This is a genomic window from Methylomagnum ishizawai, assembly GCF_019670005.1.
In the GTDB taxonomy this organism is placed as follows: Bacteria; Pseudomonadota; Gammaproteobacteria; order Methylococcales; family Methylococcaceae; genus Methylomagnum; species Methylomagnum ishizawai.
The window spans coordinates 1936202-2051544 of record NZ_AP019783.1 but is presented as its reverse complement, the minus strand read 5'-3'; the positions used below and the strand labels follow the sequence as shown (position 1 = coordinate 2051544).

90 protein-coding genes (2 of these 90 running past the window's edge) are annotated in these 115343 nt (G+C 63.9%); 35 read left to right on the top strand and 55 right to left on the bottom strand.

From position 1 onward, the window contains the following. A protein-coding gene (locus K5658_RS09345) for a porin (RefSeq protein WP_246628604.1) crosses the window boundary here: on the bottom strand, nucleotides 1-767 show its 5' portion. 586 nt of this gene lie to the left of the window's left edge; the window shows 767 of its 1353 coding nt (coding positions 1-767); its start codon is at nucleotides 765-767; the stop codon falls past the left edge of the window. Nucleotides 768-1044: 277 nt separating this feature from the next. Next, nucleotides 1045-1743, bottom strand: a complete 699-nt coding sequence (locus K5658_RS09340) for a DUF2959 domain-containing protein (RefSeq protein WP_221066666.1) — start codon at nucleotides 1741-1743, stop codon at nucleotides 1045-1047. Between the two features lie 270 nt (nucleotides 1744-2013). Here K5658_RS09340 and K5658_RS09335 point away from each other — a divergent pair, with 270 nt between their 5' ends. Continuing rightward, nucleotides 2014-2157, top strand: a complete 144-nt coding sequence (locus K5658_RS09335; RefSeq protein WP_221066665.1) for a hypothetical protein — start codon at nucleotides 2014-2016, stop codon at nucleotides 2155-2157. 49 nt (nucleotides 2158-2206) lie between these two features. On the opposite strand, the gene uvrA is transcribed toward K5658_RS09335, so the two are convergent. The 4 genes from uvrA to groES (K5658_RS09315) all read right to left on the bottom strand — a co-directional run bounded on the left by uvrA (nucleotide 2207) and on the right by groES (K5658_RS09315) (nucleotide 8388). Then, nucleotides 2207-5029: an excinuclease ABC subunit UvrA gene (uvrA, locus tag K5658_RS09330; RefSeq protein WP_221066664.1), complete on the bottom strand. Its 2823-nt coding sequence runs from the start codon at nucleotides 5027-5029 to the stop codon at nucleotides 2207-2209. A gap of 93 nt (nucleotides 5030-5122) precedes the next feature. Continuing rightward, nucleotides 5123-6202 (bottom strand): WD40/YVTN/BNR-like repeat-containing protein, encoded by a 1080-nt coding sequence (locus K5658_RS09325; RefSeq protein WP_221066663.1) that lies wholly within the window; start codon nucleotides 6200-6202, stop codon nucleotides 5123-5125. Nucleotides 6203-6399: 197 nt separating this feature from the next. After that, nucleotides 6400-8040: a chaperonin GroEL gene (groL, locus tag K5658_RS09320; protein WP_221066662.1), complete on the bottom strand. Its 1641-nt coding sequence runs from the start codon at nucleotides 8038-8040 to the stop codon at nucleotides 6400-6402. A gap of 57 nt (nucleotides 8041-8097) precedes the next feature. Continuing rightward, nucleotides 8098-8388 carry a co-chaperone GroES gene (gene groES, locus K5658_RS09315; RefSeq protein WP_221066661.1) on the bottom strand — a complete coding sequence of 97 codons (291 nt, stop codon included), beginning with the start codon at nucleotides 8386-8388 and terminating at the stop codon, nucleotides 8098-8100. A 503-nt stretch (nucleotides 8389-8891) separates the two neighbouring features. On the opposite strand from groES (K5658_RS09315), the gene K5658_RS09310 reads away from it, so the two are divergent. After that, nucleotides 8892-9689, top strand: coding sequence for a hypothetical protein (locus K5658_RS09310; RefSeq protein ID WP_221066660.1), 798 nt, complete (start codon nucleotides 8892-8894; stop codon nucleotides 9687-9689). A 36-nt stretch (nucleotides 9690-9725) separates the two neighbouring features. After that, nucleotides 9726-10793, top strand: a complete 1068-nt coding sequence (locus tag K5658_RS09305) for a starch-binding protein (protein WP_221066659.1) — start codon at nucleotides 9726-9728, stop codon at nucleotides 10791-10793. 12 nt (nucleotides 10794-10805) lie between these two features. On the opposite strand, the gene K5658_RS09300 is transcribed toward K5658_RS09305, so the two are convergent. After that, the gene (locus K5658_RS09300; protein ID WP_221066658.1) at nucleotides 10806-11660 is read right to left on the bottom strand and encodes an alpha/beta hydrolase; all 855 of its coding nucleotides are present in this window, start codon (nucleotides 11658-11660) and stop codon (nucleotides 10806-10808) included. 158 nt (nucleotides 11661-11818) lie between these two features. Between K5658_RS09300 and K5658_RS09295 the strand changes: the two genes are divergently transcribed. From K5658_RS09295 to groL (K5658_RS09235), 13 genes are all read left to right on the top strand, one after another. After that, nucleotides 11819-13969, top strand: a complete 2151-nt coding sequence (locus tag K5658_RS09295) for a multicopper oxidase domain-containing protein (protein WP_221066657.1) — start codon at nucleotides 11819-11821, stop codon at nucleotides 13967-13969. A gap of 225 nt (nucleotides 13970-14194) precedes the next feature. Beyond that, nucleotides 14195-15694 (top strand): leucyl aminopeptidase, encoded by a 1500-nt coding sequence (locus K5658_RS09290; protein ID WP_221066656.1) that lies wholly within the window; start codon nucleotides 14195-14197, stop codon nucleotides 15692-15694. Between the two features lie 10 nt (nucleotides 15695-15704). Next, nucleotides 15705-16151, top strand: a complete 447-nt coding sequence (locus K5658_RS09285; protein ID WP_221066655.1) for a DNA polymerase III subunit chi — start codon at nucleotides 15705-15707, stop codon at nucleotides 16149-16151. 62 nt (nucleotides 16152-16213) lie between these two features. Beyond that, nucleotides 16214-16495, top strand: a complete 282-nt coding sequence (locus K5658_RS09280) for an antibiotic biosynthesis monooxygenase (RefSeq protein ID WP_221066654.1) — start codon at nucleotides 16214-16216, stop codon at nucleotides 16493-16495. Between the two features lie 51 nt (nucleotides 16496-16546). Then, nucleotides 16547-19411, top strand: coding sequence for a valine--tRNA ligase (locus K5658_RS09275; protein WP_221066653.1), 2865 nt, complete (start codon nucleotides 16547-16549; stop codon nucleotides 19409-19411). 135 nt (nucleotides 19412-19546) lie between these two features. Continuing rightward, nucleotides 19547-21262, top strand: coding sequence for a type IV-A pilus assembly ATPase PilB (pilB, locus tag K5658_RS09270; RefSeq protein WP_221066652.1), 1716 nt, complete (start codon nucleotides 19547-19549; stop codon nucleotides 21260-21262). 3 nt (nucleotides 21263-21265) lie between these two features. Next, entirely contained in the window at nucleotides 21266-22483 is a 1218-nt protein-coding gene (locus K5658_RS09265; RefSeq protein WP_221066651.1) for a type II secretion system F family protein, read from the top strand. 4 nt (nucleotides 22484-22487) lie between these two features. Then, nucleotides 22488-23357, top strand: coding sequence for a prepilin peptidase (locus tag K5658_RS09260; RefSeq protein ID WP_221066650.1), 870 nt, complete (start codon nucleotides 22488-22490; stop codon nucleotides 23355-23357). Nucleotides 23358-23361: 4 nt separating this feature from the next. Continuing rightward, entirely contained in the window at nucleotides 23362-23985 is a 624-nt protein-coding gene (coaE, locus tag K5658_RS09255) for a dephospho-CoA kinase (protein ID WP_221066649.1), read from the top strand. A gap of 114 nt (nucleotides 23986-24099) precedes the next feature. Beyond that, entirely contained in the window at nucleotides 24100-24870 is a 771-nt protein-coding gene (zapD, locus tag K5658_RS09250; protein ID WP_221066648.1) for a cell division protein ZapD, read from the top strand. 7 nt (nucleotides 24871-24877) lie between these two features. Next, a complete protein-coding gene (gene yacG / locus K5658_RS09245) occupies nucleotides 24878-25063 on the top strand; it encodes a DNA gyrase inhibitor YacG (RefSeq protein ID WP_221066647.1) in 186 nt (61 codons plus the stop codon). A 190-nt stretch (nucleotides 25064-25253) separates the two neighbouring features. Next, nucleotides 25254-25544 carry a co-chaperone GroES gene (groES, locus tag K5658_RS09240; RefSeq protein WP_221066646.1) on the top strand — a complete coding sequence of 97 codons (291 nt, stop codon included), beginning with the start codon at nucleotides 25254-25256 and terminating at the stop codon, nucleotides 25542-25544. A gap of 41 nt (nucleotides 25545-25585) precedes the next feature. Next, nucleotides 25586-27211, top strand: coding sequence for a chaperonin GroEL (gene groL / locus K5658_RS09235; RefSeq protein WP_221066645.1), 1626 nt, complete (start codon nucleotides 25586-25588; stop codon nucleotides 27209-27211). A 91-nt stretch (nucleotides 27212-27302) separates the two neighbouring features. Here the strand turns inward: groL (K5658_RS09235) and K5658_RS09230 are convergent, their stop codons facing one another. From K5658_RS09230 to apaG, 19 genes are all read right to left on the bottom strand, one after another. Next, complete coding sequence (locus tag K5658_RS09230) at nucleotides 27303-28067, bottom strand: hypothetical protein (protein WP_221066644.1); 765 nt, start codon at nucleotides 28065-28067, stop codon at nucleotides 27303-27305. A 224-nt stretch (nucleotides 28068-28291) separates the two neighbouring features. Further along, entirely contained in the window at nucleotides 28292-28927 is a 636-nt protein-coding gene (locus K5658_RS09225; RefSeq protein ID WP_221066643.1) for an HpnM family protein, read from the bottom strand. 77 nt (nucleotides 28928-29004) lie between these two features. Then, nucleotides 29005-29391 (bottom strand): DUF2802 domain-containing protein, encoded by a 387-nt coding sequence (locus K5658_RS09220; RefSeq protein WP_221066642.1) that lies wholly within the window; start codon nucleotides 29389-29391, stop codon nucleotides 29005-29007. Between the two features lie 126 nt (nucleotides 29392-29517). Further along, the gene (locus K5658_RS09215; RefSeq protein WP_246628603.1) at nucleotides 29518-29982 is read right to left on the bottom strand and encodes a chemotaxis protein CheW; all 465 of its coding nucleotides are present in this window, start codon (nucleotides 29980-29982) and stop codon (nucleotides 29518-29520) included. A 144-nt stretch (nucleotides 29983-30126) separates the two neighbouring features. Continuing rightward, nucleotides 30127-30930 (bottom strand): ParA family protein, encoded by an 804-nt coding sequence (locus K5658_RS09210; RefSeq protein ID WP_221066641.1) that lies wholly within the window; start codon nucleotides 30928-30930, stop codon nucleotides 30127-30129. Further along, nucleotides 30927-31775, bottom strand: coding sequence for a flagellar motor protein MotD (gene motD / locus K5658_RS09205; protein WP_221066640.1), 849 nt, complete (start codon nucleotides 31773-31775; stop codon nucleotides 30927-30929). Before motD ends, K5658_RS09210 begins: the two co-directional genes overlap by 4 nt. A gap of 3 nt (nucleotides 31776-31778) precedes the next feature. Then, a complete protein-coding gene (locus tag K5658_RS09200; protein ID WP_221066639.1) occupies nucleotides 31779-32522 on the bottom strand; it encodes a flagellar motor protein in 744 nt (247 codons plus the stop codon). Beyond that, complete coding sequence (locus K5658_RS09195; RefSeq protein ID WP_221066638.1) at nucleotides 32510-33580, bottom strand: protein-glutamate methylesterase/protein-glutamine glutaminase; 1071 nt, start codon at nucleotides 33578-33580, stop codon at nucleotides 32510-32512. The genes K5658_RS09200 and K5658_RS09195 overlap by 13 nt, the downstream gene beginning before the upstream one ends. A 9-nt stretch (nucleotides 33581-33589) precedes the next feature. After that, a complete protein-coding gene (locus K5658_RS09190; RefSeq protein ID WP_221066637.1) occupies nucleotides 33590-35791 on the bottom strand; it encodes a chemotaxis protein CheA in 2202 nt (733 codons plus the stop codon). A gap of 12 nt (nucleotides 35792-35803) precedes the next feature. Further along, nucleotides 35804-36556: a protein phosphatase CheZ gene (locus tag K5658_RS09185; RefSeq protein WP_221066636.1), complete on the bottom strand. Its 753-nt coding sequence runs from the start codon at nucleotides 36554-36556 to the stop codon at nucleotides 35804-35806. A gap of 14 nt (nucleotides 36557-36570) precedes the next feature. Beyond that, a complete protein-coding gene (locus K5658_RS09180; protein ID WP_246628602.1) occupies nucleotides 36571-36945 on the bottom strand; it encodes a chemotaxis response regulator CheY in 375 nt (124 codons plus the stop codon). A gap of 209 nt (nucleotides 36946-37154) precedes the next feature. Continuing rightward, nucleotides 37155-37934 (bottom strand): RNA polymerase sigma factor FliA, encoded by a 780-nt coding sequence (locus K5658_RS09175; protein ID WP_221066635.1) that lies wholly within the window; start codon nucleotides 37932-37934, stop codon nucleotides 37155-37157. Then, nucleotides 37931-38761: a MinD/ParA family protein gene (locus K5658_RS09170; RefSeq protein ID WP_221066634.1), complete on the bottom strand. Its 831-nt coding sequence runs from the start codon at nucleotides 38759-38761 to the stop codon at nucleotides 37931-37933. Before K5658_RS09170 ends, K5658_RS09175 begins: the two co-directional genes overlap by 4 nt. Nucleotides 38762-38789: 28 nt before the next feature. Further along, complete coding sequence (flhF, locus tag K5658_RS09165) at nucleotides 38790-40391, bottom strand: flagellar biosynthesis GTPase FlhF (protein ID WP_221066633.1); 1602 nt, start codon at nucleotides 40389-40391, stop codon at nucleotides 38790-38792. A gap of 44 nt (nucleotides 40392-40435) precedes the next feature. After that, on the bottom strand, nucleotides 40436-42526 hold the full coding sequence (flhA, locus tag K5658_RS09160) for a flagellar biosynthesis protein FlhA (protein WP_221066632.1): 2091 nt from the start codon (nucleotides 42524-42526) through the stop codon (nucleotides 40436-40438). A 140-nt stretch (nucleotides 42527-42666) separates the two neighbouring features. Then, on the bottom strand, nucleotides 42667-43074 hold the full coding sequence (locus tag K5658_RS09155) for a hypothetical protein (protein WP_221066631.1): 408 nt from the start codon (nucleotides 43072-43074) through the stop codon (nucleotides 42667-42669). 1 nt (nucleotide 43075) lies between these two features. Next, a complete protein-coding gene (gene parA / locus K5658_RS09150; protein WP_221066630.1) occupies nucleotides 43076-43699 on the bottom strand; it encodes a ParA family partition ATPase in 624 nt (207 codons plus the stop codon). 121 nt (nucleotides 43700-43820) lie between these two features. After that, nucleotides 43821-44657 carry a symmetrical bis(5'-nucleosyl)-tetraphosphatase gene (locus K5658_RS09145; RefSeq protein ID WP_221066629.1) on the bottom strand — a complete coding sequence of 279 codons (837 nt, stop codon included), beginning with the start codon at nucleotides 44655-44657 and terminating at the stop codon, nucleotides 43821-43823. A 3-nt stretch (nucleotides 44658-44660) separates the two neighbouring features. Then, nucleotides 44661-45038, bottom strand: coding sequence for a Co2+/Mg2+ efflux protein ApaG (apaG, locus tag K5658_RS09140; RefSeq protein ID WP_221066628.1), 378 nt, complete (start codon nucleotides 45036-45038; stop codon nucleotides 44661-44663). A 105-nt stretch (nucleotides 45039-45143) separates the two neighbouring features. Here apaG and mpl point away from each other — a divergent pair, with 105 nt between their 5' ends. Both mpl and K5658_RS09130 read left to right on the top strand, forming a co-directional pair. Further along, complete coding sequence (gene mpl / locus K5658_RS09135) at nucleotides 45144-46514, top strand: UDP-N-acetylmuramate:L-alanyl-gamma-D-glutamyl-meso-diaminopimelate ligase (protein ID WP_221066627.1); 1371 nt, start codon at nucleotides 45144-45146, stop codon at nucleotides 46512-46514. A 205-nt stretch (nucleotides 46515-46719) separates the two neighbouring features. Next, nucleotides 46720-48558, top strand: a complete 1839-nt coding sequence (locus K5658_RS09130; RefSeq protein ID WP_221066626.1) for a glycosyltransferase — start codon at nucleotides 46720-46722, stop codon at nucleotides 48556-48558. Nucleotides 48559-48562: 4 nt separating this feature from the next. Here K5658_RS09130 and K5658_RS09125 read toward each other — a convergent pair whose 3' ends face one another. From K5658_RS09125 to K5658_RS09110, 4 genes are read right to left on the bottom strand one after another with little or no spacing between them, the layout of a single operon-like run. Next, complete coding sequence (locus K5658_RS09125) at nucleotides 48563-49459, bottom strand: glycosyltransferase (RefSeq protein WP_221066625.1); 897 nt, start codon at nucleotides 49457-49459, stop codon at nucleotides 48563-48565. After that, on the bottom strand, nucleotides 49459-50610 hold the full coding sequence (locus tag K5658_RS09120; protein WP_221066624.1) for a UDP-galactopyranose/dTDP-fucopyranose mutase family protein: 1152 nt from the start codon (nucleotides 50608-50610) through the stop codon (nucleotides 49459-49461). Before K5658_RS09120 ends, K5658_RS09125 begins: the two co-directional genes overlap by 1 nt. A 27-nt stretch (nucleotides 50611-50637) precedes the next feature. Beyond that, nucleotides 50638-52443, bottom strand: a complete 1806-nt coding sequence (locus K5658_RS09115) for a glycosyltransferase family protein (RefSeq protein WP_221066623.1) — start codon at nucleotides 52441-52443, stop codon at nucleotides 50638-50640. Then, nucleotides 52440-53780, bottom strand: a complete 1341-nt coding sequence (locus tag K5658_RS09110) for a glycosyltransferase (protein ID WP_221066622.1) — start codon at nucleotides 53778-53780, stop codon at nucleotides 52440-52442. Before K5658_RS09110 ends, K5658_RS09115 begins: the two co-directional genes overlap by 4 nt. A gap of 437 nt (nucleotides 53781-54217) precedes the next feature. On the opposite strand from K5658_RS09110, the gene K5658_RS09105 reads away from it, so the two are divergent. From K5658_RS09105 to K5658_RS09090, 4 genes are read left to right on the top strand one after another with little or no spacing between them, the layout of a single operon-like run. Then, nucleotides 54218-55012 (top strand): ABC transporter permease, encoded by a 795-nt coding sequence (locus K5658_RS09105; RefSeq protein WP_221066621.1) that lies wholly within the window; start codon nucleotides 54218-54220, stop codon nucleotides 55010-55012. Then, complete coding sequence (locus K5658_RS09100) at nucleotides 55009-56235, top strand: ABC transporter ATP-binding protein (protein ID WP_221066620.1); 1227 nt, start codon at nucleotides 55009-55011, stop codon at nucleotides 56233-56235. Before K5658_RS09105 ends, K5658_RS09100 begins: the two co-directional genes overlap by 4 nt. After that, nucleotides 56225-57730 (top strand): class I SAM-dependent methyltransferase, encoded by a 1506-nt coding sequence (locus K5658_RS09095; protein ID WP_221066619.1) that lies wholly within the window; start codon nucleotides 56225-56227, stop codon nucleotides 57728-57730. Before K5658_RS09100 ends, K5658_RS09095 begins: the two co-directional genes overlap by 11 nt. Before the next feature lie 22 nt (nucleotides 57731-57752). Then, nucleotides 57753-61508, top strand: a complete 3756-nt coding sequence (locus K5658_RS09090) for a glycosyltransferase (protein WP_221066618.1) — start codon at nucleotides 57753-57755, stop codon at nucleotides 61506-61508. A 14-nt stretch (nucleotides 61509-61522) separates the two neighbouring features. Here the strand turns inward: K5658_RS09090 and K5658_RS09085 are convergent, their stop codons facing one another. From K5658_RS09085 to aceE, 7 genes are all read right to left on the bottom strand, one after another. After that, nucleotides 61523-64099, bottom strand: coding sequence for a DUF6311 domain-containing protein (locus tag K5658_RS09085; protein WP_221066617.1), 2577 nt, complete (start codon nucleotides 64097-64099; stop codon nucleotides 61523-61525). Nucleotides 64100-64287: 188 nt separating this feature from the next. Continuing rightward, nucleotides 64288-65004, bottom strand: coding sequence for a methyltransferase domain-containing protein (locus K5658_RS09080; protein WP_221066616.1), 717 nt, complete (start codon nucleotides 65002-65004; stop codon nucleotides 64288-64290). Between the two features lie 3 nt (nucleotides 65005-65007). Next, nucleotides 65008-65988 (bottom strand): glycosyltransferase family 2 protein, encoded by a 981-nt coding sequence (locus tag K5658_RS09075; RefSeq protein WP_246628601.1) that lies wholly within the window; start codon nucleotides 65986-65988, stop codon nucleotides 65008-65010. 41 nt (nucleotides 65989-66029) lie between these two features. Further along, a complete protein-coding gene (gene lpdA / locus K5658_RS09070) occupies nucleotides 66030-67448 on the bottom strand; it encodes a dihydrolipoyl dehydrogenase (protein WP_221066615.1) in 1419 nt (472 codons plus the stop codon). A 49-nt stretch (nucleotides 67449-67497) separates the two neighbouring features. Then, a complete protein-coding gene (locus tag K5658_RS09065) occupies nucleotides 67498-68067 on the bottom strand; it encodes a Uma2 family endonuclease (RefSeq protein ID WP_221066614.1) in 570 nt (189 codons plus the stop codon). 48 nt (nucleotides 68068-68115) lie between these two features. Then, a complete protein-coding gene (gene aceF, locus K5658_RS09060) occupies nucleotides 68116-69795 on the bottom strand; it encodes a dihydrolipoyllysine-residue acetyltransferase (protein ID WP_343223309.1) in 1680 nt (559 codons plus the stop codon). A 12-nt stretch (nucleotides 69796-69807) separates the two neighbouring features. Beyond that, the gene (gene aceE / locus K5658_RS09055; protein ID WP_221066613.1) at nucleotides 69808-72498 is read right to left on the bottom strand and encodes a pyruvate dehydrogenase (acetyl-transferring), homodimeric type; all 2691 of its coding nucleotides are present in this window, start codon (nucleotides 72496-72498) and stop codon (nucleotides 69808-69810) included. 400 nt (nucleotides 72499-72898) lie between these two features. On the opposite strand from aceE, the gene K5658_RS09050 reads away from it, so the two are divergent. After that, nucleotides 72899-73216, top strand: coding sequence for a PilZ domain-containing protein (locus K5658_RS09050; RefSeq protein ID WP_221066612.1), 318 nt, complete (start codon nucleotides 72899-72901; stop codon nucleotides 73214-73216). Nucleotides 73217-73313: 97 nt separating this feature from the next. On the opposite strand, the gene K5658_RS09045 is transcribed toward K5658_RS09050, so the two are convergent. Further along, entirely contained in the window at nucleotides 73314-75323 is a 2010-nt protein-coding gene (locus tag K5658_RS09045) for an iron-containing redox enzyme family protein (protein WP_221066611.1), read from the bottom strand. Continuing rightward, entirely contained in the window at nucleotides 75320-77086 is a 1767-nt protein-coding gene (locus K5658_RS09040) for a carbamoyltransferase family protein (RefSeq protein WP_221066610.1), read from the bottom strand. The genes K5658_RS09045 and K5658_RS09040 overlap by 4 nt, the downstream gene beginning before the upstream one ends. Before the next feature lie 20 nt (nucleotides 77087-77106). Here K5658_RS09040 and K5658_RS09035 point away from each other — a divergent pair, with 20 nt between their 5' ends. From K5658_RS09035 to K5658_RS09025, 3 genes are read left to right on the top strand one after another with little or no spacing between them, the layout of a single operon-like run. Further along, nucleotides 77107-78186, top strand: a complete 1080-nt coding sequence (locus K5658_RS09035; protein ID WP_221066609.1) for a fatty acid desaturase — start codon at nucleotides 77107-77109, stop codon at nucleotides 78184-78186. 17 nt (nucleotides 78187-78203) lie between these two features. Continuing rightward, on the top strand, nucleotides 78204-79808 hold the full coding sequence (locus K5658_RS09030) for an NAD(P)-binding protein (RefSeq protein ID WP_221066608.1): 1605 nt from the start codon (nucleotides 78204-78206) through the stop codon (nucleotides 79806-79808). 58 nt (nucleotides 79809-79866) lie between these two features. Then, nucleotides 79867-81069: a cytochrome P450 gene (locus K5658_RS09025; protein ID WP_221066607.1), complete on the top strand. Its 1203-nt coding sequence runs from the start codon at nucleotides 79867-79869 to the stop codon at nucleotides 81067-81069. A 47-nt stretch (nucleotides 81070-81116) separates the two neighbouring features. On the opposite strand, the gene K5658_RS09020 is transcribed toward K5658_RS09025, so the two are convergent. The 4 genes from K5658_RS09020 to K5658_RS09005 all read right to left on the bottom strand — a co-directional run bounded on the left by K5658_RS09020 (nucleotide 81117) and on the right by K5658_RS09005 (nucleotide 87577). After that, nucleotides 81117-82127: a glycoside hydrolase family 18 protein gene (locus K5658_RS09020; RefSeq protein ID WP_221066606.1), complete on the bottom strand. Its 1011-nt coding sequence runs from the start codon at nucleotides 82125-82127 to the stop codon at nucleotides 81117-81119. Between the two features lie 130 nt (nucleotides 82128-82257). Continuing rightward, a complete protein-coding gene (locus tag K5658_RS09015; RefSeq protein ID WP_221066605.1) occupies nucleotides 82258-83799 on the bottom strand; it encodes a fused MFS/spermidine synthase in 1542 nt (513 codons plus the stop codon). Between the two features lie 141 nt (nucleotides 83800-83940). Further along, nucleotides 83941-86328: an Ig-like domain-containing protein gene (locus tag K5658_RS09010; RefSeq protein WP_221066604.1), complete on the bottom strand. Its 2388-nt coding sequence runs from the start codon at nucleotides 86326-86328 to the stop codon at nucleotides 83941-83943. 103 nt (nucleotides 86329-86431) lie between these two features. After that, on the bottom strand, nucleotides 86432-87577 hold the full coding sequence (locus K5658_RS09005; protein ID WP_221066603.1) for a hypothetical protein: 1146 nt from the start codon (nucleotides 87575-87577) through the stop codon (nucleotides 86432-86434). 513 nt (nucleotides 87578-88090) lie between these two features. On the opposite strand from K5658_RS09005, the gene K5658_RS09000 reads away from it, so the two are divergent. From K5658_RS09000 to mtaB, 4 genes are all read left to right on the top strand, one after another. Then, nucleotides 88091-89230, top strand: coding sequence for a hypothetical protein (locus K5658_RS09000; RefSeq protein WP_221066602.1), 1140 nt, complete (start codon nucleotides 88091-88093; stop codon nucleotides 89228-89230). A gap of 16 nt (nucleotides 89231-89246) precedes the next feature. Beyond that, nucleotides 89247-91142 (top strand): Ig-like domain-containing protein, encoded by a 1896-nt coding sequence (locus tag K5658_RS23935; RefSeq protein WP_221066601.1) that lies wholly within the window; start codon nucleotides 89247-89249, stop codon nucleotides 91140-91142. 32 nt (nucleotides 91143-91174) lie between these two features. Further along, nucleotides 91175-93862 carry a PKD domain-containing protein gene (locus tag K5658_RS08990; protein WP_221066600.1) on the top strand — a complete coding sequence of 896 codons (2688 nt, stop codon included), beginning with the start codon at nucleotides 91175-91177 and terminating at the stop codon, nucleotides 93860-93862. Between the two features lie 124 nt (nucleotides 93863-93986). Next, nucleotides 93987-95264, top strand: coding sequence for a tRNA (N(6)-L-threonylcarbamoyladenosine(37)-C(2))-methylthiotransferase MtaB (mtaB, locus tag K5658_RS08985; protein ID WP_221066599.1), 1278 nt, complete (start codon nucleotides 93987-93989; stop codon nucleotides 95262-95264). Nucleotides 95265-95392: 128 nt separating this feature from the next. Here mtaB and K5658_RS08980 read toward each other — a convergent pair whose 3' ends face one another. Next, nucleotides 95393-96781, bottom strand: a complete 1389-nt coding sequence (locus K5658_RS08980; RefSeq protein WP_221066598.1) for a sigma 54-interacting transcriptional regulator — start codon at nucleotides 96779-96781, stop codon at nucleotides 95393-95395. Nucleotides 96782-97140: 359 nt separating this feature from the next. Here K5658_RS08980 and K5658_RS08975 point away from each other — a divergent pair, with 359 nt between their 5' ends. After that, complete coding sequence (locus K5658_RS08975; protein WP_221066597.1) at nucleotides 97141-97884, top strand: ABC transporter permease; 744 nt, start codon at nucleotides 97141-97143, stop codon at nucleotides 97882-97884. Continuing rightward, nucleotides 97881-98609, top strand: coding sequence for an ABC transporter ATP-binding protein (locus tag K5658_RS08970; protein ID WP_221066596.1), 729 nt, complete (start codon nucleotides 97881-97883; stop codon nucleotides 98607-98609). The genes K5658_RS08975 and K5658_RS08970 overlap by 4 nt, the downstream gene beginning before the upstream one ends. A gap of 138 nt (nucleotides 98610-98747) precedes the next feature. On the opposite strand, the gene K5658_RS24175 is transcribed toward K5658_RS08970, so the two are convergent. The 10 genes from K5658_RS24175 to K5658_RS08925 all read right to left on the bottom strand — a co-directional run bounded on the left by K5658_RS24175 (nucleotide 98748) and on the right by K5658_RS08925 (nucleotide 107967). Next, entirely contained in the window at nucleotides 98748-99173 is a 426-nt protein-coding gene (locus K5658_RS24175; protein ID WP_425515922.1) for a sigma factor-like helix-turn-helix DNA-binding protein, read from the bottom strand. Further along, nucleotides 99127-99744, bottom strand: coding sequence for a sigma-70 family RNA polymerase sigma factor (locus K5658_RS24170; RefSeq protein WP_425515921.1), 618 nt, complete (start codon nucleotides 99742-99744; stop codon nucleotides 99127-99129). The genes K5658_RS24175 and K5658_RS24170 overlap by 47 nt, the downstream gene beginning before the upstream one ends. A 776-nt stretch (nucleotides 99745-100520) precedes the next feature. Further along, nucleotides 100521-101513, bottom strand: coding sequence for a dihydroorotate dehydrogenase-like protein (locus tag K5658_RS08960; protein ID WP_221066595.1), 993 nt, complete (start codon nucleotides 101511-101513; stop codon nucleotides 100521-100523). 88 nt (nucleotides 101514-101601) lie between these two features. Continuing rightward, a complete protein-coding gene (nifJ, locus tag K5658_RS08955; RefSeq protein ID WP_221066594.1) occupies nucleotides 101602-105189 on the bottom strand; it encodes a pyruvate:ferredoxin (flavodoxin) oxidoreductase in 3588 nt (1195 codons plus the stop codon). Between the two features lie 62 nt (nucleotides 105190-105251). Further along, complete coding sequence (locus K5658_RS08950; protein ID WP_221066593.1) at nucleotides 105252-105488, bottom strand: hypothetical protein; 237 nt, start codon at nucleotides 105486-105488, stop codon at nucleotides 105252-105254. Nucleotides 105489-105598: 110 nt separating this feature from the next. Next, nucleotides 105599-105850, bottom strand: a complete 252-nt coding sequence (locus K5658_RS08945; protein ID WP_221066592.1) for a hypothetical protein — start codon at nucleotides 105848-105850, stop codon at nucleotides 105599-105601. A gap of 14 nt (nucleotides 105851-105864) precedes the next feature. Then, entirely contained in the window at nucleotides 105865-106239 is a 375-nt protein-coding gene (locus tag K5658_RS08940; protein ID WP_221066591.1) for a helix-turn-helix domain-containing protein, read from the bottom strand. Between the two features lie 79 nt (nucleotides 106240-106318). Continuing rightward, the gene (locus tag K5658_RS08935; protein ID WP_221066590.1) at nucleotides 106319-106744 is read right to left on the bottom strand and encodes a hypothetical protein; all 426 of its coding nucleotides are present in this window, start codon (nucleotides 106742-106744) and stop codon (nucleotides 106319-106321) included. After that, nucleotides 106723-107139: a HEPN domain-containing protein gene (locus tag K5658_RS08930; RefSeq protein ID WP_221066589.1), complete on the bottom strand. Its 417-nt coding sequence runs from the start codon at nucleotides 107137-107139 to the stop codon at nucleotides 106723-106725. Before K5658_RS08930 ends, K5658_RS08935 begins: the two co-directional genes overlap by 22 nt. A gap of 9 nt (nucleotides 107140-107148) precedes the next feature. Further along, nucleotides 107149-107967 (bottom strand): RpnC/YadD family protein, encoded by an 819-nt coding sequence (locus tag K5658_RS08925; protein WP_221066588.1) that lies wholly within the window; start codon nucleotides 107965-107967, stop codon nucleotides 107149-107151. Between the two features lie 199 nt (nucleotides 107968-108166). On the opposite strand from K5658_RS08925, the gene K5658_RS08920 reads away from it, so the two are divergent. Continuing rightward, entirely contained in the window at nucleotides 108167-109363 is a 1197-nt protein-coding gene (locus tag K5658_RS08920) for a transposase (protein WP_221066587.1), read from the top strand. Nucleotides 109364-109402: 39 nt separating this feature from the next. Here the strand turns inward: K5658_RS08920 and gpmI are convergent, their stop codons facing one another. Then, complete coding sequence (gene gpmI / locus K5658_RS08915; protein WP_221066586.1) at nucleotides 109403-111049, bottom strand: 2,3-bisphosphoglycerate-independent phosphoglycerate mutase; 1647 nt, start codon at nucleotides 111047-111049, stop codon at nucleotides 109403-109405. A 717-nt stretch (nucleotides 111050-111766) separates the two neighbouring features. Here gpmI and K5658_RS08910 point away from each other — a divergent pair. Together K5658_RS08910 and K5658_RS08905 are read left to right on the top strand one after the other, a co-directional pair. Further along, on the top strand, nucleotides 111767-112912 hold the full coding sequence (locus tag K5658_RS08910; protein ID WP_246628600.1) for an efflux RND transporter periplasmic adaptor subunit: 1146 nt from the start codon (nucleotides 111767-111769) through the stop codon (nucleotides 112910-112912). A 10-nt stretch (nucleotides 112913-112922) separates the two neighbouring features. After that, on the top strand, nucleotides 112923-115343 hold the 5' portion of the coding sequence (locus K5658_RS08905; RefSeq protein WP_221066585.1) for an efflux RND transporter permease subunit. The gene runs 684 nt beyond the window's last position; the window shows 2421 of its 3105 coding nt (coding positions 1-2421); the start codon lies at nucleotides 112923-112925; the stop codon falls past the right edge of the window.

Here is a 115343-nt window from a genome sequence, read left to right as displayed (position 1 = left end):
CAGTTGCCGATATTGCGGTCGAAACCACCATCCCAGCCGCCGGTGGAACTGCCGGTCACGGCACCGGCCATCACAGCCCAGTTGTCGTCGACGGTGTAGTTGCCCAGGACGCCGGTGTGGGTGAAGGGCTCGCCGTATTGGAAGGTGTAGGGCTTGCTGAAGAAGAAGTTGTCGGGCGCGGTCACGACCTCGTAGCCGATGGGCGTGTAGAAGTGGCCGACCTTCACGTTCAGCCCATTGCCGACGGGGATGTTCAATTCGCCATAGGCCTGCGGCAGGGCCAGGGCGTAGAAGCGCTGGTCGAAGCTGGTCAGGTGCAAGTCCCAATGGCCGCGGTTGGTGTTGACCGCGCCGGTGCGGGGATCGAAGGCCGGGTTGCCGTAGGCCTGGGTGAAGATCGAGTCGGTGCCGTACATGATGTCGAAGCGTCCGCCCCAACCCCAATTATCGCCGCTGGCCTCCACCGCCTTCTGTATCCACAGGTAGGCCTGGTTGACCTGCAATTCGCTGGTACGGTCGCCGAAAGTCACCGGGCCGTTGAACTTGTCCGGGGAACTGTTATCGTTGATCGATATGCTGGTATTAAGCCATCCGCCCCATTTGATGCCGTAATCCTTCAAAGGCTGGGCATCGCCCTTGCCGGCCATGTAATCCGCCAACCCGGAGGCTTCCTCTATTTCACTCGCGGCGGCCGAACCCGCCGCCAAAACCGAAAGGACACCCAAGGCCGCCATGCTCAGACGGATGCTGAAAGCGCTATTTTTCATTCTAAGTCACTCCGAAAATTCGCAAATCATGAAGCCAAATTGCACAAACCGCGCCAAGCCCGTGAACAAAGGAATCCAGCTTATTCATCAAGGGGCAGACGCCAATTTTACGCACAAAAACGGTGCATTTTGACCGGCTTTTGCACTATAACAACACGGAGTTGCAAAGATAGCACGAAAGGGACTTTTTGTGGTTGATTCGCCTCAGCCGGAACCGTAGGCTGTAGGCGCGGGCTTATTAACCATAATGAATCCGCCCCCCATCTCCAAGGCAAAACTAATCCTCGCTGGAAGGCGGCAAGGCCTTGCGCCCGTTCAACGAACGCACGAAATCATTGGCCCGGCCTATGGATTTCTCCATCGCGCCGATCAGGCCGTTGACGCCCACGGCCATGGCCGTCAGCTCGTGTTCCAGCGAAGCGATGGCCTTGGCGTTCAGGTTGTGTTTCAAAAACAACACCTGGTCCTGGAATACCCGCAACACCGGCTCGATCTTGCTCTCGGCCCGCCGCATCGCCGAAATCAACTGCCCATAATGCTGCTGGGTCAGCTTGAGTTTCTGGCGGCTGGCGCTGCGCAGGCTACGGTTGGAATATTGCTCCAGTTCCCCCTCCCATTCGGCGAACAAGGCTTCCGCCACATCCTGCACGGCGTCGATGCGGTCCTTCACCGCCAGCGCCTTGGCCGTGCTGTAATCGAATTCGAGCTTGAGCTGCCGGTATAAATCCTCCAGGTCGCCGCCGTCGAACTGGGTCAGGGCGCTGAATTTGTCGAGGGCGCTCTGGAATTGGTCCTTGGCCTCCTCAAGGCTATCGCGGGCGCTCTCCACCCGCCGCACCAGGATGTCGCGCTTATGCTGGCCGGTCGACTCCACCACCCGGAAATACAGCTTCTGGCACTGGGCGACGAGATATTTGGCCAGCGGGTTGAGGATATCGGCGAGGGTGGCGGGGGTCGGGACGGGCTGCTTGCTCATAGGGATTCAAGAACGGGGTGGCATAACGATGAACGAACGCCCCGGAACGGGGCACGGCACAAACCAACAAGGCCGGAGCCCGAATGTCAAGGGTAAAAATTCACCACATGAAGGGTAAAAACCCCGGAGTCAAGGATTTTTCGTCGGACAAACCATGACAAATTTCACAAAATTGCGTAATCTTCGCCTTACAAACCTAGTGTTTGTACCGGCAGAACGTCCGGGCATCCCGAAGCCTAACAAGACCTAATTCTCACTGGGGAGTTTAACGTGAGCGCATTGACCGAAAAATCCTTGCTGTTATTCATGGCCCTGACCCTGGGCTTAATCATCACTTGGCTGATCGCCAGCGATCCTGTCAACTCCTCGCAGGAGGTCTACGGCACCCACTCCATCGACCGCCAGTCCACCTGACGCCGCCGCTCCAACCCGCCGCGCCCTTCCCCCAGTGCCGCGGCGGGAGTCACCGCCCCAACACCTTCCGCAAGAACCGCCCGGTATGGGACGCCGCATCGTCGGCGATTTGCTCCGGCGTCCCTACCGCGAGAATCCGCCCGCCCCCTTCCCCGCCTTCCGGTCCCAGATCGACCAGCCAATCGGCGGTCTTGATGACATCCAGGTTATGCTCGATCACGATCACCGTATTGCCGTGCTCGCGGAGCCGGTGCAACACCCCCAGCAATTGGCGGATATCATGGAAATGCAGCCCCGTGGTCGGTTCGTCCAGGATATATAAGGTCTTGCCGGTATCGCGCTTCGACAGTTCCCGCGCCAATTTCACCCGCTGGGCCTCGCCGCCCGAGAGGGTCACGGCGTTCTGGCCCAGGGTGAGATAGCCCAGGCCCACTTCCACCAAGGTATCCAACTTGCGGGCCACGGTGGGGATGGCCGCGAAAAAGGCTTGGGCCTCCTCCACCGTCATGTCCAGCACCTCGTGGATGGTCTTGCCCTTGTAGCGGATGTCCAGGGTTTCGCGGTTGTAGCGCTTGCCCTTGCAAAGGTCGCAATGGACGAAGATATCCGGCAGGAAATGCATCTCCACCTTGATGACGCCATCGCCCGCGCAGGCTTCGCAGCGCCCGCCCTTGACGTTGAAGCTGAACCTTCCGGGCGCGTAGCCACGGGAACGGGCTTCCGGCGTGGCGGCGAACAGTTCGCGGATCGGGGTGAACACGCCGGTATAGGTGGCGGGATTGGAACGCGGCGTGCGGCCTATCGGGCTTTGATCGATATCGACCACCTTGTCGAAATATTCCAAGCCCTCGATGGCCGCGCAGGGCGCGGGCGCTTCCGAAGCGCCGTTGAGGATGCGGGCGACGTGGCGGAACAGGGTGTCGTTGACCAGGGTGGATTTGCCCGAACCGGACACGCCGGTGACGCAGGTGAACAAGCCCACCGGGAATTCCGCGTCCACGCCCTTGAGATTGTTGCCGCTGGCGTTTTTCAAGCGCAGCATCCGCCCGGGGTCGGGTTCGTAGCGGGCTTCGGGCACTTCGATGGACAAACGGCCCGCGAGATAAGCCCCGGTCAGCGATCCAGCGTCGGCCATCACCTGCTCCGGCGTGCCCTGGGCGACGATGCGCCCGCCATGCACGCCCGCGCCGGGGCCAATATCGACCACATGATCGGCGGTGCGGATGGCGTCCTCGTCGTGTTCGACCACGATCACGGTATTGCCCAGGTCGCGCAGCCGCCGCAGGGTCTCCAACAAACGCTCGTTGTCGCGCTGGTGCAGGCCGATGGAAGGCTCGTCCAGCACGTACATCACGCCCACCAAACCCGCCCCGACCTGGCTCGCCAAACGGATGCGCTGGGCTTCGCCACCCGACAGCGTGTCGGCGCTGCGGTCCAGGGTCAGGTAATCCAAGCCCACATTGACCAGGAAACGCAGGCGCTCCGAGATTTCCTTGACGATCTTGGCCGCGACCGCGCCGCGCCGTCCGGCCAGGTTCAGCGCGTCGAAGAAGTCCACCGCCCGGCGGATCGGCAGCCCGGTCAACACGGGCAAGGCGGTATCGGCGACATAGACATGCCGGGCCGCACGGTTCAGCCGCGCCCCGCCGCACTCGGGACAGGGTTTGGCCGAGAGGTATTTCGCCAATTCCTCCCGCACCATCTGCGAATCGGTTTCCTTGTAGCGCCGCTCCATATTGGGAATGACACCCTCGAAGCTATGGCGATGGACCAGGGTTTTGCCTTGGGCGCTCTGGACCTTGAAGGCGATGGCCTCGCCGCCGCTACCATATAGCACGGTCTGGCGGACGCTGTCCGGCAACTCGGCGAACGGGGTTTCCGGGTCGAAACCGTAATGCTCGGCCAGCGACGCGATCATCTGCCAGTAATAAGCATTGCGCCGGTCCCAGCCGCGCACCGCGCCTTCGGCCAGGCTGGCCTTGGGCTGGGTGACGACCAAGGCCGGATCGAAATATTGCTTCACCCCCAGGCCATCGCAGGCGGGACACGCGCCCTTGGGATTGTTGAAGGAAAAGATACGCGGTTCCAGTTCGCTCAAGGAGTAGCCGCACAGGGTGCAGGCGTATTTGTCCGAATAAATCAGCTCTTGCTTGGCTTCGTCCATCGACACCACCAAGGCCATGCCGTCGGCCAGCTTCAGCGCGGTCTCGAACGATTCCGCCAGCCGCAGCCCCAAATCGGGCCGCACCTTGAAACGGTCCACCACCACTTCGATGGTGTGCTTCTTCCGCAGGTCGAGCTTGGGCGGCTCGTCCAGTTCGTAGACTTCGCCGTCGATGCGGGCGCGGATATAGCCCTGGTTGCGGAGGTCGTCCAACACCTGGGCGTGTTCGCCCTTGCGGGCGTTGACCACCGGGGCCAACAGCATCCAGCGCGAATCCTCCGGCTGGCCCAGCACATGGTCCACCATCTGGCTGATGGTCTGGGCTTCCAGCGAGACGCCGTGTTCCGGGCAGCGCGGCGTACCGGCGCGGGCATAGAGCAGGCGCAGGTAGTCGTAGATTTCGGTGATGGTGCCGACGGTGGAACGCGGGTTGTGCGAGGTGGATTTCTGCTCGATGGAAATGGCCGGGGACAAGCCTTCGATATGGTCCACGTCGGGCTTTTCCATCACCGAGAGGAATTGGCGGGCATAGGCCGACAGCGATTCCACATAGCGCCGTTGGCCCTCGGCGTAGAGGGTGTCGAAGGCCAGCGAGGATTTCCCCGAACCCGACAGCCCGGTGATGACGATCAGCCGGTCGCGGGGCAGGTCGAGGTCGATGTCCTGGAGGTTGTGGGTGCGGGCACCGCGGATTCGGATGATGTCCATGGAGGGGGAGCGTGGAGCGAAGGGGCGTCGATTATAGCGGTTCGGACGGGGTTGGAACCCCTACCCGGACCGCGCCGCCCCATTGGCATGGTTTCAGGGCGAGCGCCGGTCCATGTAAAGCACCCGCCGGGTCGTGCCCCAGAGGCTGCGACCCCGCCAAGCCTTGCCCAGGGTAAAAAACGCGCTTTGCGGATCGACGACCAAGGGCTGGAAACTGGCGCAGTGGTCGTCGGAATAAAAATTCCGCACGGAATCGAGCGGCATCGAAAACCAGCATTCCTTGCCATCCAGCGCCAAGGTGCCGACGGCACCGTTAGGCACGCCGGTATCGAGATGCCGCCAAGCGCCTGGGTCCGGGCGCTTCAGCGATAGGTCGAGCAGGTTGCCGCTGCTGGCGATGCCATAGTCGCGGTTCGCCATGCGCAACCGACCGAACCCATTGTCCTCGACGGCTTCGGCGGGAATCGGCTCGGCGCTCCAATGGACACCGAGATCGGCGGAATAATAGAGCTGGCCATCGCCCTGCAACCAAGCCTGCCGCCCCTTGACGAACAGTGCCCCGACCGAGCCTTGCCGGACCGGATCGGCGATCCCGGCCTGGGTCCAGGTCAGGCCGCCATCATGGGTGGCGTAAAGACGCTGTCCGGCGGGATGCTTGGCGTCGGTGCCGCCGAAATTGAAGGCCATCAGCCCGCGCCTTCCATCGGCCATGCCGATCTGGAAACGGCAGACACCGCAAGGATGGGCGAAGACCTCGCGCCAAGTGCGGCCGGCATCGCCGGTGCGATAGACATGGGCCACACCGGCTCCCACGCCGTCCACCACGGTCCCCGACAGGAGCGCGGTGGCGCCGTCCAAGGCGACGAAAGCGTCGATTCTATCGTCGTAAGCCATGAAGTCCGGAGGCAGGCCCCGCACTTGGCGGCGGGTCCAGGTCGAGCCCGCATCCAGGCTGACATGGACCCGATAGCTTGGAGAAATGCCGCCCCCTTGCCAAGTCAAGGCCCAGACGGTTTGATCGCTGACCGGGAAAAGCTGCAGGAATTGCTCTTTGCCCGCCAATGTCCGCCGGGGCGTCCATTCGGCCAGGGCGTCCGGCCCGCACAGCCCCGAGGCGATCAGCGCGGCCATCAGGACGCGGACCGGCTTTTTCTTGATAGCGGCAACCACCATAAAAGACATGGGACACCTCGCGTCGGGAAACGGCTGGGAAATCGACAGTCCGGCGATAGTACCATCGCCGCCCGGCATCCCGCTAAACGCCGCGCCACGTACCGCCGCGTTGAGAGGAGGCGCGGTCTTCGGGCCATAAAAAAGCCCCGGTCTCGCGACCGGGGCTTTCTTGTCGGGGACTGGCTACGGGGCCGGGCTTACATCATGCCGCCCATGCCACCCATGCCACCCATGTCCGGGCCATGGCCCGCCGCTTCTTCCTTCGGCTCCTCGGCCACCATGGCTTCGGTGGTGATCATGAGGCCCGAGACGGAAGCCGCGTTCTGCAACGCGGTGCGGGTCACTTTGGCCGGATCGAGGATGCCCATTTCCACCATGTCGCCATAGCTGCCGGTGGCGGCGTTGTAGCCGAAGTTGCCGGTGCCTTCCGCGACCTTGTTCAACACCACGGAAGCCTCGTCGCCGGCGTTGGTGACGATCTGGCGCAACGGCTCTTCCATGGCGCGGCGCAGGATGGCGATGCCGACATCCTGGTCGTGGTTCGCGCCCTTGAGGTCCTTCAGGCTTTGCAGGGCGCGGACCAGGGCGACGCCGCCGCCCGGCACGATGCCTTCTTCCACGGCGGCGCGGGTCGCGTGCAGCGCGTCTTCCACGCGGGCCTTCTTTTCCTTCATCTCGACTTCGGTGGCCGCGCCGACCTTGATCACGGCCACGCCGCCCGCCAGTTTGGCGAGGCGTTCTTGCAACTTCTCGCGGTCGTAGTCGGAGGAGGTGTCGTCCACCTGCTTGCGGATCTGGGCGATACGGCCCTGGATCTTATCGGCGGCACCGGCACCGTCGATGATAGTGGTTTCGTCCTTGCTGATCTGGACGCGCTTGGCGGTGCCAAGGTCGCCCAGGCCAGCCTTTTCCAGCGACAGGCCGACATCCTCGGAAATCACGGTGCCGCCGGTCAGGATGGCGATGTCTTCCAACATGGCCTTGCGGCGGTCGCCGAAGCCCGGCGCCTTGACGGCGGCGACCTTCAGGATGCCACGCATGTTGTTGACCACCAGGGTGGCCAGCGCTTCGCCTTCCACGTCCTCGGCGATGATGAGCAGGGGACGGCCCGATTTCGCCACGCCTTCCAGCACCGGCAGCATGTCGCGGATGTTGGAGATCTTCTTCTCGGAAATCAGGATCAACGGATTTTCCAGCTCGACATTCATGCTCTGCTGGTTGTTGATGAAGTAGGGCGACAGATAGCCGCGGTCGAACTGCATGCCCTCGACCACGTCCAGGGTGTTTTCGAGGCCGGAGCCGTCTTCCACGGTGATGACGCCTTCCTTGCCGACCTTGTCCATGGCTTCGGCGATGATCTGGCCGATGCTGTCGTCGGAGTTGGCGGAGATGGTGCCGACCTGGGCGATGGCGTTGTTATCGGCGCAGGGCACGGCCATGGCGTGGATGGCTTCGACGGCGGCGGCGGTGGCCTTGTCGATGCCGCGCTTGAGGTCCATCGGGTTCATGCCGGCGGCGACGGCCTTCAAGCCCTCGACCAGGATGGACTGGGCCAGCACGGTGGCGGTGGTGGTGCCGTCGCCGGCCACGTCGGAAGTCTGGGAGGCGACTTCCTTCACCATCTGGGCGCCCATGTTCTCGAACTTGTCGGACAGCTCGATCTCCTTGGCGACGGACACGCCGTCCTTGGTGACGGTCGGTGCGCCGAAGCTCTTTTCCAAGACCACGTTGCGGCCTTTGGGGCCGAGGGTCACTTTCACGGCCTGGGCCAGGATGTTCACACCGCGGACCATGCGGACACGGGCGTCGTCGCCGAATCTTACGTCTTTCGCTGCCATAGCTTTATAAACCTATTGTCGATTGTTGCTGAATACGTCGCAAAGCGGGCCGGGGGCTTAGTCTTCCAACACCGCGATGATGTCTTCCTCGCGCATCACCAGGATTTCCTGGCCGTCGATCTTGACTTCGGTGCCGGCGTATTTGCCGAACAGCACCTTGTCGCCCGCCTTGACCGCCAGGGCGCGGACCTGGCCGTTGTCCAGGGTCTTGCCGGGGCCGATGGCGAGGATTTCGCCGCGGGAGGGTTTTTCGGTGGCGCTATCGGGGATCACGATGCCGCCCGGCGAGGTGCGTTCTTCTTCCAAGCGCTTCACGATCACGCGGTCGTTCAAGGGACGAATGTTCATCGGGATTCTCCTTTGGTTAGGTGGGTTGGGTCGCTATCCGGGCCGGCTGCCGCCGCCGCTGTTAGCACTCGCTCAATGTGAGTGCCAATCATAGCGGGGCGGGAATCTGTGTCAAGGTTGGGATTCAGCGGGGATGCCGCCATCGGCACGCTTCCCCGGAAAATCCCGCGGTCCTGGCGCTTCGAAACGCCCGCCCGCCGCGCTGGCCTCTAAATGGCGGCGCGTTCCCTCGACTTCAAGGCAAACCCCCGGCATCGGCCCGGCCCACCCATCCTTTCCAATCCCATCGGAGACGGTGCCATCCCCTTCGCCTCCGCGATGGCATGTATGGCTTATCCCATAGTTGTGCAAAAAAGCTCCACCCTGCCCCAGCATTGCCCGCACTTCCCTTTAACTCTGTATTTTCTTGACACCAACAACAAACATGGGCACCACACCGAACCGTTTATGTGATAATTATCAACGCCTTATTTCTTTCCCATCACCCAACGAGCGCAAGCGCCATGCACCATGCCATTCCAGACCCCGATTCCGCACGGCAAACCCTCAAGCCGTTCTTCCCCGCGCAACATTTCCCAAGGCTCGGTGCCCATATCAAGCAGCGCCTGGCCCCCCAATTCCACAATTGGAACCAGGGCCAGCCCGAAATCATGGCGGTCCGGCGCGATTCGGCGCACCTGCGGCCTTGTTTGAACCATGCGGGGCGGCACCTCCCCTTGGCGGTGGTCGGCCAGATCGCCTACGGACCCGGCGCGGGCCATTCCTATTTCGGCATCCACCGCCATGGCAAATTCCCCGGCGAGGAATCCCATACCTACCTCTACCACGCCACGCCGGGGCGGGTATTGAAAAACGGCCAGGCCGCCGATTATTTCCGCCTCGACCATGTGCGCGGCAAACCCAGCCTGTACGCCTTCTGGCTGTTGAGCTGGCCCATCAGCCACCAAGCCGCCGACGAAATCCATAGGCGCTGGCAGGAACAGCGCTACCGGGTGCGCAACGAATACGACTTCGATTGCGCCAGCTTCGTCACCGATATCGCCAAGCATGTGGCGAGCCTGGGGCCCGATCCCAATATGCCGTTCACGCTCGGCACGCCTTCCAACACCATCAAGCGCGGCCACCCCGAAGACCGGGGGATGCGGGCGATCCTGCATCACGCCCACCGTCCGCCCGCCGCCCTGCTGTTCATCCTCGACCCCGGCACCTACGAAAGCGTTGCCTGGAACGGCCATATCGGCGACGATGGCGGCTGGGTGATCGACGCCGACAGCCCGGTGTTCAATGTCACCTCGCAGTGAATCCCGTCCCCCATCCCCATCCGCGAACCTCCCGGCATGATTATCCATTTCAAAAAACCCCGGCATTGGCCCGACGCCTACCTGTACCACTGGAACACGATGCCCTGGGCCGAGTCCCCGGCCTGGCCGGGCGCGAAGATGGACCCGGAACACGGCGATTGGTACCGCCTCGAACTCCCGGGCCAGGAAACCGCCGATCTTGTGTTCAACGACGGCGCGGGCTCCCAGACCGTGGACCTGCGGTGGCGGCTGGCGGAAGGCTGGTGCGTGGCGGGGGAACTGTGGGAGACCGACCCCGACCGCCTGCGGCATTTCGCCTTCCCCGGCGGCAAGCTGAAAGCCCTGGTCCTGAGCTTCGACGACGGCAGCGAGCAGGACCGCCGCTTGATCGAACGTCTCGACGCCCATGGCCTCAAGGGCACCTTCCATATCAATTCCGGCTTGACCGAAGGTCCGGGCAAGGTCCATGCGGCGGATATCGCCACCGTCTATGCGGGCCACGAGGTCTCGGGCCATTCCACCACCCATCCCTTCCTGGATTCGCTGGCGGAGGAACGGCTGGAAAGCGAAATCCTCGGCGATATCCGGGCGTTGGAACGATTGGTCGGCTATCCGGTGCGCGGCCTGGCCTATCCGTTCGGGGTTTCCCATCCCGCCCTGGAACGGCTGTTGCCGGAATGGGGCTTGATCTATGGCCGTTTGGTCGGCGACACCCACGATTTCCGGCTGCCCGGCAATCCCTTGTTGTGGCGGCCCAGCGGCCACCAAACCCAGGCGCTGGAATTGTCCCGGCGCTTCCTGGCCCTCGCCCCGGAGGAACCGAGCCTACTCTGCGTCTGGGGCCATAGCTGGGAAATCAACGACCACCAGCCGGGCAACAACTGGGGCTATATCGAGGAATTCTGCGCCGTGATGGGCCACCGCACCGATATTTGGTACGCGGGGGCGGGGGAAATGGCGGAATATCTGGGGGCGATGCGGGCGGTGCGGTTTTCCGCCGACGGCCACCGCGTCTACAACCCGTCCGCGTTGCCGGTATTCCTGCGCCAGGGCGGCGGCATCGTCGAACTGGCACCCGGAAAAACCTTCGATCTCGCGCCCTGACCCTGCCGCCAGCTAGCCCGCGCCCAACAGGAAGCGGAACACGGCGGCGAGCCGCGCCGCCCAATCGCCTTCCCCGTGCCCCCCTCCCGCGATTTCCAGGTATTTGAAATCGCGGCCCTCCGCATAGCCCTTGGCGAGCAGCGCGTCCCGGAGCCTTCGGGTATCGGCGACCAGCCGCTCCGGCGCGAGCGCCAGCCCGGTGAGCGATGCGTCCACGCATTCCCGGTCGCCGATATCGAGATAGAGCCTGCCCGGCGCATATTCCGAACCCGCGACGAACCCACAGACTTGTCCAGGATCGATCCGGCCCGCGATCCACATCCAATGGCTCAGCGCCCCGGCCCGCCCGAACACCAGGGGACGGCTGAAAAAGGCATGGAGCGCGATCAAACCGCCCATCGAGGACCCCAGTATCCCGGTGGCCCCGCGTTCCGGGCGGGTGCGGAAACTTTGGTCGATCAAAGGCTTGACCGTATCCACCAGGAAATCCAGATACGCCCCGCCCTGCCCGGCATAGGCGTTGTATTCCTCCAAGCGCCGCGCCCCGCCGTTGGCGACCCCCACCACGATGGCTTCCACGCCCTCGGCGGCCAGGCTTTCCAAGGTCTCGTCCACCCGCCATTCCCCGGCGTAGGCGATGGCCTGGTCGAATAGGTTCTGCCCATCCTGCATGTAGATCACCGGATAGGGTCCGCCACCGCCCGCATAGCCAGGCGGCAGGTAGACGAAAATATCCCGGCAATCGCCGAGTTGCGGGCTGTACAACCCATAGCAAGCCCGCACATCGCCTATGATCGTATGGCCCGGCCCGCCTTTGCCGTGCATTTCCCGCCAAACACCGCCGCCGTTCGCATCCCGCCCGTTCATCGCCACCTCCACAGTAAAATCGACTTACGCCGCATAATTGCGTGGTTTCGCGTATTTATTCGTATAGACCCCCTTCCTAGGATGGGCCCGGTCGGCGACCCTAGCCTTGGGTCTTTTCCCACCCCACGGCCATCATATCTATAACCCAGGATACCGCTATGCCAAACACGATAGACCGCCCCTCGCAACCCCGCCCACGCCGAATCCCGCACAAGGTCGGCTTATTGCTGCTCCTGGCCCAGGGAATCGCGGCCCCCGCCCAGGCCAGCGTCTTGGTCCCGCAAACCCCGCTGGACGGCGCTTGCATCCCCAAATACGCCACGGCCTTGCCGGTGTTCGGGCCGGCCGGCTCCATCCCGCGGGTGGACGCCGTCCAGCATCCGGCGCTGATGGTGACCATGAAGGAAATCGACCAGCAAGTCCTGCCCAAGGACAAGGGCGACACCTGCGGCAAGGGTGTCAAATTCGGCACCACCCGCGTCTGGGCCTATGAAACCACCGACGCCCAAACCCGCAAGGTGCTAGGCCCGGCCAATTGGCCCGCCGTGACCCTGGACGCCCAGGCCCGGCTCGCCACCCGGATCAAATACGTCAACGCCCTGCCCAGTTTCAACCCCGCCAAACCCCGCGGGGCCGGGTTGGTGCAAGGGCTGTTCCTGGTGGACCAGACCTTGCACTGGGCCGACCCCTTGCAGCAGATGTGCGGCATGGAAACCCGCGATTGCTCGACCCCGGCCAACGCCGCCAGCCCCTGCTGCCAGCCCTATACCGGGCCGGTGCCCGCCACCGTGCATCTACACGGCGGCGTCCTCCCGGCGCGGTTCGACGGCGGTCCGGATTCCTGGTTCACGCCCGATGGCCGGACCGGGTCGGGCTATGTCACCCTGGGCAATCCCGGCGCGGGCAAGGCCATCTATGAATATCCCAACACCCAGGAACCCGGCACCCTCTGGTTCCACGACCACACCCTGGGCACCACCCGCTTGAACGTGGCGGCGGGACTGGCCGGGTTTTATTTCATCCGCGACCCCGAGCGGGAACCCAAACAATTGCCGCAAGGGGCCTATGAAGTCGAATTGGCGATCCAGGACCGCCAGTTCGATACCCAGAGCCAATTGTATTTCCCGGTGGACACCCCGGTGAAAGCGCATCCGTTCTGGTCGGTGATGTACGAAGGCGATGTGGCGACGGTGAACGGTGCGCCCTGGCCTTATTTCGAGGTGGAACCGCGCCGCTACCGTTTGCGGGTGCTGAACGGCTCCAACCACCGCGGCTACGACTTGAGCTTCGGCAAGGCCATCGTCTACCAGATCGGCTCGGACGAAGGCTATCTGGGGAGGCCCGCCAGGGTGCGGAAAGTCCATCTGACGCCGGGCGAACGGGCCGACCTGATCGTCGACTTCTCCAAGCTGGCGGGCGGCAACGTGGTCCTCGGCAACGACGAATCGGGCGAGATGTTCCAACTGCCCGAGATCATGCGCTTCCAGGTCAAGAAGACCCCGCAAGGCGGCGATACCAGTTGCGATCCCGGCCTCTCCGCCGCCGAGGGCGGCTGCGTCTGGCCGGCCCTGGCGGCGCGGCTGACCGATGGCAAGGGCCACATCCTGGCCAACGTGAAGATCGACAAGGTCCGGCAAATGGTCCTCAACGAGAACTTCGACTTCCCCCAAACCCTGGACGAACTGGTCAACAACACCAAATGGGACGGGCGGCGCTCGCCCAGCATCGCGGCGGAATTCCCCCAGGATGGCATCAGCGAAACACCCAGGGTCGGCTCGGTCGAATTATGGGAAATCATCAACGCCTATTCGCCGGGCACCGACACGCAGTACCACCCGGTCCATACCCATCTGGCGCAATTCCAAGTCCTCAACCGCCAGGAATTCGACGTCAAGGGCTATCTCGCGGCCTGGGAAAGCGCGTTCGGCAAGGGACCGGCCCCCTTGCCCACCACCTGCACGCCGGGCAAAGCCTGTCCGGGCTACGGCCCCCCGCTGTCCTACAACACCCCCAACGCCGACGGGGCGGTGGGTGGCAATCCGGCGGTCGGGCCGTTCCTGCTGGGCACGCCGACCGCGCCCACCGCCGGGGAAACCGGCTGGAAGGACACGGCGACCGCCTACGGCCACCAAGTGCTGCGGGTCTTGGTGCGCTGGACCCCGACCGACACCCCGGTCGTCAAGCGCCAATCCTACGCCGGGCGCAACCTGTACCCGTTCGATCCCAGCGACGGGGAATATGTCTGGCATTGCCACATCATCAACCACGAGGACAACGAGATGATGCGGCCTTATAAAGTGGCGAAATAAGCGGAACGCGGGTTTCCAAGCCCCGGCCTGGAAACCCGCCCCGACCCATCCTGCCCGCCCGATCCCTCCGCCAATCCCGGCCCGCGTCCCCGCCGCCCCCTTGGACGCCCGGCCCCCTCGCTTGTTATCCTTGGTGACAATCCCTTTCCCAAACCGGGAAAGCGCCCTCCCACCGGACCCCGCCGCCCGACCGGCGGCGCTCCCGAACGTAAGCGAACCGCAACCATGGACTACCACGCCAAATCCGAATCCCTGGACTCCCTTTCCACGCCCTGCGCCGTATTGGGCTTCTACCAAAAACGCAAGCTCACCCCGTCCGCCCTGGCCCTGGACGAGCAGTTGGACGGCCTCCTGCAAAAACTGCTGAAACGCGACGATATCGAAGGCAAGCCCGGCGATATCCTGGCCCTGCCCCATCTGCCCGAAGGCGGGATCGAACGGGTGATCCTGGTCGGACTCGGCAAGAAGGAAGAACTCAAACCCGGCACCTACCGCAAAGCCCTCGCCGCCGCCGCCAAGGCGCTCAAGGACGCCAATGTCAAACAAGCGGCCAGCTTCCTGCACGAGGCCGAGGTCGAAGGCCGCGATGCCGGTTGGCAAATCCGCCAGTTCGTGGAAATCCTCGAAGCTTCGCTCTACCGCTTCACCCAGATGAAGAGCGAAGCCGAGAACCATAAAGCCCGCCTCGCCAAGCTGGTGTTCCAAACCGCGGACGACACCGTCAAAGCCGCCATCGCCCAAGGCCAGGCCATCGCCAACGGCATGAACCTCGCCAAGGAACTCGCCAACCTCCCCGGCAATGTCTGCACCCCGACCTATCTGGCCGAGCAAGCCGAAAAGGTCGGCAAGAAGCAAAAGAAGCTCAAGGTGAAAATCCTCGACGAATCCGACCTGGAAGAACTGGGCATGGGGGCGTTCCTGTCGGTATCGAAAGGCAGCCACGAACCGGCCAAGCTGATCGTCATGGAATACCACGGCGCCCCGGACAAGGCGGCGAAACCCTATGTGCTGGTCGGCAAGGGGCTGACCTTCGACGCGGGCGGCATCTCCATCAAGCCCGCCGCCGCCATGGACGAGATGAAATACGACATGTGCGGCGGCGCGGGCGTGATCGGCACCCTGGCCGCCGTGGTCGAAATGGGCCTGCCGCTGAACGTGGTGGGGCTGGTGCCCGCCTCCGAGAACCTGCCCGACGGCAAGGCCAACAAGCCCGGCGATATCGTCAAGAGCATGGCCGGGCTGACCATCGAAATCCTCAACACCGACGCCGAAGGCCGCCTGCTGCTGTGCGACGTGCTGGCCTATGCCCAGCGCTACGAACCCGCCGCCGTCATCGACGTGGCGACCCTGACCGGGGCCTGCGTGGTGGCTTTGGGCAAGGTGGTGTCCGGGCTGTGGAGCAATCACGAAACTTTGGCCGGGGCGGTGCTGCAAGCCGGGGAAACCAGCTTCGACCGGGTGTGGCGGATGCCGCTGCTGGACGATTACCAAGAGCAGCTCAAGTCCAATTTCGCCGACCTCGCCAATATCGGCGGGCCGGATGGCGGCAGCGTCACCGCCGCCTGTTTCCTGTCGCGCTTCGCCAAGGAATACCCTTGGGCGCATATCGATATCGCCGGCACGGCCTGGAAGAACGGCGCGGACAAAGGCGCGACCGGCCGCCCGGTGCCCTTGCTGACCCAGTATCTCATCGACCGGGCGGCGGAATCCGCCACCACCGAGTAAACCCCGCCCCATGCCCCGCATCGACTTTTATCTACTACCGGGCGCCGATGTTTATCAGCGCCACGTCACCGCCTGCAAGCTGATCGAGAAAGCCTACCGGCAGGGCCATCGCGTCTATCTCCGCACCGCCTCGCCCGAGGAAACCCAGTTGCTCGACAACCTGTTGTGGACCTTCCGGCAAGGCAGTTTCGTCCCGCACGAGGTGGCGGGCCCGCCTGCCGCGCCGGCCGAAGTCCCGGTGCTGCTGGGCCATGGCCCCGCGCCGCTCGCCATGAGCGATGTGCTGGTGAACCTGGGAACCCAGGTGCCGGAGGATTACGCCCGGTTCGGGCGGGTGGCGGAATTCATCGACGAGGACGCGGCGGTGAAACGGGCGGGGCGGGCGCGGTATAAGGCTTATAAGGAAGCGGGGCATGTGCCGGAAACGATTAAATTGGACGGCGGTATGGCGGGCTAACCCCTGGCCCGGCGACATCCGCCGTCAACACCGCCGCTTAAACTCCATCCAAAGGTATCCCGATGCACTATGTATTGATCATCCACGAAGTCGAATCCTATCCCGCATGGAAAACCATTTTCGACCAAGCCGCCGGGATGCGGAAAAACGCCGGTGAAATCGCCTATCAACTGCTCCGCTACGACAGCGAGGCCAATAAGATCGTCCATTTTTCGGAATGGTCCTCGCTGGAGCATGCCCGCCGCTTTTTCGAGTCCCCGGAATTGGTGGAAATCAGGGAACAGGCGGGCGTCAAAGCCCCGGAATTCATTTATCTACAAGAAATCGAGCGCGGCGCGTTATAACCCACCTTCCGCGCCCATCCGCCTTTACGTCGAATCCACACGCCAAACCCCATGGACAAAACCTACGACCCCCAAGCCATAGAACAAAGCTGGTATCAAACCTGGGAAGCGAGCGGCTATTTCCAGCCCTCCGGCACCGGCCCGTCCTACTGTATCGCCATCCCACCACCCAACGTGACCGGGAGCCTCCATATGGGCCATGGCTTCAACAACACCATCATGGACGCCTTGGTGCGCTACCACCGCATGAAGGGCCACAACACCTTGTGGCAAGTCGGCACCGACCACGCCGGCATCGCCACCCAAATGGTGGTCGAACGCCAACTCGCCGCGCAAGGTATCACCCGCCATAACATAGAGGGGGGGCGCGAGAAGTTCCTAGAAAAAGTCTGGGAATGGAAAGCCGAATCCGGCGGCACCATCACCCGGCAATTGCGCCGCCTGGGTTCCTCGGTGGATTGGAGCCGCGAGCGCTTCACCATGGACGAAGGGCTGTCGAAAGCCGTGCAGGAAGCTTTCGTGCGGCTGTACGACGATGGCCTGATCTACCGCGGCAAGCGGCTGGTGAACTGGGACCCGAAGCTCCACACCGCCATTTCCGACCTCGAAGTGCAGAACGAGGAGGAAAAAGGCTTCATGTGGCATTTCCGCTATCCGCTGGCGGATGGTTCGGGGCATCTGGTGGTCGCGACCACCCGCCCGGAAACCATGCTGGGCGACACCGCCGTCGCCGTCCACCCGGAAGACGAACGCTATCAACACCTGATCGGTAAAACCATCCGCCTGCCCATCACGGACCGGGAAATCCCCATCGTCGCCGATGACTATGTCGATCCCGCATTCGGCACTGGCTGCGTGAAGATCACCCCGGCCCATGATTTCAACGACTACGAAGTCGGCAAGCGCCACAACCTGCCGCTCATCAATATCTTCACAAGAGATGCGACGATTGTTAGTGACACAGACTGGCCAATGACCCATGAAGGGCTGAGGCATGCTCGCATTCAATCAAGGGATGTAATTGATTTGGCAACAGATATAGGCATTCCCAAAAAATACTGGGGACTCGACCGCTTCGAGGCCCGCAAGCAAGTCATCGCCGAATTCGAGAACCTGGGGCTCCTCGAAAAGATCGACCCCCACACCCTCAAAGTGCCGCGCGGCGACCGCTCCGGCGTGGTCATCGAACCCTGGCTCACCGACCAGTGGTATGTGGATGCCAAGAGCCTGGCCCAGCCCGCCATCGCGGCGGTGGAAGATGGCCGCATCCGCTTCGTGCCCCAGCAATACGAAAACCTGTATTTCTCCTGGATGCGGGACATCCAGGATTGGTGTATCTCCCGCCAACTGTGGTGGGGCCACCGCATCCCGGCGTGGTACGACAACCAAGGCCGGGTCTACGTGGGCCGCAACGAGGCCGAAGTCCGCGCCAAATACAGCCTCGCCGCCGACCTCGAACTGCGCCAGGACGACGACGTGCTGGATACGTGGTTCTCGTCGGCACTGTGGACCTTCTCGACATTGGGCTGGCCGGACGCAACGCCGGAACTCAAGACCTTCCACCCCACCGACGTGCTGGTGACGGGTTTCGACATTATTTTCTTCTGGGTCGCCCGCATGATCATGATGACCATGCGCTTGATGAAGCACCCGGACGGCTCGCCGCAGGTGCCGTTCAAGACGGTGTATGTGCATGGCCTGGTGCGCGATGCCGAAGGCCAGAAGATGTCGAAATCCAAGGGCAACGTCCTCGACCCCTTGGACATCATCGACGGCATCGCCCTGGAAGATTTGGTCTCCAAGCGCACCAGCGGCCTGATGCAGCCGCAAATGGCGGAGAAGATCGAAAAGCGCACCCGCAAGGAATTCCCCAACGGCATCGCGGCCTATGGTTGCGACGCCCTGCGCTACACCTTCGCCTCGCTGGCCTCGACCGGACGCGACATCAAATTCGACATGGGCCGGGTCGAGGGCTACCGCAACTTCTGCAACAAGCTGTGGAACGCCGCCCGCTACGTGCTGATGAACACCGAAGGCCAGGACACCGGCCTCGCCGGCGAATGCGCCTACAGCCTGCCCGACCGCTGGATCCGTTCCCGTTTGGGCCAGACCATCGCCGCGACCGTCGCCGCCATCGAGGACTACCGCTTCGACCTCGCCGCCCGCGCCCTCTACGAATTCACCTGGAACGAATACTGCGATTGGTATTTGGAACTGGCGAAAGTGGCGCTCCAGACCGGCGACGAAACCCAGCAACGCGGCACCCGCCAAACCCTGGTGCGGGTGCTGGAAACCCTGCTGCGGTTGGCCCATCCCGTCATGCCGTTCATCACCGAGGAAATCTGGCAGCGGGTCGCGCCGCTGGCGGGCCAATCGGGCGACACGATCATGCGCCACGCCTATCCGCAAGCCGAATCCTGGCCACTGGACGGCGAAGCCGAGCAGGAAATGCGCTGGGTGATGGACGTGCTGATGGGCATCCGCCGCATCCGGGGCGAAATGAAAATCGCCGACGGCAAGGCCATCCCGGTGCTGTTGCAGAACGGCTCGGCCCAGGATTGGGCCTATCTCGCCCATAACCGCGATTTCATCGCCCGCTTCGGCCGCCTGGACAGCCTGGGCCAGTTGGCAGCCGACGAGGCCGCGCCGGAATCGGCCATCGCCCTGGTCGGCGAGTTGAAGGTGTTGATCCCCATGCGCGGCCTGATCGACAAGGATGCCGAACTGGCCCGGCTCGACAAGGAAATCCAGCGTCTCGCCAAGGACGCCCCGCGCATCGAGGCCAAGCTCAACGATCCCGCCTTCGTGGAAAAGGCACCGCCGCAGGTGGTCGCCAAGGAACGTACCCGGTTACAGGAGATTCAAGCCAGCTTGACGGAATTACATGCGCAAGTGGAGAAAATCCGGGCGCTATAAGGCATAATCCGAACAGCCGCCCTCGTCGGCGGATTCCCGGCCCGTGGTAAAAACCCGCCACTCAACTAAGCTTTACGGGACCGGGAACCCGCCAACCTGGGCCGGATGGCCGTTCCTTACCACCCAGCAAGCATCATGGCGATATCTGCTTCCAAAATCCCGCTCAGCGGCATGGCGAAATGCCTGGTCAAAGAAGAACTCCTGTCGGATACCGACGCCCATAGCCATTTCGAGGAAGCCCTACGCAAAAGCGTCCCCTTCGTCACCCATCTGGTCGGCAACAAAATCCTCGATAGCCTGACCATCGCCAACGCGGCCTCCAAGGAATTCGGCATCCCGTTGTTCGACCTGAACGCCATGATGCCGGAGATGATGCCGCTGAAATCGGTCAGCGAGAAACTGATCCGCAAGCACCACGCCCTGCCCTTGTTCCTGCGCGGCAACCGCCTGTTCCTGGCGGTGTCCGACCCCACCAACCTGCAAGCCCTGGACGAGATCAAATTCCAGTCCCGGCTCGGCACCGAGAGCGTCCTGGTCGAGGAGGACAAGCTGGTCCGCGCCATCGAAACCGCGCTGGAGGCCCAGGACAACACCTTCAAGGACTTGCTCGACGCCGACCTCGAAAACCTCACCGTCACCGGCGGCGACGACATCGACGGCCCGGCCGAAGGCGAGGGCAGCGACATCGACGATGCCCCCATCGTGCGCTTCGTCAACAAAATCCTGCTGGACGCCATCAAGCGCGGCGTGTCCGATATCCATTTCGAGCCCTACGAAAAGAACTTCCGGGTCAGGTTCCGCCACGACGGCATGCTGCACGAGATCGCCGCGCCCCCGGCGGCCCTCGCCGGGCGCATTTCGGCCCGCCTCAAGGTCATGTCGCGCATGGACATCGCCGAGCGCCGGGTGCCGCAGGATGGCCGTATCAAGATGATCCTCTCGCGCACCCGTTCCATCGACTTCCGCGTCAACTCCTGCCCCACCCTGTTCGGCGAAAAGATCGTACTGCGTATCCTCGACCCCACCGCCGCCCAGATCGGCATCGAGCGGCTGGGGTTCGAGCCGGAACAACAGGAAAACTTCCTCAAGGCGCTCCACAAGCCCTACGGCATGATCCTGGTGACGGGGCCGACCGGCAGCGGCAAAACCGTCTCGCTCTACACCGGTCTCAACATCCTCAACACCCCCGACACCAACATCTCCACCGCCGAAGACCCGGTGGAAATCACGGTGCCGGGCATCAACCAGGTCAACGTCAACGTCAAGACCGGCCTGACCTTCGCCGAGGCCCTCCGCGCCTTCCTGCGCCAAGACCCGGACGTCATCATGGTGGGCGAAATCCGCGACCTGGAAACCGCCGAAATCGCCGTGAAAGCCGCCCAGACCGGCCACTTGGTGCTGTCCACCCTGCACACCAACGACGCCCCGCAAACCCTGAACCGCCTGATGCAAATGGGCATCCCGCCGTTCAACATCGCCTCCGCCATCCTCTTGATCATGGCCCAGCGCCTGACGCGGCGGCTGTGCGAGAACTGCAAGCAAGAAATCCAACTGCCGCCCGAGGTCTTGATCCAGGCCGGTTTCAAGGAAAGCGACCTGGCCGGCATGACCCTCTATGGCCCGGTCGGCTGCGACAAATGCGTGAAAGGCTATAAAGGCCGGGTGGGCATCTACCAAGTCATGCCCATCTCCGAATCCATCAACCGCATCATCCTCGAAGGGGGCAACGTGATGCAGATCGCCCAGCAAGCCAAAGCGGACGGCATCGCCGACCTCCGGGACTCGGGACTCAGAAAAGTCAAGGCGGGGGTCACCAGCCTGGCCGAAATCGACCGCGTCACCCGGGATTAAGCCATGGCCGCCAAAGAAGAAACCGTCCTCTACGTCTGGGAAGGCACCGACCGCAACGGTGCCCGCATGAGGGGCGAACTGACCTCGCGCAGCGAATTGGTGGCCAAGGCCGAACTGCGGCGGCAGGGCATCAAGGTCGTCAAGATCAAGAAAAAGCCCAAGCCGCTGTTCTCCCCTTCCAAGAAAGCCATCACCACCAAGGATATCGCCATCTTCAGCCGCCAGTTGGCGACCATGCTGTCGGCGGGCGTGCCCCTGGTCCAAGCCTTCGAGATCGTGGGCCGCGGCCATGAGAATCCCAGCATGCAGGAGTTGATCCTCGCCATCAAAGCCGATGTCGAGGGCGGCAGCACCCTGGCCGAAGCCTTGGGTAAACACCCTTTATATTTCGACGAATTGTTCTGCAACCTGGTCCATGCCGGCGAACAGGCCGGCGTCTTGGAAACCCTGTTGCACAAGATCGCCGAGTACAAGGAAAAAACCGAATCGATCAAGGCCAAGATCAAGAAGGCGCTGACCTATCCGGCGGCGGTGCTGGTCATCGCCATGATCGTGAGTTCAATCCTCTTGATTTTCGTGGTGCCCCAGTTCGAAGCGCTGTTCAAGGGCTTCGGCGCGGATTTGCCGGCCTTCACCAAGATGGTGGTCTCCATGTCGCAATTCCTCCAGGCCTACTGGTACATCGTCCTCGGGACCATCATGGGCGTGGGCTGGGTTTTCATCAACCTCAAGAAACGCTCCAAGGCCTTCAACCACGGGCTGGACCGGCTGATCCTGCAAATCCCCGCCATCGGCGTGATTATCCACAAGGCCGCCATCGCCCGCTTCGCCCGCACCCTGTCCACCATGTCGGCGGCGGGCGTGCCCTTAGTGGAGGCCTTGCAATCGGTGTCGGGGGCCACCGGCAATATCGTCTACTCCCTGGCGGTCCTCAAGATGCGCGACGACGTATCCACCGGCACCCAGTTGCAAATGTCGATGCGGCAGGCCGATTTGTTCCCCAACATGGTGATCCAGATGGTCGCCATCGGCGAGGAATCCGGTTCCCTCGACAGCATGCTGGGCAAGGTGGCCGATTTCTACGAGGAAGAGGTCGATAACGCCGTGGACTCCCTGAGCAGCCTCCTCGAACCCATGATCATGGCGATCCTGGGCGTGATCGTGGGCGGCTTGGTGATCGCGATGTACCTGCCGATCTTCAAACTGGGTTCCGCCATCTAAGCCTATGAATTCATTCGATATCCTGGCCGAAAACCCCGCCGGGTTCCTGGCCGTCGCCGGTTTGGTCGGCCTGATGGTCGGCAGCTTCCTCAACGTGGTCATCCACCGGCTGCCCATCATGCTGGAACATTCCTGGAAACAGGAATGCCGCAACTACCTGGAACTGGAACCCGAAGCCGCGCCGGAAGCGCCCTACAACCTACTGACGCCCCGCTCCCATTGCCCCCAGTGCGCCAAGCCGGTCGCCATCGGGGAAAACATTCCCATCCTCAGCTACTTGCTGCTGCGCGGGCGTTGTTCCGGCTGCGGGACGCGGATTTCGCCGCGCTACCCGGCGGTGGAATTGCTGACCGCCCTGGTCTCGGTGGCCGTGGCCTACCGCTTCGGCTTCGGGCCACAGACCGCCGCCGCCCTGCCCCTGAGCTGGTGCCTCATCGCCCTGACCTTCATCGATATCGACCGGCAATTGCTGCCCGACAGCCTGACCCTGCCGATGCTGTGGCTGGGCCTGTTCCTCAGCCTATTCGGGATTTTCACCGACAGCGCGGCTAGTATCCTCGGGGCCATCTTCGGCTATCTGAGCCTGTGGACGGTCTATCAATTGTTCAAACTGGCGACCGGCAAGGAAGGCATGGGTTATGGCGATTTCAAGTTGTTGGCCCTGATCGGGGCGTGGCTGGGCTGGGACAAACTGCCGATGGTGATCTTACTGTCCTCGCTGGTGGGCGCGGTGATCGGCATCGCCATGATCCTCTTGTCCCGCCAGGAACGGGGCACGCCGATTCCCTTCGGCCCCTACCTCGCCATCGCCGGCTGGATCGCCCTGGTCTGGGGCGACGCCATCAACGCGGCCTATCTCGGCCAATTCCACTAAGCCCATGTTCAAGGTGGGCTTGACCGGCGGCATCGGCAGCGGCAAAAGCACGGTCGCCGATTTGTTCGCCGCGCAAGGCGTGCCGGTGCTGGATGCCGACCGGGTCGCCCGCGATCTGGTCGAACCCGGCCAACCCGCCATCGCCGCCATCGCCCGGCACTTCGGCCCGGACCTCCTCAAGGCGGGCCGTCTGGACCGGGAGCGGTTGCGGCGGATCGTGTTCGCGGACCCCGCGGAACGCCGCTGGCTCGAAGCCTTGCTCCACCCCAGGGTCTACGCCGAACTGGAACGGCGGATGGCGGCGCTGGCCGCGCCTTATTGCCTGCTGGTCATCCCTTTGCTGCTGGAAACCGGCCAGCGCGGCTTCGTGGACCGGTTGCTGGTGGTGGACTGCCCGGTGGACCTCCAGCGGCAACGGCTACAGATGCGGGACGGCATCGACGCCGCCCAGGCCGATAGAATGTTGTCCGCCCAGATTGGCCGCCCGCAACGCCAAGCCGCCGCCGACGATATCCTCGAGAACACCGGCACCGTGGTCGATCTCGCCGGGCCGGTGGAACGCCTGCACCGGCTTTATCTGACCCTCGCATCGGGTTCCGGGCCCGGAAACGCCGCGCCGGCCCCCTAAAACCGCCGCTATTGACTAATAAAGTCGATCAACGAAAATGTTGCCCGCCTAAGGACGGGCACCCACCCAAGCCAAACTGGATTGGCCCCGACATCCCTGACCGGATTCTTCCCCTTGAACAACTTCACCATCTACGAATTTCCGCTGAACGAACGGATTCGCCTCTTCATGCGCCTCGAACAATTGTTCCAGCAGGTCGATCATTTCGTGGCCGGGGCTTCGGTCTGGGATAGCCGGGCCGTCATCTCGACCCTGTTGGACGTGCTGAGCCTGTTCAGCCGCAACGACCTCAAATCCGAAGCGCTCAAGGAACTGGACCGGCACTCGGCGGCCTTGACCAAGATGACCCGCACCCAACCCGATATCGACCATGGCAAGGTGGAGACCCTCCTGGCCCGGCTCGACGCCCTGAGCAAGGAACTCTACGGCAACCCCGGCAAGATCGGTGTTTCCCTGATGGAGAACGACCTGTTCAAAAGCATCTCGCAACGCAGCGCCATTCCCGGCGGGACGTGCAGCTTCGACCTGCCCGCCTTCCACTATTGGCTGCAACTCGGCGACACCCAGCGCCGGCGCGACCTGGCGGAATGGATCCTCCCATTCCAACCGATCCGCACCGCCATCGACCTTTTGCTCAGCTTCATCCGCGGTTGCGGCACGCCCGGCGAGGAACTGGCCGCGGCGGGCTTCTTCCAGAAAACCCTGGACCACACCCTGCCCTACCAACTGCTGCGGGTGGCGGTCGAGCGCGACCAGCCCTATTTCGCCGAAATCAGCGGCGGCAAACACCGCTTCACCGTGCGCTTCATGCGGCCCGACGCCGCCGGGCGGCCCGTGCAATGCCCGGAAGACGTGCGGTTCCAACTCACCTGCTGCCTGTTGTGAGGCCCCCATGGCCACGACGGTGCGATGTCCCACTTGCGGCCGGCTTGTGGAATGGACCGAAGCCCAGCCGTTCCGGCCTTTTTGCGGCGAGCGCTGCAAGCTGATCGATCTCGGGGCTTGGGCCACCGAGACCTACGCCATCCCGGCCGCAGCCGAACAACCTCCCGCCGATCCCGAAGCCCCCGAAACCTAACATACACGCAAAAATTTTTTGCTCCCCGCCCTTGAAAACAAACAGCCCCGTCTCTACTTCGCTAGCAGCCCTTAGGGGCGAGTGCTAACACCGTTCGGCACTCCAACAAATCGACGGAGGCGGGTCGCCCGACCGGCCCGCCGCAGTTCCAACACAACTCCCGGATGATCGGGAAAAGGATCGTAAGACCATGAAAATCCGCCCTTTACATGACCGTGTCGTCGTCAAGCGCTGGGAAGAAGAACGCACCTCCCCCGGCGGCATCGTGATCCCCGATTCGGCCAAGGAAAAGCCCATCAAGGGCGAAGTGGTGGCCGTCGGCCTGGGCAAACCCCTGGACAACGGCGATGTGCGCGCCCCGAGCGTGAAAGTCGGCGACAAGGTGCTGTTCGGCAAATACGCCGGCAACGAAGTCAAGATCGACGGCACCGAATACCTGATGCTGCGCGAAGACGACATCATGGGCGTATTCGTAGCCTGAACCCACCGACCGCGAACCGACACATTAGGAGATAAGAAACCATGGCAGCCAAAGATGTACGCTTTTCCGACGACGCCCGCCAACGCATGCTGGTCGGCGTGAACGTCCTCGCCGATGCCGTCAAGCAGACCCTCGGCCCCAAAGGCCGCAACGTGGTGCTGGAAAAGAGCTTCGGCGCTCCCACCGTGACCAAGGACGGCGTGTCCGTCGCCAAGGAAATCGAACTCAAGGACAAGTTCGAAAACATGGGAGCCCAGATGGTGAAGGAAGTTGCCTCCCGCACTTCCGACGTGGCCGGCGACGGCACCACCACCGCCACCGTGCTGGCCCAGGCCATCGTGCGCGAAGGTCTGAAATCCGTCACCGCCGGGTCCAACCCGATGGACATCAAACGCGGCATCGACCTCGGCGTCGCGGTCGTGGTCAAGCAACTGCAAGCCCTGTCCAAGCCCTGCACCACCAGCAAGGAAATCGCCCAGGTCGGTTCCATCTCGGCCAACTCCGACGAGAGCATCGGCCAGATCATCGCCGACGCCATGGACAAGGTCGGCAAGGAAGGCGTCATCACCGTGGAGGACGGTTCCGGCCTCGACAACACCCTGGACGTGGTCGAGGGCATGCAGTTCGACCGCGGCTACCTCTCCCCCTATTTCATCAACAGCCAGGAAACCATGAGCGTGGAACTCGACTCCCCGTTCATCCTGCTGCACGACAAGAAAATCTCCAACATCCGCGACCTGCTGCCGGTGCTGGAAAAAGTCGCCAAGTCCGGCAAGTCCCTGCTGATCGTGGCCGAGGACGTGGAAGGCGAAGCGCTGGCCACCCTGGTGGTCAACACCATGCGCGGCATCATCAAGGTCTGCGCGGTCAAGGCTCCGGGCTTCGGCGACCGCCGCAAGGCCATGCTGGAAGACATCGCCATCCTGAGCGGCGGCACCGTGATTTCCGAGGATGTCGGCCTGTCGCTGGAGAAGGTCGAGTTGTCCGACCTGGGCCAGGCCAAGAAGGTGCAGGTCAACAAGGAAAACACCACCATCGTCGATGGGGCCGGTAGCGCCGCCACCATCAAGGCCCGCGTCGAGCAGATCCGCAAGCAGATCGAGGACACCAGTTCCGACTACGACCGCGAGAAGCTGCAAGAGCGCGTCGCCAAGCTGGCCGGCGGCGTGGCGGTCATCAAGGTGGGTGCCGCGACCGAAGTCGAGATGAAGGAAAAGAAGGCCCGCGTGGAAGACGCGCTGCACGCGACCCGCGCCGCGGTCGAAGAAGGCATCGTGCCCGGCGGCGGCGTGGCCTTCGTCCGCGCCCAGGCCGCGCTGAAGGACTTGCAGGGCAAGAACCACGACCAGACCGTGGGCGTCGCCATCCTGCGCCGCGCCATCGAGGAACCGCTGCGCCAGATCGTCACCAACGCCGGCGAAGAGGCTTCCGTGGTGCTGTCCAAGGTGCAGGAAGGCAGCGGCAGCTTCGGCTACAACGCGGGCAACGGCGAATACGGCGACATGATCGAAATGGGCATCCTGGACCCGACCAAGGTGACCCGTTCCGCGCTACAGAACGCCTCCTCCGTGGCCGGCCTGATGCTGACCACCGAGGCCATGGTCGCCGAAATCCCCAAGAAGGAATCGGCCCCGGCGATGCCCGGCGGCATGGACGGCATGATGTGATCGGCTTGGGCTGATCCCGTCCCGAACAAAAGCCCCGCCGGGGAAACCCGGCGGGGCTTTTTTTACGGGGCCAATGACCGGATACCGCAACTCAGCGCTGTATCCACTTATAGTTGCAAACCGAGCAATAGCATTTGCGCTTGCCGCGCCGGAAAACCGATTTGAAGGTGCGGGTGCCCACCCTGAGTTTGGCCCTGTCCCTGGTCTTGCATTTCGGGCAGTAGAACACGTTGAAACGCCTGTAAAGGTGGTACCAGAACATGCCGGCCACGCTCACCACCACCGACCCGACGAAGGTGGGCAGGATATAGGGCAGGACATACTTGCCGGCATAAAACCCGAGCCGCTGCCAATAATAGGATTTGACCAGCCAAGCCGGCAAAGCGGCCTCGATCCAGGCCAGGGCTTTCCCCCTCAGGCCCGCGAGCTTCGGCTGCGCCTGGGCGGCGGGCTTGCCCTTGGCGAATTTGCGCTCGCCCTCGGCCGGGGCGACCCCTTCCTTCGCGTGCCTGGCCCAGAGCTTGAAGCTCGGCATCAAATCCACCGCCCGTTGCAAACGGTCCACCTGTACATGGCGATAGGGGTTCTGGCTGAGGGACAGCACATAGACCGCCCGCCGCAACTCGGCCTCCAATTCGGAGAAGTCGGCGTCCTCCCATTCGGTCACCGCCTTGCCGTAGAGCTTGTTATCGGGCGTGGACCAGAATTGCTCCGTCAGCAGGGCGCCATCCTCGGCGATGAAATTATTGGGATTGAACAAAGAACGCACCTGGCCGCCATAGGCCAGATGGCACAGCAGCAAGGCCAACACCAGCAGCCCGCCCCGCGCCCTTCGACTTCTCGTTATCGGAAACACTCGTCGCCCCCTAGCATTGGTTTCATTTTCCATCCGGCCGGCCCTTTCCCCGCCACATCCGTGGCCCTGCCCGGGCGCAAAGCGGGAAGTGTAGCCAGCTTATTACAAGCAAGGCAAGAACATGGCACCGCGCCCCGGAGCGCTCCGGGAATCGGCCCGCCCCCCTATGGACGCCTAAAAAAAGGGCACCCGAAGGTGCCCCGCCGATACCTTGGCTTCCCGTTTCAACCCGGCTTGCCCGGCTTGGCCGGGGCGGCGTTGTTGTGGGAGTAATCGGTGATTTTCTGGGAAAGCTTATTCAACAGGCTATCGAAACCCTCGCGGTCGATGACGCTGGTATATTGGGCCTTTTTCAGGGCCAAATCGCTGATGCCATCGACGATGATATTGATGATCTGCCACTGCCCATTGAGTTCGCCCACGATATACTCGAACTTGATGGGTTTTTCCTTGGGGGCGGTGAAGTTATAGCGCAGCAACAGTTTGCCGTTCTTCAAATCCTGGCTGCTGTCGAACACGAAGGATTCGCCGCCATAGCCGTTGAACTGGGCGGCATAGGTGGCGACGCTCAGATCGATCAATTTCTCCATGAAGGCGGTTTTCTGGGCCTTTTCCAGCTTTTTCCAGTGGCTCCCCAGGGCGATCTGGGAGACCGCCTCGAACTCGAAGGTATCCCGCACCACCGGCCCGATCAATTTATAGCGTCCCTGATACCCCAATTTGTCCGCGCCCTTCATCGCCTGGATGAGCGTCTCGTTGAGTTTGTCCACGGGTTTCCTGGCTTCGTCCACCGGCTCGGCCCAAGCCGGGAAAGACGCGAGGCATACCAGCCACAAACCCAATATCAGCTTAAAAATCATAATGTTCCCCTTGCTCGACTAGGCGGGCGAATATAGCACAACCGCCGGGTTTTGGGATGGGATGGGCGGGCCGCCGCTCAGCGGCGCGACTGGCCGTAGAGGCTCACCAGCAGGTTGGCCTCGGACAAGGACAGGCCGAATTCCGCGACCAGTTCCTCGGGGCGGGCACCGGCCTTCACCTTGTCGATGGCGGTGTAATAGGGCTGCTGGGTGGTTTCGCGGGTGGCGAGTTCCTCGATGCGGGCGAGGCATTCGCGCAGGCGCTCCTCCTGGCCGAACACCCGCCGGTCCACCTGCACCGCCGCCGCGCACAGGCCCATCAAATCCTGGCTTTGCCGGGCCATGCCCTCGGCCAGGGCGGCGTGGTCGCGGGCCAGCTTGCGGTGGGCGCGGGCCAGCACGAACAAACCCGCCGCCAGGAGGGCCGACAAGGCGAGGAGCGCGAAATAAGGCAACCAGTTCATCGGGCGTATCGTCGATAGGGGAAGTAGGGTTCGCGGGCTTGGCGGGCGGTGGACAGGGGGTTGGCGGGGACCACGGGCCCGGACCCGGCCCATATTATGCGCCAAGACCGCGCGGGAACGGGACCGTCAGAAGAATTCGAGGTCGGCCCGCTCCTCTTCGCTCAGGAAGCGGTTGAGATCGACCAGGATCAGCAACTGGCCATTGCGGCTGGTGACGCCCTGGATATAGCGGGAGCTTTCCTCGTTGCCGACATTGGGCGCAGCCTCGACCTCGGAACCGCGCAACTCCACCACTTCGGCCACGCTGTCCACCAGGATGCCGATGACCTGGTCCACGGCCTCGATGATGACGATGCGCGAGGCGTCGTCGGGGTCTTTCGGATACAGGCCGAAGCGCTTGCGGGTGTCGATCACGGTGACGACATTGCCGCGCAGGTTGATGATGCCGACCACATAGTCGGGCGCGCCCGGCACCGGGGCGATTTCGCTGATGCGCAGGACTTCCTGCACCTGCATCACATTGACCCCGTAGGTCTCGTCGCCCAGGCGGAAAGTTACCCATTGGTTGACCGGCTCGGTACGTTTTTGCATGGCTCCGCTCATGGTGGCCTCGTTGTGATTGGGTTTGGTGGGATTCAGACCAACCCTGGAATCCCAAGTTTGCTTTGGGCGGCCGGACTCCATGCCAAAGCGAGCTTTGGACCCCGGCTTGGCCCGGAACCGGAACTTGGCCGGTTAACCATGGGCCAGCGCCCCGGACCGTTGTTGCGTCAAGCCGCCGCTCAGGGCGTCCTCCAGCAATTCGGCATAGGCGGCGGCGGCCTTGGTGCCGGGCGCGAAGCGGGATACCGGCTGTCCTATCTGGCTGGCCTCGCGGATGCGGGTATCGACCGGGATTTCCGAGCGCCAGGACTGGTCGCCGAAACGCTGGCGGATGACCTCCAGGGTTTGCAGGGCGGCGCGGGTACGGCGGTCGAACATGGTCGGCACGATGGTGAAGCGCAGCGCCACCCGGCGCGATTTGCCGATCATGGCCAGGGTGTGCAGCATCCGCTCCAAGCCCTTGAGCGCCAGGAATTCGCACAGCACCGGCACGAACAAATGCTCGCTGGCGGCCAGGGCGTTGACCATCAGGACGCCGAGCATGGGCGGGCTGTCGATCAGGGCGAAATCGTATCGCCCGCGCACCCCGGCCAGCGCGTTGCCCATCACCAGCCCCAAGCCCCCGGCCCCGTTCTGGCGCTCGATGGTCGAGAGCGCCGAGGACGCGGGCAGGACCGACAAGCCCTCGACGCCGCTGGGCCGCACATAGCGGTCCAGTTCGAGCTTGCGCCGCGCCAGGGCGTCCTGGAACAAATCGTAGACGCTGCCCTGGATATCGTCCGGGTTCATCTTGAAATAGCCGGTCAAGGAACCGTGCGGATCGAGATCGACCAACAGGACGCGATAGCCGCGCTCGGCCAGCAAGCCGCCCAGCGAAACCACGGTGGTGGTCTTGCCCACCCCGCCCTTTTGGTTGGAAACCGCCCAGACCTTCATGGCTTCACCGTTGCCGGCGCGGGCGGGGCGGCGGATCGCGGCGGCGCGTCCAAGGCCGGCGCGCCGTAACGCGCCGCGCCGTTCGACATCACCACCAAGACCACCCGCCGGTTGCGGTAACGGCCTTCCTCGTTGGCGTTCTCCGCCACCGGATGGTATTCGCCATAGCCGATGGCGGCGAGGCGGCGCGGGTCGACGCCATTGCGGGTCAGTTGGTTCACCACGGCGGCGGCGCGGGCCGAGGATAGCACCCAGTTGGAGGGGAATTCGGCGGTGCTGATGGGCATGTTATCGGTGTGGCCCTCGATGTTGATGGGATTGGGGATCTCGCGGAAGATTTCCGACAAGCGATACAGCACCGGCAGGGATTCGGGCGCGAGCGCGGCCTTGCCGCTGGGGAAGAACAACCCGCTCTTCATCTCGACCTCCAGCCAGAACTCGTGGCGCTTGACGACCGCCAGATCGTCCTGGATATAGGGCGACAGCACGGCCTCCAACCGGTCGGCGACCGTTTCCAGCCGGGCCTGTTCCCGTTGGGGATCGCCGTCGGCGGTGGGTTCGGGGGATTCCGCGCCCAGGCCGGTTTCGGGGCTGCCGACCAGATACTCGCCCGGCTCCCCATCGTAGATTTGGACCGGCTCGCCAGCCCTGGAAACCTTGCGGCCATCCTCCATGAACACCTCGGCCAGGGTGCGCGACAGCACCCGGTATTTGCCTTCGTTAATCGAGGAAATCGAATACATCACCACGAAGAACGCGAACAGCAAGGTGATGAAATCGGCATAGGACACCAACCAGCGTTCCAGGTTTTCATGCTCGTCTTCGGAGCGCTTGCGTCTAGCCATGGCTCACCCATCCAGGAAGCCGGTCAGCTTCAATTCGATATTGCGGGGGTTCTCGCCCTCGGCGATGGCGATGACGCCTTCCAGCACCAGTTCCCGCGCCCGGTGCCGCGCCGAGGCCCGCGCCTTGAGCTTGTTGGCGACGGGGATGAACAACAAATTCGCCAGCCCCACGCCGTAGATGGTGGCGACGAAGGCCGTGGCGATGCCGCTGCCCAGCTTGGCCGGCTCGGACAGGTTCTGCATGACATGGATCAAGCCCATCACCGCGCCGATGATGCCGATGGTGGGCGAATAACCGCCCATGGCCTCGAACACCTTGGCGGCGGTCAGGTCGCGCTGTTGCTTGACGCCCAGTTCCAGTTCCAGGGTATCGCGGATGACTTCGGGTTCGTTGCCGTCCACCAGCAATTGCAAGCCCTTGCGGGAGAACAAATCGGCCTCGTTGGGGATGAAATTCTCGAGGCCGAGCAAGCCTTCGCGCCGGGCCAGGGTACTCCAGCCCACCAGCTTCTTGATCTCCTCGCCCGGATCGATGGACGGCATGAACAACACCCAGCGCAACATCTTGAGCGCGTAGACGAACACGGCTGGCGGGGTTTGCAGCATCACCGCGCCCAGGGTGCCGCCGATCACGATGACCAGGGCGGGACCGTTCAGCAGCGAGCCGATATGGCCCCCTTCCAGGAAATTGCCGAAGACGACGGCCCCCACCCCGAGGAAAATGCCGGCGATGGTCAAGCCGTCCATGGTTGCCCCCGCGCCAATTCATCGGCCATGTCGTCGAGGTCGTAGACCGCGTCGGCCAGCCGGCCATCGACGATGGCCTTGGGCATGCCGTAGACCACGCAGCTCCGTTCGTCCTGCGCCCAGACCGCCGCGCCCCGCGCCTTCAACCGCGCCGCGCCCTGCCTGCCGTCCGAACCCATGCCGGTCAGCACGATGACGAGCGCCCGCGGGCTGTGCGCCAGACCGGCCAGGGACGCGAAGGTGACATCGGCGCTGGGCCGGAAATATTCACCCTCGGCGGCCTCGCGGAGGGCGATGGTTCTGCGGCCCGCTTGTTCGCGCAGTTCCATCTGCACGCCGCCCGGTGCCACCAAGGCCAGGCCGGGCCGCAACTCGTCGCCGTGCTTGGCCTCGCGGACCTCGATGGCGCAAACCTGGTTCAAGCGTTCGGCGAAGCTGCCGGTGAAATTGCCCGGCATATGCTGCACCACCAGCACCGGCACCGGCAGTTGCGCGGGCAAGGCGGCCAGGACCTTCTGGACGGCGGTGGGTCCGCCGGTAGAGGCGGCGATGGCGATCAGGCTCACGCCGCGCACATGGCCGGACTGGGATGGCGGATGCCTGGGACGGGGGGCGGGGGGGACGGTCGGGCGGGGCGGGGGCGAGGCGCGGACCTTGGCGCGATGCCGGGCCAGTTCCAATACCCGGCCACACAGCATCCGCTTGGCGGTTTCCTTGTCGGCGCTGATTTCGTGCAATTGCTTGGGGATGAAATCCATGGCCCCGGCATCCAGCGCCTCCAGGGTGGCGCGGGCGCCGGCCTGGGTGGAGACCGAGAACATCAGGATGGGCGTGGGCCGTTCGCGCATGATCCGGCGCACCGCCGTGATGCCGTCCATGACCGGCATTTCCACATCCATGGTGATCACATCGGGCTGGAGTTCTGCGGCCATGCGGATGGCGTCCAGGCCGTTGCCGGCGCTGCCCACCACTTCGAGGTGGTCGTCGCCGTTGAGGATTTCGGTCAGGCGATGGCGCATGAAATTGGAATCATCGACCACCAGCACCCGGTAAACCATCCCATCCCCCTACCGCATCGGCCCGTAGCGCTTCATCAGGCCGGGCACGTCCAGGATCAGGGCGATCTGGCCGTCGCCGGTGATGGTCGCCCCGGCCATGCCCGGTACGCCGCGCAGTTTGGCCCCCAGGGGCTTGATGACCACCTCCTCCTGCCCGATCAAATGATCGACCACGAAGCCGACATGCCGCCCGCCCGCCATCACCACCACCACATGGCCGGCTTTGCCGCGCTCGGGATCGTAGCCCGGAATCAGCCAATCCTTGAGATAGAACAAGGGCAGCACCTTCTGCCGCACCAGGGCCACCAACTGGCCGTCCACGGTGTTGGTCTTGGACAGGTCGAGGTCGAGGATTTCCACCACGCTGGACAGGGGTAGCGCGAACGGCTGCTGGTTGAGCTTGACCATCAGGGTGGGCATGATCGCCAGGGTCAAGGGCAGCTTGATGATGATGCGGGTCCCCCGTCCCAGCACCGAATCCACCGCCACCGTGCCGTTCATCTGGGAGATGCGGGTCTTCACCACGTCCATGCCGACACCCCGGCCCGAGACATCGGAAATCTCGGTCTTGGTCGAAAGCCCCGGCATGAAGATCAATTCATAGCAGCCCCGGTCGTCCAGGCGGGCGGCGGATTCCTGGTCCATCAAGCCTTTTTCCACCACCTTGCGGCGCAGGGTTTCCGGGTCCATGCCCTTGCCATCGTCCTCGATGGCGAGTTCGATATGGTTGCCTTCCTGGGCCGCGATCAGCACCACCCGGCCTTCCCGCGGCTTGCCCGCCGCGACCCGCTCCTCGGGGGTTTCGATGCCGTGGTCCACGGCGTTGCGCACCAGATGCACCAGGGGATCGGCCAGGGCTTCCACCAAGTTCTTGTCGAGGTCGGTTTCCTCGCCGCGCAGTTCCAACTGGACTTCCTTGTTCAAACTGCGGGCCAGGTCGCGCACCACCCTGGGGAAACGCCCGAACACCTTCTTGATCGGCTGCATCCGGGTTTTCATCACCGACAGCTGCAGGTCCGAAGTCACCACGTCCAGGTTGGCGATGGCCTTGGTCATGGCATCGTCGTTGAAGGCGCTGCGCAGGGTCTGGAAACGGTTCCGCACCAGCACCAGCTCGCCCACCATGTTCATGATCTCGTCCAGGCGCTGGGTATCGACCCGCACCGTGGTTTCCACCGCGGTGGTGGTGGGAGAGGCGGTGGACTTGGCCGTCGTCTTGGCGGGATCGAAGTGGGCGGCCTCGTGGAAAGCGGGCGGAGGTTCCAAAGGCTTGGCCGCTTCGGTTTGGGGGGTGCCGAGATGCCGGCCCCTGCCATGCAGGTTGTCGAGCAAAGCCTCGAATTCGTCCTCGCTGATCAGGTCGGCGGCGGGCTGGGCAGGGGGCGGGGACGGCGCGTCCGCGGGAACGCCGACATGCTTGCCCTTGCCGTGCAAATCATCGAGCAAAGCCTCGAACTCGTCCTCGGAAATCGTATCGCCCACGGGCAGCGCGGGTTCGGCGGCGGGAATCGCGGGCGGAGCCGCCGGGCCGGACCGCTTCGCCCCCCCATGCAGCTGATCCAACAACCGCTCGAATTCCTCCTCGGTGATTTCGTCGGGTTCGGCCTGGGTCTGGGCCGGTGCGGGTTCCACCGGTTCGGCGGCGGGAACCTCGCCCACGATGCCGGGTTCCAGCATGGCGAACAAATCGGCTTCCACCACATTGCTGGGCTTGGGCATGGAGGCGACCGGAAGGGCCGCCACGGGTTCGGGTGTTTGTACCCGAGCGGCAACGGCTGGCGCGGGCGGCGATGACGGGGCTGGCGCGGGTTCGGGCGCGGCCTGCGGTTGCAGCAAACGCGACAGCCGGTCCAGCAAATCGGGATCGACCGGCTCCGGGTCCTTGCCGTTGCGGATGTATTTGAAGATGGAATTGACCACGTCGAGGACTTCGAGGATCACATCCATCAAAACCGCATCGACCCGCCGCTCGCCCTGGCGCAAGGCGTTGAACACATCCTCGGCGCGGTGGCACACCCCGACCAGGACGCCCAGGTTCAAGAAACCGGCCCCGCCCTTGATGGTATGGAAACCCCGGAAAATGGCGTTGAGCAAATCGTAGTCGTCGGGCGTGTTTTCCAGCTCGACCAATTGCCCGTTGAGCTTTTCCAATATCTCCCCGGCTTCCACCAGGAAATCCTGGACGATTTCGTCGTCGAGATCGATGGCCATGGCCGCTTTCCCTTAAAACCCCAGGCTGGACAACAAACCGTCCACATCGTCCTGGCTATGCACCGCGTTGGCATCGACCCCCGGCACGCAAGGACCCAAGGCGGGAACGGCGGGTTCCGGTGCGTCGCCTTCCGCGCGATAGCGGCGGCTGGACAAGCGCACCATGTCCACCAAATTGGATTCCAACTCCTGAACCAACTGGATCACCCGACGGATGATCTGCCCGGTGAGGTCTTGGAAACCCTGGGCCATCAAGACTTCGCCCAACAAGGTTTGCATGGCCACCAATTGCTGCCCGGACTGCGCGAGATGCTCGGCCAGGTCCAGGCTGAGCTGCTTGAATTCCTCGAACGGCATTTCCCGCTGGCGGAAGCGCTGCCATTGGCCGCCCAGTTCGCCGGCCTGGCCCGCCAGGGCTTCGGCCATGGGCAGCAGGGTTTCCACCGCGTTGAGGGTGGTGTTGGCCGCCTGTTCGGTCATGGCGATGACATAGTTGAGGCGCTCCTTGGCGTCGGGGATTTCGCGCTCGGTCAGATGGGCGAGTTTGTCGTCCACCGCGAAGCTGGCGAGGGTGTCGTGTAGTTGACGGGTCAGGCGTCCCACTTCCTGGAACAAGGTCATTTCGCGGACCCGGCCTATGTCGTCGAGGATTTGGTCGGCCTCGATCTGGTCGCCCCGCTCCAAGGCGGAGACCAGGGCCAGCGCCTGGGCGATACGCGGGTCGGCGTCGGCGGGAAGCGGAGCGGCGTTCTTTTTCTTGGCCATGGGCTAACTTCCGTTCAAGCGTCTAGGCGCTCGAAGATTTTTTCGATCTTTTCCTGGAGGGTGGCGGCGGTGAAAGGCTTGATGACATAGCCGTTCACCCCGGCCTTGGCGGCTTCGATGATCTGCTCGCGCTTGGCTTCCGCCGTCACCATCAGCACCGGGATATGCATGAGGTTGGGCTCGGCCCGGACCATGCGCAGCAAATCCAGGCCGTTCATGCCGGGCATGTTCCAATCGGTGATGAGGAAATCGATGCCGCCGCCCAGGAGCTTGGGCCAGGCGGACTGCCCGTCGTCGGCTTCCACGGTATTGTTGAAGCCGAGTTCGCGCAGGAGGTTCTTGATGATCCTGCGCATAGTGGAAAAATCGTCCACGATCAGGATTCTCATATTCTTATTCAAGGTCTTTCACCTCGGTCTGACGGTTCGGGCCGACGCTTCCCGCCCCGGCGGGGGCGGCCTGGGGCCTGGGAGCTTGTCTCTGGGTGGGCATCGGTCGGGATGGCGTTGTGGATTCGATCTATGCCAATGAGGCTAGCACACAATTGGGAGGCTTGATGCGGGAGGTGGGAGGCCGGAGCCTTGAGACCGGAGACCCCTCAAGCCCCCAACCGCCGCCCCCTGGCCTCGCGCCGCTTCACAGGCATCCGCTCGGCGTCCAGCCAGCCCTGCATCCGCGCCCGCAGGCGCAACATGGCCTGGCCCTGGATTTGGCACACGCGGGACTCGCTCACGCCCAACACCTCGCCGATCTCCTTGAGGTTCAGTTCTTCCTCGTAGTACAGCGACACCACCATACGCTCCCGCTCGGGCAAGCCGGAAATGGCATCGGCCAAGGCTTCGGCGAAACCGGCCCGCACCAAACCCTCGGGTGGCGAAGCGGCGGGATCGGCGCATTCCTCCAAGGCGCCATCGCCCGATTCGGTCAATTCCTCGATGCTGAACACCCGGCAGCTTTGCGCGTCGCGCAGGATATCGTGGTAGTTGTCCATCGAGAGACCCAATTGCTCGGCGACCTCGGCGTCGCGGGCATCGCGCCCGGTGCGGGCCTCGATCAGCCGGATGGCCTCGGCCACCTCGCGGGCCTTGCGATGCACCGAACGCGGGGTCCAGTCGTAGCGCCGCAGTTCGTCCAACATCGCGCCCCGGATGCGGATGCCCGCATAGGTCTCGAAGGTCGCGCCCTGCCCGGCGTCGTACTGGCGGGCGGCTTCCAAGAGCCCCACCATCCCGGCCTGGATCATGTCCTCGACCTGCACCGAGGGCGGCAGGCGGCTCATCAGGTGGTAGGCGATGCGCTTGACCAGGAAGGCGTTCTGCGCCACCAACGCATCGGTGCCGGGCGATTGCACCTGGGCGTACAAAGCTATTCCGTTCATACCGTTGCCGTATTGCTATAGCGGATCATGCGCTCGACGAAGAATTCCAAACCGCCGCCGCCGCGCTGGCTGATCGGCAGGGCGTCGGTGCGCAGGGCCGTGGCCCGGAAGGCCTGGGCGGATTTGCTATTGGGATAGGCCAGGACCACCGGATTCTGTTTCTGCACCGCCCGGCGCAGATATTCGTCCTGGGGAATGGCCCCCAGGAAATGCAGGGCCACGTCCAGATAGCGGTCGGTCACTTTGCACAGCTTGCTGAACAGGGCTTGGCCGTGGACCACGTCCTGGACCATATTGGTCAGGATATGGAAGCGGAACACGCCGTAATCGCGGTTCATCAGCTTGATGAAGGCGTAGGCGTCGGTCAGCGAGGTGGGTTCGTCCACCACCACCAGGAGGACGTCCTGGCAGGCGCGGACGAAATTCACCACGCCGCCGGCGATCCCCGCCGCCGTATCGACCATCAGCACGTCGATGTCCTGGTTCAGGTCGGCGAAGGCGTGGATGATCGCCGCCTGCTCGGCGTGGTTCAGTTCGGACATGCGCTGGATGCCGGAGGAGGCCGGCACGATCCTCAGCCCGCCCGGCCCCTCGACCATGATCTCGTCCAGGCTGCGCTCCCCGCTCAGCACATGGGACAGGTTATATTTGGCATGGAGCCCAAGCAGCACGTCCACATTGGCCAGGCCCAGGTCGGCATCCAACAGCACGACCCGGCGTCCCATCCCCGTGAGCGACACGCCCAGGTTCACCGCCACGTTGGTCTTGCCAACGCCCCCTTTGCCACTGGATACCGCCATCACGCGGATTGGATTGGTCTGGCTCATAACTCTGATTCCATGGGCCTGGTCTGTTTCAAAAATTCGCATGGGACACCCAGTCTTCGTAGGCAAGCGGTCCGGGATCGAGGTCCGCGTCGTCGGCCGGCGCAGTGAAGCACCGGTCCAGCAGCACATGCGGGCGCGCTTGATGGAGGTCTTCGGGCACCTGCTGGCCGTCGCAGAGGAAGGCGACCGGCAGCCGGTTTTCGATGAGGGCGGATAAGGCCGTGCCGAGTTGGGCGGTCTCGTCCAGTTTGGTCAGGATGCAGGCTTCCGGGGCGAAACCGCCGAAGGCTTCGACGGCCTCGCGCATGGCCCGGTATTGGCTGGCGGCGGACAACACCAGATAGGACCGCACCGCCGTCTCGCTGCGGGCGAACAAGGCGATTTGCTCGGCCAGCCGCATATCGCGCGGCCCCATGCCGGCGGTGTCGATCAAGACCAAGCGGCGGTCGTGGAAACCGGCCAGGTGGTAGCGCAGTTCGTCGATGCTGCCGGCGTTGCGCACCGGCACGTCGAGGATACGGCCATAGGTGCCGAGTTGTTCCTGGGCGCCGATACGGTAATTGTCGGTGGTGATCAAAGCCACCTGCCGCGAACCGTGCTTCATACGGAATCTTGCCGCTAACTTGGCGATGGTGGTGGTCTTGCCGACGCCGGTCGGGCCGACCAAGGCCACCACGCCGCCGTATTCCAGCAGGTTGTCGTCGGCGATGGGGATGCGGCGGGCCAGCACGTCCTGGGCCTGCCGCCAAGCCGCGTCGAAATCTTCGGTATACCCGGCGCGCTCGGCGACCTCCAGGCTCAGCTTCTTGGAGAAGCCGAGTTCGCCCAGGCCGCGCAACAGGTCCAGCCGGGCCGGGGCGGCCTGGGCCTCGGCGTTCCAGCGCGCTTCGCCCAGATGGCTATCCAACACCTGCCGCATCTGCCGCATTTCCCGCTGCAAAGCCCGGAGGACGTGGCCGGCTTCACTGGCTTCGGGCGTGGCGTGGCGGATTTGGGTTGTTTCATGGAACCGGGCGTCGGCGGCGGGACGCTGGGGGCGTTCGGCGGGGCGGGATGGCGGCGGCGGGTTCGGCCTCGTCTCCGGCGCGGGCCGTTCGGGCCGGCGCGGGGCGGGTGGCTCGGCGCGTTCGATCTCGTCGAGGAGTCCCCGGCCCAGGTTCAGGCCGGGGCGCGGACGGGACGGGTTCGGTGGCAGTTCGCGGTAGGCGCCGGGTTCGGAATAGGCGGCGGGCTGGGGTCTGGCCGCGGGCGCGGCGGCTTGCGGCCTGGGCGCGGGCGCGGCGGCCGGGGTGAACTCGGCGCGGCGCGGCGCGGGTTCGGGCGCACGGGCCGGGGCGGTATCGGGGGTGTATTTGCCCAGGGCTTCGCGGAAGGCGTCCTCGGCGCGGCGCTTGGCATCGGCGGCGGCGCGGGGCTCGGCGGGGAAATCTTGCGGGTCGGCGGCGGGGGCGCGATCCTGGGGCTTGCCGCGGTCCAACAGGGCTTGCTCGTCGAAATCCTGGGCCGCCACGATCTCGACACCGCCATCGACCTTGCGGTTGGACAGGATGACGGCATCCGGTCCCTGCTCTTCCCGCACCATACGGATGGCTTGCTTAATATCGGGGGCGAAATAGCGTTTGATTTTCATCCGAGCACCTTACGGCCGGAAAGCCTGTTGTCATAGGGAAGACATCAACCCCGCTGTCCTATGCTAGCTACTACCTTGACCTGCCTGTCCTCGGGAATCTCATTGTAGGCCAAGACACTCAAGGAGCCGATGGTGTGCTTCACGAAGCGGGCAAGCCAGGCGCGTACCGGCGAGGAGACCAAAAGAATAGCCGGATGGCCTTCCATTTCCAGTTTTTGGGTTTTCTCTTCCAAGGACTTGTGGATTTGCTCCGCCAGCCCCGGTTCCAGACCGGCCCCATCCTGGCCGGCCCCTTGCAGGACTTTTTGCAACAATTGTTCCAGATCGGGGTCGAGGGTCATGACGGGTATCTCCCGCTCGGTTCCGGTGATCCTCTGGACGATCAAGCGTCCCAAGGCCGCCCGCACCACCGTCGTCAAAATGGCGGCATCCTGGCTGCGGGGACCGAAGTCCGCCAAAGTTTCGGCGATGGTCCGCATATCGCGGATCGGCACGTCCTCGGCCAGGAGGTTTTGCAGCACCTTGACGATGACGTTCAAGGGCAGGGTCTTGGGACACAAATCCTCGACCAGCTTGGGCGTGGTCTTGGCGAGCATGTCCAGCAATTGCTGGGCTTCCTGGTGGCCGAACAGTTGGTGGGCGTTGGATTGCAGGATATGGCTGAGATGGGTGGCGACCACGGTGCCGGGGTCCACCACGGTATAGCCCAGGGTCTGGGCATGGTCCTTCTGGGCCGGTTCGATCCAGACCGCTTCCAAGCCGAACGCCGGGTCGCGGCCCTCGACCCCGCGCAAAGTGCCGTAGACCCGGCCCGGATTGATCGCCATCAGCCGCTCGGGCAGGACTTCGGCCTCGCAGACCGTGACACCCAGGAGGGTAATGCGGTAGGTGTTGGGCGCCAAATCCAGATTGTCGCGGATATGCACGGAGGGAATCAGGAACCCCAGGTCTTGCGATAGCTTCTTGCGCACGCCCTTGATCTTGGCCATGAGCTGGCCGCCCTGGTTCTTATCGACCAGCGGAATCATGCGGTAGCCGACCTCCAGCCCGATCAAATCCACCGGCTGCACATCGTCCCAGCCCAATTCCTTGACTTCCGGCGGCGCGGGCAGCTTGGGCGCTTCGGCGAGGCGCTCGGCCTCTTCCTGTTGCCGCCGCTTGCGCTTTTGGATCATATAGGCCGAACCGCCCATGGCCCCGGCCAGCAACAGGAAGGCGATATTCGGCATCCCCGGAATCAGGCCGATCAAGCCCACCACGCCGGCGGACAGGGCCAAGGGCCGGGGATCTTTGAAGAACTGGGCGCTGAACTGGGCACCGACATTCTCGTTGGTGCCACCGACGCGGGTCACGATCATGGCCGCCGCCACCGACAGCAGCAGCGAAGGAATCTGCGCCACCAAGCCGTCGCCGATGGTGAGGAGGGTGTAGTTTTGCAGCGCGTCGGCGAACGCCATCTGGTGCTGCAACAGGCCGACCAGCAAGCCGCCGATGACGTTGAGGAACAGGATCAGGATGCCCGCCACCGCGTCGCCGCGCACGAACTTGCTGGCACCGTCCATGGAACCGTAGAAATCGGCTTCCTGGGCCACTTCCTTGCGGCGGGTCTTGGCTTCTTCCTGGTTGATGAGCCCGGCGTTCAAATCGGCGTCGATGGCCATCTGCTTGCCGGGCATGGCGTCCAGGGTGAACCTGGCGCTCACCTCGGACACGCGGCCCGCGCCCTTGGTGACGACCGCGAAGTTGATGATCATCAGGATGATGAACACCACCAGGCCGACCGCGTAGTTGCCGCCGATGACGAATTCGCCGAAAGCCTCGATCACCTTGCCGGCGGCGTCGGGCCCGGTATGGCCTTCCAGCAACACCACGCGGGTGGAGGCGACGTTGAGGCTCAGCCGCAGCAGGGTCGCGACCAGCAGCACCGTCGGGAAGATGGCGAAATCCAGCGGTCGCAGGGTGTAGACCGTCACCAGCAGGATCAGCAGGGAAAAGGCGATGTTGAAGGTGAAGAACAGGTCGAGGATGAAGGGCGGCAGCGGCACCACCATCATCATCATCATGAGCAGGATGATGAGCGGTGCGCCCAGGCCCATCGCGCCGACCAGCTTGAGTCTTTCGAGTACGGTGGCCATGACGGAAATCGGACGTTGGGAAATGGTTTTGGGTGGGTGGGTCAATTTCCGTGCCGCAGGGATGCTGGCGCATGGGCCGCGTCCAACAAAAAAGCCCCGCCATCACGGCAGGGCTTTTCGATAAAACCGAACGATACTGGCTACGCCCGCAACCGCCCCGGCCCGAACCCTTCCTCCCGCGCCGGCCCCGCCTCGAAAAACCGCTCCGCCGAAACCGCCCCGTCGCCCATGGACCGCCGGATCAAGCCGCTCCCAGGAATCAGCTTGCCCAGGAGGATCGCCGTGAACACCACGCCATAGGAAATCCCGAACACCGTGCCATAGACCAGCTTGCCCAGAGGACAGGCCGTGCCCGCCGCGCCTTTGGCGGCAGGCTTCGCGGCTTCCGGGCCGACGGGCTGGACATGGACCGGCCCCGTGGGCGGGTCGAGGGCCAGGTCGAAGACGGCGGGACCATTTTGGTGGCGGGTCGCCGTGGGCTCATCGGCGGGGATTTCCCGGATGGCATTGGGTTTGCGGGTGATCGCTACGGATTTTTTCTTTGCCATTTCAGCTTTCCAATACTTCGCGCAGGAGGGAACGGATTTCCTTGGCCGCCATGCCTTTCGGCTCGGCTTCCAGGACCGACAAGCCGGTGGCGGCGCTTTCGGCGAACACCACCCGCTGGCCGATGGCGGTCGCCGCCACCGGGTAGGGATAACCCTTGAGCGCCGCCGCCACGTCGCGCCCGATGGCGGTGTTGCCGATCTTGCGGGTGATGGCGAACAGGCCGCGCAGGCTTTCCTTGTACAAGGCCACTTCTTGGATCAACTTGACAATCTCGTCCGCCGCCCAGACATCGTAGGGCGAGGGCTGCACCGGGATCAGGATGGCATCGGCGGCGAGGATGGCCGATTTCGCCAATTCGTTGACGCGGGGCGGACCGTCGATGACCACATGGTCGTAGCCCGCCGCGAGGCCCGGCACGTCCTTATGCAGGATGGGCTTGGCCAGGCCGACCACGGGGAACAGGCTTCCGCCCTTGCGGGCGGCTTGCCAGTCCAGGGCGCTGCCCTGGGGGTCGGCGTCGATCAACAGGCTGCGCTGGCCCGATAAAGCCAGGGCGGCGGCGAGGTTGACGGAGAGCGTGGTCTTGCCGACGCCCCCTTTCTGATTGAGTACGGCGATAATCATGGGTGGCTTGTTGGAGGTGGATTCCGGGTCGATGCCATTGGGCTTTTGGCGTCCAAAGCCGGCTTTGGCGGGTTGCGGCAATGCCCAAAGCGGGCTTTGGACTTCAGCGGCTTGGCACACATCAATCGGACAGCCGGGGCCGCTGATGGCCGCCGTTGAGGCTGGGGACGCTGGTCCGCGCCCTGTCCCCGTCCAGGCGCAGGGCGGTCAAGGCCCCGCCCCATAAACAGCCGGTATCCAACCCGAACACGCCCTCCCCGGCATAAAAACCCAGGGTGGACCAATGGCCGAACATGATCGTGGCGTCCCGACTGCGGCGCCCCGGCACCTGGAACCAGGGCAGCAGGGATTTGGATTGGCTGCCCGGCGCGCCTTTCTCCTTGAAATCGAGGCGGCCCTCCGCCGTGCAATAGCGCATCCGGGTCAGGCAATTGATGGTGAAGCGCAGCCGGTCCCAATCCTCCAGCCCCTCGGACCAACGGTTGGGCGTATCCCCATACATGCGCCGGAAGAATTCCCCGGTGTCGTCCCCGGCCAGGCAAGCCTCGACCTCGCGGGCATAACCGGCGGCGTCCTCGATCCGCCATTGGGGCGGCAGCCCGGCATGAATCAGGTAAAATCCGCCTTCGCCGTACAGCAGGGGCCGCCGCCGCAGCCAATCCAGCAATTCCTCGCGGTCGGGCGCGTGCAGCACATCGCCGAAGGTATCGCGGTGCTTGGTGCGCGACACCCCCGCCGCCACCGCCAGCAAATGCAGATCGTGGTTGCCCAGGACCGCCGTGGCGGCCGGGCCGAGCGCGCGGACGAAGCGCAGGGTTTCCAGGGATTGCGGCCCCCGGTTCACCAAATCCCCGGCGAACCATAGCCGGTCGCGGGCCGGATCGAACTTGAGCCGGTCCAGCAGCAGGCGCAGTTCGGCATAGCAGCCCTGGACATCGCCGATGGCGTAGATCGCCATGGCTCAGTGCAAGGTCCGGGGGATGGACAGGGTGAAGGACGGGATATCGGCGTCGAAGGCTTCGCCATCGTCGCCCACCATCCGGTATTCGCCGCGCATGGTGCCGACCGGGGTCGCGATCATGGCGGCGCTGGTGTAGCGGAAGAATTCGCCGGGCGCGAGCCGGGGCTTCTCGCCCACCACGCCATCGCCGCGCACTTCCTGTACCTTGCCATGGGCGTCGGTGATAATCCAATGCCGGGTCAGCAACCGGGCCGGGGCCTCCCCGGCGTTGTGGAGGGTGATGGTATAGGAAAACACATAGCGCCCTTCCTCCGGCGCGGACTGCGATTCCAGGTATTGGGTGACGGCGCTGATATCGATACGGTATTTCTTGCTCATCGGTGGCAACACGGCTGGCGGCGTTCAAGCGGGCGGATAGTTTAAACATAAAGTCCCGGCCGGGGGCACACACCGGCCTGGGCGACGATCAACGAGGACTTCAAAGTGCATATCCATATCCTGGGCATCTGCGGCACCTTCATGGGCGGGCTGGCGATCCTGGCCAAGCAGTTGGGCCACCACGTCACCGGCTCGGACCAGAATGTCTACCCCCCCATGAGTACCCAACTGGCGGAACAGGGCATCCGCCTGATGTCGGGCTATTCCCCCGCCAACCTCTCGCCCCAGCCCGATTTGGTGGTGGTGGGCAACGCGGTGTCCAGGGGCAACCCCGAGATCGAGGCGGTGCTGAACCTGGGGCTGGCCTACACCTCCGGCCCGCAATGGCTGTACAACCACGCGCTCAAGGGCACTTGGGTGCTGGCCGTGGCGGGCACCCACGGCAAGACCACCACCACCAGCATGTTGGCCTATATCCTGGAACAGGCCGGGCTGAATCCCGGTTTCCTGATCGGCGGCGTGCCCCTGGATTTCGGGGTGTCGGCGCGGATCGGCGGAAGGCGCTATTTCGTGGTGGAAGCGGACGAATACGACACCGCCTTCTTCGACAAGCGCTCCAAGTTCGTCCATTACCGCCCGCGCACCGCCATCCTCAACAACCTGGAGTTCGACCACGCCGATATCTTCCCCGACCTCGCCGCTATCCAGCGCCAATTCCACCATCTGGTGCGCAGCATCCCCGGCAACGGACTCATCATCGCCCCCGAGTGGGACAATAATCTGGCCGAAGTCCTGCGGATGGGCTGCTGGACCCCGGTCTCCCATACCGGCCCGGCGGAAAGCGCCCAAAAGGCCGCATGGCGCTACCGGCTGCTGTCGCCGGAGGGCGGGCGCTTCCTGGTCGTCCACGACGGCCGCGAATGCGGCACGGTGGAATGGGAATTGACCGGCAGGCACAACGTCCACAACGCCCTCGCCGCCCTCGCCGCCGCCCACCACGCGGGGGTGGACCCGGCCCAGGCCATCCCGGCCCTCTGCCGCTTCAAAAGCGTCAAGCGGCGGCTGGAAATCAGGGCTTGCGTCAACGGCATCACCCTCTACGACGACTTCGCCCACCATCCCACCGCCATCGCCACCACCCTGGAAGGCTTGCGGGCGCGGGTCGGGACCGAGCGCATCATCGCCGTGCTGGAACCCCGCTCCAACACCATGAAGATGGGGGTCCACGCCGCCACCTTGGCCGATTCGCTCAAGAGCGCCGACCACGCCATCATCTACCAACCGCAAGACCTGGGCTGGGACGCCGCCGCCGCCACCCAGGGCGCGGCCCATATCAGCGTCAGCGCCAGCCACGAGGCCATCCTGGACCGGCTGGCCCAGGATTGCCGCCCCGGAGACCACCTCGTGTTCATGAGCAACGGCGGCTTCGGCGGCATCCACGCCAAAACGGAGGCGCGCCTGCGCCAACCGGGCTAGCCTCCCCGCCGGATCGCGGACACGCCGCCCATTCCATTCCCAGCCAAGACCCCAGGCCAGCGCCACACCGAATCCCCATGCCCCGCCCGGAGCCAACCCCGGCCTCCGGGCCGCCCGAGACCGACCATAACCATAACACTAGGGATAACGGCGGAATCCAAGATTCCGCGCCTCAATGGATAGACAAACCCAGGTGCAGGAAAATATGAGCCTTATCTCCATAATCATCGTGAATTTCAACGCCGGCCCCTTATTATCGGAATGCGTGCGCTCGGCGCTGGCCTCGACCGCGCCGGTCGAAATCATCGTGGCGGACAACCGATCCCAGGATGCCAGCATCGCCGACTTGCGGCGGCGCTTCCCTGGCGAACCGCGCTTGAAAATCATCGAGAACGCCGATAACCTCGGCTTCGCCAAGGCCAATAACGCGGCGATCCCCTGGGCGCGGGGGGATTATCTCCTGTTCCTGAACCCGGATTGCATCATCCAACCGGATACCCTGGCCCGGATGCTGGAAACCATGGCGGCCCGCCCGGACGCGGGAATGGCGGGCTGCCTGATCCGCAACCCCGACGGCAGCGAACAGGCCGGCTGCCGCCGCAGCGTGCCCACGCCCTGGCGCACCTTCATCCGCCTCACCAAGCTCAGCATCCTCGCCAAATACAATCCCCGCTTCGAAAGCTATGTCCAGACCGGACAGCCGATGCCGGACCAGCCGGTGGAGGTCGAGGCGATCTCGGGGGCGTTCATGCTGGTGCGGCGCAGCGCCATGGACCGGGTGGGCCTGATGGACGAGGGTTATTTCATGCACTGCGAAGACCTCGATTGGTGTATGCGCTTCCATCAATCGGGCCTGGAGATACTGTTCGTGCCCACGGTCGAAATCCTGCATGTCGGGGGGGTATGCAGCCATTCCCGGCCGATCTCGGTCGAGTATTACAAACACAAGGGCATGGTCAGGTTCTACCGGAAATTCTTCAGGCGGCAATACCCCGCCATGCTGATGTGGCTGGTACTCATGGCGATAGGGATGAGATTCCTGGTCCGGGCCATGGGATACCTCTTGACCCATACTTTCATCCCCAAACCCACGCCCATGCTAACGGAACCCCCCCATCCCCTCCCCCCGCCCCCCGGCGGCGGGCACCGGAAAATCCTGGTCACGGGCGCGAGCAGCTTGATCGGGGATTACCTCCTGCCGGAACTGGCCGGCTTGGGATTCGAGGTCCACGCCCTCAGCCGCAATCCCCCCCGGCGCGTCCCGCATCCCTTGCTGCATTGGCACCGGCTCGATATCACCCAGGACGATCCGGGCGACGCCTTCGGAGCCGAGGCCATCGTCCACCTGGCCCCGCTGTGGACCCTGCCGCCCCTGGTCGAGAAACTGGCCGGGAGCCGGGTGCGGCGGGTGATCGGCTTCAGTTCGACCAGCCTGTTCACCAAGTTCCAATCCAGCTACGAAAAGGAACGCCTGATGGCCCATGGCCTCAAGAATTCGGAGGACCGGCTGGCGGACCTGTGCGCGACCCATGGCATGGAATGGACGGTGTTCCGCCCCACCCTGGTCTACCGCCTGGGCCGGGACAAGAACGTCACCACCATCGCCAATTTCGTCCGCCGCTTCGGTTTCTTCCCGCTGGTGGGTTCGGGCCACGGCCTGCGCCAGCCGGTCCACGCCGAGGATTTGGCCCGCGCCTGCGTCCAAGCCCTGGACAACCCCCGGACCCACCGCAAAGCCTACAACCTCAGCGGCGGGGAAACCCTGACCTACCGGGAAATGGTGGAGCGGATCGCGCACAGCCAGGGCCAACCGACCCGCATCGTCACCATCCCCTTGCCGGCCTTCCGGATTTTCCTGCGCGGGCTGTCCTGCCTGCCGATCTACCGCCACCTGACGCCGGAAATGGCGAACCGGATCAACCTGGACATGTGCTTCGACCATGGCCCGGCCACGCGGGACATGGGCTTCGATCCCAGGGCTTTCCTGGCCACCGGACCCGAGCCGGCCACCGCCCGGCCGGAACCCTTGCGGGCGCGGGGCTGAGGACTCAGCCGGGATACGGGCCCAAGCGCCCGCGCCAACCATCGGCGACGGCCCGCGCCAGGAGCGCGAGGCCGCCGGGCCGCCGCCAACCCCGCGCCGCCAGCCATAACAGCCCGCCGAACGCCACGCCGCCCAACCCGGCCCAGAACGGGAAGCGGCTGTAACGGCGTTTCACCACGATGCGGTTGCGGATATTGAAATAATGCTTGGCCCCGAACGGCCCGCCGCGCAAGCGGGCTTCCGGCGTCCTCAGATGCTCGATCACGCTGCCCGGCACCAACCACAAGCGCCAGCCCCGCGCCCGCAGCCGCAGCGAATACTCGGTGTCGTCGTAGGCCAGGAAGAATCCCGCCTCGGGCAAGCCCGCATCGCGGACGGCCTCCCCGGCGACCATGAAACCCACGAACGAGCCGGTCGCGATCTCCACCGCCGCCCGGCGGTAGGCCCGCGCCGCCAAGGGCCGTTCCCCGCCGAACCAAGGCTCGAAATCGCGGCGGTGGCGCAAGGCCAAGGCCCCGTACTCGCGCACCGCGCCGCACACGGCCCCGGCGCGTTCCGGCAAACCGGGCAAAACCGCCAGCAAAGCCGCCAGGGCACCGGGGCCGGGCACGGCGTCGTCGTCCATCAGCCAAGCCCAATCCGCCCCCAGTTCCAGCGCCCGCGCCAAGCCCCCGGCGAAGCCCCCCGCCCCGCCCAGGTTGGCGGCGCTGCGGACGATCTCGACCCGTCCGCCGCAGCCGCGCAGCACCTCCGCCGCCGCCGCCGGCCCGCCGTTATCGAACACCACGATGGCTTCGGGGGGCCGGGTCTGGTTCAGCACGGCTTCGACCACCAGGCGTAATTCGACCGGGCGGTGATAGGTCACCACCACGGCGACGATTTTGGGCGGCGGCGTTTCCATCAGGCCAGGGGATCGTGGACGAAGGCAGGCATGGCCACGCCCAAACGGCGGGCGGCCAGGAATAGATCGGCGGTTTCCAGGGCTTCGCGGATGGTGACATCCATATCGAGATAGCGATAAGTCCCCAAGCGCCCGACGAAAGTCACTCCGCGCTCGGCCCGCGCCCGTTCGACATAGCGGCCCAGTTGGGTTTTCTCGCGGACCAGCCGGATCGGATAATATGGAATATCGGAAGGCCCGCAAGAACGACTGAACTCCTTGAAGCACAGGGTTTTATCATGCCGCTCCCAAGGCGCGAAATACTTATGTTCGCTGATCCGGGTATAGGGCACATCGCGGTCGCAATAATTCAGCACCGCGCAACCCTGGAAATCCCCCTGGCCCCGGATCGGCTCGAAATCCAAGGTCCGATAGCCCAAGCGGCCTTCGGTATATCCGAACCAAGCATCGATAGGACCGCTATAGAACACATGGAGATAATCCCCGCACACTTCCCGCTCGAAAGCGGTATCCACATGGATGGTGATGGCGGGATGGTCCAGCCAGCGCTCGACCAGGGCGGTATAACCCGCGTGCGGCATTCCCTGATAACGGTGGGCGAAATAATTATCATCGTAATTGAACCGCACCGGCAGGCGCTTGAGGATACTCGCGGGGAGTTCGGCGGGCGACACCCCCCATTGCTTGATCGTATATCCCTCGAAAAACGCCGCGTATAACTCGCGCCCGACAAAGCGCAGCGCTTGTTCCTCGAAGGATTGCGGATCGACGATACTAGCATCGCCCAACCCCGCCACGAACGCGGCGGCTTGCCGGGGATCGAAGGTTTTGCCGAAGAATTGGTTGATGGTCAATAGATTGATCGGCAGGGAAAATACCCGTCCCCCGGCCACGGCCTTGACCCGGTTGGTATAAGGCTCGAATTGGGCATAGCGATTGACATAGCGCCATACCCGCTCGTCGTCGGTATGGAAAATATGCGGCCCATACACATGGGCCAAGATGCCGGTTTCGGGATCGCGCCGGGTATAACAATTGCCCGCCACATGGTCGCGCCGCTCGAATATCTCGACCACATACCCCGCTTCGGCGAGTTGCCGGGCGATGACCGCGCCGGAGAAACCGGCCCCCACCACGCCTAGCTTGCCCATTGTGGAAAATCCGCTCATAAGGATTTTTTACCCGGACCGGGTATCCATAGCGAACACGCCACGCCAAAACGCGGGGGAAGCCAATTCCACGACCGCCGACCGATACTCCGCACGCAGCCTCTGGCCTTGGCGCAACAAACTCCACATCAAACGCACCCCGCGCACTAATTCGGTGAAAAATAGGCGTTTATCATGACTGGCTAGATAACCGATACCCAGCCCTTCGCATTGGTACAATACCCGCCTATGCAAAAAAATCGCCTTGGCCGAACCATAGAAACCCTTGGGCTGATATAAAACCCTATCATCGAGCCAGCATCCAGGCAACAGGAAGCCATTCAAGCTGAATATCCGCAATAACCGGCGCGGCCAGGATTCGGGCCGATCCTCCCGATGAACAGCATCCAAGTCCAAAGCATCCACCGGCACCAATGCCTCCGCGCCCGCGAAATCCGCGATTTCCTCCCTGATCGCCACGGTATCGATATTCCGCCGCCAAAATCCGGCTCCTTCGAGCAAATGGGCCAAGGCGAGATTGATCGCACGGGCCGAAGCGTAATTATAAGAAAACAACTGCCGCCCCAGGTTATAGGCGAATAACGCCGCCAGGAAGGCCAAGCTTTTATTCCGCAGCATCATGGAATTCAGTAAATGGGAGCGCATATCCAGATAGCTGGTCCAAGGGCTTTTTTTGATGCCAAAATCACCGCCCCAGCCACCGATCCCATTGAGGGTATGGATCGCAAAATCATTGGCGATTCCGAACATGACATCGTCGCCCCGCACGAAATAAGGGAAAGGATAAGAGCGGGCCTCGGCAAGAGGAAAGGCGAAAAACCACCAAGCGCCATAATCGGGCCGGATTTCGGTGCGCTCGGCTGCCAATAAATCGCCCACTTGGCGCAAATCCAAACCGGATTTCAGCGAGCGGCAAGCGCCATCGAATTTCGCGCCCTTTTCAAAAAGCCGATAAGGCTCGTCCTCACGCAATAAACTCCCCGCCACCGCGGATTTCGGCGTCCGCGCATAGCTCAACAACGCATGGGCGCGGAATATCGCTTCCAATTCGCACGATGCGTCGTCGTCCATGAACAGGCCGTGGGTGAAGGAACCTTCGTCCTGCAAATACAACAAGCCCCGCGCAAACCCTCCCGAACCCCCGAGATTCCGGCTCGGGATCAAAGTGGCTCCCACCGCCTCGGCGGCATCGATAGTCCTCGAATTATCCACCACGACCAAGCCGATACGGTCCAACCACTCCGGCTGATTCCGCAATCCAGCGGCGATGCGCCGGATGGCCGGTAATACATATTGTTTGCGATTGAAATGGGTAATCACAATACCCAGCTTCACCCGGTGCGGTGGCGGGTTTGTGGTCGCGAAAAACCCCGAATCCAAGCGCCCTTCCCCCAGCGCCTCCAATTCGAGATACAGCATTCCAGTTTCGATTTGATCCCAGCATGGCAAATCGAATCCGCCGGGTTCGCCATCGCGCAGTTCGATTTCGCGCTCATCCCACCAGCGCTGGACTTGGCGGAAACGATGCCCGGCACGGGTCTGTTCATGGCTGGCGCGATGGAGTCCGATCCTCGCCACAAAACTGCCTTGGCCATATAGGAGCAAACTTAGCTTGGATATTCCACAAACCCGCTTCCAGGTTTCCACGGAAAAGCCATTGAAATAGGTATCGAAAGCAACCCGACCTGTCGCCTTGAAATAGAGCTTGCGCCGTGCCAACGAAACCCGGCAATGCCTATCAGTCCTGGCATAGAGTTCGACGGGCGCGCCGAAATCCAAACCCGGCAGCACGAGATTATGCAAACAATATTTCATGCCGCGTCATCCCATATTTTTGGATATCCATGATCCGCGATGACCCTTTCCAGGATGCGCTTGGCATCGTATTTCACACAGAGATTGTCGTAGGTCCGCCGGGAAGCTTCGGCCATGGTGCCGAGTAAGGTATGGTCCTGGGCGATGGCTTCGAGCGCGGCGCATACGGCGTCCAGGTCAGCGCAAGTATGGAACCCATCGGTCAAGCCCAGGCCACGGGTCGCCTGGATGGTAGTGACCAAGGGCATCCCATACGCAAGCGCCTCGATCCCCTTGAGTTTCAAACCGCTCTCGAAAAAATCCGGGTTCACCATCAAATCGCACTGGGCATAAAACGGCCCGACCTCGTCCAATACCCCGCAAAACCGGGCCTTGGGGTATTGCTTGCGCTTTTCGATGGCCGTGCAGATACGCCCACCCACCCACAAGTTGAAATGTTCCGCCAACACCGGATTGGCGGCGAAGCGCCGATAGAAATCCTCGAACACCTTGACATTATTGAGATAATCCGAGGCCAGATACCCCAATATTGGCTTTTCCCGGTAAGCCTGGCGCTGGATATAGCGCTTTGCCGGCATCCACGGCAGGGTAACGACCCGCTCCCGTCCCACCAAGCCAGCGAAGAAATCGGCTTCGGCCTCCTGGATAGCGAATACTTGATCGGCCCGCATCAATCCTTTTTTTTCCTCTTCCAGCGTGGTCGAAAACCATAGGCTGCGTTCCAAATCATGGCGCAGGAGTCGCGCATTGCGCTCCGAATAAACATCATGGGTGACCAACCACTTGGCGACGGAGTGATCGAACACCTCGAAAACCTTGGAGAAAAACACATAATGGACCACGCACAGGTCGAATTTCAAAAACCCGTGCAAAGCGGCCACGAACTGCATCAGCTCGGGACCGCACCAATCGTCCACGCGATGGTTGTCGATAGGTATTTTCCGGCCTTTATCCCGATACAGTGAAAGGAATTTGCCGGTCGTGGCCCTGACATAATAATAGGAGGTCCACCAGGGTTTTCTTGCCGCTATCCCCTCGCCATTATGCACGACGGCATGGATATCATACCCCAGATCGATCAAGGTTTTATCGAGGTATTCCACCAGATTGAAATAGGCGTTATCGGTCACATAGGGGACGACCACCAGCGCTTTTTTCTGCCCGCCCCGCCGCGGGTCGATATCGATCAGCGGAAGCAGGACTTCGCGGGGCAGGCCGTCGCGGGGGTTCGCGCTATTGGCCTGGGCCAGTTTGTCGATCAAGGCGGCGCAAGGCGGGGTGGCGGCCACCCATTTGACCCAGCGCCAAACCCAACGCGCCAGGATATTCTTCTTCAAACTAGGATAAAGCCATCCCAAGGGGGTTCTCCGCGTCCCATTCCAATGTCTGGAGTACAAACCTCGGTTTGTACGTTTTCCCATTCGGGCTGTAACCACGCCAACCGCGGTTCGCGCCCCGGCCTTGCCGACAGGCCGGGCGGGAAGGCCGCCCACGGGGGGCGCTTTCCAAGCGGCCCTGATCCGCACCTATAATAACAGGCCCGGCTTTGGTAAAGTCTGCGCCCCTGGATCGCGGGTCCGCCAGTGAACGGCCCGGCCCAATCCCAATGATCCTCCACGCATCCGCAGCGCCCGGAGCCTTGCGCCCCAGGATCGCGGCTAGATTTCCATGGCATCCCGACGCCACCCCCGCGCCGGCGATTGCAGGCCACAGGGTTCCCGAAAAGCGCGATGGGCGGCGATAATCCACCGTTCATTCCGAACCATACCCATTGATGAAAGCGATCCTGCTCCCGGTTTGGCGATACCGTCATTTCATCGCCAGTTCCATCAAGAACCAATTGGTCGTCCGTTTCGCCCGCAGCCGTTTGGGTGGGCTGTGGATGATCCTGCATCCCTTGGCCCAAGTGGCCATCTACGCCCTGGTCCTGTCGGAAGTGCTGGCCGCGCGGCTACCGGGCATCGACAACAAACACGCCTACGCCATCTATCTGATGGCGGGCATGGCGGCTTGGTCGCTGTTCGCCGAGGTGTTGGGGCAAAGCCTCACGGTCTTCATCGATAACGGCCCGCTGCTCAAGAAAATGGCCTTCCCCAAGCTCGCCCTGCCGCTCATCGTGGTCGGCGGCGCCTTACTGAACAACCTATTGCTGCTGGCCGCCATCCTCGCGGTGTTCGGCCTGCTGGGACACCCGCCCACTTGGCAGGGCTTATGGCTGCCGGCGCTGATCCTGCTGACGCTGGGATTGGCGGCGGGTCTCGGACTCTGCCTCGGGATCGTCAATGTCTTCCTGCGCGATATCGGCCAGACCCTCCCCATCGCGCTCCAGTTCTGGTTCTGGCTCACCCCCATCGTCTACGCCCCGCAGGTCTTGCCCGCCCACTACGCCGGCTGGCTGGCCTACAACCCCATGACCCCCATCGTGACCGGCTACCAAGCCATCCTCATGTATGGCCGCGCCCCGGATTGGCCCGGTTTGGCCTATCCGGCCCTGTGGGCCGGGGTTTCGCTGGGCTTGGCCCTGTTCCTGTACCGGCGGGCCGGCGAAGACATGGTGGACGCCCTATGAGCGCCCTGCTGGAAGTCTCCCGTCTGGGCAAAGCCTACCGCGATTTCGGCGGCGAATGGCGGCGCGTCCTCTCCTGGTTCGGCCTGCCCCTGCGTCCACGGGAGGAACATTGGACGCTGCGGGAAGTGTCCTTCGCCCTCCAACCGGGGGAAGCCGTCGGCATCGCCGGCCAGAACGGCGCGGGCAAAAGCACCCTCCTGAAGATCATCGCCGGGACGCTCCGGCCCACCGAGGGCGGCGTCGCGGTGCGGGGCCGCATCGCCGCCATCCTCGAACTCGGGATGGGTTTCCATCCCGAACTCACCGGCCGCCAAAACGCCTACCACGCGGCGGGGCTGATGGGCCATTCCCCCGGCCAGATCGACGCCGAGATCGACGCCATCGAGGCGTTCGCGGAGATCGGGGAATACTTCGACCAGCCGGTGCGGACCTATAGCAGCGGGATGCAGATGCGGGTCGCCTTCGCCGTGGCGACCGCCCACCGGCCCGATATCCTCATCATCGACGAAGCGCTGTCGGTGGGGGACGCCTATTTCCAGCACAAGAGCTTCGCCCGCATCCGCGAGTTCCAACGCCAGGGCAGCAGCCTGCTCATCGTCTCCCACGACCGGGGGGCCATCCAGGCGATTTGCGACCGGGCCATCCTGCTCGACCAGGGCCGCGTCATCCAGGACGGCGATCCCGAAACGGTGATGGATTTCTACAACGCCCTGATCGCCCAGAAGGAAAACAGCAAGGTCGAGCAATCCTTCCTCGACGATGGCAAGGTGCGGACCGTCTCCGGCACCGGCGAGGCCAGCATCCTCGACGTGGCGCTGCTGGACGCGAACGACGCGCCCGTGGAGTTCGTCCACGTCGGCCAAAAGGTCAAGCTCAAAATCACCGCCCAGGCCAACGCCGACCTCCCGGAATTGGTCGTGGGCTATATGATCAAGGACCGGCTGGGACAGCCGGTGTTCGGCACCAACACCCACCACCTCGACCGCCCCCTCGCCGCCGTGCCCAAAGGTGCCCGCGCGGAATCCATCTTCCATTTCGCCGCCAACCTGGGCGAGGGCGCCTATTCCATCGCCGTGGCCCTGCACGCCTCGCCGGTCCATATCACCCGCAACTACGAATGGCGCGACCTGGCCCTGGTGTTCAAAGTCGTCAACATCGGCCAAACCCCTTTCGTCGGGGTCGCCTGGCTACCCCCAGCCCTGGAGAACTCAGTTGAGCGATAACTTCTACTTCGCTTTCGAGGACCGCTACCGCGGCTCGCGCGAGCTGATCCAATCCCGCCTACAGGTCTACCTGCCCTTCGTGCGGCCCTTGCTGGACCTGGACGGCGGGGCCTGGGCCGTGGACCTGGGCTGTGGCCGGGGCGAATGGCTGGAACTGCTGGCCTCGCTGGGCTTCGACGCCACCGGCATCGACCTCGACCCCGGCATGTTGGCGGCCTGCCGCCAACTCGGGCTCAAGGCCGAACGCGGCGACGCGCTCGACTTCATCGCCGCCTTGCCGGATGCCAGCCTGGGGCTGGTGTCCGCCTTCCATTTCGTGGAACACATCCCGTTCCCGCGCCTGCAAGACCTGGTCGCGCACGCGCTGCGCGTCCTGGTGCCGGGCGGCTTGCTCATCATGGAAACCCCGAACCCGGAAAACATCCTGGTCGCCACCCGCGAGTTCTACCTCGACCCGACCCACCGCCGCCCCATCCCGCCGGCCCTGCTCGCCTTCCTCGCCGAACACAGCGGTTTCGCCCGCCACAAAATCCTGCGCCTCCAGGAATCCAAGGCTTTATCCGACCCCGCCACGGCGCTGACCCTCCACAACGTGTTCGAAGGGACCAGCCCCGACTACGCCGTCGTGGCCCAGAAAGCGGCCCCCGCCATGGCCACCGCCCCCATGGACCCGCCCTTCGCGGCGGAATACGGGCTCGATCTCGACACCCTGACCCGGCGCTACCAATCCCAATTGGCCGAGCGTATCCAACAGGCCCAAACCCAGGCCGGACAAGCGCTGGCCCAGGCCGGGCAGGCGCTAACGCGGGGCACGGACCTGGAAACCGCGCTCCGGCACGGCCAAGCCCAACTCGCCGAACTCGTCCGCGAAGCCGAAGCCCAGGCCGCGCAGGCGCTGGCCCGCGCCCGGCAGGCCGAAACCCAGGCCGCGCAAACGCTGGCCCGCGCCCAACAAACCGAAGCCCAGGCCGAACAGGCGCTGGCCCGCGCCCGGCAGGCCGAAGCCCAGGCCGCACAAGCGGAAGACCTCGCCCGGCAAGCCGCCATCCAAGCCAAATACGCCAAGCTCGCCTCGACCGAACTTTCCAGCCGGTTGCAGGCGAGCCACGCCCGCCGCCCCCTGGCCCAAGCCCTGCGCCTCGCCCGGCAAATCGTCAAAGGCGATTTTTCGGCGGCTTGGCACACCAGCGTCAAAACCAAGCAAACCCTGCGCCCGCTCCTGGCGGCCTCCATCCACCGGTTGCTGTCCACGCCGGCCCTCGGCCATCCGCTGAGTACGCTGCTCAAGACCTGCTTTCCCTGGCTGCATCGCCGCCTGCGGCGCGTCGCCCTCAACACCGGCGTGGTCGTGGTCGATGGCCAAGGCAAGCTCCATGTCGCCACCCCCGGCGCGCCCGATCCCGGCCTGGACGAAAGCGCCCTGCTGCCCACCCTGACGCCCGAGGCCCGCCGCATCTATCTGGCATTGAAAGCCAAAACCGACAACAACCCATAAGACACCCAAGGGGAAATCTTCGATGCGTATCGTCATCGACCTGCAGGGGGCGCAGACCGAAAGCCGCTTCCGCGGCATAGGCCGCTATACCCTGTCGCTTGTAGAAGCCATCATCCGCCACCGGGGCGGGCATGAAATCGTCTTGGCGCTGAACGGCCTGTTATCGGATTCGATCCAGCCCATCCGCGCCGCTTTCGCCGACCTCTTGCCGCCCAGCCAGATCCGGGTCTGGTATGCGCCGGGACCGGTGCGCGAGGACGACCCGGCCAACCAGGGGCGGCGCGATGGGGCCGAGCCGATCCGGGAAGCCTTCCTGGCCAGTTTGGCACCGGATATCGTGTTCATCCCCAGCCTGTTCGAGGGCTTCATCGACGACGCGGTGGTCAGCATTGGCCGCTTCGACCGGACCACGCCGGTCTGCGTCACCGTCCACGACCTGATCCCGCTCTTGAACCCGGAACATTACCTCAAGCCCCAACCGGCCTACGACCGCTTCTACCAGCGCAAGGCCCGCTATTTGCGGCAGGCCGACCTGTTGCTGGCGGTTTCGGAATCGTCCAAGGCGGAAACCCTGGCCTGCCTGGACGTGGCGGGCGAACGGGTGGTGAACACCTCGGAAGGCGTGGACGGGCGGTTCAAGCCCAGCGCCATCCCGGCCCACGAAGCCGCCGCCCTCATGGCGGAATGGGGATGCGCGCGGCCCTTCGTCCTCTACACCGGGGGCACCGACGAACGCAAGAACCTGCCCCGCTTGCTGGAAGCCTACGCCGCCCTACCCCGCGGCCTGCGGAACGCGCACCAATTGGTTTTGGCGGGCAAATCCTGCGCGACAGACCTCGCGCAATTGCGGAGCCGGGCCAAGGCGCTCGGGCTGGGCGGCGACGAGGTGGTGTTCACCGGCTACGTCCCGGACGAGGAATTGGTCCAGCTCTACAACCTGTGCCGCTTGTTCGTGTTCCCGTCCTGGCACGAGGGCTTCGGGTTGCCCGCCCTGGAGGCCATGGCCTGTGGGGCGGCGGTCATCGCCGCCAACACCTCCAGCCTGCCGGAAGTGGTCGGGCGCGAAGACGCCCTGTTCGACCCGATGGATGCCCGCTCCATCGCCACGCGCATGGGCCGGGCGCTGGGCGACGAGGCTTTCCGCGCGGAATTACAGGCCCATGGCCTCCGCCAAGCCGCCCGTTTCTCCTGGGACGAGAGCGCCCGCCGGGCCTTGGCCGCATTCGAGCGGTTGTGGGCGCGGCGCTCGCCACCGCCGCCCAGCGCCCCGCCGCCGGGGCGGCGTCCGCGGCTGGCCTTCGTGTCGCCCCTGCCGCCGGAACGCACCGGCATCGCCGATTACAGCGCGGAATTGCTGCCCGCCCTGGCCGCCCATTACGACATCGAGGCCGTGGTGGACCAAGCCGCGGTATCCGATCCCTGGATCAAGGCCCATTGCCCCATCCGGGACGTGCCCTGGCTCTTGGCGAACCGGGCTTCCCTCGACCGCGTGGTCTACCAGATGGGCAATTCGCCCTTCCATTGGCATATGGTGGCCCTGCTGCAAGCGGTCCCCGGCACCGTGGTCCTGCATGATTTCTATCTGAGCGGCCTGATGTCCTACCAGGAACTCTGCGCCGACTCCGGCCCGGTCTGGACCGCGGCGCTCTACGCCGCCCATGGCTATGGCGCGGTGCGGGACCGTTATCTCGCGGATATCGACGAAGTCAAACGGGTGTTCCCGGCCAACCTCGACATCCTCCGCCAAGCCCAGGGCGTCATCGTGCATTCGGAATATTCGCGCCGCCTCGCCCAGGATTGGTACGGGCCGGATTTCCCCCAGGACTGGGCGGTGGTCCCGCATTTGCGGATCGGCACCGACAACCCGGACCGCGCTTCGATCCGGGCCGGGCTGGGCTTGGCGGAATCCGACTTCCTGGTATGCAGCTTCGGCCTGCTGGGGGAAACCAAGCAGAACCACCGTCTGCTGGAAGCATGGCTGGCCTCGGACCTGGCCCGTTCCGGGCGCTGCCAGTTGGTGTTCGTCGGCGAGAACCATGGCGGGGACTATGGCGCGGCGCTGCTCGCGACCATCCACGCCCACGGCCTGGAAGACCGCATCGCCATCACCGGCTGGGCCGACGCGCCGCTCTACCGCCGCTATCTCGCGGCGGCGGATTTGGCCGTGCAATTGCGGACCCATTCCCGCGGCGAAACCTCGGGGACGGTCCTCGACTGCATGGCCCACGGCCTGCCCACCGTGGTGAACGCCAATGGGTCGATGGCCGAACTCCCCCAGGACGCGGTCTGGATGCTGGCGGACGGCTTCGCCGACGCCGATTTGGTCGAAGCCCTGGAAACCCTGTGGTGCTCGGCGGAAACACGCGCCGGACTGGGCGCGAAAGCCAGGGAAGCCATCGCGGCCCGGCACTCCCCGGTGGCCTGCGCCGCCCGCTACGCCGCCGCCATCGAGCATTTCCACCACGCCGCCGCCACGGCCCTGCCGGCCTTGATCGACACCCTCGCCGCAGCCCCGGATTGGCGGCCCACCGACGCCGAGCGGGCCGGACTGGCGCGGGCGCTGGCGGCGGATTTCCCGCCCCGGCGGGCCGGGCGGCGCTTGCTGCTGGATGTTTCGGCGACCTGCCACCACGACCTCAAAACCGGCATCGAGCGGGTGGCGCGGGCGCTGACCCTGGCCTTGCTGAACGCGCCGCCCGAAGGGTTCCGGGTCGAGCCGGTCTACCTGGAACAGTCCGCCGCCGGTTGGCAATACCGCTACTCCCGGCGCTACGCCTTGGAACTGCTGGGCTGCCCCCCGGACGCGCTGGCGGACGAGTGGGTGGAACCGGACGGCGGCGATCTCCTGGTGGGATTGGATATTTCCGGGGACCGGCTGATCCAGGCCGAGCAAGCCGGCTTGTTCGCCCATTACCGCAACCACGGGGTTCGGGTGTATTTCATGGTCCACGACCTGCTTCCGGTGCGGATGCCGGAAGTATTCGCGCCGGGGGCCGGGCTCAACCATGCCCGCTGGCTGCGGGCCATCGCCCAGTTCGACGGCGCGGTTTGCATCTCCCAGGCGGTCGCGGACGATCTGGCGGCTTGGCTGGCGGCGGAAACGCCGGACCGCGCCGGGCACTTCCATATCGGCTATTCCCATCACGGCGCGGATTTCGCGAATTCCGCGCCTTCCATGGGCCTGCCCGAAGACGCGGACGCCGTACTCGCCGCCCTACAGGCCCGCCCCAGTTTCCTGATGGTGGGCACCGTCGAGCCGCGCAAGGGATACCTGCAAGCCATCCAAGCCTTTTCCCGGCTGTGGGACGCGGGCGTGGAAGCCAATCTGGTGATCGTCGGCAAGGAAGGCTGGCGGGATTTGCCCGACCCCGCCCGGCGCGATATCCCGGAAACCGTCCAGAATCTGCGCCAACATCCCCAACTCGGCCAGCGCCTCTTCTGGCTGGAAGGGATCAGCGACGAATACCTGGGGCGGGTCTACGCCGCCGCCACCTGCCTGATCGCCGCCAGCCTGGGGGAAGGTTTCGGCCTGCCATTGATCGAAGCCGCCCAGCATGGCCTGCCGATCATCGCCCGCGATATTCCGGTATTCCGGGAAGTGGCCCAGGACCGCGCCTATTTCTTCGAGGGCCACACGCCGGAGGCGCTGGCGCGGGCGGTCCGGGACTGGTTGGAGCTATGGGCCCAGGGCGCACAGCCCCGCTCCCAAGGATTGCCCTGGCGAACCTGGGCCGAGAGCGCCCTGGGCTTGCTCCGGGTGGTGCGGAGGGACGGGTAGCGGCGGGGCGAGCCTCAGCGCACGGTGATGGCGATGAGCCCCAGCGCGAGGTGGCGCTTGTCGTCGCCGAGGCCGATATCCACCGGGCGGACCACGCCGGGGAATTTGAATTTCAGGTTCAAAACCGGGTCCGTCCCGAACTGGTCGCGGACGGATTGGGGGATGGCCATGCGGATTTGGTTGCCGGAATACTGGGCCAGGCGCTCGGTACCGGCCAAAACCCCGTTCATCCACACCTCGACCGCCTGCTCGGGATGCGGGGAAGCCACCAGGGCGTTGGCCTCGATCAGGATTTCCTGGGCGTCGGCGCTCGATAACGGCAACCTGAGCTTGGCCGCGGACCGCTCCGACCATGTTCCCCACGGCTCCGGCCCCGACCACCCCGCCACTAGATAGGCGGTGCCGGGGGCGGAACGTGTGAATTGAATCCGCTCGCCCACCCGGATCGGCGGAAAAATATCGGTCAAGGACAACCCGCCGGCGACAGGCCCACATGCGGCGCAGGTTTTCCAGCCCGGAGCCAGCACATTGAAACCATCGATCCGGGCCAATAGGTCGGTTTTGGCATCGAGGCCGAGCAGGGCCGGACCCAGCACGGCCTCCTCGACGATGTAGAGCGAATCCGGCTCGTAGCGCCCGGTGGCGATGGCTTCCCCGGCCTGGGCCTGGGCCGCAGCCAATGGCTCCGCGCCGACCCTGGCGAGGTAGACGGCATCGGTCCCCAAGCCATAACGGCCCGCGTAGGCCGCGAACACCTGCCAATCCGGGGTATGGTTTTCCGGGCGGACCCAGCGGACTTTCTTATAATGGGTCGCTGCCTCGGCCCAGAAAGGGTCGCGCAAAGGAGTTTTCCATTCCGCCGCCGGGGTCGCCATATACCTCGCATGGAAATCCCGCCAAGCCGCCCCGGTATCCACCACCTGAACAGCCAGGGCCACGGCCAGCAAACCCACAGCCACCCGTTTTTCATGCGCCCTGGCGATCACGTAAATAATCGTCAATAGCAGGACATAGAACACGGGCCAGAACATCCTCCCCGAACTACGGAAGGTATTGGCCAGCCGCGTTCCCCATTCCGGCAGCGCGAATTCGATATTATAAGGCCCGATACCGATGTTATTGGAGAGCGCGAAAACGCTCAAGGCGATGAACAGACATACCAAGGCGGGCCTTTTCCGAACCGCGCCCATCCAGACCGGGCGCATTCTGATCATGGGTGGGATCGACCAAATCAATAAGAAAACAACGCCCAACCCCAAGAAATTGAAACCCTCGTAATCCCCACCCCCGCCCGGTATATCCCGCAGGACATACGACCAGCCATCGGCGTCGAAAAGGGACAGAAAATTCATCCGGTAATATCCATAACCCCCGGCGATCATACCACCATTGATACTAAAGTAGCCCGCTTGCCAACATATGGTGCCAATCATCGCCAAATCCAGGATGAGTTCGGCAAGTACACCACGGAAACCGCGCTTGCCCAAACGGGCTTGTCCAACCAGATCGGCCAGCCACAAGGCCGCGACCATCGCCAGGAAATAGGAATGGACCAGGGCGGTCACCCCCAGCAACAAGGCCCAAGCCGGCGAGCGCCGTTTTGACCAAGGACACAAAACCAGATAAAGGGCGGCGAGGATCAAAAAATGCCCCATCAGGCTGATATGCCCATTCAAGCGCCAAATCATCGGCGGGGAAAACAAAAACAACCCGCAGCCCAAAGCGCGTATCGCCTGACTATCGACAACCAATCCAAGCAGTTTCCAGGCGAACCACGCCTGCAAGATGAAGCAGGCCAGCATCCATAACCCGAAATACTGGAAAGGTTCGGGCAACAGGGCCGCCACCGGTTTAAACAGGAACGCCATCAGGGGATTCGAGTCGGAAAAGACAATGGCATTGCCCAATTCGAGGCCATAATCGGGATTCAGGCCCAGGGGAAAATGCCAATCGGAATGCCGGAAAAACTGCCATCCCAGATAATGGGTGGCGGGATCGCCATCGCCGAGCCACGCGATATTGGTCGGATCCAATACCCTCGGCCCGACCACCATCCAGAATGCGGCCATCCCCAAAACCACGGGCAATGCCGCTATCCACCCAGCCCGGTTCCCGCCGCTGAACATCGCGAGACCGGTGCCCACCGGGTTTGCCCCGGACCCCGCCATGGATGCGCGGAATACCCACAACCGGCTGGCGAGAAAGGTGATCACGGGAATCAGCGCCGCCGAGGCCACGGCGGCGACCTGGGGCGCGAGCCATCCGGTCCGCAACAAGGCCGCCAGCACCACGGTATTGGCCGTGAACGCGCTCCCGGAAATCAAGAAAAACCTCGCCAACGCCCGGCGTGGACAGCCGGGCCTGCTGAAAGTCCAGCAATAATTTCCGGTGAAGGAAATGCCGAAAGCCGTCAGGAACGCCACCAAATTGGCGGCCAACACCGGGAACCACCCCGTCCCGACCAACAGCCACACCACCGTGATATGGACCGCCGTGGCGGTGGCCCCCACCATGCCGAAGCGACCCGCGATGATGAACTCGCGCCAAAAGCGGGCGGTTTCGATACCCAAGTGCTTTTTGAAGAAAATCATGGAACCCCAGTGGGCGGGAGCGGCTGGCATCGGCCCAGGCAATCCGGGAGTCCGGCGGGGCCAACCGCGGTTGTCGTTGAATGGGAAGCTTCCGGCGGGCCTTACGGGGAGGGGTACCGCGCCAAACCCACCGGAAGGAGGGAAATGGCAACCGGGGACGGACGGCCCGCGCTCGGCCCGAGCCGGTCTCAGGCGCGTACCGCCAAGCAAAACACGGTCAGACCGGCCAGCCGGTTGTACCGGGCGAACGGTAATTCCACCCGGCAAACCGCGCCGAGCAGCGCGTTCACCCAGGGATGGTGCCGTTTGAGTTGCGAACGCGCCGGACTTTCTTCCCGCCGCAACCACCGGCTTCCCAAGCGGGTGAGCCAGGCCAGGGGAAACACCAAGCCGAAATAATATCCCCCATATTTCACTTCGAGACCGGCCCGGCCGGCCACGGCTTCGAGCTGGGCCAGGGTATAGCGCCGCTTGTGTTCGAGGAATTCGTCGTGCCCGCTCCACAGGAATTGGAAGGCCGGCACCGAAATCAGGAAGCGCGTGCCGGGCGGCACCTTGTCGGCATAGGTGGCGAGCAGTCCGGCATCGTCGTCCACATGTTCCAGCACATCCATCAGCAAGACCAAATCGGCATCGGACCGCTCCACCGAGCGCCGGTAATAGACGGGCTTACCCCCCTCCCCGCCTTCCGAATCCGCCCCATAGCTGATATCGACGCAGCAGGCCGCCGCCGCCTGGGTGGTGGCGAGCAGATAACGGGAGAAAAACCCCGAACCCGCGCCCACATCCAATATCTTTCCAGGTTCGTCCCCGCCGAGCAGTTGCCGCATCGCCCGCGCCTTGGACTGGTAATACCAATGGCCCGCGATATCGTCGCCCAAAATATCTATTTCTTTAACATCCATCGTTCAATTCTTGGATTCATATATATGACGGATTAGGAACACCGGACGCCGTTTGGATTCGATATAAGTGCGACCCAGATATTCACCGATGATACCTATACCGAGCAACTGCAAGCCCCCCAGAAAAGTGACCGCGACGAAAATAGAAGCGTACCCAGGCATATCGATCCCATGGATCAGCACCCGCAACGCAATATAAAGGCCGTAAACGAACGATGCCAAGGCGACCAAGCCGCCGATATAACTCCAAACCCGCAACGGGATCGTGCTGAAACTAGTCAGTCCTTCCAGGGCGAAATTCCATAAACGCCAGCCGTTGAATTTGGTCGTGCCCGCCGAACGCTCCGGGCGCACATAATCGACCACGGCGGTGCGGAATCCCACCCAAGCGAACAAGCCCTTCATGAAGCGCCTGGATTCCGGCAAGCCATTCAAGGCATCGACCACGGCCCGGTCCATCAAGCGGAAATCCCCGACATTCTCGGGAATCTGGGACTCCGACATCCAGTTATGGATACGGTAGAACCAATCCGCCGATAAGCGTTTGGCCCTGGAATCGGTATCGCGGTTGATCCGGCGTCCCAGCACGACTTCATAGCCTTCCCGCCATCGGGCGATCATGGCCGGTATCAATTCGGGCGGGTCTTGCAAATCCACATCGATGGGCACGACCACCTGTCCGCCCGCGTATTGGAGGCCCGCGGTCAAGGCGGCTTCCTTGCCGAAATTGCGGCTCAGATCGACGATCCGCACCCAGGGGTTTTCCCGCTGGAGTTCCAGCAAACACTCCAGGGTACGGTCGGTGCTGCCATCGTTCACGAAGACCACCTCGACCGCTACCGAAGCATGCCCCTCGAAAACCCGGTTTATCCTATCGAGGAATAATCCGACCGCCTCCTCCTCGTTGAACACCGGCACCACCAGCGATAAACCCACCACGGGATCGGCGGCGGGCGGGCGTGGATTCTCGTTCGTCGTCATCATCGGCGATATTGTCACGGGCTACGGGCTTGCTGGAAGGATCGTTATTTCTTGATATATAAATCGGTAATCGTCCCCTCCGCCATTTCCGCCGCGAAGGCGAAGGTCTCGGACAAAGTGGGATGCGGATGGATGGTCAAGGCGATATCCTGCACATCGGCCCCCATTTCCAGGGCCAATACGGTTTCCGCGATCAATTCCCCGGCATTGGTGCCGACGATACCCGCGCCCAGAATCCTTTGGCTATCCTTGGCATAGAGTATCTTGGTCAAGCCCTCGCGCCGACCGATACCCAGCGCCCGACCGCTCGCGGCCCAAGGAAACACCGCCTTGTCATGCTCGACGCCCTGGGCTAGGGCCTGGGTTTCGGTCAGCCCCATCCAGGCGATTTCGGGATCGGTATAGGCCACCGAGGGGATGGTGAGCGCCTGGAACGCCGCCTTGTGCCCGGCGATGACTTCCGCCGCGACCTTGGCTTCGTGGGTGGCTTTGTGGGCCAGCATGGGATTGCCGACGATATCGCCGATGGCGTAGATGTGGGGGATATTGGTGCGCTGCTGGGCATCGACCGGGATGAAACCGCGTTCGTCCACCCGCACCCCGGCCTGCTCGGCCCCGATCAGCTTGCCGTTGGGACGCCGCCCCACCGCCACCAAGACCCGGTCGAACAGTTCGGATTCGGGCGCGCCCTCGCCCTCGAAGAACACCCGCAAGCCTTCGGCTTCCGGCTCGATGCGGACCACCTTGGTCTGGAGGTAGATGTTCTGGTATTGCTTCTTGATGCGCTGGTGCAGGGGCTTGACCAGGTCGGCGTCGCACCCCGGAATGAGCTGGTCCATCAATTCCACCACGCTGATGGCGGAACCCAGGGCGTGGTAGACCGTCGCCATTTCCAGGCCGATGATGCCGCCGCCGACGATCAACAACCGCTTGGGTACCTCGGCCAGTTCCAGGGCGCCGGTGGAATCGATCAGGCGAGGATCGTCGTGGGGGAAGCCGGGAATCTTCACCGGCTGGGAACCCGCCGCGATGATGCAAGCATCGAAACCGATGGCCTTCGGGCCTTCGGCGGTCTCGACCGCCAGGGTCTTGTCGGACACGAATTGGCCGACGCCCTGCACCACGGTGACTTTGCGCTGCTTGGCGAGGGCGGCGAGTCCGGTGGTCAGGGTTTTCACGACCTTGTTTTTATAATCGCGGACCTTGGCGAGATCGATTTCGGGCGGGCCGAACTTGACGCCGAAGCTGGAGCCTTCGGCGGCTTCGTGGACGACCTGGGCCACATGCAGCAGGGCTTTGGACGGGATGCAGCCGACGTTGAGGCAGACGCCGCCCAGGGTCGGATAACGTTCGACCAGGACGACCCGCTTGCCCAGGTCGGCGGCGCGGAAAGCCGCGGTATAGCCGCCGGGGCCACCGCCCAGGACGAGGACTTCGGCATGGAGAGCTGCGTTTTCGGTCATGGCTGGATGATCCTTGGTTGGGAAGGGAGGATGGGGACGGGGTTCCGCCTCAGGTGGCGGGCGGGGCCACGTCCTCGAAAATCAGGGGGAGCGCCGCCCGGAAGTCCAGGCTGGCGAATTCGGCCTCGGCCCCGCCCGCATAGGGGTGGAGTACCCAATGGCCGGCCGCGTCGCGGCGGAACACATCGACCGTGCGGGCCTCGGGATCGATCAGGACATATTCCTTGAGATCGTCCAGCCGCCGGTAGCTGGCGAACTTGCCGCCCCGGTCGTAACCGGCGGTCGAATCGGACAAGACCTCGACCACCAACAGCGGATGGGATTTGCAGAGGTCGGAGGCCCGGTCGCGGGCATCGCAGGTCACGAACACATCGGGGTAGAAATAGGCGTCGGCGGCTTCCACCCGGAGCTTCATGTCGGCGATATAGGTGCGGCAGGGCGTGCCGCGCAGATGGGATTTGAGCAGGGCGAACACATTGCCCGCGACGGTCGCATGGGCGTCCCGCGCCCCGGCCATCGCGTAGACCCCGCCCCGGAGATATTCATGCTTGACGGTTTGCCGCTCCTCCCAAGCGAGATATTCCTCGGCGCTGAAAAACCGTTGCTGCGCGACGTTCATGGCACCCCCGCCAAAGGCCCGCCTCCCGCGGGGCGGGCATGGTAACTATTACAACAGCACCCGCCGCAAGTCGGCCAGCATCGCGCCGAGATGCACGATGAAGCGGGCGGCCTGGGCACCGTCGATGACCCGGTGGTCGTAGGACAGGGACAGGGGCAGCATCAAGCGGGGCACGAACTGGCCGTCCTGCCAGACCGGCTTCATCTGGCTTTTGGACAGCCCCAGGATCGCGACTTCGGGCGCGTTGATGATGGGCGTGAAGGCCGTGCCGCCGATGCCGCCCAGGCTGGAAATGGTGAAGCAACCGCCTTCCAGGTCGGGACCGCGCAGCTTCTTGTTGCGGGCCTTCTGGCTGAGTTCGGCCAGCTCGGCGGCGAGGTCGAAGACGCTCTTCCGGTCCACGTCGCGCAGCACCGGCACCACCAAGCCTTCCGGGGTATCGACAGCAACGCCGATATGGAAGTATCGCTTCAGGATCAGGGACTGGCCGTCGGCGGCGAGCGAGGCGTTGAAGCTGGGGAAAGCCTTGAGCGAGGCCACCAGCGCCTTCAGCACGAAGGGCAGGAACGACAGCTTGAGGCCCTTCTTCTCGGCCTCGGCCTTGAGCGCCTTGCGGAAATCTTCGAGGTCGGTGATATCGGCCTCGTCGTGCTGGGTGATATGGGGAATGCCGATCCAATTGCGGTGCAGAAACGGACCGGACAGCTTTTGGATGCGGGTCAGGGCCAGGGTCTCGACCGGGCCGAATTTGCTGAAATCCACCTCGGGGATGGGCGGCAGGGCGAAAGCGCCGCCGGTGGCGGCGGGAGCCGTGGTGGCTTGTTCGGCCCGTTGCAGGCTGTCCTTGACGAAGCGCTGCACGTCCTCCTTGAGGATGCGGCCCTTGGGTCCGCTGCCCTGGATGCGTTCCAGGTTGGCCCCGAGTTCGCGGGCATAGCGGCGGATGGCGGGGCTGGCGTGGGGCGGGGTTTTGCGGTCGCCCGTGGTTTCCCCACCGGCAACCGCGACCGGCCTCACCCGCTCGGGGGCTTCCTGGGCGGCGGAGGCTTTGATCTCGGCGGCGGCGGTTTCGACCGCCACGGGGACCGCTTGCGCAGCCGGTGCCGACACCGCGCCCTGGATTTCCAGCACCAGGATGGCTGTGCCCTTGTTGACCCGGTCGCCGGCCTTGACCTTCAGGACCTTGACCAACCCGGCGTAGGGCGAAGGCACTTCCATCGCCGCCTTGTCGCTTTCCAGGGTGATGAGGGAAGCCTCGGCCTCGATCACATCGCCCGGCTTGACCAGGACTTCGATGATCTCGATGTCCTTGAAGTCGCCGATATCGGGGACGACGACCTCTTGCTCGACCGGCCCCGCCGATGCGGTGGGCGCGGGCGGCGGCGGAGCCACGGGCGCGGCGGCGGGGGCCGGGGTTTCCGGGACGGTAGCCACCGGGGGCGCGGGCGGCGGAGCCGGTCGGGGCTGCGCGGGCGCGCCCGCCTCCGCGACTTCCAGCGTCAAGATGGGCGAACCCTTGTTGACTTTATCCCCTGGTTTCACCTTCAAGGACTTGACCACGCCCCCCAAGGGCGAAGGCACTTCCATCGCCGCCTTGTCGCTCTCCAGGGTGATCAGCGAATCCTCGGGCTGGATGACATCGCCCGGTTTGACCAAGACTTCGATAATTTCGATATTCTTGAAATCGCCGATATCGGGGACGACGACCTCTTGCTCAGCTACTGCCATGAATGGTTTCCTTTATACCGTGACCGGATTGGGCTTTTCGGGATCGATACCGTATTTGGCGATGGCTTCCGCGACCTTGGCGGCGGGCACTCCACCCGCGTCGGCCAGGGATTTGAGCGCGGCCACGGCGATGTAATAGCGGTCCACCTCGAAGAACCTCCGCAGTTCCGAGCGGCGGTCGCTACGGCCAAAGCCATCCGTGCCCAGCACCGCATAGGAGCGCGGCACATATTGGCGGATTTGGTCGGCCACGATCTTCATGTAATCGGACGCCGCCACCACCGGGCCGGGCACCTCCCGCAAACATTCCTCGACATAGCTGAGCTTGCGCGGCTGTTCGGGATGCAGCAGGTTCCAGCGGTCCTTGTCCAGCCCGTCGCGGCGCAGTTCGCTGAAACTGGTCACGCTCCACACGGTGGATTCGATGCCGAAATCGGCCTTGAGCAAATCGGCGGCGAAAATCGCTTCCCGCAGGATGGTGCCGCTGCCCAGCAATTGCACCTTGGCGGCTTGGCCCGCATCGCGCAGCTTGTACATGCCCTTGACGATGCCCTCGCGCACAGCTTCCGGCATGTGCGGATGGGCGTAGTTCTCGTTCATCACGGTGATGTAATAGAAAACCTGCTCACCCTCCTGGTACATGCGCTTGAGGCCGTCCTGGACGATGACCGCCAATTCATAGGCGAAGCAAGGATCGTAGCCCACGCAATTGGGAATCGCCGCCATCGCCAGCTGGGTATGGCCGTCCTGGTGCTGCAAGCCCTCGCCCGCCAAGGTGGTGCGCCCCGCCGTGCCGCCCAGGAGGAACCCCTTGGTCCGCATATCGCCCGCCGCCCACATCAAATCCCCCACCCGCTGGAAGCCGAACATGGAGTAATAGATGTAGAACGGGATCATCTGCACGTTGTGGTTGCTGTAGGCCGTGCCCGCCGCGATCCACGAACACATGGAACCGGCCTCGTTGATGCCCTCTTCCAGGATTTGCCCGGTCTTATCCTCGCGGTAGTACATGACGCTGCCGGAATCTTCCGGTTCGTACAACTGGCCGGTGGAGGAGTAAATCCGGTATTGGCGGAACAGGCTGTCCATGCCGAAGGTGCGGGCCTCGTCCGGGACGATGGGCACGACATAGCGGCCCACCTTGTTATCCCGCAACAGCAGGGTGAGTATCCGCACGAAAGCCATGGTGGTGGACATATCGCGGTCTTCGCTGCTTTTCAGCAAAGGCTCGAACACTTCCAAATCGGGCACCTGGATATGCGGGGCGTCCAAACGGCGCTGGGGCAGGAAACCCCCCAGCGCGGCGCGGCGTTCCTTGACATAGCGGATTTCGGGGCTGTCTTCCGGTGGGCGGTAGTAAGGCACCTCGCCCAAGCGGTCGTCGTGGACCGGGATATTGAAACGGTCGCGGAACGCCTTGATCGAGGCGTCGTCCATCTTCTTCTGTTGGTGGGTGGTCATGCGGCCTTCGCCGACCGGGCCCATGCCATAGCCCTTCACGGTCTTGGCCAGGATCACCGTCGGCTGGCCGGTATGGCGCATCGCGGCATCGTAGGCGGCATAGACCTTGAGGAAATCATGCCCGCCCCGGTTCAAGCGCCAAATGTCGTCGTCCGACATATTGGCGACCATGGCCGCCAGTTCCGGGTATTTGCCGAAGAAATGCTGGCGGACATAGGCCCCGTTCTTGGCCTTGTAGGCTTGGTATTCGCCGTCCACCGCCTCTTCCATGCGCTTTTTGAGGAAACCCTTGGTATCCCGCGCCAGCAAGGAATCCCAGCGCGAACCCCAGATGACCTTGATGACATTCCAGCCCGCGCCGCGGAACTCGGCTTCGAGTTCCTGGATGATCTTGCCATCGCCGCGCACCGGGCCATCCAGGCGTTGCAGGTTGCAATTGACCACGAAAATCAGATTGTCGAGCTTCTCGCGGCCCGCGAGGCCGATGGCCCCCATGGATTCCGGTTCGTCCATCTCGCCATCGCCGCAGAAGGCCCAGACCTTCCGGCCCTGGGTGGCGACGATGCCGCGGCCTTCCAGATATTTCATGAAGCGGGCCTGATAGATCGACATGATCGGCCCGAGTCCCATGGACACGGTGGGGAACTGCCAGAAATCCGGCATCAACCAAGGATGCGGATAGGAAGACAGGCCCTGGCCCTTGCCTTCGATCTCGGCGCGGAAATGGTCGAGTTGTGTTTCGCTCAAGCGCCCTTCGATGAAGGCGCGGGCGTAGATGCCGGGCGCGGCATGGCCCTGGAAATAGACCAAATCGCCGCCGAAATCCTTGGCCGGGGCGCGGAAGCAATGGTTGAAGCCCACGTCGTACAACATGGCCGAGGAGGCGAAACTGGCGATGTGGCCGCCATATTCGCTGGATTTGCGGTTGGCCCGCACCACCATCGCCATGGCGTTCCAACGGATATAGGCGCGGATGCGGTCCTCGATGGCCGGATCGCCCGGCGGCTGCGGCTCCAAATGCGGCGGGATGGTGTTGATATAGGCGGTGTTGGCCTTGTACGGCAGGTTGGCCCCGGCCCGCCGGGCCTGGTCCACCAAGCTTTCGATGAGGAAATGCGCCCGCTCGATGCCCTCGGCTTCGATGACCGCCTCCAGGGCTTCCAGCCATTCGCGGGTTTCGGCGGGATCGGTGTCGCCGGAAGCAGTGGTCGGGGAAGGTTGGGCGGGATTAACGGCTGCCATAGCGATAGAGTCCTTATGACTGGAACTGGGATGGGTGTCGTCCGGCTGGAAGCGGGGATTATAGACAAAGGGTTCCGCAATGATCCATCGATTTCCACCCCGCCGCCCCCACCGATCCGGCTCCGGTCCCCAAGGCGACCCCCTCCCTCCGGGCGCGGCTACCGTCCAAACTGACAATTTCCGCCGCTAATCTGAAAAACAGGTCCCATCCGTCTCATTTCCGTCATGGGTAACTTACACTCGTAGCCATCCCCAAAAACAAGTCCCTGTTATGCAAGGCATTAAGCTTGCTGGCGCACGGCTTGCTTGTAACACCCAGTCCGATGCTGCACGATAGGCTCCTCTCCCAGTCCTTGATTCCCGAAAAAGCCAAACATCCCCATTCAACCCGGACCCCACCATGTTGAGCAAAATCTTCACCCAAAAAGACCGGCGCGGCGCACCGCGCTCCGAAGCCTCCTTATCCGCCTACCTCATCACCCCCTCGGGCAACCAACTCCGGGGCGTGGCGAAGAACCTGAGCCGGTCCGGGGTATTCGTCGAAACCCAGACCCCGGAGGAATGGCTGGTGGGCGAAACCGCCCGGCTGGTATTCGCCCTCAGGAAAGGCAATGTCATCCGGCTGGTCCGCCACTCGGTCCTGGTCGTGCGGGAAGCGCGGCATGGGCTGGGCGTGGCGTTCTGGCGCCTGCCCGTCATGCGGCGGCAACGGGCCTAGGGCTGGCTGTAGGCTGTAGGCTGTAGGCTGTAGGGACGAGTTTATCCGCCTCTTTTCGTTCGGCGAATGGATTCGCCCGATATCAAAAGGCGGATACTCACGGTCTACGGCCTCTGAAGGCTACGGCCCACAGCCTCCCGATCCACCCGTGCCGCAAATACCGTCCCAAAAACCCCAGCACCAAGCCCAGCGCCGCCGCGTGCAACGATAGATAGCCCGTCCACACCCGCCGCCACTGGGCCTGTACCGCCTCCGCCCCTTCCCGCCGCCGGACCTCGTCCAGGAACAGGATCACCGCTTCCCGCGCCCGCGCCGCGTGGCCGGTGCCGAGGTTGTCGATGCTCAAATGGAGTTGGAGGATGGCCGGGTCGATGCCGTGATGGCGCAAAATATCCACCCCCCGCAGATAGCCCGCGCCCAGGCCGCTCAGCTCGATAGCGAGATTAAGGCCCAATAATTCCGGAAAATAGCGCTCCGTCCTCAGCCCCATCGCCAGGAGATAAGCCGGGATATCGAAAGCGACGTCCAAAAATAAGGGGCTGCGGGCGAACGCCTCGCCCTCGAAGGGCGGCAACTCGAACCCCAGGCTGTCCAGCAAGCGCCGGTAGACATTGGGATGGTTCCATTCGGTCCGCCCCGCGCCCAACTCATCGGCATAGGTCTTGAGCAAATGCCGCCCGGTTTCCCCCAGGCATCCGGCGGCGCTGCCCACGCCCGCCAGCCAAGCGCCATCGACCAGGATGGCCGGGGCCAGCTGCAAAGCCGCCCATTCGCAATCTTCCCGGCCGGGCCGGGGCGGACCGGACAAAGGCCGGTAGCGCCCGACCTCGTGCCGGTGTATGGCCTCGATCCGGGCGTGGAAGCCGTCCGGGGTATAGGGAAAACCACGGCGGTGGCCGCGTTGCAGCGGGGCGCACCCGCGGGCGCGGCGGAGGATGCCCAGGATCAAGGCATCGGCTTCCGGCGGACAATCGGCGGGGGATTCGGTGGCGAGCAACCGGGTGAACAAGTCGCGGGGATCGATCTTGCGCGGCGGACTTGGCGCGGGGAGCGCGGCACCGACCCGCTCCGGTCCCGGCAACAGCGAGGAAGGCAAGGCCGGGGCGGTTGGGTCGGCGATCCACTCCAGGCAGGCCCGGCGCTCCTCCGTGCTGAACACCCCGAACATCGGCCCACCGAAATCCACGGCCCGGATCAAACGGCTGGCCTCGGGACAGGCCTGGTCCACCCAGGGCGAATCGCGCAAGGCCGCGAGCAAGGGACCGGGATCGTCCGCGCTTTCGGCCAGCCAGGCATCGAGGCTCCGGCCCCGCAGCGCGATCCGGCCATGGTAGCCGATAGCGTGCCGACACTTGGTCCGCAATAGGTCGGCCATGGCCTCCGCGGCGGTGGGCCGCCGGGCCAGGTCCGCGACCACCGCCCGCGCCAGTTCATCGAACAAGCGCCGATACCGGCACCAGCCCCGCCGGATGCGTCCGGCCTGTGCCTCCCGTTGCGGATAGGCCGCCAACGCGGCGAGCGCCAGGGCGCGGTCTGGCCCGCGCTGTCCGGTGGATTCCGCATCCCACCACGCAGGTTCGCGTTGGACATGGGCCAGGGTATAGCCGAGCAATTCCGGGAAAAAACGCCGGGGCCGGTGCATCAAGCCCAGGTGCGTGGCGGCGAAATCCAGCCCGGCCTCCGGCACGGCGGCGAAGAAGGCCGGGCTGTCCAAGGGCGGCAGGTGGATACCCGCTTCGACCAGCTTGGCCCCGAAGCGCAGCGGCGGCGAACGGGCCGGATCGTCCAAACCCACGAGGCGGCAATAGAGGTCGAACAAATGGCATTCGCTAGTCCGATGGGCCGTCGCGGGCTGGGCCACGCGGGCCAGCCAGACGCCTTCCAGCAAGGCGACGGGAGCCAGGGCGTGCAACACCCGCCGCCGGGTTGCCCCATCGTCCGGTCCGGGCCATCCCCCAGGATTCCAAGGCTCGCCGAACGGATAGCGGGCCTCGTCTTCCCCGGCCCCGGCCCAAGCCGCATCCAACAGCGCTTCGGCCTCGGCCACGGCGGCGGGCAAGGCCGGTCCCTTCAGTAGCGCATGGCACAAACGGCGCAAGTCGCTCATATCCGCATCCCCGGCTTCTTGAACAGCCAATCCCCCAGCGCCAAGGCATCCAGGCCCGAACCCAGGAACACCGCCATGGCATCCTCCACCCCATGCACGATAGGCTTGCCCATGACATTGAAACTGGTGTTGAGCAGGACCGGCACCCCGCCCAGCCGATGGAATTCGGCCAGCAAGGCATGGAACATAGGATTCCATTCCGCCTTCACGGTTTGCAGCCGCCCGGTGCCATCGGCATGGACCACGGCGGGCACTTTCCCCCGCGCCTCCGGGCGGAACCGCAAAGTGCGGTCCATGTACGGGGTTTCCTGGTAATCCTCGAAATACTCCGGGCCATATTCGTGCAGGATGGCCGGGGCATAGGGCCGGAAGCGCTCGCGGAACTTCACGTCCCGGTTGATGCGCTCCCCCATGTCCTGGGTACGGGGATCGGCCAGGATGGAACGGTTGCCCAAGGCGCGGGGACCGAATTCGGCCCGCCCCTGCGCCCAGCCCAGGATTTTGCCCTCCGCCAACAACCGCGCCGCCCTCGGCACCATGGCCCCCTCCGGCAGATACTCGACCGGCAGCCCGGAATGACGGGCATAGCGCTCGATGGCCTCGTCCCGGATGCGGCTGCCCAGGTAGGGAGCCAGTTGGCGCGGCGCTACGGCCATGCCCGGATGTTCCTCGCCGAACGCCAGCCAAGCCGCCCCCAAGGCCGTGCCATCGTCGGCGGGCGCGGGCGGCACGTAAAGCGCCTCGAACGGCGTCCCGGCCAGGATTTGCCCGTTGTAGGCCGAGTTCAGCGCACAGCCGCCACCCAACGCCAAATTCCCGGAAATCCCCAGGCCATGCAGGTTGTTCAACAAGCGCCCGACGGTTTCCGCGAAGAAATATTGTCCGGTATGGGCCAAATCGGCGGCGGTTTCCGGCGGGAGGTGCGGGCCGCGCCTGCGGCTTTCCAGGTGCTTGAGCATCTGGAAGAAACCGGCGCGGTCCTGCACCAGCCGCAAACCCTCCACCCGGATCATGGCCCGGAGCCAGCCCAACGCCTCCTCGTCGATACGGCCATAGGCGGCCAGCCCCATGGTTTTCCATTCCTCGCCGCCCATCCACTCGAAGCCGCATAATTCGGTGAGCTTCATGTAAAAGAACCCAAGGCTCTCCGGTCCCCGCGCCGTATGGCGGGGAACCAGTTTCCCGCCGCTATACTCGAAGAACGCCAGCGAGCCCTGTTCGCCGTAGGAGTCGATCACGGCGCAAGCCGCCGTCGCGAACGGGCTACCCTGGCAGGCCAGCGCGGCATGGGCCAGATGATGGTCGTAATGGCGGAAATCCACCGGCACACCGGGAAAATCCCGCCGCAGGGCGCGGGCCAGCCCGATCCCGGAACGGCGCAGGGCGTGGTGCTGGCAAGCCTGCATATGGTTGAGCTCCCAGGTTTCGACGCAGGCGGTCAACTGCCGCCCCCGGTAGCCGAGGATGCCCTGGGGGGTGAGCCAGCCCAAGGTCCGGGCCAAGCGCTCGTAGAAAGGACGCCGCGCCCGCCAGTTCGTGGCGACCACGAAGCGCCGGGCATCGGGGCAATATTCCCGCAACAGGGTGGGCAATAAATACAAATCATCCGGCGCGTGGTTCAGCGCCCGTTTATATTGCAGATAACGCTCGGTGGCTTCGGCGTATAACACGTTTCCCTCGGCATCCACGATGGCCAAGGCCGGGTCGTGGTAGGTGGCGCATAGGCCGATATAGTAGGTTTTCGCTGTCTCTATAATATTCATAATTATTATTCCAAGCCTTTATGTCCACGCCAGCCAAAACCTTTGCGGAAGGGATTCCCGGTGCGGCCCGTCAAGCCTTATCCCTATGGTGGCTGGGCTTCGGGCTGTGCCTGTTCCTCCCCGCATGCACCCTCGCCTTCCTGCTGACGGGCCCCCATGGCGCGGCATCCGCCCTGCTGTGGACCCTGCCGGTCTGGCTGTTGATCGCCGCCGACCATTGGGGACCGGCGGAACGGCGGATGGTTCCACAGGCGGCACCGGGCTGGTTCTTCGACGGGCTGTTGTATGCCTTAGTATTGCTGCAAATCCTCAATATCCTGGGGATGGGCTGGATGGTGGCGCGGTTGCCCTGGGCCACGGCGGCGGATTGGGGCACGGGATGCGCCAACCTCGTGGCCTTGCGGATTTTGGTCGGCACCAATTCCTGTTGCGCCGCCATCGCCCCCGCCCATGAATTGATCCACCGGCGCGGACGGTTCCAACGTTTGCTCGGGCGCTTGCTGCTGGTCACGGTGGGCTACGATCATTTTTCTATCGCCCACCGCCGGGGCCATCATGCCAAACTGGGCGGGGCCGGAGACCCCTCCACCGCCCGCGTGGACGAGGATTACGCTACTTTCCTCCGGCGTTCGGTGGCGGCGCAATGGCGGATCGCCTGGCGGGCGGAGCGGGGTTCGGCGCTGCTGGGATTGATGGCGGAAACCGGGCTGGCGCTGGCGTTCGGCTGGGCGTTCGGGCCGCTGGCCCTGACGATGCTGGTCTATCAAGCCGTGGTGGCGGTGAAGCTATTGGAGGCGGTGAATTATTTCCAGCATTTCGGCCTGACCCAGGACTCGGGCCGGGCCGGGGCGACGGCCTGGAACTGCGATTCCGCCGTGAGCCTTTTTATGTTCCTGGGGCTGACCCGCCACGCCGACCACCACCGCCACGCCGCCACGCCCTACCCTCGCCTGCGGAGTTTGGACGCAGGCCCGGCCCTGCCCTGCGGGTATCTGTGGGCGGCGATTTGGGTGAAGAACCATAGCGCGGGTTATCGGAGTTGGGCAGACCCATTCCTTGCTCCCACCCGCGGCCAGACCTACATGTCGCGTATGCCGTAATCATTCAGCCTATCCCCATGCATCGCCGCTCCTTCTGCCTTTCCCTCCTATCTGGCCTGGGTGGAAGCCTGATTCCCGCCTCCCCCGGCCCCGATTCCCGCCCCGCTGGCGAACTACTCGGCCCCTCTTTCCTGACCGGCCACCAACTGCGCGGCAAGGACTGGCCCTCCCCCACCGAACACCGCGCCATTCCCCTGCTCATCGTCGGCGGTGGCATCGCCGGACTCTCCGCCGCATGGTGGCTGAAGCGCAACGGCTTCGAGTCCTTCCGCCTGCTGGAACTGGAACAACAACCCGGCGGCAATGCCCGCTGGGGCGAGAATCCCATCTCGGCCTATCCCTGGGGGGCACATTATCTGCCGTTGCCCGGCGTGGAATTGCCCTGGGTGCGGCTGTTGCTGGCCGATTTGGGCGTGCTGCTGGGCGACCCCGCCGCACCGGAACCACGCTACGACGAACGCCATCTCTGCTTCGCGCCCCAGGAACGGCTGTTCCTGCACGGCGCTTGGCAGGAGGGCTTGCTGCCCAAGCGCGGCGTGGCCCGCCGCGACCTGGCCCAATACCAGCGCTTCGCCGAAGCCATGCGCGGCTACCGCGATACCGTGGGCAAGGATGGCCGCCGCGCCTTCGCCCTACCCATGGCGCAAAGTTCCCGCGACCCGCGTTTCCTGGCGCTGGACCGGGGTTCGATGCGCGATTGGCTGCTGGCCGAAGGCTACGATTCGCCCTATCTGCATTGGTATGTGGACTATGCCTGCCGCGACGATTTCGGTTGCGCCGCCGCCGACACTTCGGCCTGGGCCGGCCTCCATTATTTCGCCAGCCGCACCGGCGCGGCGGAGGAAGCCCGCGAGGGCGCGGTGCTGACCTGGCCCGAGGGCAATGGCTGGATCGTACGCCGCTTGCTGGAACGGCTGGACCCCTGGATCGAGCGCGGACAGCTGGCGTTCCGCATCAAGGAAACCGATAGCGGCGTGACGGTCGATGTCTGGAATCCGGCCAGCCAAACCGCGACCCGCTGGCAAGCCGCCCAGGTCGTCTGGGCCGCGCCGAGTTTCCTGCTACCCCATGTCTGCCCGGCGTGGCCGGAACCACAGCGGCGGGCGCTGGCCGGTTTCGATTACGCGCCCTGGCTGGTGGCGAACCTGAACCTGCGGGATTTCCCCGAGCCCCGGCACGGCGCGCCCCTGGCCTGGGACAATGTGCTGTACCAAAGCCCCTCGCTGGGCTATGTGGTCGCCACCCACCAGCATTGGCGCAGCCGGGAACGCGGCACGGTGCTGACCTATTACCGGCCCCTCAGCGAACTCGCCCCGGCGCAAGGCCGCAAGCTGCTGTCGAACCGCAGCGGCTACGACTGGACCGAAGCCATCCTGGCCGATCTGGCCCGGCCCCATCCCGACATCCGCGCCATCACCGAGCGGGTCGATTTGTTCCGCTGGGGCCATGCCATGGCGCGGCCCCGTCCGGGTTTCCTGTGGGACGGCGGGCGGGAACTCGTGGCGGAAGGTTCCGGGCGCATCCATCCGGCCCATTCCGATCTTTCGGGGTTTTCGCTGTTCGAGGAAGCCCAATACCGCGGCATCGTGGCCGCGCAAGCCGCTTTGGCCGGGGTCTCGTAGCGGGCGTGGTTGGGGTATAGTCCGCCGCTTCCATCCTGCCCACCCGGAGCGGCCCGCCATGTCATCCATCGATCTGAACAGCCCGGAATTCCTCGCCGACCCCTATCCCGCTTTCCGGCGGCTGCGCGAAACCGCGCCCCTGTTCCCCTTGCAGCCCGGCGTCTGGCTGGCGACCCGCTACGCCGAGGCCGACCGCATCCTGCGCGATCCCCGTTTCGCCAAGGATTATCTGTCCACCGTGGCGCGGCGCTACGGCCCGGACGCGGTCCAAGAGCCGGTGTTCCAGGTGGTCAACCGCTTCATGCTGGTGATGAACCCGCCCGAGCATCTCCGCTTGCGGGCCTTGGTCGGCAAGGCGTTCGGGGTGAAGCAGGCGGCGGAATTGCGGCGCTTGGCCCTGGACGTGGCCGAAACCCTGGTGGATGGGTTCATCGCACAGGGCCGGGCCGATCTGATGGCGGCTTTGGCCTATCCGCTGCCGGTGCGGGTGATTTGCGCCATGCTGGGTTTGCGCCTGGAGGAAAGCCTGGAATTCCAGCGCGAAACCCAAGCCCTGGCCCGCGTGTTCGAGATGTCCCGGTTGGTCCGCGCCGATATCGACGCCGCCAACCACGCGGCCCAGGTGTTCGACGGCTATTTCCGGGCGATCTGCCAAGCGCGGCGCAAAGCGCCGGGCGGCGATTTGATCTCGCTGCTGCTGCGGGCCGAGGAAGGCGACCAGCGTTTGAGCGAGGACGAGATCGTCGCCAATATCACCCTCCTGTTCGTGGCCGGGCACGAAACCACGGCCAATATGCTGGGCAACACGCTGTTGACCCTCCACCGCCACCCGGACCAACTCGCCCGGCTCAAGGCCCATCCCGGATTATTGCCCCAAGCCGTCCACGAAGCCCTGCGCTACGAAGCCGCCGTGCAGATCGCCGCCCGCACCGCGCTGGAGGATGTGGAACTGGGCGGCGTCGGCGTGCGCCGGGGCGAAACCCTCTATGTCGGCCTGGGCGCGGCCAACCGCGACCCCCAGGTCTTCCCCGAACCCGACGCCTTCCGCATCGACCGCCCGGACACCGCGCCCAATCCCTTGTCCTTCGGCGGCGGGGTGCATTATTGCCTGGGGGCGCGGCTGGCCCGCATCGAGCTGGAAACCGCGCTTTCGGTGTTGTTCCGGCGCTTGCCGGGGCTGGAGCTACCGGACAGCGACCGGCCCCGTTGGAAACCTTCGTTGACCATCCGGGGCTTGGAGCGGCTGGAAGCGGTGTGGTGACGCCGGAACCGGGCGGAGCGATCCGCCCGCGCCCCGGACATCCGCCCTCACGGGGCGGCGGCTTGGTTGCGGAAGCGCTTGGTGTAGACCAAGGCGGGCACATCCGCCACGGAACTGCAAGTCGCCGAGGCATAGGGCAAGGCACACGGCGTATCGCGGTCGAACGACCAGAAATGCACCCCGGCCAAACCGTTGGCCTTGGCCCAGGCGATCATGGTGTTGGCATCCTTGAGCGAGAACACCTCGTCCACCACATCGTTCCTGCCGATCATCGGCGTCAATTCGATCTGGGCGTAGGGGATGCCGAACTTGGCCTTGAGGTTCTGGGCGGCCTGGATGGCCGTCCGCCCCATGTCGCAACGCCCCTTGGCGACCACACAGACCCAGGGCGAGGGACCGCCGTAGTCCATGACCATCAGGTTGATGGTGTAATTGGCGAGTCCGGCGCGTTGGATGGCCTGGATCACGGTATAGCCGGTGATGTTCAAATCGCCATAGGGAAGGCTCGACACCTGGCCGTTGGACGAACCCAGGGTGGCGAGGGTGAAGCTATAGCGCAGCCCCGGATAATCGGCCTGCACGGCGGCGATCTGCTCCACCAGGCTGTTGATCTCGGCGGCGCTCTGGCCGGCTTCGATATCGAAATCCAGCCCGAGCAAGCGGGACGAAGCATAGCGGTCGATGAAGGCCCGCATCCCGGCGGCGCTGGAACAGGTGAACTTGCCCGCCGCGCCGCCGGTGGCGATGATATAGCCCACCTTGCGCTTGACGAACAAGGGCACGTTGGCCTGGGCGAGGGCGTCGGGATCGAGTCCCGCCCAGTTTTCCGCGCCGCATTCCCCGGTGGCGAAGGCCCAGGTGACGGCGGGCACCCGTGGCGGCAGCACGTTCAACAGCGGTTGGAACACGCCGGTCACATCGCTGGACATGACGTTGTTGTTCCAGTTCATGGAGATGGCGATGTCCTTGTACGGACTGAACAGCGGGGCGGCGGTGGCGGCGGACGCGAGCGCCAGGGACAAGGCGCAACCGAGGAGGGAACGGGGTCTGATCGGCATGGGGTGGCTCCGTGGATGGGGGGCCGTCCCACCATGGGACCGGCCCGGACTGGCCCTCCACTATAGGCGGGCGCCCCCGGCCAAATTGAGACTTGATCGGGATTCCACCCGGCCCGACCGTGCAAACCTCTCAGCGCAGCAACAAATCGTAGGCGATCCGCTCCATGAACACCTTACGGTAGGTCTCGGCCTTGCGGACCTGCAAGCTTTCCATGGGGTTGTAGTCGTCGGTGATGACGATGCCTGGGGGGTTTTCCGGCACAGGGTATTCATGTTCCAGCAACACCTGGACGCGCCGGTCCTGGCTGTGGGCATCGACCTCCAAAGGCCGGTCGGAAGCCAGGAAGATGAAATCGGTGAAATCCTCTTTCTCGGTGGTGAAAACCCGGAGTTGCGGGAACAAGGTCTTGAGCGTGCGGTAAACCGAAGCCACCGCCTCCGAACCCTCGCCGCTGCGGAAACCGACATAGTTCACCGCCAGCACGCCGCCTTCGCCCAATAATCCGCGCAACTCGCCCAGCATTTCCCGGCTCAGCAGATGGGTGGGCTCGGAACCGCCGGTGAAGCAATCGTGCATGATGAAGTCGTAGCGCTGCCCGCCCAGCCGCTTGATCTCGAAGCGGGCATCGCCGACGATGAACTTCCCCAGCGGCTGGAATCCGAAATAATCCCGCGCCGCCTGGGCGACTTCCGGGTCGATCTCGATGGTGTCGGTTTCGATGCCCGCCGTGTTCAAATCGCGGGCGACATGGCCCCCGCCCAGCCCGATCAACAGCGCGTGGCGGGCCTCGGGCCGGAACAAGGGAATCCAGCGGAAAAAGGTCTGGTAGTTCAGGAGGCTCCGGCCCGTCTTGGTCTCGACCGCGCTCAGCACCGAGGAATCGGACAGCAATAGGCGATAGCCGTTCTTCTCGTCCTCCACCACCCGCACCCAGCCGTAGATGCTCTCGGCCTCGTGCAACAGGCCGAAGCCCGGCGTCTGCCGCAAGGGCTGGGCATAACCCGCCACCGATAGCAAACCCACCGCCAGCCCGACCAGCCACACCCACCAGGACGCCCCGGCGGCGGCCCGCTCGCGCCGGCCGGTCCAGGCCAAGAGCAAGGCCCAGGCCACCAAGGCCATCCCCAGGCTGAACAGGATGGCGCGGGTGCCGAAACGCGGCAGCAGGTAGAACCCCAGCAACAAGGTTCCCGCCACGCTGCCCAAGGTGCTGACGGCATACACCGAACCCACCGCCACGCCGATGCCGTCCAGGTCGCGGGTGGCCCGCTTGATGGCGTAAGGCCCGACCATCGCCAGCAAGGTCAGGGACGGCATGAACAGCAGCGAGGCGCTGGCGAACGCCCCGACCCGGATGCCCAGGGGATCGGTGAAGGCCAGCACCGGGCCGTCGGCATAGGGGATCGCCACCGTGGCCAGCGCCCCCGACAACAACACATGCTCCAACCGGAAACCCGGATGGCGGTCGGCGATATGCCCGCCCAGGTAATAGCCCAGGGCCAGGGCGACGAGGGTCACGGCGATCAGCGCGGACCAGACATACAGGCTGACCCCGTAGAACGGCCCGATGATGCGGGTGCCGAGCAATTCCAGGATCATCACCGCCGCCCCGCTGAGGGTGACGGTCAGGTAGAGCGGCCAGGTGCCGCCGGGGGTGGAGGGCTTGTTCATGCGGGACTCGCGCGAAAAATCATAAAAAACCCCCAGGCCCGCTGTTCGCGCCGGACCTGGGGGATGCAGGAAAATCGAATCGCTTAGGGGGGAGGGAAGCCGTCCGCCGGGGCCGGTACTGGCTGCCGACCCCGTCCCGGCTTATTTCACGTTCATGGTGAAACTGCTGGTCGCGGTGCCCCCGAGGCTATCGGTGACTTTGATCTTGAAGGTTTCCGAGCCGGTCCAGTTGGCCTTGGGCTGGTAGGTGAAGGTGCCGCCCGGCGTGATGCTGGTGGAACCGGAAGCCGCCGTGGCCCCGGTGACGACCAGGGTTCCGTTGGCGGGCGCGGTGGCTACGCTCCAGGTTTCGGTCTGGCCCAGGTCGATATCGCCGACCGACAATCTCGGCTTCAGATTCACCGCCGCGCCGTTCTTCGCCACGTTCAAGGTGTTGGTCGGGGTCGCGAAGCTGGGGACCGCGTTCGGGCCGACGGTCACGCTGAACTGGCGGTTGGCGCTGACGACGCCGTCGCCGACCTGCACGGTGAAGCTATCCGCGCCGCTATAACCCGCCGTGGGCTGGTAGGTGATGGCGCCGCCGGGGCCGATATTGGTGCCACCGCTGGTGGCCGTGGCGTTGGTGAACACCAAGCCGCCATGGGCGGGCGCGACCGCCTGTTTCCAGGTCAGGGTCTGGCCGTGGTTGGTGTCGCTGACGTTCAGGACCGGCTTGATATTCACCGCCGCGCTGTTCTGGACGATCTTGAGGGCGGTGGTGGTGCCCACGAAGCTGGGCACGGTATTGGGCTGCACCGTCACCGTGAGGGTGCGGACGGCGGTGGCGACGCCATCGCTCACCTTGACCGCGAAACTATCGGGTCCGCTATAACCCGTGGTCGGGGTATAGGCGATGGTGCCGCTGGAGGTGATGTTGGCGGAACCGGACCACGCCGTGGCGTTGCTGAAGGTCAGCTTGCCATGGGCCGGGGCGGTCTGCTGGCTCCAGGTTTCGGTCTGGGCATTGTCGGTGTCGCCGACCGTGAGATAGGGCCGCAGGTTGGAAGCCACGTTCTGGGCCAGGGTCAGCGCGGTGGTGGTGCCGGTGAACGCGGGCGCGGTATTCGCCCCCACCGTCACGGTGAAATTCCGCACCGTGGTCGCCATGCCGTCGCCGACCTGGATGGCGAAGCTATCCGCGCCGGTGTAATTGGCGGCGGGCTGGTAAACCACCGTCCCCCCGAAGTTGATGGCGGTGGAGCCGGAATCGGCGGTGGTGTTGGTGAATTTGAGGGTGCCGTGCTGGGGCGCGGTTTTCTGGCTCCAGGTTTCGGTCTGGCCGGTATCGATATCGCTGACCGTCAGCAGCGCCCTGAGGTTGGAACCATAGTTCTGCGCCAGTTTGAGCGCCGTGACCGCGCTGTTATAGCTGGGCACGGTGTTGGGCTTGACGGTGACGGCGAAGGTACGCACCGAACTGGACAGGCCGTCGCCCACCCGCACGGCGAAGCTATCCGCGCCGGAATAATTGGCCGTGGGCTTATAGGTGATCGTGCCGCCAGCGGTGATGCCGGTACCGCCCGAAGCCGCCGTGGCCCCGGAAAAGCTCAACTTGCCATGGGCCGGGGCGGTGGCCTGGGTCCAGGTCTCGGTCTGGCCGGTGTCGGTGTCGCTGACCCGCAGGTTGGGCTTGAGGTTGGCCCCGGCGATATTGACCGGGATCGTCAGGCTGGTCGCGCCCCCGGTGAAGCTGGGCGTGATATTGGCGGTGGCGCTGAACGTCACCCGGCCCCACAGGCTGGGATTGGTGCAGGCCGCGATGCTTGGGCTGTCGCAGGCGGCCCCGCCGGCGGCGATGGTGTAGTCGCCCGCGGGCAAGGGGTAATGGGTCAGGGATTCGGGGGCATCGTTCACCGCCCCGCTCGGCATCAGATTGGCTCCGAGCGTGGTGACGTTGGCGTTGACATGGGTCAGGTATTTGATCTTGGCCCAATTGCCATCGACGCTGCCAGGGTCGCCCGGTATGGCATCCTCGTTGGCCATGCTCCAATCGCCCAGCGCGTCGAACTGGCCGGTATAGGGCTTCCCGCCCGTGGCCGAGAAATCGATCGTATCCCGATAGCCGTCATGCGGCAGATAGACATGGCCCGCCGGTGCCAGATCGACCGTGTTGCCGAACATGGGATCGTAGGGCGTGTCGTCATGCGCCAGCTGCGGCAGCAAACCCGAGTACAGGGAAAACGCCGGGTCCAGGCCACCACTGGTAGTCACCGTGCCGCCATTCCCGGAAATCTCGGCGAAGCCGATATCCACGAACGAAGGCACGTTCAAATGGAAGGTGAAGAAGTTGCCCTCGGCGATGTGATGGCTATCGCCCAGCGTGGCGTTGGTGCCATCGATCCAGCCATAACGGTGGAAATTGCCGTTGTCCGCCGAGCCGGTGGTGGTGATATCGTTGTTGGCGACATGGGCCGAGGCGGTCCCGCCCAGGCAGCACAACGCGGCCACCCAGACGGCAAGCCGGGCGCGTGGGAATAGGGGTTGTTTCATGACGGGCACTCCCTGTCGATGATAAGCAATCGCCGCGGCGCGGACGCCACGGCGATCATGTCCAGCACTGGCCGGGCGGTTCGGAACCCGCCGCGAACCGGGCTTACTTGGGGGTGCCGCTGAACTGGATGGTGAAGCTACGCGCCCTGCGGTCCATGTTCTTGTAGCGATCCCAATCGGTGGCGGTGGCGGCGCTGCCATTGAGGCAATTGCCGCTGGCGTCGGTCGCGCAGCCTTCCGGCCCCATGCCGGTCAGCTTGGCGTCGGCTACCAATTGGTTGTAGTCGGCCCGGTTGGCGCCGCCCACGATCAAGGTGTAGACGCCCGGCTTGGTCAGCAGGATCTTGTTGGAATTCAGGACGTTGGTGGACGAGGACGCACCGCGCACGAATTCCAGGCAAGCGCTGTGGTCGGTCAGCGGGGAACCATCGCCGTAGGTCACCTGGGTGACGCTGTTGGCCATCCAGAAACCGCCCGCGCCGCTCGGGCAGGTGCCCGGCGTCTTGAATCCGCCATAGGTGCCCATGTGCTGGGTGGTGCCGGCCGCGATGGCCTGGCTGGGCAGGTTCAAGGAACCGGCATCGGTCGTATAGGGGCGGTTATAGATCGCGTTGCCTTCGGAAGTGGTAGCCCCCGTGCCGATGAAGCGGATGTTCTTGTTCGGGCCGGTGAGATAGGTCTTCTGGCCGGCCGGCAAAGCCGCCTGGGCCCAGGAAGACCATTGGGCGAAGCCGGTGTTGAACGAGCCATAGGCGCCGTCATGGGAAAGATGCGGCACCGCGCCATAGAACAGGTTGTAGGCCGGGTTCAAAGTATCGATGGCCACGGTGCCCAGGGTGCTGCCCGGCATCGTGCTGGTGTAATCGGCGTTGGCGTTGCCGGTGATGCTGAACTGGATGACGGTCGGCTTGGAGATATAGAACCACATGAAACGGCTGTCGTGGCTATTGGCCCAGAGGTTCGGGTTTTGGGCTTCCAGCCAGCCGGCGTTGCCGCTGGCGGTGACGCTGGTCACCACGCTGGCGCAACCCGCGCCCTGGCAGGAAGCGGTGCCCTTGTTACCGGTGGCCACATGCATGACGGTTTCCTCGGCGACGGTACCGCCATTGCCGCCCGGATTGGTGCCGGAATCGTCGTACAGCGCGTGGCCATAGCTGACATGGGCGGAAACCTGGCCGGAAGCCAGGAACAAGGCGGTCATGGCACCCGCGATTTTCGCGGCGCGGAAGAGATTCGTGTTGTTTTTCATAATAAACTTACCTAGTCGCTGTGTTGTGTGGGTTCTGTGTTGCACGATACGGCGATACCCGTGGCGCTCATCGCCCCGCTAAGGTCGAGCGCCGCGGTCTTTCCCCCTCCTCCCGCGCCGAATCCGCAACCCGCCGTTCATCCCCCCAGTCCCACCGTTAGGCGGTCGTGGCAGGCGGCACCGCCAAGCCGGATCCAGCCGGGAAAAGTTCACAGGCCCTAACAATTAACATGCCAGATAAGCCGCGACCGGGGTATGCGTTGCCGGCACCCGCCCCGCAAGCAGACTCAACACTTTGTTTCCGCAAACCCTTTCCGACCCGGGCGCGCCCGCTTCCGGGACTCCCGGCAGGTACCGAGCCGGAGCTTATGCAATTCCCCAAGGGCGTATCGGAATATTGATATGCGTCAAATAACACAGCACATGCGCTATATGGCGAATTTCGCAAGATGGCGGATTTTGCTAGATTATTCATGCACTTAACACCCCACAGCCCCACCGGAACCTCCGACTATGCGCGAACCCTTTTTCCAAGCACGGGCCGTCCTCCGCTTCCCGGTTTCCAGGCCGCTCGGCAAATCCCTGGTGGCCGCGCTGGTGCTAGGCATCGGCGGAGCCGAACCCAAACTCTTCATCGACGGCGTCACCGCCGCCACCACCAAACCCGACCCGGTCCCGCCCACCGTGGAGATCACCGCGGCCGACGGCTCCTCCGTCAAAGGCATCGTCGCCGTCAAGGAAGGCGAAACCGTGACCCTCGATATCAAGGTCTACGACCCCAGGGACACCCAGGGGCTGTACCACGATTTCAGCCTGCAAGCCCTGCCCGCGAACACCCCGCCCGGTGCCAGCCTGGCTTTCAACGCGCTCAAGGGGCTGGGCCGCTATACCTGGACCGCCGTGGAGGGCGACGCCGCCCGCTATCCCAGCACCACGATCACCTTCGTCGCCAGCAACACCTACCTCGGCGGCACCACCAAGCAACAAGTCACCCTATCGCTGGGCGACCTCCCGACCCCGGTCTTCTCCACCGCGATCCCGACCCAACAAACCGCCGAGGTCGGCAAGCGGCTGAAATTCCCGCTGACGGTGAGTTCCCCCAGCAGCAAGGTGCGGATCAAGGCCAGCCGCCTGCCGCCCGGCGCGACCCTCGGACCCACCCGCAAAACCCCCAACACCCAGCAGTGGACCGCCGTCCTCAAATGGAAGCCCAAGGCCAAGCACACCGGCCACAGCTACTCCACGACCTTCACCGCCATCGGCAAGGATGGAAGCACCGCCCTGCAAAGCACCCTGGGCGTCACCTTCACCGCCGCCACCCTGCTCCTCCAGCAAGCCCGGTGGAACGCGGATAGTTCCCAGCTGACGGTGGCCGGCAAGGGACCGAAGGGCCAAAGCATCAGCCTGGGCTTCAGCCCCGGCGGCACGGCGCTCACCAACGTCCCGATCAGCGTGGACGGTCAAGGGCTATGGAGCCACAGCCTCCAAGTCGAAGCGGTCAACGCCCCCTGCGCGGTCCAGGCCCGGACGGGCAACCAAACCGCCACCCTCGCGGTGGATCCGGCCCCCGCGGCCTGCGTGGCCACGCCGGTCTGTACCGATCCCGCGCAGTGGCACCCGGAAGACAGCGGCGCACCCGCCCAATGCATGTAACCAGAGGAATCGAACCATGAAAAAGAACAAGATCATCGGCGCGGGCTTGGCCCTGGCGGGACTGTGCGGCTGGACGGGAATGGCGTCGGCGCACCTTGAATACTACGATTTGAACAAGGGCTACCAGATCAAGGACCGCTCCGACCGGACGCCGGGCGATAGCAGCACCGCCCTGCCCACACTGGACACGGCCCACGACGAAAAGGTCGAAGGCGGCGGGACTTGGCAAATCACCGAAGCCACCGCCGACACCCCCCGGACGGTCTCGGTCACGGTGGACGGCGTGAAACGCTTCTCCTGGATCGCCGGCACCAACCCCAGCCTGGGCGACAGCCACGCGGTGCAGTTCTTCAACTTCCACCTGGACCAGCCGGCCTATGTCCACATCACCTGGACCCAGGGCAGTGACGGCCTGGACCCGGCGTTCACGCTGTATCGGGGCTTGCTGGTCTACTACGGCCACGACGACGCCGAGTCCGACCCGCTGAATCCCCTGGACGCCGCGTTCGCGCCCATCCAGAACGACAAGGACACCGGTACGGTCGCCGATGTCCAGGGCATCGTTTCGCCATTCCGCGACACGGTCTCGCCACAATCGGCCAGCAACAACTTCCAGTTCTACCAAGGCCAATTCAACGCCCTGGACGGCTGGAGCCAAGGCCGCACCGACGGCGATTGGTGGAGCGCGGTCCAATACCTCACCCACCGCAACGACAACCACGGCGGTTTCGAGACCCTGAGCAACCAGTTCCTCCCGGCGGGCGACTACACCATCGCGGCGGGCGGCGCGGCCTGCAACGACAACGCCACCAACAACGCCTGCCGCACCCCTTCGCTCAGCGCCACCCTGACCTTCAGCGCCTCGGCCACGCCCATCGCCGTCAATACGCCGCCGGCCTTCGTCGGCGGCACCACCGCGCTCACGGTCCTGTCCGGTACCACGGTGGACCTCGCCGCCAACCTGCACGTCAGCGACACCGACAGCGGCCAAACCCTCACCTGGACCCCCGTCACGGCCCCGGCCCATGGCAGCCTGGGCTTCAGCAACGCCACCGCCCAATCCGGCAAGACCGATATCACCCCTTACTGTAGCCCACTCATCACCGTGGCCAGCATCGACCCCTTAGACTCCTTATCCAATACCGATAAATGCAGCCTGACCTATACCGCCGACAGCGGCTACCAAGGCACCGACACCTTCACCCTCCAGGTCAGCGACGGGACCGCCAGCGCCGCCCGCAGCTTCACCATCACGGCGGGCGACCCGCTGGTCGCCCCCGGCGTCGCCACCCAACAAAACGCCACCGTCGGCCAACGGCTGATGCTGGACCTACCGATCAGCACCTCCGGCAAAAAGCCCACCCTCAAGGCCAAAGGAGTGCCGCCGGGCGCCACGCTCGGCCCGGTCCACAAAAAGAACGGCCAGTGGGTCGCCACCCTCAAATGGAAGCCCAAGGCCAAACAAACAGGCCGTAGCTACACCGCGAGCTTCACCGCCAAAACCAAGATCGACGGCAAGCCAACCCAGTCCCAGCCGCTGAGCCTCACCTTCGCCGTCCAGGCCGCCGGCGCTTCCCAATCGCTCGCCATCACGGCGGCGCAATGGAACGCCGCCAAGGAACAGTACACCGTGAGCGGCACCGGCCCCACCGGCCAGGCGATCACCCTCGGCTTCCCCGATGGCACCCGACTGACCGGCATCCCCATCACCGTGGACGGCGGCACCTGGCAATACACCGGCAGCGTCGAGGCCAGCAATGTCCCCTGCGCCCTGCTCGCCCAAGCCAATGGCGAATCCACCACGCTCGCCCTGGCCGGAGCCCCGGCCAATTGCGCCGCCAAGGGTCCCACCTGCCCGGACGGCACCGCCTGGGCGGCGGAAACCTCCAGCATGGCCGCCATGTGCATGTGAAGCCCGGGCCCTGCCAAACACGAGCCACCGCAATGAACAAAAACCTGAAACCCCTGGGCCTCGCCATCGCCGCCGCCCTCGGCGGCCCCGTGGCCCAGGCCCACGTCGCCAACCACGACCTCAACCAAGCGCCCAGGCCGGTCACCACCGCCAACGGCCATGCCATCGCCGATCCCTGCGCCGATGCCGCCAGCCTGTGCCAGAGTTCCAACAACTTCACCCGCTACGGCTGGGAAGGCGGCACCACGCCCTTCCTGGAAGATAGCCATTACGTCACCACCAACGCCGACGAGTTCGACTTCCACCTCGACCGGCCTTCCACCGTCACCATCGAAGTCCGCGCCGACAGCGTGGACGGGGCCACGCTCAACCCGGCGTTCAGCGTCTACAAGGGCCTCATGCCCCTAGGCGCCCACGACGACGAGGCCAACAGCGACCCGCTGAACCCCACCGACAACAGCAACGTCAACTACCCGCCCATCATCAGCCCCAAGGACACCGCGCCGGGCGACCCCAACATCGCCCAGTTCCTGGCCCTGCCGGACTACACCACCCCGGCCAACCCGGCCTGGACGGCGGCGGTCGCGGGCCAATACGCCGCGCTCTACACCGCCCACAACGGCTACCGCGACACCTTGAACCACACACCGCTGGGCGATTACTACGCCTCCTACCACGGCCAGTTCGACGCCTTCGGCGATTGGAGCATGGCCAACGACGACGGCGAGTGGGCCGAAATCCACTACATCGCCTCGGTCAGCGAAACGCCTTGCAGCGGCCCGAACTGCGGCACCACGACCACGGGCGGCTTCGAGAACCCCGGCCATGTCCAGGGCAACGCCGGACTTACAGAAACCCTGACCCTGAAGCTGGCGGCGGGCGACTACGCCATCTGGGCCGGCGGCGAATCCGGCGTATGCAGCCAGGGCCAGGGCCGCGGCACCTGCTACAGCGTGGTCGGCGGCACCAAGACCGACACCCTCGACCCCACCATCCCCGGCGTCCGCGCCTATGCGACCGTGCGCATCACCAGCATCGTGCCCATCCCGCCCACGGCCAACGCCGGGGCCGATATCGCGGTCGATGAAAACACCGAGGTCACGCTGTCGGGCGCGCAATCGACCGATGCCCTCGGCGGCCATACCCTCACCTATAAATGGACCCAAACCAGCGGTCCCACCGTGACCCTGCTCGATCCCGCCACCGGACTGGCCTCCAACAGCGTGGCGACCCCCCGCTTCACCGCGCCCCTGGTCGATGCCAACACGGTCCTCGGCTTCGATCTGGTGGTCACCGACGGCAACGGCGTCAACAGTTCGGCGGATAGCGTGGCCGTAACCGTGCGCGACAACGCCAGCGGCCGGCCCAGCGCCAACGCCGGCGCGGACCAAACGGTGGAATCGGGCGCGACCGTGACCCTGGACGGCAGGGGCAGCAGCGACCCCACGCCGGGGCAGGCCGCCAACCTGATCTACCACTGGCAACAAATCGGCACCCCCGCCGTCGCCCTGAGCGCCAACGACAGCGCCGCCGCCCGGCAGACCACCTTCACCGCGCCCGCTGTCGCCGCCAACACCGTATTGAGCTTCAGCCTCACCGTCACCGACCCCGACGGCAACGACAGCGCCGATCCCGCCACCGTCAACATCACGGTGAAAAAGCAGAACCATGCGCCCGTCGCCGACGCCGGCGACGGCCAGACCGTCCGCGCCGGCAGCCTCGTCACCCTCGACGGCGGCAATAGCCAAGACCCCGACGGCGACAGCCTCGGCTACGCCTGGACCGCGCCCGCCGGGATCACCCTATCCGACCCCAAGGCGCAAAAACCCACCTTCGCCGCGCCCTTGGCGCTGGCGGGCCAGACTTTGACCTTCTCGCTCAAGGTCGATGACGGCAAGCTCGACAGCGCCGCCAGCCAGGTCGCGGTCAAGCTCACCGCCGACAACAATCCGCCGACGGTGGCGATCATCCCGCAGACCCTACAGGCCAGCCCAGGCGACAGCGTGACCCTGAACGCCAGCGTCACCGACCCGGACGGCGACGGCATCGCCAGCTACCTCTGGCAACAAACCGGCGGCACGCCCGTGGTGCTGGACAAGGTCGATGGTCCCAGCCTCAGCTTCACCGCGCCCAACCCATCCGTGGTGGACGGCAGCAGCACCCAGCTGAGCTTCAGCCTGACCGCGACCGACGACTTCACGCCCAACCCGCTATCGGCCACCGCCACCACCAACGTGGGCGTGATCCAAAACCTGGGTGTGTTGGATTGCTCCACCGCGACGGCCCAACCCGCCCGCCTGTTCCCGGCCAACAAGGGCATGAAATCCATCGCCATCGTCGGCATCACCACCCCGACCCACTTCGTCCCCACCGGCAGCTACACCGTGGACATCACCGGCGTCACCGCCGACGAGCCGATCAAGGCCAAATCCTCGCCGCATTGGCTGCGGGCGCTGGGCCTCGCCCATGGTACCGGGCCCGCCGCCGTGATCGTCCCGGCCAAAGCCGGCAGCGCCCAGGACAGCGTCCTGCTCCGCGCCGACCGCAAGCGGGGCAAAGCCGCCAATGGCCGGGTCTACACCGTGTATTTCACGGCCACCCCGCCCACCGTGGATGGGGGAGCGGGTTGTTCGGGGACGGTGACGGTCCAAGTCCCCACCGGCCGCGACCGTGCGGCCATCGACGACGGCCAGAACTTCACCCCACAGGGCAGACGCTAGGAACGGGCCGTCCCGCGGCCCCCACCCGGCCCGCCGCGATGGCGGGCCATTTTTTTGTCATGCCACCCCCCAGCCCCCGCCCGTTATAATCCCCGGTTCCCCAACCGATCCCCCTTTCCCAGCCATGCGCATCCATTTCAAAACCCTGGGCTGCCGCCTCAACGAAGCCGAACTCGAAACCTGGGCCCGGCAATTCCAAGCCGAGGGCCACCGCGTGGTGGACGAGGCCGAGACCGCCGACCTGGTGGTGTTCAACTCCTGCGCGGTGACACAGGACGCCGTGCGGAAATCCCGCCATCTCCTGCGCAAAACCGCCCGGGCCAACCCCGCCGCCAAGCTGGTCCTCAGCGGCTGCTACGCCACCCTGAACCGCGAGGAAGCCGAAGGTTTGGGCGTCGATCTGGTGGTCGCCAACGCCGACAAGCACCGGCTGGTCGAAATCGCCCGCGAGCAACTCGACCTCCCCACCCGGCCCGCGCTCGCCACCGAACCCGGCGCGACCGCCCTGTTCCGGCTGGGACGGCACCGCGCCTTCGTCAAGGTGCAGGACGGCTGCCGCCACCGCTGCACCTATTGCATCGTCACCGTGGCCCGCGGCGAGGAGCGTAGCCGCCCCATCGCCGAAATCGTCGGGGAAATCGACGCCCTCCACCGGCAAGGCATACAGGAAGCGGTGCTGACCGGGGTGCATCTCGGCGGCTATGGCGGCGAGATCGGAACGGACCTCGCCGGATTGGTCGCGGCGGTGCTGGAACAAACGGCGATCCCGCGGCTGCGCCTGGGGTCGCTGGAACCTTGGGATATTCCGGCGGGTTTCGTGGATTTATTCCAAAACCCCCGGCTGATGCCGCATCTGCACCTGCCCTTGCAGAGCGGTTCCGACGCGGTGCTGAAGCGGATGGCGCGGCGGTGCCGGACCGGGGATTTCGCGGCATTGGTGGCGGATTTCCGGGCGGCGGTGCCGGACCTGAACATCACCACCGACTTGATCGTCGGGTTTCCCGGCGAGAGCGCGGCGGAATGGGCGGAAACCCTGGATTTCGTCGAGCGGACCGGCTTCGGGGCCATCCATATCTTCGGCTTCTCGCCACGGGCGGGGACGGCGGCGGCGGCGATGCCGAACCCGGTGCCGGGCGAGGTGAAACAGGCGCGGGGGCGGGCTTTGCACGCGCTGGCGGAGCGGCAGCGGCGGGAAACCTTGGCGGGTTACGTGGGGCGGGAGTTTCCGGTGTTATGGGAAGGCGTGCGCCGCGAGGACGATGGGCGCGGGGTGATCTATGGGTATACGCCGAATTATCTGCGGGTGGGGATGGCGGTTTCCGGGGATTGCGATTTGAGCTATCGGGTGACCACGGTGAAAGCGGTGGGCCTGGGGGATGGGGGCGATTGTCTTTGGGCCTGAACCCGCGTAGCCCGGATGGAACACGGTGGAATCCGGGAGCCTGGGCGGAGTGCCGACGTTCCCGGATTACTTTCGCTTCATCCGGGCTACGCCGCAACCATCAATTCAAGCTCAAGCTGGTCGAAGCACTACCCCACCACCTCCGAAACCTCCCCTTCCGACCCTTCGGGAGGGGTCTTGAACAGGGCCGGATTCATCCCATGCCGGCTCAACAACCGATAGAACTCGGTGCGGTTACGCTTGGCCAGCTTGGCGGCCTGGGTGACATTGCCATGGGTCATCTGCAATAGCCTAATCAGGTAATTGCGCTCGAATTGGTCCCGCGCCTCCTGCAAGGGCAGGAACGCGGCCGGCTCGTCCTTGAGCGCCCGCTGCACCAGGGTCAGCGGAATCAAGGGCGTGGTGGACAAGGCCACGCATTGTTCCACCAAGTTGCGCAACTGCCGCACATTGCCCGGCCAATCGAAACCCACCAGCACCTCCATGGCCTCCGGCGCGAACCCCTTCACCCGGTCGCCATAGGTCTCGGCCAATTCCCGGATGAAATGCGCCGCCAACAGCGGAATATCCTCCTGGCGCTGGGCCAGCCGGGGCAGGCGCAAAGTCACCACATTCAGCCGGTAATACAGGTCTTCGCGGAAATTCCCCTCCGCCATCGCCTTGTCCAGATCGGCATGGGTGGCGGAAATGATGCGGACATCCACCGTCTCGTCCTCGGTGGCCCCGACCGGGCGCACCTTCATCTCCTGCAAGGCCCGCAGCAGCTTGACCTGGAACGAACGCGGCATGTCGCCGATCTCGTCCAGGAACAAGGTGCCGCCATCGGCGGCGCGGAACAGCCCCTTGTGATCGCGGGTCGCGCCGGTGAACGCGCCCTTGCGGTGGCCGAACAATTCGGATTCGAGCAGGTTTTCGGGGATGGCGCTACAGTTGACCGCGACGAAGGAACCGTCGCGGCGGGTGCTGGCGTCGTGGATGGCGCGGGCGAGCAGTTCCTTGCCGGTGCCGCTCTCGCCGCCGATGAACACGCTGGCCTTGCTCTGGGCGATGCGCTGGGCCTGGCTCAGGAGTTCTTCCATGGCCGGGCTTTGGGTGAGGATGGCTTTGCGCCATGGGTCCGGGTCCGCGCCGCCGCTCTCGACCAGGCCGATGCGGGTGGCCTCCTGGATCAGTTCGACCAGTTCCTCCTTGTCCACCGGCTTGGCCAGGAAACCGAACACCCCGCGCCGGGTGGCGTGGACCGCGTCGCCGATGGTGCCATGGGCGGTCATGAGGATGACGGGCAAGGTGGGATATTGCGAATGCAGGGCGTCGAACAGGCCCATGCTGTCCATGGCCTCGCCGCCGAGGTCGGCGACCACCACATGGGGCCGGAACACCGACACCCGCGACAGCGCCGCCACGCCGCTGTCCACCGTTTCCAGATCGAAACCCGCGGCGGTCAGGCGCAGCGCCAGCCTGCGCAGCGCGTCGATATCGTCGTCCGCCAGCAAAACCCGCGTCCGTGTTTCTACCATCGTCGTTCATCCTGGTGTTCGCCCCGGACGGCCAGGGAAAAACCGCCGGATGCGGGCGTCCGTGATCGCTTCGGACCATGGCAGGCTCGGGGGAATGTGCGCCGCACGGCAAGGATGGCGACCTTGGGACCGGATGCCGGGCGGGGGTCTGGAAACCCCTGTTCCCGGCGCAATCTTCCTTGATATGGCGGGACCATACTAACACGGCGCACCGGAGCCGGTCCCATCCTGGCCGGGAAATCCCACCCCCACGGCGCGGGATAACGCCCTCATGGCCGCGTGAAAGGCTTTAAAATAGCGCCTCCCGGCGGAGCGGCGAACCCGGTCCCGCCCCATCCCGGAACAGCCACCCACCGACCATGCCCAAAGCCCTGACCCATCCCCTGGCCTCCATCGCCGCCTTCGGCCTGCTATGGCAGTTCGCCGCCCTGGCCGCCGCCAATCCGGCCCTGCCGCCGCCCTCCACGGTCGCGGCGGTGCTGCTGGCCGAAATCCGCTCCGGCCAATTGCCCTACCATCTGGGCGTGACCCTGGCCCGGCTCGCGGCCAGCTTTGTGCTGGCGATGGGCTTGGGGACCGCCATCGGCATCCTGCTGGGCCGCCATCCCAAGCTGGACCGCTTCTTCGATAGCTGGCTGGTGTTGTTCCTCAACATCCCGGCCCTGGTGACCATCATCCTGTGCTACGTCTGGTTCGGGCTGGTGGAAAGCGCCGCCATCGCCGCCGTGGTCATCAACAAGCTGCCCAATGTCATCGTCACCGTGCGCGAGGGCACCCGCAACCTCGACCGCGATCTCCTCGAAATGGCCGGGGTCTACCGCTTCGGGCGGATCAAAACCTTGCGCCATGTGATCTGGCCCCAGCTTTATCCCTTCGTCATCGCCGCCTCGCGCACCGGGCTGGCCCTCATCTGGAAAATCATCCTGGTGGTGGAACTCCTGGGCCGCAGCAACGGCATGGGCTATCAATTGCACCTGTTCTTCCAAATGTTCAACGTCCCCGCCATCCTGGCCTATACCCTCGCCTTCGTGGTGGTGGTGCAGTGCATCGAACTCTGGGTCTTGAAACCCTTGGACCGCCACGCCGCGAGGTGGCGGCGATGACCCAGGTCCACATCGAAATCCGCGACAAAACCTATCGCGGCCATTCATCCGGCCCCACGCTGCGGGATTTGCGGCTGGACTTGGCCTCGGGCGAATTCGTCTGTCTGGTCGGGCCTTCGGGCTGCGGCAAAACCACCCTGCTCAACCTCCTGGCCGGGCTGGACCGCGACTACAGCGGGGAAATCCGCATCGGCGCGGCGGGGACCGTGCCGCGCATCGGCTATGTGTTCCAAAACCCGAGGCTCCTGCCCTGGCGCACGGTGCGGGAAAACATCGCCCTGGCCCTGCCCGCCGGGACGGACCCCGCCTATGTCGATCATCTGTTCGAGGTGGTGGGCCTTACGGAGGCCCGCGATGCCTACCCGGAACGGCTGTCGCTGGGCATGAGCCGCCGGGCCGCGCTGGTGCGGGCCTTCGCGGTCAATCCCGACCTGCTGCTGATGGACGAGCCGTTCGTGTCGCTGGACCCGCCGACCGCCCGCCGGGTGCGCGAACTGGTGATCGCGCTGTGGCGGGAGCGCCCGCATACGGTGTTGTTCGTCACCCACGATTTGCGCGAGGCGGTGGAACTGGCGGATCGCTTGGTGTTCTTGGCGGCCGGCCCTGCGCGGGTGCTGGGCGAGGTGCGGGTGGATTTGGCGCGGGAAGGGCGGGACGAAGGAGCGGTGGAGGCGTTCCGGCGGGGCTTGTACGAGGATTATCCGGGGATACGGGCGTTGTTATAGCGGGAGGTTTTTGCGAGATGAATACCGTGTTCGAAGAAAAAATCGGGGGAGAGTATCAGGCGGGAGGAAAGGACGGCAGCGAAGGATGCGGAAGAATCCGGATCGTCCCTGACCCGGCCCAAGCAGGAAGGAAAAGAATCAGCTAAAAATCACTTCGGCGGTATAACCCTCGGTCTCCAGGATTTCCCGGAGGCGGCGCAGGGTCTCCATCTGGATTTGCCGCACGCGCTCGCGGGTCACGCCCATCACCGCCGCCACCTCCTCCAGGGTCGAAGCCTCGAACCCCCTGAGGCCATAACGCCGCGATACCACTTCCTGCTGCTTATCGGTCAACTGGTCCAGCCATTCGCCGATGCTGGACGCGATACGTTCGCTTTGCAGCATATCGGGCAGCGAAGGCTTGTTCTCCTCGGTCAGGCATTCCACCAGCGACTTCTCGGAATCCTTCTTCACCGGCACGTCGATGGACGTGACGCGCTCGTTCAGCTTGAGCATCTTTTCCACCGTCTTGATCGGCTTATCCAGATGCTTCGCCACGTCCTCGGCGCTGGGATCGTGGTGCAAGCGGCTCGCCAATTGCCGGTAGCCGGTAGGCCTTGAGGTAGACGTTCATCTCCTTCACCACATGGATCGGCAGGCGAATGGTGCGGGTCTGGTTCATCAAGGCGCGTTCGATGGTCTGGCGTATCCACCAGGTGGCGTAGGTGGAAAACCGGAAACCCCGGTCCGGCTCGAACTTCTCCACCGCCCGGATCAGCCCCAGATTGCCTTCCTCGATCAGGTCCAGCAAGGGCAGCCCCCGGTTCAGATAGCGGCGCGAAATCTTCACCACCAAGCGCAGATTGCTCTCGATCATTTTCTTACGGGCGGCCGGGTCGCCCCGGAGGGCCAGGTTCCCGTAGTATTTTTCCTCGTCGGCGGTCAGGAGTTGGGACGCGCCCAGTTCCTTCAAATACAGACGGGTGGCATCGTACTGGTAGTCCGGCCCCACGTCGTCGAAATCGGAGTCGCTCCAACCGGAGCCTTCCGGGCCACTCTCGTCCTCCACATCGACTTCTTCCACGAAGGTCGCGATCTCATCGAATAGGGCCGGCTCGCCATAGGGCTTCATTTCGTCGATGGCCTGTTCAGACATACCAAAGCTCCACAGGGATAGTTTGAAAGTAAACACTGGCTTTCTCCGGTCCGAATATGTCATCGATGTTTTAGCTAAAGGATGCCAGGACGCAAAGGGGTCCCAGCGTAAAGCTATTGTGCATCGCGACACGGATGTCGGGTGTGAACTACCCAACAATTTCCATCCCCAAGACACCCATGCCCAAGACGGTGCATTCAGTACCGGAAACGGGCGCAGAGGATTGGAAACCCGGAATGGCTTGGACCTTGTTACGGCCAAGCACAGAACTTCTTTAGAGATATTTTTCACCTTTTTCCGTCTCGTATCAAATTATTTATTTATGGCTAGCCGAATAATACACTCAAGCTAGATGTCAACCTCGTATAACTACCCGTTGCCGTCGAAAAAAGCCCGTCCAAACCACCGCGGCGGGACTGGCCCGGTCATTCGGCCCAACCGCGTCACAGCGTCGGCATCAACATAAAAATTATCTTAAAAAACAAATATTTAAATTACACTCACAGCCCGTTCCGGCATCGGAGCGGCGCTGCTGCAAAATCAAAGCACAGGGGAATTATCAAGCCATGGACAACAGAATCCGCCTTTGGATCATCCGTTGTTTGGAAGGGATTTCGATGTCATCCAAGCCGACATTCACGGTGGTTTTGGTGGGAAGCTGGGACGGGTAAGTCATGGCGGGAGGGCCGGAATCTCGCTGGGGAATGTCGGGGGGAAATCCACCGGCCTGGATTACCCCCGTAGAAATACCGGGCTATCTGCGTAGTAACACTAGGTCAACGGTAACTTTCGAGAATCTTGATGTAATTGGCCCGTTCGAACGCGAGGGGATCGGCGACCTTGGCATGGCTCATGACGCCGCGCAGGGACGCCACGGAATCGAAACCGCGCTCTTCGACCCAAGCGCCCAGCCCGGCCAACAGTTGGGCGATATAGCCGGGCCCGTTGCGGAGCAGGGCCGCCGTGGTCATCACGGCGTCGGCCCCGGCCAAGAGGTACTTGACCACTTCCAGCGAAGTCTCCACGCCACGGGTCGCGCCCAGCGAAGCGTTCAGCTTGCCGTACAGCAAGGCGATCCACAGCAGGGGCAGGCGGATTTCTCCGGCTTGGCTGAGTTTCAGCGTCGGGGCGACCTCCAGGGTGTCGATGTCGAAATCGGGCTGGTAGAAGCGGTTGAACAGCACCAGGGCGTCGGCCCCCGCCGCGTCCAGTTGTTTCGCCATATGGCCGAAGGCGCTGAAGAAGGGGCTGAGCTTCATCGCCACCGGGATGGACACGGCCTGTTTGACCAGCTTGAGGCTGTCGAGATAGCGCTGTTCGACCTCCTGGCCCGTGATATCCAGATTGGCCTCGATGGCGTAGAGGTTGAGTTCCAGGCCGTGGGCACCCGCCTGTTGCAACTGGCGGGCGTATTCGATCCAGCCCTCGCTGGTGACGCAGTTGATGCTGGCGATGATGGGAATATGGGTGGACTCGGCGGCGCGGCGCACCAGGTCGAGATAGGCGTCGGGACCGACCGCGAAGTCGTCGCCGACCTCCGGGAAATAACTCAGGGATTCGGCGAAGCTCTGCGCCCCGTGCGAGAGCAGCCGGTCGAAGGCGGCGTTCTCGCGGCGGATTTGCTCCTCGAACAAGGAAAACATCACGATGGCCGCCGCGCCGCCGTCTTCGAGGCGGCGGATGCCGTCGAGGCTCTCCGACAGCGGCGAGGCCGAGGCGATGATGGGATGTTTCAGCTTCAGGCCCATGTATTGGGTGCTTAGGTCCATTCGGAATACCCCTTTAAAACGTTGTTGTATCGCCGGGCGCGGATTACCAAGCCCAGGCCTGGAAATCCGCGCCGTGCCGGATAGGCGGCTATTTCAGCTTCACGCTGGCATCCGGGTGGAACTGCCCACCGCCCCGCGTCGCCATTTCCTCGTACACCTGCCATTTCTGCCGCAGCACCTGCTGGGCCATGCCCATCAGCTTCTCGTATTCCTCGGGATGGGTGCGGCTCAGCATCTTGTAGCGCAGTTCGTTCTGGGCGTAGTCCTTGAACTTGATCCGGGGACGGGGCGAATCCAATACGAAGGGATTCCTATCGGTTTCGCGCAGGGCCGGGTTATAGCGCAGCAAGGGCCAATAGCCCGAAGCCACCGCCCTATCCTGCTGCTGCAAGCCTTGGCGCATGTCGATGCCGTGGGCGATGCAATGGCTATAGGCCAGGATGATCGACGGCCCCGGATAGGCCTCGGCCTCGCGGAAGGCCAGGAGCGTCTGTTGCGGATTGGCCCCCATGGCGATGCGGGCGACGTAGACATTGCCGTAGGCCATGGCCTGCAAGGCCAAATCCTTTTTCGCCACCGTTTTACCGGCGGCGGCGAATTTGGCGACGGCCCCGAGCGGCGTGGCCTTGGACGATTGCCCGCCGGTATTGGAATACACCTCGGTATCCAGCACCAGCACATTCACATTGCGCCCCGACGCCAACACATGGTCCAACCCGCCCGAGCCGATGTCGTAGGCCCAGCCATCGCCGCCGACGATCCAGATGCTGCGCCGCACCAGCTGATCGACCACCGACAGCAAATCCTTGGCGGCTTCGTCGTCGCGTAGCATCAAGGCGGCTTTCAACTTCGCCACCCGTTCGCGTTGGGCGCGGATTTGGGATTCGGTGAGTTGCGGCGCGGCGAGGATTTCATCGACCAGGGCGGGCCGTTCCAGCGTGTCCTTGAGTCCGGTCGCCAAGCGTTGGGCCAAGCTCAAATGCTGGTCCGCCGTCAGCCGGAAACCCAGGCCGAATTCGGCGTTGTCCTCGAACAGCGAATTCGACCACGCCGGCCCCCTGCCCTCGCCATCGGTGGTCCACGGCGTGGTCGGCAGGTTGCCGCCATAGATCGAAGAACAGCCGGTGGCATTGGCGACGATGAGCCGGTCGCCGAACAACTGCGAGAGCAAGCGCACATAAGGCGTTTCGCCGCAGCCCGCGCACGCCCCGCTGAACTCGAACAAGGGTTGCAGGAACTGCGCCCCGCGCACCGACGAGAAATCCACGCGGGCGCGGTTGTTGACCGGCAGCGTCTCGAAGAAACCGATGTTTTCGCGGTCCTTCGTCGGCACCGGGTCTTTCGGTTTCATATTGATGGCTTTCACGCCGCTTTCCTTGAGGCTCTTGGCCGGGCAGACCTCGACGCACAGGCCACAGCCGGTGCAGTCTTCGGTGTACACCTGCAAGGTGTAGCGGGTTTCCGGGAAGCCGCGGGCGCTGATGGGCGTGGACTGGAAGCTTTCCGGCGCACCGGCGAGTTGGTCCTGGTGGTAGAACTTGGCGCGGATCACGCTATGCGGGCAAACGAAGCTGCAATTGCCGCATTGGATGCAAATATCCGGCTCCCACATCGGCACGGACTGGGCGATGTTGCGCTTTTCCCACTGGGTGGTGCCGGAGGGATAGGTGCCGTCCAACGGCACCTGGCTGACCGGCAATTCGTCACCGCGCCCGGCCATCATCATGGCCGTCACCTTCCGCACGAACTCGGGCGCATCGGGCGACACCACCGGCGGCAGTTCGATGGGACTGCTGGCCTCGGCGGGCACGCTCACTTCGTAGAGATGGGCCAAGGTCTGGTCCACCGCCTCGAAGTTCTTCCGCACCACGTCCTCGCCCTTCTTGCCGTAGGTCTTCTTGATCGCCTCCTTGATCTTGGCGATGGCGGCTTCACGCGGCAGCACGCCGGACAGCGCGAAGAAACAGGTCTGCATGATGGTGTTGGTACGCCCGGCCATGCCGGTATCCCGCGCCACCTTGGCGGCGTCGATCACGTAGAACTTGAGCTGCAAGTCGATGATGCGCTGCTGCATTTCGCGGGGCAGCCGGTCCCAAACTTCGTCGGCACCGTAGGGACTGCTGAGCAGCAAGGTCGCGCCGGGCTTGGCGTTGGCCAGCACGTCGAGCTTTTCCACGAAGTTGAATTGATGGCAGCCGATGAAGCTGGCCTTTTGGATCAAGTACGGCGCTTCGATGGGTTCCGGCCCGAAGCGCACATGCGACACCGTGCGGGAGCCGGATTTCTTGGAGTCGTAGACAAAATAGCCCTGGGCATAAAGGTCGGTGGATTCGCCGATGATCTTGATGCTGTTCTTGTTCGCGCCGACGGTGCCATCCGCGCCCAGGCCGAAGAACAAGGCGCGGACCACATTATCCGGCTCGATATCGAAACCGGCGTCGTACTCCAGGCTGGTGAACGACACATCGTCGTGGATGCCGACCGTGAAATGATTCTTGGGTTCGTCCTTGGCGAGTTCGTCCAGCACCGCCTTCGCCATGCCGGGATTGAATTCCTTGGACGACAAGCCATAACGCCCGCCGATGATGCGCGGCAGATTCGGCAACTTGCCGCCGAGATAGGCTTCGGCCAGGGTGGACACCACATCGCCATAAAGCGGCTCACCGGAAGAACCGGGCGCTTTGAGGCGGTCCAGCACCGCGATGGCGCGGCAGGTCTTGGGCAGCGCTGCCAGGAAATGTTCCGCCGAGAACGGCAGGCATAGCCTGACATGGATCACACCGACCTTTTCGCCCTGGGCCTCCAGATAACGCACGGTTTCGCGCAAGGTGTAGACCCCGGAACCCATGATGACGGCGACGCGCTCGGCCTCGGGATGGCCGTAATAATCGAACAGGTGGTACTTGCGGCCCGTGAGTTCGCCGAAGCGGTCCATGACCTGCTGCACGGCGGCGGGCAACTGGGCGTAGAACGGGTTCACCGTCTCGCGGCCCTGGAAATACACGTCCGGGTTCTGCGCCGTGCCGCGGATGAAGGGATTGTCGGGATTGAGGCCACGCGCCCGGTGCGCCCGGACGAGGCTTTCGTCGATCATGGCCCGCATCTGTTCATCGGGGATGAGATGCAACTTGCTGACTTCATGGGAAGTGCGGAAACCATCGAAGAAATGCACGAACGGCACCCGTGTCGCCAGGGTTGCGGCCTGGGCGATAAGGGCCATATCGTGGGCTTCCTGCACCGAGGCCGAACCGAGTTGGGCGAAGCCGGTATGCCGCACCGCCGCCACGTCGGAATGGTCGCCGAAGATCGACAAGCCCTGCGCCGCCAGCGCCCGCGCCGCGACGTGGAACACCGTCGGGGTGAGTTCCCCGGCGATCTTGTACATGTTGGGGATCATCAACAGCAGCCCTTGCGAGGCCGTGAAGGTGGTGGTGAGCGCCCCGGTCTGCAACGCGCCGTGGACCGCGCCGGCGGCCCCGCCTTCGCTCTGCATCTCGACGACCAGGGGGATTTCGCCCCAGATATTCTTCTTGCCTTCGGCGGACCATTGGTCGGCCAGTTCGGCCATGGTGGAGGAGGGCGTGATCGGGTAGATCGCGCAGACTTCGTTGACTCGGTAGGCGACGTAAGCGACGGCTTCGTTGCCTTCCAGGGTGATGACTTGGGATTTTGTCATCGGATTACCCCTTGGTGGTTCTAAATACTGGGATGCGTGGACGGATCATTCTAATTTCCGCCTCAACGCACGGCTTCGATCATGGCGATATCTTTCTTGAGCAAATCATTGGCGACATCGGAAATAGGGATTCCCTTGCGCGACGCGATGGCCGCGAGATAACGCTGTACGTCCTCATCCAAATAAATTGGCAGATTGAGCTTGGTGTCGGGATGATAAAACTTGCCCCGAGTCCCTTTGCTGAAATCTATTTCAGCCGGGAGGTCGTTATATTCATTCAGCTCGATTGTCTGATTCATAAACTCACAGATTTATGCTAGGGATTGCCCGGCCATATCGAAAACAACCCGCATGTTTTCCGGCTGGGAAACCGAAAAATTAAGCTTCTCAAACCCACCCTAGCCCCTATCTAAACAATAACTCCATATAAAATATTTTCACTTTGCACTGTAATCTCACACTTAGAGGTTAAACCATCTTCACGAAGCTCATATAATCCCGAAATAACTTTCACATTTTCAGGAACGTGTATTTCCACGTCTACCTTGTTAGGGTGAGCAATCTTAATACCCATAGGCAAATATGTTTGAATCGGCGGGCGCTGCTTTCGGTACACAACAACCTGAACCCAAGAATTATTAATAAAAAGCTCTGCGGCCATGAACACCTCCAATTTTATGATTTACGTGGACGAAGCGTAGCGACTGTCCCTGATAATACACCATCAGATGTAGCAAGCACTTTTTGCAAGAAATCCCCAAAGGTTCCATCTTCGAAATTACCAGCGGTTATATTGCTCACCACATCGGGAGACTCACGGAGTATATTCGCCCAAGCGTTTGGGTCTTGCATCGCCAGATTTATAGCCTTCAAATTTTGCATCCTCAACCCCTCAGACAAAAACCCCGTCAGGCTTTCCTGAGTAATACGCCAGTTTTCTCCTATCTGTAAAGCAGATAAAGAACCATCTTCTATAAGTTCAACAACATCATTCGTGGAAACGCGAAGCAACTCGGCCACTTCCTCTGGAGTTAAAAAAATTTGGTTCATAACATCGCACCTCATTTAAATAAAAATTAACATTCGTTCGCATATAAATCACTCCATATATTGAGCGATTTAATCTTTTTCATGCCGCCCGCAACAAATCCCGATCCATGGAATACAAATACATATCCGCCACATAAACACCCTCGATATAGCTCCTACCTATCCGGGTATTGCCTTGGGTGGCTTGATTGAATTGGCTTTTACCAAGGGCTTTGGCGAGGGGGTGGCCGGTACTCCATACCCGAAGATCATGCAATGATAAAATCCCCTCATCCGGCCCGGCTTGGTTAATAATATCTTGTATCCTTTTATAGTAAGCTTTCGGGCCTTCCGTCGCGACCAAAGGCGAAATAATATAAAGCGCCCAAAAATTCTCATTGGCATCAAACAGCCAAAAGGCCGACGCGACTTCGGCTCCGGTTTCATGTAGCCGTTTAACCAGCCGTTCCCCTGCTGAACGCATTTCCGGGGAAAACCACTGGTCTATATATATTTCCTGAGCCATGGCAATATTCCTGTCTGGTCGTTGGTGATCGCATTGAACAAATCAATGGCCTCTTGCTTGCTAATATCGGTTCGATAACGAGTCTCCTCTGACCAAGCATTAGTGATTATCCAGTTCAGCCTAAAGTTGTTATCCAGCTTTTCCTGCTGATTAAGCGCGTCCCTTAGATTCGCGGTTGAGAGCAGCTTAGCGAGGTTATGGGTATAGCAATCGTAAGCAAGCTGCTTATCGGGAAAATCGAACGCCTTGACCTGCTTGGCGATGCACGCCTTCAAAACACATTCCAAGGCGTAGCCCGCCAAATAATAAGCACCCGGATAACATTCCGCCGACAGCAGAACCTTGGCTTCTTGCAATCTGATTTCCGCCAGATTTTCGAGGTCTGCTTTATTCATATTGCAGATTTACTCCAGCCTGTTTTCCCGGAGCCGAGCGATATCCGCAACCTGTAGCTCGGTGGCCGAGGCTATTTGCAAATCATCTAGCCCCATTGCCAATAGATTTTTAGCAACCGCGATCTTCTCTTGCGCTACGCCTTTCTCCACGCCTATCAATTCGCCCTTCTTCAGCCCCATCCGATAAGTCGGCAACTTCTCATATTCGATCTTCAACATTTCCAGTTCCTCCTCGATATCGACCTCGAAATCACGGTTGCTGCCCAAGATTTCCAGCATCCGCACATATTCGCGCAATTTGCCCGGCTGGCCCCAGAATTCCCTGACCAAGCGCTCGAGAATCCCATGCACCAATTCACGCGGCGTCCGGCCCCGGAAATCGCAAAGTATCGCCAACACCCAGGCATCCGGCGCGTCTTGCCGCAATAAGGATTCCGCATCTACCCGGTACATGTCGATCAATTCGTAGTGGTAGGTCAAACCGGGGAGGTTCAAGCCATCGGCCATGCCGAGCGGTTTCTTGCCGATATAGACCAGATATTGCCTCACCGGCAGGCCCGGATTCTCCAACAGGATGTCGGTCAGATAGCGCAGCATCCGCACCGGCATGACGGCGAGATTATCGTTCTGGATTTCGATGTGCAGTATGAAAGGCAGGCCATCGGCCAGGGCGACCTTGGCGACGAGGTCGGCGCGGCGTTCCTCGACCCGCTGCTGCGCGGTTTCCAACAGTTCGACCTCGACGACCGGCAGATGGAACAAATAGGTCGCGAAGTCGCGCACCAGCGCCTTGAAGATCGATTTGGAAAGGATGTCTTTGTCGCCCATGGGAAAGGTCGTGTGGTCCATCCTGTTTGAGGATAGCGGATAAATTCCGCACCGGCATCGGGGAAATGGCGGAGCCCGGCCCCGCCGGAGGGGGCCGGGATTCCTTACAAGTGTAGGTTTTTGAAAAAACCGGAGGCGAGACAAAGGGTTAAGGTACATTGGTGAGTAACGACAAACACCCTGTACCGGAGGAACCGCCATGCCTCGCCCTTCAGAACTGTACCAATGGAACCGGGAGATCGCCATCCACTTTCCCGGCCTTTCGAAGCCGATGGTGATGGGCTTGGCCCTGTGGAGCCTGGGCATGGTCGTGGTCGGCGCTTGCAGCCTTTCGGCGCTGACCGACTGGTGGTCGTGTCGGCTGGGGCAGAAGGGCGACGCGGTGCGGGAGCGCCTGCGCGACGTCTACCGTGGGAAGGAGGCCAAGGCCGGGAAGGAGCGCCGCGAACTCGACGTGGAGGCGTGCCGGGCCCCCTGGCTGGGCTGGGTTTTGGAGGGCTGGGATGGAAACCAGTTGGCGGTCGCCTTGGACGCGACGAGCCTGGGGCAGCGGTTCGTGGTCCTGGCGGTCAGCGTACTTTACCGGGGCTGCGCGGTGCCGGTGGCCTGGAAGGTGCTGAGGGCGGAACGGAAGCATCCGTGGAAGCCCGAATGGCTGGCCTTGCTGAGGCATTTTAAGGACGTCGCGCCCGCGTCGTGGACCGTCCTGGTGCTGGCGGACCGGGGGCTGTACGCCAAGTGGCTGTTCGAGGGGATCCAAGCGCTGGGCTGGCACCCGATGCTGCGGGTGAACTCGGGCGGCACCTTCCGCCCCCGGGGATGGCGGCACTGGCGGCCGTTCACCCGCCTGGTGCCGAAGGTGGGCGACCGCTGGCAAGGCCGGGGGACGGCGTTCGGCGGCAAGCGGACCCGCCTGGACTGCACCCTGTTGGCCTATTGGGGGGAAGGCCACAAGGACCCCTGGCTCGTCCTGACGGACCTGCCGCCGGAAGCCGCCAACGCCTGCTGGTACGGATTGCGCGGTTGGATCGAGCAAAGCTTCAAGAAAATCAAGGGCGGCGGCTGGCAATGGCAGAACACCCGCATGGACGATCCCGAGCGGGCGGAGCGCCTCTGGTTGGCGATCGCCATCGCCACCTGGTGGCTGCTCTCGGTGGGCGGGGAGGCCGAGGCCGGAATGGCCGCCGCCACCTTCCCGGCCATTCCGGGCTCTCCCCGCCAACAGGCCCACCGCTGGCGGCTGGTGGGGATTTTCCGCCATGGCCGTTCCCTGATCCTGGCCGCCCTCTTCGAGCGCCGCGCCTTGCCGGTGGGGAAGGCCCGCCCAGAACCCTGGCCATCGGTGCCAATCCCAACCCCAGGGGCAACCGTGGCGATCCTCACGGGGGCGGTATGAATAAACCTACACCTGTAAGGGCCGGGATTCCGGGCGGGCTTATTTGAAGCGCAGGATGCCGCGATCCCACATCGTCGGGGCTTCATAGCCCAACAGGTTGACGATGGTGCTGGCGAGGTTGCTCAGGCCGAAATGGTTCTCGTCGATCTGGGCCGCGCCGTGGGTCTGGTTGTCGTAGAAGATGAACGGCACCGGGTTCAGCGTGTGCGCGGTCTTGGCCTTGAAACGCCCGTCCTTACTCTTCTTGGGTTGGCCGGTCTTCTTGTCGAGTTCGTACATCTCGTCGGCGTTGCCGTGGTCGGCGGTGATGATCGCCACGCCCTGCATGGCGTCGATCACCGGCAGCAAGCGGCTCAGGGCAATATCCACCGCCTCCACCGCGCTGATCGTCGCCTGGAAGTTCCCGGTATGGCCGACCATGTCGCCGTTGGCGTAGTTGACGCGCAGGAACTTGTGCTTGCCGCTGCGGATTTGGCGGATCAGTTCGTCGGTGATTTCGGCGGACTTCATCCACGGGCGCTGCTCGAACGGCACGTTGTCGGAAGGAATCTCGATATAGGTTTCGAGCTTGTCGTCGAACTTGCCGCTGCGGTTGCCGTTCCAGAAATAGGTGACGTGGCCGTATTTCTGGGTCTCGGAGATGGCGAGCTGGGTGATGCCCGCCTCGGCCAGTTGCTCGCCCAGGGTGTTGCGGATGGCGGGCGGCTCGACCAGATAGCGCTTGGGGATTTTCAAATCGCCGTCGTATTGCAGCATCCCGGCGTAGGTCACGCTGGGCACGTCGCCGCGGTCGAAGCCTGGAAATTCCGGGCCTTCCTCGAAGGCGCGGGTGATTTCCAAGGCGCGGTCGCCACGGAAGTTGAAGAACACCACGCTGTCATGATCGACGATCCTGCCGACCGGCTGGCCGTTCTCGGCGACGACGAAGGCGGGCAAATCCTGGTCGATGATGCCGGGATGCTGTTCCCGCAACCCGCGCACCGCCTCGGCGGCGGACGCGAACTGCTGGGCCTCGCCGCGCACATGGGTTTGCCAGCCGCGTTCCACCATCTTCCAATCGGCCTCGTAGCGGTCCATGGTGATGAACATACGCCCGCCGCCGCTGGCGATACGGACATCGAAGCCATCGCCCCGCACCTGCTTCAAAAACTCCTCGAACGGCTCGACATAATCCAGGGCGGAGGTTTCCGGCACGTCGCGGCCATCGATCAAGATGTGGACGCGGACCTGGGCGACGCCTTCCAGCTTGGCGCGTTGGATCAGCGCCTTGAGGTGGTCGATATGGGAATGCACGTTGCCGTCGGAGAACAGTCCCAGGAAGTGCAAGGTCGAGCCGTGGTCCTTGACGTTGGCGACCACTTCCTGCCATGCCTGGCCTTGGTACAGCGCCCCGCTGGCGATGGCCTCGGACACCAGGGACGCGCCCTGGTTGTAGACCTGGCCCGCGCCGATGGCGTTATGGCCGACCTCGGAATTGCCCATGTCTTCGTCGCTGGGCATACCGACGGCGGTGCCGTGGGCCTTCAACAGGGTGTGGGGGTATTGGGCGAATAGCCGGTCCAGGGTCGGAGTATAGGCCTGGGCGATGGCATTGCCCTCGGTTTGGTCGCTAAAACCGAAGCCGTCGAGGACGATGGTGACGACCGGGCCTGGGATGCCTGGGAAGGCGGCTAGCTTATTCAGCATGATGTTTACCGTGATTGATGATTTGCAAGGAATTCCGCGCCGTCCGGGGATGGCGGAACCGGGGCATGATATATCGAAACGCCGCCCGCAAGCAGGACGGGACCGGAGGCTTGGCGGATGAATGCTGCGTTTCGGGACCGGGCCGGAACATCCTGGTTGAAATCCACAGGAAGCCTGGCGTTTTTCAACCTATCGGGTCGTCCCCATGCCCCAGCTTCCCGCGCAAATACGCGGGAATCTTGGGCCTCGGGACCGGCCATCGGTTGGCATGGAGCCTGCTTACGAACCCGCAGGGATGCCCCTTGTCGGCATGGATGCCGAACCTCCCCGTGCCCAAACGGGTGTGGCGCATTGCCCGACGCCTCATCATGGCGGGGCCGGGAACCCCCCATCCCATCCCGATGGACACGCTGGCCGCCGACACACGGTCCCGAAGCCCTTTCCGCAGCTTGCGGGCCCGCCGCTGGCCGCGCAACGGCCATCCCACCCACCCGGTGGCGCAGCGATCACGAGGATATCCAACCCCGTTGGCTGTACTCCCACGCAACGCCGACCTGATTTTTCCGGGACATATAGCGATAAAAATTCATTCCCCGCCTAAAATAAGAACAGACCCAAAAGTATCGCCACGATACTATAATTAACGGATTGCGCCGGACCCTCCGCGTCCCGCGCCCCATGGCAAGCGCCCACCCCGCTTGCGGATGCTTTAGGCTTATGAACACCCGAACCAAAACCACCATGCGCCTTGCAGGACTCGCCGGACCCGCAGCGGCGATGCTCATCGCCGGCTGCGGCCACCATGAACCCTCCGCCCTGGCGGCACCGCCCCTGGCCATCTCGCCCGCCGAACATCCCGCGCCCCAGCGCGTCATCAAGCTCCGTGCCGAATCCCTCGGCTATATCAAAGTGGAGGCGATTTCGCCGCAAGCTTCGGCGGGCGTGGTGTCCGCGCCGGGCCGGGTGGATTTCCGGGCCAAGGCCATTTCCACGGCGGGCACCGTGGTGGCGGGCCGGATCGGCAAGATCCACGTGCAGATCGGCGACCGGGTCAAGGCGGGCGATCCGCTCGTCACCCTGGCCAGCGCCGAGGCCGCGCAGATGCGTTCGGATTTCGCCCGCGCCAAGGTGGAACTGGCCCGCGCCGAATACCGCTACCAGCGCCAGGAGGAGATGAAGCGCAGCGGCGTCGGCCTGGAGATCGAGCGCATGGAGGCGGAAGCCCAGTTGAACGAGGACCGCGCCGACTACGAACGCGCCCGCGACGCCCTGCGCCTCCTGGGCGGCGGCGTGTCGGAGGAAGTCATCGTCCGCGCCCCGATGGACAGTACGGTGCTGCGGGCCTATGTGGCGGCGGGGGCGACGGTGGCGGCGGGTTCGGCGCTGTTCGACCTGGGCGAGCCGTCCTCGCTGTGGATCGTGGCCGATGTGTTCGAGCCGGATTTGCTGCTGGTGGAAAAAGGCGCGGCGGCCAGCATCGGCCTCGCTTCCCTGCCCCAGCCCATCGGCGGCCATGTGGTGGGCGAGAGCGCCGCGATCCAGGCCGATATGCGCCGCGGCCAGGTCTTCATCGAACCCGACGATCCCAAGACCCCGCTGCGGCCCGGCATGTATGCGCGGGTATCCATCGAGGCCGCGGGGCCGGGCCATATCGTCCTGCCCACCACGGCCATCCTCATCAAGGACGGCAAGCAAACCCTGGTCTATGTGGAAACCGCCGAGGGCGTGTTCGAGCCACGGGAAGTGCAGATCGGCCCGGCCCGCAGCGGCATGACCCCCATCCTCGACGGCCTCAAGAGCGGCGAGCGGGTGGTGGTCTCGGGCGCCTTGCTGATCGACACCGAAGCCGCCATGCTGCTCTAGGTCGGGAACCATGCTGAGCTTATTGATCGAGCATTGCGTACACCGCCGCCTGGCCGTCATCGCGCTCACCGTGGTCGTCGCCCTGTTCGGGCTGCACGCCTATCTGGAAACCCCCATCGAAGCCTACCCGGACGTGACCAACACCCAGGTGACGGTCATTTCGCTGATGCCGGGCTACGCGCCGGAGGAAGTCGAACGGCAGGTCACCGTCCCCCTGGAACGGGTGCTGAACGGCACCCCGGACATGCTGCAAATGCGCAGCCAAAGCCTGTTCGGGCTGTCGCTCATCACCATCACCTTCCAGGACGAGGCCGACAGTTTCCATTCCCGCACCTTGGTTTCGGAGCGGATGCACGGGGCGGAATTACCCGACGGCGTGCAGCCGGTCCTGGCCCCCGATTACACGCCGCTGGGCGAAATCTATAAATTCATGGTGGTCAGCGACCGCCACGACCTCTATGAACTGCGCTCGGAGATGGAATGGAACGTATCCCGCGTGCTGCGCCAAGTGCAGGGCGTGGCCGATGTGCTGACCTTCGGCGGGTTCTACAAGGAGATTTATGTCGAAGTCGATCCGGCGCGGCTGGATTCGGTCGGCCTGACCCTGGACGAGGTGAACCAGGCCATCGCCAGTTCCAACCGCAACGTGGGCGCGGGCTTCCTGCGCCATGGCGACCAACAGATGGTGGTGCGCGGCGTGGGCTATCTCGGTTCGCCCGACGACGTGAAGCGCATCGTGCTGAAGAGCGAAGGCGGCACGCCCGTCACCGTGGGCGACGTGGCCCGGCTGGTGCAAGCCTACACCCCGCGCCAAGGCGCGGTGGGCCTCGACGGGCAGAAGGAGGCTGTGGAAGGCATCGTGCTATTGCGGCGCGGCCAGAATCCTTCCCGCGTGCTGGAAGCGGTGCATGAGAAGGTGGAAGAACTCAACACCCGCATCCTGCCGGCCGGCATGAAAATCGTGCCGTTCCTGGACCGCACCGAACTGGTCCACAACACCCTGGACACGGTCTATCACAACCTCATGCACGGCTTCCTGCTGGTGGTGGGCGTGGTGTGGCTGTTTTTGCGGAGCGTGCGCGGTTCCTTGATCGTGGCCCTGGTGATTCCGCTGTCGCTGCTGGTGGCGTTCGCCGGGCTGTACCGGCTGGGCCTCCCGGCCAATTTGATTTCGATGGGGGCCATCGACTTCGGCATCATCCTCGATGGCGCGGTGGTGCTGGTCGAGAACGTCATCCACCAAGCCGCGCACCGCCATCCCAAAACCCGGCGCGACATGGTGCATGTGATCGTGGACGCGGCCCTCTCGGTCGCCAAGCCCACCTTCTACGCCATGCTCATCATCATCGCCGCCCTGATCCCGGTGTTCACCCTGGAACGGGTCGAGGGCCGCATTTTCCGCCCCCTGGCCTTGACCTATAGCTTCGCCCTGGTCGGCGGCTTGGTGTTCGCCCTGACCCTGGTGCCCGCGCTGTGCGCCGCCTTGATCCAGCCCAAGCACGCCATGATCGAGGAACCGCGCTTCCTGGTGTTCCTACGCGGGAAATACCGCCGCCTGCTGGAATTCGCCCTGGACCGACGGGCGCCGACCTTGCTGGCCGGGGTCGCCTTGCTGGTGGCGGGGGGCGTCTCGATCTCGCGCCTGGGCAGCGAATTCCTGCCGGAACTGGACGAGGGCGACGTGCATGTGTTCGTGGAAATGCCGTCCAGCATCGCCCTGGGCAAGGGCCAGGATATCCTCCAGGATATGCGGCAACGCCTGCTGCGCTTCCCCGAGGTCAAGGGCATCCTCAGCCAGCAGGGCCGCTCGGAGGACGGCACCGACAACGAGGGCGTGAACATGAGCGAAACCTTCGTCCACCTCAAACCGCACGGCGAATGGCGGCCCCGCTTGAGCAAGGAACAACTGGTCGAGGACATGCGCGAAGCGCTCTCGGCCATCCCAGGGGTGCGCTTCAATTTCTCCCAGCCGATCAAGGACAACGTCGAGGAAGCGGTCAGCGGCGTGCGCGGCAAGGTGGTGCTGAAAATCTACGGCAGCGACCTGGAAAAAATGCGCTCCACCCTGGAAGAAGCCAAAACCCGGCTCAAAGCCGTGCCCGGCGTCATCGACCTGGATTTATATCGGGAATCCCTGGTGCCGCAATTGCAGCTCAAGCTCGACCGCGTGGCCCTGGCCCGGCAGGGCATCACGGTGGACGCGGCCCAGGACACCATCGAAACCGCCATGGCCGGCAAGGTGGTCACGCAACTCTGGCAAGGCGAACGCCCCATCCCCGTGCGGGTGATCCTGCCCACCACCGAGCGCGACGAAATGGAGCATTACGGCGATTTGATGATCCCGACGCCCTCGGGCGCCCGCGTGCCCTTGCGGGAAGTCGCGCACCAGCAGATCGAACGGGGCCGCACCTCCATCGAGCGCGAGGCCAAC

Excerpts from the sequence above, each read along its gene's own strand:
- K5658_RS09200 (WP_221066639.1), bottom strand. The coding sequence starts at position 32,522 with ATGGACGGCTTGACCATCGCCGGCATTTTCCTCGGGGTGGGGGCCGTC.
- K5658_RS09145 (WP_221066629.1), bottom strand. The coding sequence starts at position 44,657 with ATGGCGATCTACGCCATCGGCGATGTCCAGGGCTGCTATGCCGAACTG.
- K5658_RS08925 (WP_221066588.1), bottom strand. The coding sequence starts at position 107,967 with ATGGGCGACAAAGACATCCTTTCCAAATCGATCTTCAAGGCGCTGGTG.
- nifJ (WP_221066594.1), bottom strand. The coding sequence starts at position 105,189 with ATGACAAAATCCCAAGTCATCACCCTGGAAGGCAACGAAGCCGTCGCT.
- K5658_RS09305 (WP_221066659.1), top strand. The coding sequence starts at position 9,726 with ATGATTATCCATTTCAAAAAACCCCGGCATTGGCCCGACGCCTACCTG.
- K5658_RS08910 (WP_246628600.1), top strand. The coding sequence starts at position 111,767 with ATGAACACCCGAACCAAAACCACCATGCGCCTTGCAGGACTCGCCGGA.
- flhF (WP_221066633.1), bottom strand. The coding sequence starts at position 40,391 with ATGAAAATCAAACGCTATTTCGCCCCCGATATTAAGCAAGCCATCCGT.
- K5658_RS09020 (WP_221066606.1), bottom strand. The coding sequence starts at position 82,127 with ATGCCGATCAGACCCCGTTCCCTCCTCGGTTGCGCCTTGTCCCTGGCG.
- K5658_RS08960 (WP_221066595.1), bottom strand. The coding sequence starts at position 101,513 with ATGGACCTAAGCACCCAATACATGGGCCTGAAGCTGAAACATCCCATC.
- K5658_RS08980 (WP_221066598.1), bottom strand. The coding sequence starts at position 96,781 with ATGGTAGAAACACGGACGCGGGTTTTGCTGGCGGACGACGATATCGAC.
- yacG (WP_221066647.1), top strand. The coding sequence starts at position 24,878 with ATGGCCACGACGGTGCGATGTCCCACTTGCGGCCGGCTTGTGGAATGG.
- K5658_RS09025 (WP_221066607.1), top strand. The coding sequence starts at position 79,867 with ATGTCATCCATCGATCTGAACAGCCCGGAATTCCTCGCCGACCCCTAT.
- K5658_RS09280 (WP_221066654.1), top strand. The coding sequence starts at position 16,214 with ATGCACTATGTATTGATCATCCACGAAGTCGAATCCTATCCCGCATGG.
- K5658_RS09285 (WP_221066655.1), top strand. The coding sequence starts at position 15,705 with ATGCCCCGCATCGACTTTTATCTACTACCGGGCGCCGATGTTTATCAG.
- K5658_RS09210 (WP_221066641.1), bottom strand. The coding sequence starts at position 30,930 with ATGAAGGTCTGGGCGGTTTCCAACCAAAAGGGCGGGGTGGGCAAGACC.
- K5658_RS09340 (WP_221066666.1), bottom strand. The coding sequence starts at position 1,743 with ATGAGCAAGCAGCCCGTCCCGACCCCCGCCACCCTCGCCGATATCCTC.
- K5658_RS08975 (WP_221066597.1), top strand. The coding sequence starts at position 97,141 with ATGCCCAAAGCCCTGACCCATCCCCTGGCCTCCATCGCCGCCTTCGGC.
- K5658_RS09100 (WP_221066620.1), top strand. The coding sequence starts at position 55,009 with ATGAGCGCCCTGCTGGAAGTCTCCCGTCTGGGCAAAGCCTACCGCGAT.
- groL (WP_221066662.1), bottom strand. The coding sequence starts at position 8,040 with ATGGCAGCGAAAGACGTAAGATTCGGCGACGACGCCCGTGTCCGCATG.
- K5658_RS09170 (WP_221066634.1), bottom strand. The coding sequence starts at position 38,761 with ATGAGCCAGACCAATCCAATCCGCGTGATGGCGGTATCCAGTGGCAAA.
- K5658_RS09085 (WP_221066617.1), bottom strand. The coding sequence starts at position 64,099 with ATGATTTTCTTCAAAAAGCACTTGGGTATCGAAACCGCCCGCTTTTGG.
- K5658_RS09325 (WP_221066663.1), bottom strand. The coding sequence starts at position 6,202 with ATGGTGGTTGCCGCTATCAAGAAAAAGCCGGTCCGCGTCCTGATGGCC.
- K5658_RS08935 (WP_221066590.1), bottom strand. The coding sequence starts at position 106,744 with ATGGCTCAGGAAATATATATAGACCAGTGGTTTTCCCCGGAAATGCGT.
- pilB (WP_221066652.1), top strand. The coding sequence starts at position 19,547 with ATGGCGATATCTGCTTCCAAAATCCCGCTCAGCGGCATGGCGAAATGC.
- K5658_RS09155 (WP_221066631.1), bottom strand. The coding sequence starts at position 43,074 with ATGGCAAAGAAAAAATCCGTAGCGATCACCCGCAAACCCAATGCCATC.
- K5658_RS09045 (WP_221066611.1), bottom strand. The coding sequence starts at position 75,323 with ATGAGCGACTTGCGCCGTTTGTGCCATGCGCTACTGAAGGGACCGGCC.
- K5658_RS09310 (WP_221066660.1), top strand. The coding sequence starts at position 8,892 with ATGCACCATGCCATTCCAGACCCCGATTCCGCACGGCAAACCCTCAAG.
- mtaB (WP_221066599.1), top strand. The coding sequence starts at position 93,987 with ATGCGCATCCATTTCAAAACCCTGGGCTGCCGCCTCAACGAAGCCGAA.
- K5658_RS09125 (WP_221066625.1), bottom strand. The coding sequence starts at position 49,459 with ATGGAAACGCCGCCGCCCAAAATCGTCGCCGTGGTGGTGACCTATCAC.
- K5658_RS09195 (WP_221066638.1), bottom strand. The coding sequence starts at position 33,580 with ATGGTTTACCGGGTGCTGGTGGTCGATGATTCCAATTTCATGCGCCAT.
- motD (WP_221066640.1), bottom strand. The coding sequence starts at position 31,775 with ATGGCTAGACGCAAGCGCTCCGAAGACGAGCATGAAAACCTGGAACGC.
- K5658_RS09265 (WP_221066651.1), top strand. The coding sequence starts at position 21,266 with ATGGCCGCCAAAGAAGAAACCGTCCTCTACGTCTGGGAAGGCACCGAC.
- K5658_RS09180 (WP_246628602.1), bottom strand. The coding sequence starts at position 36,945 with ATGAGAATCCTGATCGTGGACGATTTTTCCACTATGCGCAGGATCATC.
- K5658_RS09050 (WP_221066612.1), top strand. The coding sequence starts at position 72,899 with ATGTTGAGCAAAATCTTCACCCAAAAAGACCGGCGCGGCGCACCGCGC.
- K5658_RS09010 (WP_221066604.1), bottom strand. The coding sequence starts at position 86,328 with ATGAAACAACCCCTATTCCCACGCGCCCGGCTTGCCGTCTGGGTGGCC.
- K5658_RS08920 (WP_221066587.1), top strand. The coding sequence starts at position 108,167 with ATGCCTCGCCCTTCAGAACTGTACCAATGGAACCGGGAGATCGCCATC.
- K5658_RS09190 (WP_221066637.1), bottom strand. The coding sequence starts at position 35,791 with ATGGCCATCGATCTCGACGACGAAATCGTCCAGGATTTCCTGGTGGAA.
- K5658_RS09225 (WP_221066643.1), bottom strand. The coding sequence starts at position 28,927 with ATGATTTTTAAGCTGATATTGGGTTTGTGGCTGGTATGCCTCGCGTCT.
- groES (WP_221066661.1), bottom strand. The coding sequence starts at position 8,388 with ATGAACATTCGTCCCTTGAACGACCGCGTGATCGTGAAGCGCTTGGAA.
- K5658_RS09000 (WP_221066602.1), top strand. The coding sequence starts at position 88,091 with ATGCGCGAACCCTTTTTCCAAGCACGGGCCGTCCTCCGCTTCCCGGTT.
- parA (WP_221066630.1), bottom strand. The coding sequence starts at position 43,699 with ATGATTATCGCCGTACTCAATCAGAAAGGGGGCGTCGGCAAGACCACG.
- K5658_RS09030 (WP_221066608.1), top strand. The coding sequence starts at position 78,204 with ATGCATCGCCGCTCCTTCTGCCTTTCCCTCCTATCTGGCCTGGGTGGA.
- K5658_RS09130 (WP_221066626.1), top strand. The coding sequence starts at position 46,720 with ATGAGCCTTATCTCCATAATCATCGTGAATTTCAACGCCGGCCCCTTA.
- K5658_RS23935 (WP_221066601.1), top strand. The coding sequence starts at position 89,247 with ATGAAAAAGAACAAGATCATCGGCGCGGGCTTGGCCCTGGCGGGACTG.
- K5658_RS08970 (WP_221066596.1), top strand. The coding sequence starts at position 97,881 with ATGACCCAGGTCCACATCGAAATCCGCGACAAAACCTATCGCGGCCAT.
- K5658_RS09005 (WP_221066603.1), bottom strand. The coding sequence starts at position 87,577 with ATGAAAAACAACACGAATCTCTTCCGCGCCGCGAAAATCGCGGGTGCC.
- K5658_RS09295 (WP_221066657.1), top strand. The coding sequence starts at position 11,819 with ATGCCAAACACGATAGACCGCCCCTCGCAACCCCGCCCACGCCGAATC.
- K5658_RS09175 (WP_221066635.1), bottom strand. The coding sequence starts at position 37,934 with ATGAACGGAATAGCTTTGTACGCCCAGGTGCAATCGCCCGGCACCGAT.
- apaG (WP_221066628.1), bottom strand. The coding sequence starts at position 45,038 with ATGAGCAAGAAATACCGTATCGATATCAGCGCCGTCACCCAATACCTG.
- K5658_RS09275 (WP_221066653.1), top strand. The coding sequence starts at position 16,547 with ATGGACAAAACCTACGACCCCCAAGCCATAGAACAAAGCTGGTATCAA.
- K5658_RS09120 (WP_221066624.1), bottom strand. The coding sequence starts at position 50,610 with ATGGGCAAGCTAGGCGTGGTGGGGGCCGGTTTCTCCGGCGCGGTCATC.
- K5658_RS08990 (WP_221066600.1), top strand. The coding sequence starts at position 91,175 with ATGAACAAAAACCTGAAACCCCTGGGCCTCGCCATCGCCGCCGCCCTC.
- groES (WP_221066646.1), top strand. The coding sequence starts at position 25,254 with ATGAAAATCCGCCCTTTACATGACCGTGTCGTCGTCAAGCGCTGGGAA.
- K5658_RS09105 (WP_221066621.1), top strand. The coding sequence starts at position 54,218 with ATGAAAGCGATCCTGCTCCCGGTTTGGCGATACCGTCATTTCATCGCC.
- uvrA (WP_221066664.1), bottom strand. The coding sequence starts at position 5,029 with ATGGACATCATCCGAATCCGCGGTGCCCGCACCCACAACCTCCAGGAC.
- flhA (WP_221066632.1), bottom strand. The coding sequence starts at position 42,526 with ATGGCCACCGTACTCGAAAGACTCAAGCTGGTCGGCGCGATGGGCCTG.
- K5658_RS08945 (WP_221066592.1), bottom strand. The coding sequence starts at position 105,850 with ATGGCCGCAGAGCTTTTTATTAATAATTCTTGGGTTCAGGTTGTTGTG.
- K5658_RS09035 (WP_221066609.1), top strand. The coding sequence starts at position 77,107 with ATGTCCACGCCAGCCAAAACCTTTGCGGAAGGGATTCCCGGTGCGGCC.
- lpdA (WP_221066615.1), bottom strand. The coding sequence starts at position 67,448 with ATGACCGAAAACGCAGCTCTCCATGCCGAAGTCCTCGTCCTGGGCGGT.
- coaE (WP_221066649.1), top strand. The coding sequence starts at position 23,362 with ATGTTCAAGGTGGGCTTGACCGGCGGCATCGGCAGCGGCAAAAGCACG.
- K5658_RS09015 (WP_221066605.1), bottom strand. The coding sequence starts at position 83,799 with ATGAACAAGCCCTCCACCCCCGGCGGCACCTGGCCGCTCTACCTGACC.
- K5658_RS08930 (WP_221066589.1), bottom strand. The coding sequence starts at position 107,139 with ATGAATAAAGCAGACCTCGAAAATCTGGCGGAAATCAGATTGCAAGAA.
- K5658_RS24170 (WP_425515921.1), bottom strand. The coding sequence starts at position 99,744 with ATGTCTGAACAGGCCATCGACGAAATGAAGCCCTATGGCGAGCCGGCC.
- aceE (WP_221066613.1), bottom strand. The coding sequence starts at position 72,498 with ATGGCAGCCGTTAATCCCGCCCAACCTTCCCCGACCACTGCTTCCGGC.
- K5658_RS09075 (WP_246628601.1), bottom strand. The coding sequence starts at position 65,988 with ATGATGACGACGAACGAGAATCCACGCCCGCCCGCCGCCGATCCCGTG.
- groL (WP_221066645.1), top strand. The coding sequence starts at position 25,586 with ATGGCAGCCAAAGATGTACGCTTTTCCGACGACGCCCGCCAACGCATG.
- K5658_RS09185 (WP_221066636.1), bottom strand. The coding sequence starts at position 36,556 with ATGGCCAAGAAAAAGAACGCCGCTCCGCTTCCCGCCGACGCCGACCCG.
- K5658_RS09290 (WP_221066656.1), top strand. The coding sequence starts at position 14,195 with ATGGACTACCACGCCAAATCCGAATCCCTGGACTCCCTTTCCACGCCC.
- K5658_RS09220 (WP_221066642.1), bottom strand. The coding sequence starts at position 29,391 with ATGAACTGGTTGCCTTATTTCGCGCTCCTCGCCTTGTCGGCCCTCCTG.
- K5658_RS09040 (WP_221066610.1), bottom strand. The coding sequence starts at position 77,086 with ATGAATATTATAGAGACAGCGAAAACCTACTATATCGGCCTATGCGCC.
- K5658_RS08940 (WP_221066591.1), bottom strand. The coding sequence starts at position 106,239 with ATGAACCAAATTTTTTTAACTCCAGAGGAAGTGGCCGAGTTGCTTCGC.
- K5658_RS09065 (WP_221066614.1), bottom strand. The coding sequence starts at position 68,067 with ATGAACGTCGCGCAGCAACGGTTTTTCAGCGCCGAGGAATATCTCGCT.
- K5658_RS08950 (WP_221066593.1), bottom strand. The coding sequence starts at position 105,488 with ATGAATCAGACAATCGAGCTGAATGAATATAACGACCTCCCGGCTGAA.
- K5658_RS09115 (WP_221066623.1), bottom strand. The coding sequence starts at position 52,443 with ATGAAATATTGTTTGCATAATCTCGTGCTGCCGGGTTTGGATTTCGGC.
- gpmI (WP_221066586.1), bottom strand. The coding sequence starts at position 111,049 with ATGCTGAATAAGCTAGCCGCCTTCCCAGGCATCCCAGGCCCGGTCGTC.
- K5658_RS09215 (WP_246628603.1), bottom strand. The coding sequence starts at position 29,982 with ATGCAAAAACGTACCGAGCCGGTCAACCAATGGGTAACTTTCCGCCTG.
- aceF (WP_343223309.1), bottom strand. The coding sequence starts at position 69,795 with ATGGCAGTAGCTGAGCAAGAGGTCGTCGTCCCCGATATCGGCGATTTC.
- K5658_RS09300 (WP_221066658.1), bottom strand. The coding sequence starts at position 11,660 with ATGAACGGGCGGGATGCGAACGGCGGCGGTGTTTGGCGGGAAATGCAC.
- K5658_RS09090 (WP_221066618.1), top strand. The coding sequence starts at position 57,753 with ATGCGTATCGTCATCGACCTGCAGGGGGCGCAGACCGAAAGCCGCTTC.
- K5658_RS09080 (WP_221066616.1), bottom strand. The coding sequence starts at position 65,004 with ATGGATGTTAAAGAAATAGATATTTTGGGCGACGATATCGCGGGCCAT.
- K5658_RS09260 (WP_221066650.1), top strand. The coding sequence starts at position 22,488 with ATGAATTCATTCGATATCCTGGCCGAAAACCCCGCCGGGTTCCTGGCC.